This window comes from Lysobacter sp. S4-A87, assembly GCF_022637455.1.
Taxonomy (GTDB): Bacteria; Pseudomonadota; Gammaproteobacteria; order Xanthomonadales; family Xanthomonadaceae; genus Lysobacter_J.
Map to the genome: position 1 here is coordinate 1199200 of NZ_CP093341.1, position 112541 is coordinate 1311740.

Here is a 112541-nt window from a genome sequence, read left to right on the forward strand (position 1 = left end):
CGACCAGCTTCGGCGGCATCTCGACGTGCGAGTAACCGGCAATCAGCTGCTCGCCGACTTCACGGCGCAGGCGGGTCATCAGCGCGCCCTTGAGCTCGCGCTCCAGGTTGCTGCGGATGTCGGCGCGGAACTGCTCGGCGTCGCCGCTGCGCACGCCGAAGCTCTTGATGAAGGCAAAGTCGACGTCCGGCAGCACCGGCTCGGACACCTTGGTGGCCTTCAGGTGGACCTGGACGGTACGGCCGGCGAACTGCGGCACGCGCCATTCCGGCGGGAACTCGACCTCGGCGACCTTCTCGTCGCCGGCCTTCAGGCCGACCAGGGCCGACTCGATCGCCGGCAGCATGGCGGCCGAACCGATGATGGTGGCACCGCGCTCGACGCCCTCGGCGGGCAGGCGCTCGTCGCCGGCTTGCGACCAGGTCTCCAGCTCGACTGCGTCGCCAGCGACAGCTTCACGCTCGACGGCGTTCCAGCTGCGGCGCTGCAGGCGCAGGTTCTCGATCATCGCGTCGATGTCGGCGTCGCTGACTTCGGCGGTGTGGCGGATGACGTTGAGGGCAGCGACGTCGATGTCACCGAAATCCGGCACCACTTCGAACGTGGCCACGTAGGCCAGCTCGGCGTCCGAAGCCGGGACAATCTGCGGGTTGCCGGCGATCTGCAGCGACTGCTCGCGGATCGCATTGCTGAAGCCCTCGCGCAGCAGGCCGTCGAGGACCTCGGCGCGGACCTGGGCGCCGAAGCGCTGCTCGATCACCTTGGCGGGGATTTTGCCGGGGCGGAAACCCTTGATCTTGGCGCCGCGCGAGATCTCGCGCAGGCGGCCGCCGACGACGGCTTCCAGGCGATCCGCCGGGAGGCTGAAGGTCATCCGACGTTCGAGGTTGCCGAGCGATTCGACCGAAACTTGCATATCCACTCCTGCCACCGCGGCGACCTGCCACGGCACGATGTTGATGATCCTGTCCGACCGCGGCCGCAGCGAAAACGAGCCCGCCGGCCAGCGGAACGGAATAGTTTCGCCGATTACGGGCCGCGCCGCCAGCGTGGGCACGGATTCAGGGAGAGAGTTGTTGGGCCCCAGCCCGAAGGGCCGACGCCCGGACCTCAGGAGCCCGGCCCGTTGGGGCAACCACTCGCGAGCGCTCGCTCCAGTGCGATGGCCGCCTGGAGCAACACCCGGGGGCGTTGGGGCGACCACTCGCGACGGCTCGCTCAATTCTGTCGGCCGCCCATGGTTCGGGCGGCGTGGTGCGAAAGGCGGGACTCGAACCCGCACGCCTTGCGGCACTGGAACCTAAATCCAGGGCGTCTACCAATTCCGCCACTTTCGCCTTGCCTTGCGCGGCCGAAACCGTCGCGGCGGCATTCTAGGCCGGAACTCTGGCATTGGGGTGCCGGAAAAGAAAAAAGCACCTGGGGTTGCCAGGTGCTTTCCGGGATTGGTGGGCCGTCAAGGATTCGAACCTTGGACCTATTGATTAAGAGTCAACTGCTCTACCAACTGAGCTAACGGCCCGGAACAACTAGGTGCGAAATCATAACAACAAAAATCGATCCCGCCAACATCATGCAACAACAAAATGGGGTGGCTGAGGGGACTCGAACCCCCGACATCTGGAATCACAATCCAGTACTCTAACCAACTGAGCTACAGCCACCATAAAGCTTGTTTTCGCGGGTCCGGCATACATGCCTGACCCATTTGACTGGCGCGCCCGGCGGGACTCGAACCCACAACCACCGGCTTAGAAGGCCGGTGCTCTATCCGGTTGAGCTACGGGCGCCAGCGTCGCATCTTAACTGACACTCGGAACTGACACTCGCGGGAGCATTCCAGCTCCGGTCGGATCATTTCTGATCCTGGTTCAAGCACCTGGCGGATGGTCGGGGCAGAGGGATTCGAACCCACGACATCCAGCTCCCAAAGCTGGCGCTCTACCAGGCTGAGCTATACCCCGAGTCCCGGACTCTCGTTGCGCGCCAACGCCGCGAAAGGCCGGCTAGTTTGGGCGGATGCCGCGTCCATGTCAACGAGATCGGGCGCTTTTTCCTTCAGGCGCCCGCATCCGAACGCACCGGCAGGCCCTTGCGCACGGGCCACAACATCGCGATCACGGTGATCGCGCCGAGCAGCCAGCTGTAGTGAACGCTGCCCGCCAGCGCCAAGGGCGATACCGCGCCCAGCGAAGCGGCCAGCAGGATCTGCGCGCCGTAGGGCAACACGCCCTGCGTGACGCAGGCAAAGATGTCCAGGACGCTGGCCGCGCGCGCCGGCGGCACACCATGCTGCTGGGCGATATCGCGCGCCAGACCGCCGCTGATCAGGATCGCGACGGTGTTGTTGGCAGTGAACACATCGGTCGTCGCCGACAGCGCGGCGATGCTGATTTCGCCGGCGCGGCGACTGCGATGACCGCGGGCGAAGCGCCCGATCACCTGCGCCAGCCAGCTCAGTCCACCGGTGGCCTTCATCAACGCACCCAGCCCGCCGACCAGCAGCGACAGCAGGGTGATTTCGATCATGCTCTCGAAGCCTTCCCAGATATGGGTGGCGTAGGACGCGACACTGAATTCGTCGGCGAAGATCGCGCCGAATGCACCGGCGATCACCAGCCCCAGGCTCAGCACGATGATCACGTCGACGCCGGCCAGCGCCAGCCCGAGCACGACCAGATACGGCAGGATCAGCCACGGCGACACCGGATCGAGCGGCTGCACGGGCGCCGTCTCGGCGACCAGGCCCAGCACGATCACGGTGAGCACGGCGGCCGGCAGCGCCAGTTTCAGGTTCTCGCGGAACTTGTCGCGCATGCTGCAGCCCTGGGTGCGGCTGGCGACGATGGCGGTGTCGGAAATCACCGAAAGGTTGTCGCCGAAGGTGGCGCCACCGATGACGGCGCCCAGCACCAGCGCGCGATCGAGTCCGGAAGCGTCGGACACACCCAGCGCGATCGGCGCGACCGCCGCGATGGTGCCCATCGACGTGCCCAGCGACAGCGAGATGAAACCGGCAACGACGAACAGGCCTGGCAGCAACAACGCGGGGTGCACGTGGCCGATGCCGAGGGCAACGATCGCATCGACCGCCCCGATCGCCTTGGACACTTCGACGAAGCCACCGGCGAGCAGGAAGATCAGGCACATCAGCACCACGTTGTGGTCGCCCATGCCCGACAGCAGCGTCTCCAATGGCTTGAGCCCGCGACGCCAAGCAATGAACGCCGCCAGCGCCAGCGCCGGCAGGATCGCCACGGGCGCACGCAGTTGATAGAAGCCCATCGCCTCACCGTGCATCGTGTAGTACAGGCCCGCACCGAAGAACAGCGCCAGGAACAGCAGCAGCGGCGCCAGCGCCCACGCGCTCGGGCGGACCGATTCGTTCATCTTTCTATCCGGATGGATTTGTAGTCCCGTGGATTTTGCAGCGCAGCAAGGGCGCTGTCGAGTGCATGGGCGGAACAGTGGCTGCGCACGAGCCGGCCCAAACGAAAACGGGGCGCCAAAGCGCCCCGTCGTTCGCCCGCAGGATCGTGCGATCAGATCCGGCTGGCAATCGCCTTCGCGAAGGACATCGTATTGCCGCTGCCGCCCAGGTCCGGCGTCAGCGAATCCTTGGCCTCCAGCGTGGCGATGATCGCCGCACGCAGGCGGCCCGCCTTCTCCGTCTGGCCGAGATGGTCGAGCATCTGCGCCGCGCCCAGCAGCAACGCGCACGGGTTGGCCTTGCCCTGCCCCGCGATGTCCGGAGCCGTGCCGTGCACCGCCTCGAAGATCGCCGCATCAGTGCCGATGTTGGCACCCGGCGCCAGACCGAGACCACCGACCAGGCCCGCGCACAGATCGGAAATGATGTCGCCGAACAGGTTGGTGGTGACGATGATGTCGAACTGCTCCGGACGCATCACCAGCTGCATGCAGGTGTTGTCGACGATCATCTCGTTGCACTCGATGTCCGGGTATTCCGCCGCCACCGCACGCGCAGTCTTGAGGAACAGGCCCGACGTCGACTTGAGGATGTTGGCCTTGTGCACGACCGTGACCTTCTTGCGACCGGTCTTGCGGGCCAGCTCGAAGGCATAGCGCACGATGCGCTCGGAACCGCGGCGCGTGACCTTCTGCGTGAGCATCGCGACCTCGCCGTCTTCCGACAGCGTCTGGCCCTCGCCGATGTAGGCGCCTTCGGTGTTCTCGCGCACCGTGATCAGATCGACGCCGTCCGGGAACCGCGACTTCGTGTTCGGGAACGACTTGGCCGGACGCACGTTCGCGTACAGGTCGAAACGCTTGCGCAGCTCGACGTTGATCGAGCTGAAGCCCTCGCCGACCGGCGTGGTCAGCGGGCTCTTGAGCGCGATGCGGTTCTTGCGGATCGAATCCATCGTCGACTGCGGCAGCAGCTCGCCGTGCTTCTCGAGCGCGACCAGGCCGGCATCGGCGAATTCGTACTGCAGTCCGACATCCATCGTGTCGAGCACGTGCAGGGTGGCGTCCATGATTTCCGGGCCGATACCGTCGCCACGGATGACCGTGATGGTCTGCGTCATAGGGGATTTCTTCCAGGCTGATGGGCGCCCTGCGGAGGGTACGGCGCCGGATGGTTAGCCCCGGAATTATGCCGGAAGCGGCGTCCTCCTGCAGGAACGGGCGCCTCGGACTTTCGTCTGAAGGCCGCCTGGCGACCGTTCAGGCCGTCCCCGGATGCCGCCCGGGCAAGCATGGCGGTCGAAACCGCCACGGCAGGCACAACGCGACCGCGGCTCAGCCGTGGTCGTGACCCTCGGGCGCGGCGGCCTCGCCCTGCTCCAGCCGGTCGAGGAAGTCGACCGCGCGGCGCAGGTGCGGGATCACGATCGAACCGCCGACCACCAGCCCGACCGAGAACGCCTCGAACATCTCGTCGCGGTTGACCCCGGCCTCCTTGCACTGGGCGACGTGGTAACTGATGCAGTCGTCGCAGCGCAGCACCATCGAGGCCACCAGGCCCAGCAGCTCCTTGGTCTTCAGATCGAGCGCGCCGGGCTGGTAGGTCTGGGTGTCGAGCGCGAAGAAACGGCGCACGACCTGGTTGGGTTCGGCCAGGATGCGCTCGTTCATGCGCTTGCGGAACGCGGTGAACTCGGCGACGCGGTCGCCTTCGGTCTTGTCGGTCGATTCGCTCATGCACCACCCGCCAGCAGGGGTTCCAGACCACCGGCCCGATGCAGGGCGATCATGTCGTCGTAGCCGCCGACATGGGTGTCACCGATGAAGATCTGCGGCACGCTGGTGCGCCGGGCACGGCTGAGCATCAGCTCGCGCTGCGCCGGGTCCAGATCGATCCGGACCTCGGTCCAGGTCTGGTTCTTGCTCTTCAGGAAATTCTTCGCCGCGACGCAATACGGGCAGATCGCGGTGGTATAGATGGTGATCTCGGGCGCGACGGAACTACCGGTTCCAGGCGCTGCGGATGCGGTGCTGCTCAAAACGATCTCTCCTGAGTGAACTCGCCAATGCGGTTGTGGTCGAATATGGGCCTGCCCCGGGTTCATTTCCAGCCCATGCACGGAACACAGCCGTTGCGTCGGTGACCGGCTCGGCCCAGCGCCGGCCAGAAGCCGGCCCGGAGCGACGGAACCACCGTTAAGGATTAACAGCCGATTCATCCGGACGACCGCCCAGCCCCGCATCCTGCGGACGCCGCCTCGCCCCGAATCATCGAGGGACCACCCGCTTGCGTCGCATCGCCCTGCTCACCGCCGCCCTCACCCTTGCCGTCGCCAGCGTCTGCGCGCCGGCGCAGGAGGCCAACCTGCCCGACATCGGTTCGTCGGCCGGGGAACTGCTGACCCCACGGCAGCAGGAGGAGTACGGCGCGATGATGCTGGCGCAGCTGCGCCACTACGACTACCTGCTGGAAGACCCGCTGATCGACAGCTGGCTCGACACCCTGGGCACGCGCCTGGCGGCGAACAGCGACCGCCCGCGCCAGCCCTTCACCTTCTTCATGCTGCGCGAGCGCCAGATCAACGCCTTCGCCACCCTCGGCGGCTACATCGGCGTCAACTCCGGCCTGGTGCTGGCAGCCGAGCGCGAGGACGAGGTCGCCGGGGTGATGTCGCACGAAATCGCCCACGTCACCCAGCAGCACGTGCTGCGCGGCGCCGAACGCGCCCAGCGCGACCAGTTGCCGATCCTGCTGGCCATGCTCGGCGCGATCGTCGCGGCCCAGGCCGCCGGCGGCAATTCCGACGACGACGCCGCGCAGGCCGCCATGGCCGGTGCCATGGGCATGATGCAGCAGCGCCAGATCGACTACACCCGATCCAACGAGTCCGAGGCCGACCGGCTCGGCATCCAGACCCTCGCCCGCAGCCATTACGACCCCGAAGCGATGGCGGATTTCTTCGCCACGCTGCAGGCGCGCTCGCGCAGCAACGGTGCCAATTACTGGGGTGAATCGCCGGACTGGCTGATGACCCACCCGGTGACGATCACCCGCATCACCGAAGCCAAGGAGCGCGCGGCGCGGCTCAAGCGCGAGCAGGGCGGCACGTCCCAGGTCTGCGTGCGCGACCCGGACGGCCCGGAGCAATGCCGCAGCGAGAGCACGGCGCAGCCGCAGTACTCGCTCGACAACAGCAGCAACCCGTTGCTGCCGCCCAACCTGGACGTCGGCGGCCAGCTCACCGCCTCGGCACAGAGCGGTGGCACCGGTCGCTTCGAATACGCCCGCGAGCGCCTGCGCGTGCTCAGCGCCGACTCCCCTGGCGATGCCCTGCGTGAGTACGAGCGCCTGGCCGGCGGCAAGAAGTTCACCGACGCGCAGCGCTATGGCCAGGCCCTGGCCCAGTTGCGCGGCAACCACGCCAGCGCCGCCGCGACCACCCTGGGCGAGCTGCTGCAGGCGCATCCGGGCGACATGTGGCTGACCCTGGCCATGGGCCAGGCGGAGGCGCGGACGGGCAAGGCGGCCTCGGCCGACGCCCGCTTCGAAGCGCTGCTGCGGCAGACGCCCAACAACCGTGCCGTGGTGCTGACCTACGCCGAGGTGCTGTCCGAGCGCAGTACCACCGAGGCTGGCAAACGCGCCCAGGCAGTGCTGCGTCCGCTGATGGGCAGTTCCGGCAACGATGCGATCTTCCAGAGCGTCTTTGCCCGTGCCTGTGAGATCGCCGGGGATCCGATCCGCGCCGGCGAGGCCTATGCCGAGGCCGCGTACCTGAATGGCCGGCCCGAACAGGCCCTGGTCCAGCTCAATACCCTCAAACGCCGCAGCGACCTGGACTACTACGCCCGCGCCCGCATCGAGTCGCGCATCGCCGCCATCACACCGACCGTGCTCGAGCTCAAGCGCCAGGGCATCCGCGACGAGGACCTGCGGCGGCAGTAGCGGCTGGCGGCAGCTTCTGCGGTGATTGAGGACGGGCCGCCTTCGCGGCTGAAGCCGCTTCTGCCGGGCCGGCAGCCTGTCCCGATGACCATGTCATGCCATCGTCACAAAACGGTAGTGTACTGACGCGGCTTCCCAGCCCCCTTCGTACGGGCCCCTTCAGTCTTTCCCCCGGTGACCGCGTGCAGAAGCGCATCCTGATTGTCGAAGACGAACCCGCCATCCGCGACATGGTGTCCTTCGCCCTGCGCAAGGGCGAATACGAACCCGTCCACGCCGGCGACGCACGCGAGGCCCAGGCGGCCATCGCCGACCGCGTCCCGGACCTGATCCTGCTGGACTGGATGCTGCCCGGCACCAGCGGCCTGGAACTGGCCCGGCGCTGGCGCAAGGAACAGCTCACCCGCGAGATCCCGATCATCATGCTGACCGCGCGCGGCGAGGAAAACGATCGCGTCGGCGGCCTCGAAGCCGGCGTCGACGACTACGTGGTCAAGCCATTCTCGGCGCGCGAGCTGCTCGCCCGCATCCGCGCCGTGCTGCGGCGCTCGCGCGAGGACGACGAGGACGGCAGCGTCGGCATCGGCCCGTTGCGCATCGACGGTGCCGCACATCGTGTGTTCGCCGCCGCCGACGGCAGCGACCAGCCGGTGCAGATCGGCCCCACCGAATACCGCCTGCTGCACTTCTTCATGACCCACCCCGAGCGCGTCTACACCCGCACCCAGCTGCTGGACCATGTCTGGGGCGGCAGCGTCTACGTGGAGGAGCGCACCGTGGACGTGCACATCCGGCGCCTGCGCAAGACGCTGGAACCGCACCGGCTCGACGGCATGGTGCAGACCGTGCGCGGCGCCGGTTACCGATTCTCCGCCTCGTTGGCGGCATGAAGCAGCTGCGGCCGGCGCCTGTTGCAAGCGCCGGTTGCCCGCGCTGGCTACCGGGCCATCGCCGGGGGCCCCATCCGCGACGCAGTGACCATTCGCAGGGCCCAATGCTGGCGGCCAGGCAGGCCGCTCGCTACGCTCGGGAAGTCGTACTCACCCTCATGGATAGTTGATCGACGGCCATGCCGCCCCGCGCCCGCTCCGCCTGGTTCCGCACCCTCGGCCAACTCGCCCTGATCCTGGCCACCGCCGCCGTGGTCGGCCTGGCGATCGGGCAGCCCTGGCCCGTCATCACCCTGGCTGCCCTTGGCGTGGTTGCCTGGCACTACTGGCGCCTGCGCAGCGTGCTGGTGAGGCTGACGGCGAGGCAACGGCTGACGCCGCCGCTGGGCGAAGGCATCTGGAACGAACTCGACCGCCTGCTCCATCGCAGCCAGTCGGAAATGCGCGGACGCAAGAAGCGCCTGATCGAGATGCTGCGTGCGTACCGTGCCGCCGCAGCGGCACTGCCCGACGCGATCGTCGTGGTCGAGCGCAACAGCCAGCGCATCCAGTGGTTCAACGAGGCCGCCATCGGCCTGCTGCAACTGAAGTACCCGCGCGACATCGGCGGCCCGGTCGCGCAGCGCCTGCAGCCGCTGCAGCTGTCGCACTGGCTGGCGTCCGGGCGCAACGCCGAGACGCTGGAAGTCACCTCGCCGTGGAATCCGGCGGCGACGCTGAGCCTGCGCCTGATCCCCTACTCCGACGACCTGTGGCTGCTGGTTGCGCGCGATGTCAGCCGCCTGCTGCAGCTGGAGCAGATGCGCCGCGATTTCGTCGCCAACGTCTCGCACGAACTGCGCACCCCGTTGACCGTGGTGCACGGCTACCTCGACATGCTCGACCCCGCCGAACACCCGGACTGGGCGCCGATGCTGGCCGAGATGCAGCGCCAGTCGCAGCGCATGACCCAGCTGGTCGAGGACCTGCTGATGCTGTCGCGGCTGGAATCGCAGGACAGCCTGCCGGCCGAGGAAACCGTGGCGATGTCGCCGATGCTGACGACGCTGCGGCGCGAGGCGGTCGCGCTGAGCCAGGGCCGCCACGAAATCCTGGTGGAGGACGCCGCCGCGGTCGACCTGTGGGGTTCCAACAAGGAGCTGCACAGCGCATTCTCCAACCTGGTCGGCAACGCGATCCGCTACACCCCGGCCGGCGGCACGATCCGGATACGCTTCCGCCCCGAAGGCACCCGCCCCGACAGCAAGGGCGCGGTGCTGGAAGTGGTCGACAGCGGCTACGGCATCCCGGCGGCGCACCTGCCACGCATCACCGAGCGCTTCTACCGCGTCTCCACCAGCCGCTCGCGCGAAAGCGGCGGCACCGGGCTGGGGCTGTCGATCGTCAAGCACGTGCTGAACCTGCACCAGGCACGGCTGGAGATCAGCAGCGAAGTCGGACGTGGTAGTACGTTCTCCTGTCATTTCGGCGCCGAACGCGTGCGCCCGCGCGAGGACCTCGCGCTGTCCTTCGAGGCATTGCCATGAACGCCGCAGTAGTGACATCCGCAGTAGAGACGCCGCTCGAATCCGATCCGCTCCGCGACCCCGGGCTGTACTTCAATCGCGAGCTGTCGCAGCTGGACTTCAACTTCCGCGTGCTGGCCCAGGCGCAGGACACGACGGTGCCGCTGCTGGAGCGCCTGAAGTACCTGTGCATCTCGTGCACCAACCTCGACGAGTTCTTCGAGATCCGCGCCGGCACCCTGCGCCACGCCCAGGACCTGGGCATCTCCACCGGCGCCGACGGCCTGTCGCCGGCGACGGTGCTGGCGCGCATCCACGACCGCGCCGCACAACTGGTGCAGGCGCAGTACGAAGTCTGGAACCAGGTGCTTCGTCCGGCCCTGTGGGACGGCGGCGTGCGCGTTCTCGGCCGCGATGCGTGGGACGAGAACCAGGCGCGCTGGCTGCGCGACTACTTCCGCGACGAGATCATGCCGGTGCTGTCGCCGCTGGGCCTGGACCCGGCGCACCCGTTCCCGAAGATCCTCAACAAGTCGCTCAACATCGTCGTCGTGCTCAAGGGCAAGGACGCGTTCGGCCGCGAAGGCCACCTGGCAATCGTGCGTGCGCCGCGCTCGCTGCCGCGCATCATCCAGATTCCCGAGGAGGTCGGCGGCGGCAAGCACGATTTCGTGTTCCTGTCGGCGGTGCTGTCGGCGTTCGTCGACGAGATGTTCCCGGGCATGCAGGTCAAGGGTGCCTACCAGTTCCGCGTGACCCGCAACTCCGAACTGATCGTCGACGAGGACGAAGTCGAGAACCTGGCGCTGGCCCTGCGCGACGAACTGGTCGGCCGCGGCTACCTGCGCGCGGTACGGCTGGAGATCGCCGAGCAGTGCCCGGACGAGATCGTGCGCACGCTGCTGGAGAACTTCGACCTGACCGAGAACGCGGTCTACCGCATCAACGGCCCGGTCAACCTCAATCGCGTGATCCAGGTCTACGACCTGGTGCAGCGACCGGAACTGAAGTTCCCGCCGTTCCAGCCGCGCCAGCTTTCCGGCGTCGAGGCGATGTTCGACAAGGTGGCCGAGGGCGACGTGCTGCTGCACCACCCCTTCGACGCCTTCACGCCGGTGCTCGAACTGCTCCGCCAGGCATCGGAAGACCCGAACGTGCTGGCGATCAAGCAGACGCTGTACCGCACCGGCAAGGACTCGATGATCGTCGACAGCCTGGTCCAGGCGGCGCGCAACGGCAAGGACGTGACGGTCGTGGTCGAGCTGCGCGCGCGCTTCGACGAAGAGGCCAACCTCGGCCTGGCCGATCGCCTGCAGGACGCCGGCGTGCAGGTCGTGTACGGGGTGGTGGGCTACAAGACCCACGCCAAGATGATGCTGATCGTGCGCCGCGAGGGCCGCAAGCTGCGCCGCTACACGCACATGGGCACCGGCAATTACCACAGCGGCACGGCGCGCGGTTACACCGACTTCGGCCTGATCACCGCCGATCCCGACATCGGCGCCGACGTCCACATGATCTTCCAGCAGCTGTCCGGGCTGGCGCCGACCATCAAGCTCAAGCGCCTGCTGCAGTCGCCCTTCACCCTGCACGCCGGCGTGCTCAAGCGGATCGACCGCGAGACCCGTCATGCCAAGGCCGGCAAGCCGGCGCGGATCATCGCCAAGATGAACGCCCTCAACGAACCACAGGTGGTGCGTGCGCTGTACCTGGCCTCGCAGTCCGGCGTGCAGATCGACCTGATCGTGCGCGGCGCGTGCACGGTCCGTCCGGGCATGCCCGGCATCTCCGAGAACATCCGGGTGCGCTCGATCGTCGGCCGCTTCCTCGAGCACCACCGCGTGTACTGGTTCGCCAACGACGGCGCGCCGGACCTGTTCTGCTCCAGTGCCGACTGGCTGGAGCGCAACCTGCTGCGGCGGATCGAGACCGGGTTCCCGGTGCTGTCTCCCGAGCTGGCCAAACGGGTCTACGACGAGGCGCTCGAGAACTACCTGAACGACAACGTCAACGCCTGGGAGCTGCAGACCGAAGGCGACTATGTTCGCGTAACGCCGGCCGAAGGCGCGCCCGCACATTCGGCCCAGAGCTGGCTGTTGTCGAAGATCTGCGCCTGAGCGAAGCCCTTCCGGGCCGGGACTATCGAGCAAGGATGGACGCGACAGCACCTTAACGGGGATCATGTGCCGATGAGCGACGCCTTCCCCACCAGCAAACTGCCGCTCGCCGACGGCGATCTGCTGGCCGCCGTCGACATGGGCTCCAACAGTTTCCACATGGTGGTCGCACGTTACGTGCTCGGCCAGCTGCGCATCGTCGACCGCCTGCGCGAGACCGTGCGCATGGCCGAAGGCCTGGACCGTCGTGGCGGCCTGTCACCCGAGGTGCGCCAGCGCGCACTGGACTGCCTGGCCCGCTTCGGGCAGCGCATCCGCGATATTCCGCCGCAACGGGTGCGCGCCATCGCCACCAATACGGTCCGGCGCCTGGCGGTGCCGCAGGCCTTCCTGATGCCGGCCGAGGCCGCGCTCGGGCATGCGATCGAAGTGGTCGCCGGCCGCGAGGAGGCGCGCCTGATCTACCTGGGCGTCGCCCACGCGCAGCCTTCCAAGCCCGGCGAGCTGCGCCTGGTGATCGACATCGGCGGCGGTTCGACCGAATGCATCATCGGTTCCGGCTTCGAGGCCATCGAACGTGAAAGCCTGCAGGTGGGTTGCATCGCCACGACCCGCCGCTTCTTCGAGAACGGCAAGCTGACCAAGAAGAAATGGCGCGAGGCATTGACCGAGGTCACCGCCGAGTTCCAGCAGTTCGCCGGAACCTACCGCGCGCTGGGCTGGGACGAGGCACTGGGGGCGTCGGGTACCAACAAGGCCATCGGCGACATCTGCGCGGCGATGAAGCTGACCAAGGGCGCGGTGACCGCCGAAGCGCTGCCGGTGCTGCGCGATCGCCTGCTGCAGGCCGACCGCATCGACGCGATCGAACTTCCCGGCCTGTCGTCCGAGCGCCGCCCGGTGATCGCCGGCGGCGTACTGATCCTCGAGGCCGCCTTCGATGCGCTCGGCCTCAAGCGCATGGCGGTCAGCAAGGCGGCCATGCGCGAGGGCGTGCTCTACGACATGCTCGGCCGCGGCGGCGTGGACGACCCGCGCGATGCGGCCGTCGCCGCGCTCATGCAGCGCTACGGCATCGACGATGGCCAGGCCCGCCGCGTCGAAGCCACCGCGCTGCGGATGTTCGACCAGATCGCCCAGGCATGGCAGCTCGATGCCGATGACCGCCTGATGCTGCAACGCGCCTCGCGGCTGCACGAACTGGGCCTGGCGATCGCCCACAGCCAGTACCACGTGCACGGTGCCTACGTCGTCGAGAACTCCGATATCGCCGGCTTCTCGCGCCAGCAGCAGCAATTCCTGGCGGCGCTGGTCCGCACCCATCGCCGCGGCATTCCCAAGTCGGCCTTCGACGCCCTGCCCGACCGCCTGCTCACGGCGGCGCGTCGCCTCGCCGCACTGCTTCGCTTGGCCGTGCTGTTGCATCGCGCCCATGAGGCCGACCCGATCCCGCAGCTCGACGCTCGCGCGGACGGCAACACGCTGACCCTCGGCATGGCCCGTCGCTGGATCGACATGCGCCCGCTGGTGCGCGCCGACCTCGAGGGCGAACCGCACGACATGGCCGGCCTGGGTGTCGTGCTGAAGCTGGAAGCGATCTAGTCCCACACGGCCCACCCGGCCCGCTGCCTGCGCAGCGGCGCCGAGGGCGCGTAATTGCGTTACTTGTGCAGTGCTTCGCGCAACTTTGCCGCGCGCACCAGCACCGGTGGCGGCGCGCGCTCTTCGGGAATCAAGAAGATGCCGAGGCGACGCAGGAACAGGCCGGCGGTACGCGTCGATGTCAGCGCCACGATCGGGATCGACAGGAACAGCCCGAGGATGACCGGCGCCATCCAGGCCGCCAGCGACGGCGAGATCATGTACGCCATCCAGCCGGCCATCACGCCCAGCACTGTCACACCGGCGTAATTGCGCACCAGGCCCGACAGCGGCAGCGTGCCGTCGTCGCGGCGCTGTGCGTCCCAGCCCGAATCCTTGCCCGCCAGCACTTCGGCAACGCCGCGCGACTGCACGTACATCGTCACCGGCGCCATCAGTGCCGCCAGCAGGGTCTCCAGGACCATGCTCAACAACGCCCGGATCGCGCCGCCGCAACCGCGACGCGTGTCGCGATCGAAGAACAGCGTCAGGTAGCCCATGACCTTGGGCGCCAGCAGCACCGCCATGGTCAGGAAGAACACCCAGACGAAACGCTCCGGATCCTGCTCGCGCCAGTAGGCGGTCGGCGAGAAACCGGGCAGCTTCAGGCTGTCCCAGGCCAGCCCGGCATGCTGCAGCGGAATGGCCAGGCCTATCAGCATCAGCATCGCCCACATCGGCGAGGTGAAGTAATGGCCGATGCCCATCATCAGATGCCAGCGACTGATCCAGTGCAGGCCCTTCGCGGGCAACACCGCGCTGTGCTGCAGGTTGCCCTGGCACCAGCGACGGTCGCGGACCAGCATGTCGGTCAACGACGGCGGGCCTTCCTCGTAACTGCCACCGAGCCCCGGCACCATGTGCAGGGCCCAGCCACCGCGCCTGAGCAGCGCGGCTTCGACGAAGTCGTGGCTCAGCACGGTGCCCCGGAACGGCTTGATGCCGCGCAGTTCGGGCAGGCCGCCCTGGTCGGCGAACGCACGGGTGCGAATGATCGCGTTGTGGCCCCAGTAGTTGCTCTCGGCGCCGTGCCACCAGGCGATGCCATGGGCGATGACCGGCCCGTACACGCGTCCGGCGAACTGCTGCATGCGCGCGAACAGGGTGTTGCCGTTGACGATCATCGGCAGCGTCTGGATCAGCGCGACGTCGGGATGGGCCTCCATCGCACCGGCGAGGCGGACGATGGTGTCGCCGGTCATCAGGCTGTCGGCGTCGAGGATCAGCATCTGCGGGTAGGCGCCACCGAAGCGACGCACCCATTCGGCGACGTTGCCGGCCTTGCGTTCGCGGTTGTCGGGCCGGTGGCGATAGAACAGGTGCGCGTGGCCACCGGTACGCTCGCGCAGCGCGGCGAAGGCGCGTTCCTCGGCACCGCGGAGTTCGGCATTGGTGGTGTCGCTGAGGACGAAGAAATCGAACTTCGCCAGCTGCCCGGTCGCCTGCAGCGATTCATGGATCGCCTCCAGCCCCGCCAGCAGTCGTTCGGGTTCCTCGTTGTAGGTCGGCATCAGCAATGCCGTGCGCGAGGCCAGTTGCGGCAGCTCGCCCTCGCGGCCGAGCCCCAGCCGCCCGCCGCGACGCGTCACGATCAGGATGAAGCCGGCCAGCGCGCTGACAAACGCTTGCGCGATCCACGCGAACAACGCCACGAACAACAACAGCAGCAGTCCTTCCAGCACATCCGTGCCGCTGCCGCGCAGTACCCACCAGATCTGGTAGGCGGCGACAAGCGTCAGCAGCGCGGCGCCGCCAATGACCAGCGTGCGGCGCCAGGCCATCGCGCTTGGCGTTGTCGGCAGTTTCTGATTCGCCAGGCGGCCTGCGCGCAGCGTCTGCACCGGCATCGGCAGCGGTGCTTCGACCGGCAGCCACGGCGACGGCGGGGCAGCGCCCGTTGCGGCACCGGCATCGGGTGTGAATGTCACGCCGCTCACGCAGTCCACCGGTACAGCCAGGTCTCGCTGAGCGGACCGGAGGCGTCACCCAGCACGGCACGCAGTTCGACGCTGCGTTCGTTGCCCGGCTGCAGCTCGAAGGCCAGGCGCCATCCGCCTGCTCCCGGATTGGGGTGTGCGGTGATGTTGGCGACCTTGCCCTTGCTCGCCGAGACGTCGGCACGCACGCGTGCCGCATCGTCCAGCCCCTGCAGACGGCCGCCGGCGAAGTCGATCACCACCAGGCGCACGCCACGCTTGGCATCGGAGCCGGCACTGGCGCTGCCGGCGGCGCCGATGCGCGTGCGCGTGACCGTCGCCAGCTGCGGCAGCCAGGCATGCTGGTCGCACCAGTGCATGCGGTAGTCGAAGCGGTGCTCCTTGCCAGCGGCCAACGGCTGCTTCGGGCGCCAGAACGAAACGATGTTGTCGTGGAACTCGTCCGCGGTCGGCAGCTCGAACAGGTGCACGGCACCTGCGCCCCACTCGCCCTGCGGCTCGATCCACAGGCTCGGGCGCTTCTCGTAATTCGCTTCGCTGTCGGCGTAGTCGGCGAATGCGCGCTTGCGCTGCATCAGGCCGAAGCCGCGCGGGTTGACGTCCTCGAAGGCGCTCTCCTGCAGCACCGACGGATTCTGCAACGGGCGCCAGATCTGCTCGCCGCCGCCGTTGACCAGGGCCAGTCCATCGGAGTCGTGCACGGCCGGACGGTAGTCGTCGATGCCGACGCGGTCGTTGGAATCGAACTGGAACATGCTGGTCAGCGGCGCGATGCCGACCTGATCCAGCGCCACGCGCGGATACAGGCGGACCGACACCTCGAACACCGTCTCGATGCCGGGACGGATCACGAAGCGGTAGGCACCGGCGACGCTGGGGCTGTCCATGAGGGCATGCACGATGACGTGATCGGCACCGGCCACCGGTCGTTCCAGCCAGAAGCTGCGGAACACCGGAAACTCCTCGCCCGCCGGCGCACCGGTCTTGAGTGCCAGGCCGCGCGCCGACAATCCATAGGCCTGGCCCTTGGCCACGGCACGGAAGTAGCTCGCACCAAGGAAGGCGCAAACCTCGTCGAAGTATTCCGGACGGTTGATCGGGGAATGCAGGCGGAAGCCGGCGTAGCCAAGGTCGTTCTCCTTCGGCGCCGTGGTGCCGTCGAAGGTGAACTGGGCCGGGCGGTAGACCACCGGCGTGGCCACGCCGCCGGCAACGTCGAAGATGTCGACGCGGTCGCGGAAGAAGAATCCGCGGTGGAAGAACTGCGCCTGGAAGGGCACGTTCGCTCCGCGCCACAGCGCTTGCGCCGGGTTGAAGCGGATGCTGCGGTACTGGTCGTAGCCGATCTTCTCCAGAGATGCCGGCAGCTGCTTGCTCTGGGCGACGAAAGGCTTGGCCGCCAGTGCACGCGCCAAGGAGGCTACGGTGTCGGAATCAAATGGCGCCGACGCCCCGGGTGCGGCAATCGCGCGCGAGCCCGCGCTGGAGAGCAGCGACAACAGGGGCCAGGACAATCCGGCCAGCAGCACTTCGCGTCGGTGCACACGCTCTCCTCGGTTTCGGTCACAGTTAACCATTCATTTTAGGTGTTCGTTTGTTAACGCCACCGCGACGCAGGGCGCAACGCGGGGCATTTCCAGCACCCGAGGCATCGGGTAACCGTTTTCACGACCCTCCGTCATCGTTGCGTCACCGCCCTGCCATCCCGGTTTCACCGCACGAGGCGACCTTTGTGCAAACCGGGAGCCACGCATGCGTTATGCGATCGTCAGCGAGACCTACCCGCCGGAGATCAACGGCGTCGCCCTGACCGTGCAGGGGCTGGAGCAGGGCCTGCGCACGCGCGGCCACGACGTCCAGCTGGTGCGTCCGCGGCAGGGAGACGGCGATAGCGCCAGCCTCCACGAGTTGCTGGTACCCGGCGCGCCGCTGCCACGCTACCCCGGCCTGCGCATCGGCTTTCCGGCCACCCGCCGTCTGCGCGAGGCGTGGCAGGCGATCCGGCCCGAGGCGATCTATGTCGCGACCGAAGGGCCGCTGGGCTGGTCGGCGCTGCGCGCGGCCGCGCGCCTGGGCATCCCGGCGGCCACCGGCTTCCATACCCGGTTCGACGAGTACATGCGCGACTACGGCGTCGCCTTCCTCGCCCCGACCGCACTGCGCTGGATGCGGCGCTTCCACAACAGCGCCGATGCAACCCTGGTGCCGACGCGCGAGCTGGTCGACTTTCTGCAGGGCCAGCGCTTCGAGAACGTGGTGCGGTTGCCGCGCGCGGTCGACACCGTCCAGTTCGATCCGCAGCGGCGCGACTTCGCTCTGCGCGCGCAATGGGGACTGGGCGACGACGGCTTCGCCGCGATCTACGTCGGGCGCATCGCCGCGGAGAAGAACCTCGACCTGGCTGTCCGCGCGTTCCGCTCCCTGCAGATCGCGCGCCCCGACGCGCGCTTCATCTGGGTCGGGGACGGCCCGGCGCGGGCAAAACTCGAAGAGGACAACCCCGACTTCATCTTCTGCGGCGTGCAACGCGGCGACGAACTGGCCCGGCATTTCGCCAGCGGCGACCTGTTCGTCTTCCCCAGCCTCAGCGAGACATTCGGCAACGTCACCCTGGAAGCTCTGGCCAGCGGCGTACCGACAGTCGCCTTCGACTACGGCGCGGCGCATGAATACTTGCGCGACGGCGTCCATGGGGCTGCGATCGGCGCCGGCGACGAGGCTGCCTTCATCGCCGCCTGCACGCGCATCGCCGGCGACGATCTCAGCCGCAGTGCCATGCGCATGGCGACCCGCCAGGCCGTGGCAAGCCTGCGCCCTGAACAGGTGGCCACCGATTTCGATGCGCTGCTGCAGGACATGGTGCAGTCACGCCGCAATGCCGGCGTCGCGTCGCTGCCCTCCACACCACCGGAACGGGAGGCGTCATGAACCGCCAATCTCTGCAGCGCATGCTGCATCGTCCAAAGCTGCACAAGCGCCTGATCGACGGTGACAGCGGCTGGTGCCTGCGCGCGAACCGCTGGGGCGAAGGCGGACGCTCGCGCTCGTATTTCGCACTCGTCAGCCGACTTGGCGACGGTGTGTTCTGGTATGCGCTGATGGCCACACTGATCGTGATCGATGGCCTCGACGGTCTGGCCGCATCGGCGCACCTGGCCGCGACCGGCGTGATCGCACTGGCACTGTACAAACGGCTCAAGCGCTGGACTCGACGACCACGCCCGTTTGCCTCGGACCAGCGCATCCATGCGTGGGTGGCGCCACTTGACGAGTTCAGCTTCCCCTCCGGGCACACGCTGCACGCGGTGGCCTTCAGCCTGGTGGCGATGGCGCACTACCCGCTGCTGGCCTGGCTGCTGGTGCCGTTCACCGCAAGCGTGGCCGCCTCGCGCGTCGTGCTGGGACTGCACTACCCCAGTGATGTGCTGGCGGCGACGGCGATCGGCACGGCGCTGGCGGGGTTGTCGTTGTGGCTGGTGCCTGGGGTGACGTTGTTTGGTTGAGGGTCACCCTCTCCCGGGTGCGCTTCGCTTACCCGGGCTACCTGGCGCGGTCCGTAGCCCGGGTAAGCGAAGCGCACCCGGGTCACCCCGCGACCGTTACGCCGCTTCGGCGCGGACAACCTTGGCGCGGGCGACGCTCGGGAAGTACTGGCTGGCCCAGTCGCGGTCGTTGGCCACCTGTGCCTGCGCGCGGCTGGCCTCCAATGCGGCGAAGTCGAGCGTGGCAACGGCCCAGTGCTGGTCGCCCCGGGTCTGCACGATCATGCCGTCGTGCGGCAGGCCAACATCCATCGGTGCGATCAGCGCCGCCTCGCCGGTGTTGGTGTCCAGTGCGGGACTCCATGGCGCCTCGCCGGCCGTCACCGCCTGGGCAACGAAGCAGCGGTTCTCCAGCGCGCGCGCCAGGCAACCCACGCGCACGCGGGTCGCCCCGGCCTCGGTGTCCGTGCAGCTGGGTACGACCAGCAGGCGTGCACCGGCCTCGCACTGGGCACGTACCGGCAGCGGGAACTCGCTGTCGTAGCAGACGGCGACCGCACTTCTCACCGGCCCGGTCTCGAAGACCTTCAGCTCGTCACCGGATTCGATGACGCCGGCGGACTTCTCGAACCCGGTCAGCCGCAGCTTGTCCTGCCAGACGTGGCTGCCGTCCGGCGCGAACGTGTAGCTTCGGTTGCGATAGCGACCACGACCCAGGTCGAGCAGGAACGTACCGGCCACCACGTGCATGTGCCGTTCCCGCGCCAGGCGCGAGAACAGTTCCAGCCACGGGCGGTGCCAGGCCTGCAGCGCCGCCAGCGACGCATGCAGGTCGGCACGCGTTGCCGCATCGAACATCGCGCCCAGTTCCAGCGCCAGATACTCCGGCAGTACTGCCATCTGCGCACCCTGCTGGCGCGCCTCGTCCAGCCAGCGCGCCTGCTTGCCGGCGAAGGCGGCAAAGTCATCCGGTGCACCGACGGCGTACTTGGCCACGGCCACCTTGAGCACGCCGTCGCTCATCGCGTCCGCTCCAGCGGTCGCAGCCAGAACGTCAGCGCGTGGTCGACGACGACGCCGCCGACCTCGCGCCAGGTCAGGTGCGCCTTCAGTTCCGGGCGCTGGCGGTAGCCGCGCTTGTTCCAGAACTCCTCGTTGCCACGGTGGAACGCCGGGCGACGTGGGTGCCCCGGCTCGCGGTCGACCGCGCAGAACGCGGTCCATGCGTAGTCGCCGTAGCTGCGCGCGTGGGCCTCGCGCGCATCGAAGAAGCGATGGCCGATGCCGCGCCCCCGGTACTGCGGCAGCAGGACCGATTCGCCGCAATAGAACACCTCCTGCGGCTCGATCGAGACACCGTCGAACGCGTCCAGGAAGGTGCTGGACTCGGCCGCCAGCGGCATCCCGGTCGAGGCGCCGACCACCTGGTCGCCGTCGAACGCCAGCGCGACGATGCTGCGCGGCGAATTCAGGTAGCTCTGCAGGTACTCGGCTTCGTAACCGGCATCGCCGTCGTAGAGGTAAGGCCAGTCGCGGAACACCGCGATGCGCAGGCGGGCCAGGTCGTCGAGCCAGGGCGAGATGGCGGCACCGCTGTAGCTGCGCACGTCGAGAGCGGACGGCGTTTCCGGAGCTTTGGCATCCATGACGTACATCTTGGGATTCCCTGTCGGCGGTTGGAGGTGGATGGGCTGAAGCATGGTCAGGCCGGTTCGCGGAGACCGCCTTCGCTGGCTGAGTCACGCAACGACGGTCGCGATCCGGCCAATTGATACCAGTCGACCCGGCGGGTGACCACCATGATCGCAGCCAGGACCAGGAACAGCAGCCCGGCGCCGAGCACCAGGGCGTTGTCCTCCGACACCAGCAGGCCGTACAGCGCAGCATAGAGCGTGGCCAGCATGGCGGCGAAGCCCAGGCCGCGGCCAACGCTGCGCAGGACCGCGACCAGGTAGAAACCGATCAGGCCGATGCAGGCGACGCTGGCGATCAGGTAGGCGATGGCGAAGGCGATGTGCTCGCTCAGGCTGACCAGCAGCAGGAAGAAGATCGCCAGCGCCAGGCCGACCAGGCCGTACTGGATCGGGTGGATCGGCAACTGCTTGATCAGCTCGAAGATGAAGAAGCCGACGAAGGTCAGCAGCACGAACAGCAGGCCGTACTTGGTGGCGCGATCGGCCTGGGTATAGATGTCGACGGGGTCGATCAGCGACACCCCGACCGCGTCGATGCCGTCCATGCCGGCGATGCCGCCGCTGAGGTCGGGCAGCACCTGCCCCTGCAGGTACTCGCGCTGCGCGTTGGTCGCGACCGAGGCGATCTGCCAATCGGCCCTGAAGCCGGAGGCATCGAGCTCATGCCGGGGCGAGCTGCCGCCGAAGCTGGGATGCATCCAGCTGGACTGCAGGGCGAACTGGTTGCTCTTGCCCAGCGGCACCAGCGCCAGCGATTCGGTACCGCCCAGCACCAGGTACAGCTCGGTATCGAGTTTCAGCACCTGCCCGGCCTGCGGCTCGGCCAGGCGCACGTGCAGGCCCGAACCGCTGCGGCTGCCCAGGCCTTCCTCCACCACCTCGCTGCGGCCGTTGATGCGCAACTGCGGCGACGCGCGCAGGCCGCGCACGTCGGCGATGCCATAGCTCAGCCAGGGCTTGCCGATCTTGCGCGGGACGGACTCCGGCGCCGGGATCAGCGCCTCGAAGCGCGCCCTCGCCTTGCCGTGCCACTCGTACACACGCACTTCGTGCAGGCCGCGCTTGCGCGTGCTGGGACGCATCGGACCGCGCACGTCGAGCGTGGCCGGAAAGAAGGTCCAGTGGTGGGTCACTTCGCGCTGCACCTTGTGCACGACGTTGTACTTGTCGGTTTCTTCGACCTCGACGGTCTCGGTATAGGGCACCACCAGCACCGGCCCGGCGAAGGACTGGGCACCGGCATAGCTGCGGGCAATATCGGAAACCGCCTGGGCGCGGTAGTTCTGGCGGTCCTGGATGACGCCGCGGATCATCAGCAGCGGAACCAGGATCGCAATGGTCATCGCGACGACCATGACGATCTTGAAGGCAAGGCGCATGTGCAACTCCTGTCGGGTAATGGCGACAGGATCGGGTGCGAACGCGGGGCGACGATGGCGCCACGGTGAAGTGAGGGTGAAGTCGCCCTTGGGATGAGGTCAGCCGGCCAGCCGGTCAGCCCGGCAGCGACAGGCGCGCGAGCGCGCCGCCGCCTTCGCGATTGTCCAGGGTGGCCTCGCCACCGTGCAGGGTCGCCACTTCGGCGACGAAGCACAGGCCAAGGCCACTACTTCGGCTGCCATTGCCGGGACGCGGCAGCGAGTAGAAACGCTCGAACACGCGATCGCGCGCGTAGTCCGGGATGCCGGCGCCGCGGTCGCTCACCTCCAGGACCTGGCGCTCATCCTCGCGCTGCAGGCGCAGTTCGATGCGACTTGCCGCCGGGGCGAAATCGATCGCGTTCTCGATCAGGTTGATCAGCGCCTGGCGCAGCAGGAACGGATCGCCCTGGACGGCGGGCAGGCCATCCTGCAGGTCGACGTCGAGCGCAATCCCGGCCCGCATCAGGCGTGTCGTGCATTGTGCGATGGCGTCTTCGGCCAGGGCCGCCAGCGCCACCGGCTCGGGCTGTTCCAGCCGCTGGCGATGCTCGACCGCGGCCAGCGCGAGCATCTTGTCGATCATCTGCGCCAGCCGTTCGCTCTGGCTGCGGATGCTGGCAGCGAAGCGGATCCGGTCGGCCTCGTCGAGCGGGCCTTCGAGCAGCTCGGCACTGCCACGGATGGCCGCCAGCGGACTCTTCATCTCGTGCGTCATGGTGTGCACGTACTGCTCGACGTACTGCTTGCCTTCGAGGCGGACGCGCATGGTTTCCAGCGCCTGGCCGAGTTCGCCGAACTCGCCCGCGGCGCGCGGCACGGCGACGCGTTCGCCGGCGGTCACGCCATTGGCATAGCGACGCAATTCGCCCAATTGCCGCGACAGCCACCAGGCCGCGACCAGGCCGACGAGCAAAGAGACCCCCAGCAGCACCGCGCCCCAGCGCAGCACCACGTTCTGGCTGCGCTCGATGAAGGGCGCGATGGCGCTGTTGGGCTTGGCCACCGTCAGCACGCCGATCACCTTGCCCTGGCCATCGCGGATGGGCGCGGCGACGTGCATCACGGTCGAGTCCGGGTCGGAGTACTGGCTGCGGCTGGAACGCGCGCCGTACTTCCCCTGCAGGGTCAGGTAGACGTCGTTCCAGCGCGAGTAGTCCGCACCGACATCGCGGCCACTGCTGTCGAACACGACCCTTCCCCGGGCATCGGTGACGTAGATGCGGTACTGCGAGGAGCGCTTGCCGAACCCCCATATCCTGGCGCCGTAGTCGCGCCGCGCCATCGCCCTGACCCGCCGGGCGAAGTCACCATCGTCGATGCGCCCGGCGATGAAGTCGTCGGTGGCCAGTTCGGCGAGCACGTTGGCGGTGTCGACCAGGGTGTCCTCCATCGCCTGGCGCACGCCCGGCTTGACCTCGGCGACGAACACCTGGGCCAGCAGCAGCCCCGCCAGCGCGACGATCAGGAAGTAGCCCAGGAAGATGCGCAGGCCGATCTTCATTCGCGCGCCGCCTTGCCGTCGCCCATGTCCAGCGAATAACCCAGGCCGCGGTGGGTGCGGATCGGGTCGAGTTCGGGCGCGACCTCGCGCAGCTTCGCCCGCAGGGTCTTGATGTGGGTATCAACCGTGCGGTCACCGCTGTCGAGGGCATTGCCCCATACGCGGTCCATCAGCTGCGCGCGCGACAGCACCGCGCCCGGACGCTGCAACAGCGCCGCCAGCAGTCCGTACTCGTAGCGGGTGAGGTCGAGGAACTGGTGGCGGTAGGTGATGCGCTTGCCTTCGGCGTCATGGACGAACCCACCGGCCGCGGCCGGCGCCTCGTGGTGCGCGCGCCGCAGCACCACCCGCACGCGCGCAACCAGTTCGCGTGGCGAGAACGGCTTGGTCACGTAATCATCGCCGCCGATTTCCAGGCCGAGGATGCGTTCGGCTTCGGCGTTGTGCGCGGTCAGGAAGATCACCGGCAGGTCGCGTCCGCGCCGCAACTCACGGCACAACGCGAAGCCGCCGATGTCGGGGAGGCCGACGTCCAGCACGGCCAGGTCGAACGACTGGCCGCGCGCCAGGGCCAGCGCATCGCGGCCGGTCAGGCAATGCGACGTCTCGAACCCGTCCGCACGCAACGCGTGCACGACGATGTCGGCGATGGCGGGTTCGTCTTCTACCAGCAGGATGTGCATGGGCGGCGGCAGTCGGAATCGGAACCCGGAGGGCGTCAATCAAGCGTAGCAGCCCCCTCGCCGAGCCCGGAACGGCGCGTGCGTGTAGATTGTGCGGGTCCCCGCTCCCCCGCCCCCCATGAATTACCGTCACGCGTTCCACGCCGGCAACCATGCCGACGTGCTCAAGCACATCGCGCTGCTGGCGATCTGCGATGCCCTGGTCGCCAAGCCGGCGCCGGTGTTCGCACTCGATACCCACGCCGGCCGTGGTCTGTACGCGCTCGACAGCAATTCGGCGCAGCGCACCGGCGAGGCCGAGGGCGGCATCGGCCGGCTGATTGCCGAGGCGCCCAGGCATCCTGCGGTGGCCCGCTACCTGGCCGCGATCCGCGCCTGTCGCCACGAACATGGCCAGGCCAGCTATCCGGGCTCGCCCTGGCTGCTCGCCCACGCCCTGCGCGAGCAGGACCGCATCGCCGCCTGCGAACTGCAGCCGGAGGAAGCCGGCCAGCTCAAGGCCGTGTTCGAGCGCGACCCGCGCGTGGCCGTGCATGCGCGCGACGGCTATGCGGCGATGAAAGCCCTGCTGCCGGCCCGTATCGGCGAAACCCGTTACAACCGCGGCCTGGTACTGATCGACCCGCCGTACGAAGCGCAGCTGGAAGAGTTCGACACCGCCATCGCGGCACTGCGCGAAGGCATCAGCCGCTGGCCGCAGGGCACGTTCGCCCTGTGGTACCCGATCAAGCTGCGTCGCGCACTGCAGCCGTTCTACCGGCGTGCGGCGGCGATCCCGGCCAAGTCGTCGTTCGTGGCCGAACTGCAGGTCCGGGCCGACGACTCTCCGCTGCGCATGAACGGCAGCGGCCTGCTGGTACTCAACCCGCCCTGGCAGCTGGACCAGTCGCTGGCCGGCGTACTTCCGCTGCTGGCCAGGGTGCTCGGCGAAGGGCCGGGCGCGGCCAGCCGGGTGGAGTGGCTGGTGCGCGCGGCTTAGGCCTGGGTCCCGGCGTTCGCCGGGACGATGGTGACGACCTCAGTCCGCCTTGCGATCCGGCTCGAAGAAGCTCCATCGCACTTCCGGGAAACTCTGCTTGAGCGCCCGCTCGACCGTATTGATCTGATCCATCAGAGTCCCGACGCTGTGCTCCTCGCGCATCTGCGCCTGCACCGAAACCAGCACCTCGTTGCCCAGCTGCAGCGTGATCAGGCTGATCACGCGCGTGATCTCCGGGCGCGCATCGAGGAACTCGCGCATCTGCTTCTGACGCGCAGGGTCCACACTTTGCCCGATCAGCATCGCCTTGACCTCGATCGCGACGAACACCGCGACCACGATCAGCAACGCACCGATGGTGATCGTGCCGATCGCATCCCACAGCGGATTGCCCGTGACCGCGGCCAGCAGCACCGCCACCAGCGCGAACACCAGGCCGAACAGCGCCGCCAGGTCCTCGCCGAAGATCACCACCAGTTCGGCCTGGCGGCTCTCGCGGAACCACTGCCACAGGTTGCGGTCGCCGCGCGCCTTGTTGACCTCGACCAGGCAGGCCCGCATCGACACCGCCTCGGCAATGATGCCGAACGTCAGCACGCCCGCAGCCCAGTACCAATGCTTGATCGGTTCGGGATGCTGCAGTTTGTGGATGCCCTCGTACAGCGAGAACATGCCGCCGACGGTGAACAGCATCACCGCCACCAGGAACGACCAGAAGTAGATCGCCTTGCCATAGCCGAGCGGGTATTCCGGCGATGGCGGCTTGCGGGCCTGGCGCATGCCCAGCAACAGCAGCAACTGGTTGCCGCAGTCGGCCAGCGAATGCACCGTCTCTGCCAGCATCGCGCTTGAGCCGGTGAAGAACGCGGCCACGCCCTTGGCGACCGCGATCGCGAAATTGGCGCCCAGCGCAAACAGGATCGCGCGGGTCGAATCACCACCACCTGCCATGTTTCTTCCTTGGTTTTTTGGGTCGCTGATGTTGTCGCTGTCCAGCGCGCGCCTGGTCGCGGCTGCGCGCGGAACCTGAACCGCGCGAGTCTAGCATCGGCGCATGGCCGACCCGCGCTGCCGCGACGCGATCAGGATGCGATCAGTCGGCCAGTTCGCGCTGCGTGCGCTTGGGCAGTTTTTCGCGGACCAGCTCGTAGCTGCGACGCACCAGGGCGCGCAGCTCGTCGGCGGGAACCCGCTTGGGCTGCTCGATGTACACCCAGTGCGCCCGGGCCAGGTACGGGGCCGGGATGAACCCGGGTCGCTCGGTCAGCTCCAGGAACCGTTCGTCCTCGACCTTGAAGCTCATGCTCCCCGCCTTCGGTCCGCGCAGGCAGATCACGCAGAACATCTTGCCGGCCACCGAGAAGACCAGGTCGTCCTCCCACTTCACCGACTCCTCCACCCCCGGCCAGGGCTCCAGCCAGCCGCGCAACGTGTTCTCGTTCATCTGCCTGTCCCCTGTCCTGTCATGTCCGGCCCTGGGCCGCCCGATGAACGGCACGCGCCCGGGGCCGTCCTGTGAAGATTGTGAATACGCCTCTGCGACGAAGTGTGCCAATATCCGCCCATGGCCGCGCGCGAACGCCTCCCGCCTTGGCACGAAAGAATGCGCCTTCCCAACGGGCGCGAAGTGCTCATACGCCCGATTCGGCCGGAAGACGCCGAACCGATCCGCGCGAGCTTCTCCCTGCTTGAGCCCGAAGAGGTCCGACAGCGCTTCCTGTATGCGCTCAAGGAGCTCACCGCGGACATGGCCGAGCGGATGGCGCGGATCAACCCCAAGACTGAATTCGCACTGGTCGCGGCCGAGCCGCTGCCTCCGGGCGAAGCCCTGGTCGGCGCGGTGGCCCGCATTGCCATCGACGAGAACGGCAAGGATGCCGAGTTCGCCATCCTGGTCAGCCATTACGTGGCGGGCATGGGCCTGGGCCGGTACCTGATGACGCGTCTGGTGAAATGGGCCCGCGGCAAGAAGCTCGAGCGCGTGTACGGGGATGTGTTCGAGCACAACCAGGCGATGCTTTCGCTGGCCGAGTCACTGGGCTTCCAGCGCGAGTTCCAGCAGGACGCGCCGGGCCTGATCCGGGTCGCACTGGACCTGAAGGCACGCAAGGCCTGACCTGTCCGCAAGGACGGCGTTGCCGCGTTCAATTCTTTGCTCGGGGGGCCTGCGGCAGGGTGCTGCCGCGCGTCCATGGAAGGACCCCACCCCTTCCGGACCCCGCCATGACCGTAAACGAAGAACGCCTCAACCAGTTCCTTGGCCACGCCGTAGGCGACCTCGGCGCGGCGATGAGCGCCACGCTGATGCTGATCGGCGACCAGCTCGGCCTGTATCGCGCCCTGGCGAAACGACCCATGAACTCCGTGCAGCTGGCATCGGAAACCGACACCAACGAGCGCTATGTGCGCGAGTGGCTCGGCAACCAGGCCGCGGGTGGCTATGTCGAGTACGACGCGGCCGCCGACACGTATTCGCTCAGTCCCGAGCAGGCCCTGTGCCTGGCCGACCCGGGTGGACCGGTCGACCTGCCCGGCGCCTATTCGCTGGTCGAGGCGACGTTCCATGCGCTGGAGCGCACCAAGGACAACTTCCGGACCGGCAAGGGCATGGAATGGGGTGAGCACCACCCGTGTCTGTTCCACGGCACCGAGCGCTTCTTCCGCGCCGGTTACAACGCAAACCTGATCACCAGCTGGTTGCCGGCGCTCGACGGCGTGATCGAGAAACTCAAGGCCGGCGGCAAGGCCGCGGATGTCGGTTGCGGGCACGGCGCGAGCACGACGCTGATGGCGCAGGCGTTTCCAAAATCGAGCTTCATCGGCTACGACTACCACGCTGGCTCGATCGAGGTGGCCAGTGAACGCGCCCGCCAGGCGCGCGTCGACAACGCCTATTTCGAGGTCGCCGACGCCACCGGATACCGCGGCGACCACTTCGATCTGATCGCGTTCTTCGACTGCCTGCACGACATGGCCGACCCGGTCGGTGCAGCCCGGCATGCCCTGCACGCACTCAAGCCAGACGGCACCTGCCTGCTGGTCGAGCCGTTCGCTGGCGACAGCGTCGAGGAGAATCTCAATCCGGTCGGTCGCGTCTACTACGGCGCGTCATCGCAGATCTGCGTGCCGGTATCGCTGGCACGCAACGGACCGGCGCTCGGGGCGCAGGCCGGGGAAGCGCGATTGCGCGCGGTGCTGGAGGAAGCCGGATTCAAGCGCTTCCGCCGCGCCACGCAGACTCCGTTCAACCTGGTGCTCGAAGCGCGCCCGTAGCAGATCGCGCCCCGGCTGCAGCAGGAGCCAGCGGACTGGCTCCTGCGCAAGGCGTGCAAGCAGCCTTGATCAGACGATGGTCAGGGTGACGTCGATGTTGCCGCGGGTCGCGTTCGAGTACGGGCAGACCTGGTGGGCCTTCTCGACCAGCGCTTCAGCCTGCTCGCGCGGCAGGCCCGGCAGCGAGATCTTCAGCTCGGCCTGGATGCCGAAGGCCTGGCCAACCGGGCCGATGCCGACGCTGCCTTCGATGCTGGCGTCGGCCGGCAGTGCGATCTTCTCGCGCGCGGCGACAACCTTCAGCGCGCCGATGAAGCAGGCCGAGTAGCCGGCTGCGAACAGCTGCTCCGGATTGGTGCCCTCGCCGCCGCCGCCGCCGAGTTCACGCGGCGTGGTGAGCTTGATGTCGAGCACGTTGTCGGAGGAGACGGCGCGACCGTCGCGGCCGCCGGTGGCGGTGGCATGGGCGGTGTAGAGGACTTTGTCGAGCGACATGGGATGACTCCTTTGGGGCTTGCGGGGGGATGTGCCGTTTCCGGCGGTGTTGTAACTAGTGCGCCAGTTGATCGTGCGCTATGTATATGTCAGGCGCGTGGACGGTCATGCGTTCTTCGCCAGGCTCCCGCGCAGGGACTCGAGCTGCTGCTTGAGCGACACCATTTCCTCGAGCGAGCACTCCGCCGCGCAGACCAGCTCGGCCGGAACCGTTCGCGCCCGGGCCTTGAGGGCGCGCCCTTCCTGCGTCAGCGCGATGATCACCTGGCGCTCGTCGTCGAGCGCGCGGGTGCGGGTGATCAGACCGGCCGCCTGCATCCGCTTGAGCAGCGGCGTCAGCGTGGCCGAGTCCAGGAACAGGCGCTCGCCGATCTCGCTGACCGTGATCTGGTCGCGCTCCCATAGCACGAGCATCGCCAGGTACTGCGGGTACGTCAGGCCGAGCGGGCCGAGCAGCTTGCGGTAGACCTTGTTGAGCGCGAGCCCGGTCGAGTACAGGGCGAAGCAGAGCTGCTCGTCGAGCGTCTGCGGCGCCTTGGCCCGGGTTGCCTTGCTGGTGGCTGCGGTCTTCATGCTGCGCACTTTATATAGTACGCTATCTAATTGCAAGCGATTATTTTCGTGACTGGTGGAACGCTGCGGTCCAGCCCCGGGCGTCCCGAGCGCAGCGGGCGTCCGGGCCCTGCCCGCCCCACTCACGTAAAATGCAGCCTCTTTGCGCTGGCGGCGATGGCTGCCGGCGCTGCATTCGTTTTCTCGATCGAGATCCCCCCGATGCCGAAGACCGATTTCCCCACTCCGCCCTTGCCGAAGGCCGGACAGCAGCGCGCCTGGTGGCGCGCGCCGGCATCGCCTTCCGCACTGGCCTTCCACATCGCCTCGGCGGCCCGCGCGCACACGGGACCGGTGCTCGCAGTCGCACGCGACAACCACACCGCGCACCAGCTGGAGTCCGACCTGCAGACGCTGCTGGCCGGACAGGCCGAAGTGCCGGTGCTGGCATTCCCGGACTGGGAAACCCTGCCCTACGACATCTTCAGCCCGCACCCGGACATCGTCAGCCAGCGCCTGTCGGCACTGCACCGACTGCCCACGCTCAAGCGCGGCATCGTGATCGTGCCGGTGCAGACCCTGCTGCAGCGGCTGGCACCGCTCAAGCACATCGTCGGCGGCAGCTTCGACGTGAAGCTGGGCCAGCGCCTGGACCTGGACGCGGAGAAGCGCCGGCTCGAATCGGCCGGCTACCGTCACGTACCGCAGGTGCTGGACCCGGGCGATTTCGCCGTGCGCGGCGGCCTGCTCGATGTCTATCCGATGGGCGCCGAGCAACCGTTCCGCGTCGAGCTGCTCGACGACGAGATCGACACCATCCGCGCGTTCGATCCGGAATCGCAACGCTCGCTCGACAAGATCGATTCGGTGCACTTGTTGCCGGGCCGCGAAGTCCCGCTCGATGACGCCTCGCTCAAGCGCGCGCTCGACGCCCTGCGCGACCGTTTCGACCTCGATACCCGCCGCAGCGCGCTGTACCAGGACCTCAAGGCCGGGCTGACGCCACCGGGAATCGAGTACTACCTGCCGTTGTTCTTCGACAAGACCGCGACGCTGTTCGACTACCTCGCCGCCGATACCTTGCCGGTGATCGGCGACGGCGCACTGGAGGCGGCCGAACAGTTCTGGAGCAACACCGGCGAACGCTACGAGCAGCGACGCCACGATCTCGAGCGGCCGCTGCTGCCGCCGGATGCGTTGTACCTGGCGCCGAATGCGCTGCGTGAGCGCCTCAATGAAGGCAACCGCGTCGAAGTCTGCGGCGAAGGCCATCCGCAGCGCGACCGCGCCGAAGCGCTCGGCGACCAGCCGGCACCGGCGCTGCCGATCGCAGCGCGCGACCACGCCCCAGCCGATGCATTGAAGTCTTTCCTTGGCAGCTATCCGGGACGCGTGCTGATCGCTGCCGATTCGGCCGGGCGTCGAGAAGCGCTGCTGGAGCTGCTGCAGGCAGCGGACCTGAGGCCCGAGGTCGTGTCAGGCTGGCCGGCATTCGCGCCGCCGCAGGGGCAGAGTCGGTTCGCGATCGCCGTCGCGCCGTTTGACGACGGCTTTGCCATCAGCGAGCCCGCGCTCGCGGTGCTGACCGAGCGCCAGCTCTTCCCCGAGCGCGCCAGCCAGCCGCGCCGGCGCCGCCGTGTCGGCCGCGAGCCCGAGGCGATCATCCGCGACCTGGGCGAGCTCAGCGAAGGCGCGCCGATCGTCCACGAGGATCATGGCGTCGGCCGTTACCGTGGCCTGATCACGCTGGAAGCCGGCGGCCTGCCGGGCGAGTACCTGGAGATCGAATACGCCAAGGGTGACCGCCTGTACGTGCCGGTCGCGCAACTGCACCTGATCAACCGCTACTCCGGCGCCTCCGACGAAACCGCGCCGCTGCACTCGCTCGGTGGCGAGCAGTGGACCAAGGCCAAGCGCAAGGCGGCAGAGAAGGTCCGCGATGTCGCCGCCGAGCTGCTGGAGATCCAGGCCAAGCGCCAGGCCCGCGCCGGCCTGGCGATCGACATCGACCGCAGCATGTACGAGCCATTCGCAGCTGCATTTCCATTCGAGGAAACACCCGACCAGCACGCTGCGATCGAAGCGGTCATCCGCGACCTGGGCTCCAGCCAGCCGATGGACCGGGTGATCTGCGGCGACGTCGGCTTCGGCAAGACCGAGGTCGCGGTGCGCGCGGCCTTCGTCGCCGCTGCCGCCGGCAAGCAGGTCGCCGTGCTGGTGCCGACCACGCTGCTGGCCGAGCAGCACTACCGCACCATGCGCGACCGCTTCGCCGACTGGCCGCTCAAGGTCGAGGTGCTGTCACGCTTCAAGACCGCCAAGGAGATCAAGGCCGAGCTGGAGAAGGTGGCCGAGGGCAAGATCGACGTCGTCGTCGGCACCCATCGCCTGCTGCAGCCGGACGTGCGCTTCAAGGACCTGGGCGCGGTGATCGTCGACGAGGAACAGCGCTTCGGCGTGCGCCAGAAGGAGGCGCTGAAGGCGCTGCGCGCCAACGTCCACCTGCTGACCATGACCGCCACCCCCATCCCGCGCACGCTCAACATGGCCATGGCAGGCCTGCGCGACCTGTCGATCATCGCCACCCCGCCCGCGCACCGCCTGGCGGTGCAGACCTTCGTGGTGCCGTGGGATGACGCGCAGCTGCGCGAAGCGTTCCAGCGCGAGCTCTCGCGCGGCGGCCAGGTGTACTTCCTGCACAACGACGTCGAAAGCATCGGCCGCATGCAGCGTCAGCTGGAGGAACTGGTGCCGGAGGCGCGTATCGGCGTCGCCCACGGCCAGATGCCCGAGCGCGAACTGGAACGGGTGATGCTCGACTTCCACAAGCAGCGCTTCAACGTGCTGCTGTCGACGACGATCATCGAATCGGGCATCGACATCCCCAACGCCAACACCATCATCATGAACCGCGCCGACAAGTTCGGCCTGGCACAGCTGCACCAGCTGCGTGGCCGCGTAGGCCGCAGCCACCACCGTGCCTATGCCTACCTGGTGGTCCCGGACAAGAAGTCGATCACCGCCGATGCACGCAAGCGCCTGGATGCGATCGCGGCCATGGACGAGCTCGGTGCCGGCTTCACCCTGGCCACGCACGACCTCGAGATCCGCGGCGCCGGCGAGCTGCTCGGCGAGGAACAGAGCGGACAGATGGCCGAGGTCGGCTTCAGCCTGTACACCGAGCTGCTCGAACGCGCGGTGCGCTCGATCAAGCGCGGCGAGCTGCCCGATGTCGATGGCAGCCATGCCCGCGGCGCCGACGTCGAGCTGCACGTGCCGGCGCTGATCCCGGATGACTACCTGCCGGACGTGCATACGCGCCTGACGCTGTACAAGCGCATCAGCGGCGCCCGCGACGGCGACGAACTGCGCGAGCTGCAGGTGGAGATGATCGACCGCTTCGGCCTGTTGCCCGACGCGGCCAAGCACCTGTTCGCCATTGCCGAACTCAAGCAGCGCGCGACCGCGCTGGGCATCCGCAAGCTTGATCTGGGCGAGAAGGGCGGGCGCGTGCAGTTCGTGGAGAAACCCAACGTCGACCCGATGGCGATCATCCGCCTGATCCAGGGCCAGCCCAAGCTCTATCGCATGGAAGGGCCGGACAAGCTGCGCATGACGCTGGACCTGCCGGATGCACAGTCGCGGCTGCTTGCGGCGCGCGGCATGGTCACGGCATTGCAGCCGGCCTGACTGGCGTGACTGGCGTCGCGGGCATGGCGGCAGCCGGCGGGTTATCGTGCGCGCAATCCACTGCGCGGAACGCACGATGAAGTTCGCCCTGCCCGTCCTGCTCGCCCTGGCCCTGCTCGCCGGTTGCGCGTCCACGCCACCGCCGGCAACCACTTTCATCCTGGTGCGCCACGCCGAGAAGGTGCCGGACGGATCCAAGGACCCGGAACTGACCCCCGCCGGCCTGGCCCGCGCCGATGCGCTGGCGGTGCGGTTGGCCGACGTGCCGCTCGACGCCGTCTATTCGACGGACTTCCGCCGGACCCGGCAGACGGCCGCGCCGACCGCCCGCGGGCACGGGCTGCAGGTCATCAGCTACGACGCCAAGGAGCCGGCGGCCGATTTCTCGTCGCGACTGAAGCGCGAGCACTCCGGCCAGACGGTGCTGGTGGTCGGCCACAGCAACACCGTTCCCGGCATTGCCGCCGCCTTGTGCAGTTGCACCGTTGCCGAGATGAGCGAAGCGGAGTACGACCGGCTGACGACCGTACGTGTCGGCGCGGATGGCAAGGCGACGCTCGAGGAAGGCCGGCAGTAGGACAACGTCCCTGGATCCCCGCCTTCGCGGGGATGACATGCTCGCGGAGATGGCGGCGCTACAGCTGCGATTCGACCGGCAGCCAGCCGATCACGCGCGCGATTGCGCGCCTGCCCACGCCCACCGCGGGCTCATGGGTCCACTCCCGCGGAGGTTCGGCCGAGCCGTCGCGCCAGCGCAGCTCGCCGTCGTCCAGCCACAGCTTGTAACTGCTGCGCGCACCGGTCTTGAGCCGATAGTTCTCCTGCAGGTCGCCGCTGAGCTGGCGGTCGCTGAAGAGGATCCCCATCTCGGTATTGAGATTGATCGAACGCGGATCGAGGTTGAACGAGCCGACGAAGCCGACGGTGTCGTCGACCACGAACGCCTTGGTGTGCAGGCTGGCGTCACTGGAACCAAAGCCGCTGCCACCGCCCGAGCCACTGCCCCGCCCGCCCTGGCCACCAGTGGCCATCAATTCGAACAGGTCGACGCCACCTTCGAGCAGCGGCAGCCGATAGGGCGCATAGCCGCCATGCACGGCCGCGACATCGGTGGCCGCCAGCGAGTTGGTCAGCACGCCGACGTGGACGCCGCGCTTGCGCATCGCCACCAGCGCGGCCACGCCTTCGTCGCCGGGGACGAAGTACGGCGAGATGATGAACAGCTGACGGCGGGCGGCAATGGCCGCCGGTACCAGCACGTCCGCCAGCCAGCCCTTGCGCGCAGCACCTTCGGCCTTCTCTGGCGGGTCGGAATAGACGTGGGCGTCGCGCGTCCAGCGTGGCAGCTTCTCGCCTCGCAGCAGCGCGGCGATCGATGGCGACTCGCGCAGCTTGGCCAGGTAGGGATGGGCATTGCGCGACTTGTACTCGAGGTCGACGATCCGCCGCAGTCGCTGCAGCGAAACTTCGTCGCTGTCGACCAGCGCGGCCAGCGGAATCGCCGAAGCGCTGTTCCAGAATGCGTCGAAGATGTCCGCGGTCTCCTTCACCGGCGGTCCGACCACCGCCAGGTCGGCATCCATGAAGTTCGATTCCGACGACGCGCCGAAGTACTCGTCGCCGATGTTGCGGCCTCCGACCACGGCGATCCGGCCGTCGACGATCCAGGCCTTGTTGTGCATGCGCCGATTGAGGCTGAAGCCACGCAACAGCATTTCCACGCCACGCATGAAACTCGATGCGCGCCCGCGCGAGGGATTGAACATGCGCACTTCGACATTCTCGTGCTGGTCCAGCGCGGCCAGTACCGAGTCCTTCTTGTGCGCGTTGAGGTCGTCCAGCAACAGGCGCACCCGGACGCCACGGTCGGCGGCGCGCAGGATTTCATGGACGATGAGGTTGCCGGTCAGGTCGGGCTTCCAGATGTAGTACTGCAGGTCCAGGCTGCGACCGGCCACGCGTGCGCCGAGTGCGCGCGCCGCGAACGCGTCGAGGTTGTCGGTGATCAGCGACAGCCCGGCTTCGCCGGGACGCGCCTGCGTCATTGGCGCGATCGCGCGGTCGATCGGCGTCTCGATCCGGTCGGCGGCCATGGCCTGCGACGGCGCGCCGCGGGCATGCTCGGCGAAACGGCCATAGGAGAAGACCGACAGCGCCGAGGCCACGACCAGCACGATGGCAGCGATCCCGAACCAGCGCAGCTTCCTGGTCATGGCATTCCTGGCGGAGGACTGGGATCGATTCTAGTCACCACGCCTGCACGACCACTTCACATCGCCGCTTACAATCGCGGCCATGAGCCCGCGAACGACACTGATTTCCCTCACCGCCGCGCTGCTGCTTGCCTGCACCGGCTGCAGCGGCCCGGTCCGCGCCGGCATGCCGGTAACGGCGAGCCAGCCTTTTACCCTGCAACCGGGCGAACAGGCATCGCTGCCGGGACAGGCATCCCTGCGGTACGTCGGCGTGGCCAACGATTCGCGTTGTCCGGCCTCCGTGCAATGCGTGTGGGCGGGCGATGCGGAAGTGAGGCTGGTGTTCGAACAATCGGGCAAGCCGGTCGATGTCGTCCTGCACAGCGCGGACCCGACGCCACAGTCCGTGGGGCAATGGACGCTGACACTGGTCGGCCTGGCGCCCGGCGCCGCACCGGCCGCCACGCTGCGCCTGGACGAAGCACCGCGCTGACCCGGTTGCCTCACAACGGACTGCCTCACAACGAGCTGTTTCACGAAACGCAACGCAGCGCTCGTTGATTGCATGCCAAGCTGCCACCTGCACCGACAACGACGAGGAACCGACATGACCACGATCGTTTCACCGCGCGTACACGACCTCGGCGGATTCCAGGTCCGGCGTGCGGTGCCCAGCATCCAGGCACGCTCGGTCGGCCCGTTCGTGTTCGTCGACCACATGGGTCCGGCGGTGTTCGAGCCGGGGCGTGGCATCGACGTCCGCCCGCATCCGCACATCGGCCTGGCAACGGTGACCTTCCTGTGGTCGGGATCGATCACGCACCGCGACACCCTCGGCAGCGAACAGGACATCAACCCCGGCGACGTCAACTGGATGACCGCCGGGCGCGGCATCGCCCACTCCGAGCGCACGCCTTCGACCTTGCGTGAGCACGAGCATCCGCTGCACGGCATGCAGACCTGGGTCGCGCTGCCCGCGCTCGGACGAGGAGGCCGCCCCCGGTTTCTTCCACCACCCGGCGGCCACGCTGCCGCAACAGCGCCGCAACGGCAGCTGGCTGCGTGTCGTCGCCGGCCGCGGTTATGGCGAGGAGTCGCCGGTGAAGGTCTGCAGCGGAACCCTGTACGTCGCCATCGACCTGGACGCCGATGCCGAGCTGGCGCTCGACGACGGCCATGCCGAGCGGGCGCTGTATGTCCTGGAGGGCGACGCCCAGCTCGACGGCGCCGACATCCCGGCAATGCACCTGGTGGTGCTCGACCCCGGCACCCGGCCCAAGCTGCGCGCACGCACCCCGGTCAAGGCCATGCTGCTGGGCGGCGAGCCGCTCGACGGTCCGCGCCACCTGTGGTGGAACTTCGTCTCCAGCTCGAAGGAGCGGATCGAGCAGGCCAAGCAGGACTGGTCTGAGGGCCGCTTTGGCAAGGTCCCCGGCGACGACGAGTTCATCCCCCTGCCCGAGCGCTGAGCCCTGTCCGGGCCACCCAGCCCCGACGCCCGCCCCTGACCACCCCCGACCGGCCAATCCATAAGCCCGGTCACTCGCCTATTAAGCATCGTTATTTGTCAAGTGCTGCTTTCTGGACTATGTTCGGTCCAGATCGGGCGACTTGATCACGTTTTGATCAACCCGGTCTGGCGTTTCGGGGTTTGGGGCTGTTAGGCAATTGACCACAGGGGGTTAGTCGTGAAAACGACGGCATGGCGTATGTCGGCCCTGCCCGTGCTCGCCGGGCTCATGTTCGCGGCGAACGCACAGGCGCAGGATCAGGGGACGTGTCCACAACTGCCCGCAAGCTCGGGGCTGGTCTGGGAATACAAGGGCAGTGGCGGAGCCGACTTCTGTCGGGCGCTGCGCGAAGATGGCTCTGAGGCTTTCGGCCTGTACATCGCGTCGAAATCACCGTTCTCGCCCAAGCGCGGCAACCGCGCCGAAGCGGGCATGATCGATGGTCAGAGCATGTACTGGTACAAGGGCGAAGTAGCGATCAAGCCCGATGTGCAGGTGCGTGAAACGCTGATCGAACTGCCCGACGGACGTACGGCGCACATCTGGCTGCAGGCCAGCGATGCGCAGCTCGGCAACTCGATCATGCTCGCGCAGTCGATCCGTTTCCCGGCGACGCGACTGAGCAGCAAGTAAGTCCTGGTGACGCCGCGGCCTGGCCGCGGCTCGCGGGCGCAGCTGCGCCTGCAGATCCTTATGGCCCCTCTCCGCGCAGGCGGGAAGGCCGTGCCTTTGCCCGCTGGCCGGGCTGCGGCACCTCGCAGGCCGATGCCCGGCCCGTCTCTGACGAGAACGCGCCTACACGGCGCCCGCACTTCCCCTTCCCCTAAGATAGGCCCGCCCCGCCTTGCGGCAGGGCAAGAAGACTGCATCAGCACCGCCCGGGCGGATGGTTGGCAGCAAGGCCCGGGCTTCCGTCACTTCGCAAGGAAGGAACTGGAGGCAGCATGATCAAGCGTCTTGGGGCAGAGTTCATCGGCACGTTCTGGCTGGTACTGGGCGGTTGCGGCAGCGCGGTGCTGGCGGCCAACTTTGGTGGCGATGGCAATCCGCTGGGTATCGGTTTTCTCGGCGTGGCGCTCGCGTTCGGCCTGACGGTGCTGACCGGCGCCTACGCGCTCGGGCACATCTCCGGCGGTCACTTCAACCCGGCGGTGAGCTTCGGCCTGTGGGCCGGCGGCCGCTTCCCGGCACGGGACCTGCTTCCCTACATCATTGCCCAGGTGCTCGGCGGCCTGTTTGCCGGCTTCATCCTCTGGCAGATCGCCAGCGGCACGGCCACCTTCGCTGTCGACCCCAACTCGGCCGGCGCGTTTGCCAGCAACGGTTACGGATCGCATTCGCCAGGTGGCTATTCGATCGCTGCGGCGTTCCTGTGCGAAGTCGTGATGACCGCGATGTTCCTGGTGGTGATCCTGGGTGCGACCCATCCGCGCGCACCGGCCGGCTTCGGGCCGCTGGCCATTGGCCTGGCGCTGACGCTGATCCATCTGATCAGCATCCCGGTCACCAACACGTCGGTGAACCCGGCGCGATCGACGGGCGTGGCCGTGTTCGCCGGCGCTACCGCCATCTCGCAGTTGTGGCTGTTCTGGGTGGCACCGATCGCAGGCGGCCTGCTCGGCGGCGTGATCTATCGCTGGCTGGGCGACGACAAGTAGCTCCCGGCGCGACCAAACAAAAAGGCCACGCCAGAGGGCGTGGCCTTTTTCATCGCGTAGCCCGGGTAAGCAACGCGCACCCGGGGCGAACGCACGACCTCAGAACCGCCCTTCCTGGAAGTCCACGAACGCCTGCATGATCTGCTCCTTCGTGTTCATCACGAACGGGCCGTAGCGGGCCACCGGCTCACGCAGCGGTCGACCGGCGACCAGGATCACGCGCACACCCTTGCTGCCGGCCCGGAGCTTGAACACGCGGCCGCCGCCAAGCACGGCCAGCTGCTGCGTCGACAACGCCCGCGCGTCATCGCCATCGCCCACCGTGCCCTCGCCTTCGAAGGCATAGGCGAACGCGTTGTGACCGTCGGGCAGCTGGTACTCCCACACGGCCCCTGCGGCCAGCTCGATGTCCAGATAGACCGGATCGGTCGCCGGCTGCTGGATCGGTCCGGCGACGTCACCGATGCGACCGGCGATCAGCTTCACCGTGACGCCCGGCGCCGGCTGCAGCTGCGGGATGCGGTCGGGTGCGAATTCCTGGTACTGCGGCTGCGCCATCTTCTCGCTCGCCGGCAGGTTCACCCACAGCTGGAAGCCGCGCATGCGGCCTTCGTGCTGCTCGGGCATCTCCGAATGGACCAGGCCGCGGCCGGCGGTCATCCACTGCACGCTGCCGGGCACCAGCACGCCCTCGTTGCCGTGGTTGTCCTTGTGGCGCATGCGCCCGTCCAGCATGTAGGTCACGGTCTCGAAGCCGCGGTGCGGGTGGTCGGGAAAGCCGGCGAGGTAATCCTCGGGCTTGTCGGTGCCGAATTCGTCGAGCATCAGGAACGGATCGAGCATGTCCAGCTGCGGCGTGCCGATGACGCGGGTCAGGCGTACGCCGGCGCCGTCGGAAGCCGGCATGCCGCGGATGACGCGGCCGATGCGGGCGAAGTCCTGGCTGATGTCGGGATGGCTCATGGCGTACTCCGGATGACTGGTTGACTGCCGCTCAATGTCGGGGGCGCGCGGCAGCGCCGCCAGCGTCGCCGATGGAACGATCCATTACGGCGCCGAGGGTCGCCGGCCGGGGCGCTCAGCCGCGCCGGGCGAGCACATAGACCGTCGCCGGCGGCACGTTCAGCAGGACGAACTCGCCACGCTCGACTTCCAGACCCAGCTCCTCGACCACGTCCGCGGCGAACGGCGACTGCGGGCCGTAAGTGAACTGGAGGAAGCGTCCGCCGTCACGCAGGCAGTCGAAGGCAGCCTGCAGGATCTCGCGCTGGGTACCGCGCGGCATGCCCAGGAAACCCAGGCCTGACACGATCGCGTCGGCCGGCCCGTCGTTGAGATAGCCATCGGCGCCGACGAGCTGCAGCAGGTCGCGGGCGTCGCCGAGCACGATGCGAACCTGCGGGAATCGCGCGCGCAGGTGCGCGTGCAGTTCCTCGTTGAGTTCCAGCACCAGCAGTTCGCGACCGAGGATGCCGCGCGCCAGCAATGCGCGGGTGATCGCCCCGGTGCCGCCGCCCAGCTCGATCACGCGACGCGCGCCATCGGGCAAGGCGGTGACCATTGCCGCGGCCAGGTCGCGACCGGACGGTGTCACCGCCGCGGTGCGCGCGGGATTGCGCAGCCACTGCCGGAAGAACGTCCACGAACCTTTCGGGAGCGTCAGCCGGCGCATGGGTTCACCTCAGGCCAGGCGCTGCAGGCGCCAGCAGCGATGGATACGGGCATCGCGCTCGAAATCGGGCGGGATGGTCTGCGCGCTGATGTCGACGCATTCGGCGAACTGCGCGATCGCCGCCTGGTCCAGGCGGAAGCGGCGGAAGTTGTTGGAGAAGTACAGCACGCCACCGTCGGCCAGGCGCTCCACCGCCGCGCGCAGCATGCGCACGTGCTCGGCTTGCACGTCGAAGTCGTCGGCGCGCTTGGAGTTGGAGAACGTCGGCGGGTCGCAGAAGATCAGGTCGTACTGCTGCGTGTCGGCTTCCAGCCAGGTCAGCGCGTCGGCCTGCACCAGGCGGTGGCGGGTGCCGCCGAGATTGTTCTCGCGCAGGTTGTCGGCGCACCACTCCAGGTAGGTCGCCGACAGGTCGACCGTGGTGGTGCTGCGGGCACGGCCTGCTGCAGCGTGGACAGTGGCGGCGCCGGTGTAACCGAACAGGTTGAGGAAGCGCGTGTCTTCCGCCTCGGATGCAATGCGCAGGCGCATCGGCCGGTGGTCGAGGAACAGGCCGGTATCGAGGTAGTCGAACAGGTTCACGCGCAGGCGTGCATCGCCCTCGCGCACCGTCAACAGCTCGCCACGCGAATCGAACTGGCCGTACTTGCTGCCGCCCTTGCCGCGGGCGCGGGTCTTCAGCGCGACGTTCTCGCGCGGCACCGCAAACACCTCGCGCGCCGCCGCCAGCAATTCGTTGAGGCGCTTGCGCTGCACCGCTTCGGGGATGTCGGCCGGCGCGGCGTATTCCTGCACGTGCAGGAAGGTGCGCGGCGTCGCCTCGTCGGTGACGTAGACGTCGATCGCGGCGGAGTACTCGGGCAGGTCGGCATCGTAGGCGCGATAGCAGCTGATGTGCTCGCGCTCGCGCCACGACTTGAGCTTGCGGATGTTCTTGCGCAGGCGGTTGGCAACCATCTGTGCGCCTTCCGACAACGAAGGCGCCGGCTCGTCGGCCGCCCGCTCGCGCTGCGGCGGCGCGATCGGATCACAGACGATCAGCGTGCACTCGATCGCACCGTTGAACAGCTGATACTTCTTGCCGGCGCGCAGGCCGGTGGCGCGTGCCAGGTCGGCGTCGCCGCAGAGCAGGCTGGCACGCCAGGTCGGAACGGCGCGCTTGAGGCCGTCGCCGAGCGCGCGATAAAGGGCGGCGTCGGCGGCAAGGCGGGCGTCGTAGGGAGGGTTGCAGACGGCCAGGCCTGACGTTCCGGCCCCGCTCCCCTCACTGGTCCCCTCACTGGTCCCGTCACTGGCCCCGTCTTCGTCACCGTCATCCCCGCGCAGGCGGGAATGACGGGAAAGGGCCGGGGTCTCGAGCGAGCGAATGTCGCCCACGCGCCAGTCGATCACGCCGGCCAGGCCCGCCAGAACGGCGTTGTCCTGCGCGGCACGGATCGCATGCGGATCCAGATCGCTGCCGAAGAACACCGGGCGCAGGGCATTCATGCCGGCCGCCTCGCGCGCACGCGCAACGTCCACTAGCTGTTGCCACGACGCCGCGTCGAAGCCGAGCCAGCGCGTCGGTACGCCGTTGCCATGCCGCTGCAGGCCGGGGGCGACATCGGCCGCCATCAGCGCGCCTTCGATCAACAGCGTGCCGCTGCCGCACATCGGGTCGAGCAGCGCACCGCCGTCGGCGTACACCTTCGGCCATTGCCCGCGCATCAGCACTGCAGCAGCGAGGTTTTCCTTCAGCGGTGCCTCGCCCTGCTTGCTGCGCCAGCCGCGGCGGTGCATCGGGCCGCCGCCAAGATCGATCGACACGATCGCGCGGCCCTTGCGCACCACCAGGTTCAGGCGCAGGTCGGGCGCTTCGACGTCGACGTCCGGGCGCGAACCGGTGCGCGCGCGCATCACGTCGACCACCGCGTCCTTGACCCGCTGCGCGGCGTAACGCGCATGCGTGATCGCATCGCCGGACACGTGCGCGTCGACCGCGACCGTATCGCCCTGAGCCAGGTGCTGCGGCCAGTCGATGGCAGCGGCGCCGGCGTAGAGGGCGTGCTCGTCGGGGCAATCGAACTCGGCGATCGGCCACAGCACGCGACTGGCCAGGCGCGACCACAACACCGCACGCTGCGCATCGAGCGCGCTGCCTTCGACGTTGGCACCGGCCATGGCCGCGGTGGCGCGTGTGCAGCCCAGTGCGACCAGTTCGTCGGCGAGCAGGTATTCCAGGCCCTTGCCGCAGCTTGCGAAGAATTTCATGGCTTACAGCACCGACAGCAGGGAGGCGAAGGCATCGGCGCTGGCCTCGACGTGGTCCGACAGGCGATGGCCGTCGTTGACCAGCAGCAGGCGCGAACCGCGGGGATGCGCCCAGGCGACGACTTCGCTCGCCGGGATCAGTTCATCGTGCCAGCCGTGGATGATCGAGGTCGGCACGGCGGCGGCTTCCAGGCGGGGCGCCGGGCCCATCTTGATCGGCGGCGCCATCAGGAACAGGCCGGCGGTCGGCACCTGCAGCGACACCAGCCCGGAGATGTAGGCACCCAGGCTCGAACCGGCCAGCACCACCGGGCCGCGCGATGCGGCAGCGCGCGCCAGCTCGAGCAGGCGCTGCAGCCGGCTGGGCACGTCGCCGAGCTCGCTGATGTCGCGGCGCGCATCCAGGTCGGTGAAGTCGGGGCGCTCGTGGCTCCAGCCCAGGCGCTCGGCGACGTCGGCCAGCGCGGTCACCTTGGTGGCGTCGGGCCCGCTCTCGAAACCGTGGGAAAGGATGCAATGTCCGCGCGTGCTGCTCATGGATGCTCTGGTCGACTCGTGCTGCTCAATCGTGCTGGTCAATAGGAAGTGCGACGACGGCGTCGCCGAGGTGGATCGTGCCGCCGTCGAGAATGCGCGCGCACAGCCCGCCATGGCCGCGCATCGCGTTGTAGCCGCCCGGTCCGAGCGCGGCTTCCATGCGTGAGCACGGATCGCAGTCGTCGGTGCCTTCAAGCACCACCTCGCCGATGCGGAAACGGCGGCCCTTGAGCGCGACCAGTGGCAGCCCGGAGACGACGAGGTTGCGGCGCAGCGTCGCAGGCGCCACGGCTTCATGCCCGGACAGTGCTGCGATCACGGGCAGGTGCTCGGCCTGGATCAGGGTAATGCCGCGCTTGCCGCTGCCGCCGCTGTAGCGGTCGCCGACCAGGCCTGCGCCGGTCTGGGCGAGCACCTGCGTCACCTGCTCCATGGCGACTTCGCGCTGCGGGCGCAGGCCGATCCATTCGACCCGGCCCTGGCGCGGCAGCATGGCCATCAATTTGCCGAGCTCGGAGTCGGCGGGAGGGAACTTCATGGCGGGGATCCGTGCAGTCTGGGCAATCTGCGCTGTTCGAACCGGCGCCTGGGCGCGCAATCCGGGAGGGCTCGACGTCCACATCGCAGCGTGTCTGTCGGCGTGGATGTCGTCGGGGCCGGCGGCCAGCAAGGCCGGGCGGGGGCGAATGGTAGCATCCGGCCCCATGTCGCCCGACCTCACGACCCCGCCGATCGCCTTCGACCCCCTGCCCTACCAGGACCGCCTGGAGGCACGCACGCTCGACCGGATCGACCTGGCGGTGATCCACTGCACCGAACTGCCTGACCTGGCGATGGCGCGCCGGTTCGGCGAGGAAGTGCTCTACGAAGGCTCGCAGACCGGCAACAGCGGTCATTTCTATATCGATCGCGATGGCAGCCTGCACCAGTACGTCCCTCTCGATCGGGTCGCCCACCACGTACGCGGCTACAACCCGCGCGCCATCGGCATCGAGCTGGTCAACCGCGGCCGCTACCCGGACTGGCTGGCAGCCCACCACCAGGCCATGGGCGAGCGCTACACGCCCGAGCAGATCCAGTCGCTGGTGGCGCTGCTGCGGCACCTGAAGAACACGGTGCCGTCGCTGCGTCATATCGCCGGCCACGAGGACCTGGACACCACGACCGTGGCCGCAAGCGACGACCCCTCGGTGCAGGTGCAGCGCAAGCTCGACCCGGGGCCGCAGTTTCCGTGGGCACAGGTGATGGCGGCGGTGGATCTGGTGCGCTTGCCCTAGAGCGGGACTGCGATCCCGTCACCGTATACTTCCGGTCCTGTGATTCCCAGAGCCGCGCCCGCATGACCTCACCCGCTTCCGAGCAAGTCGTTCCCGAGCTGGTCGAGCTGCTGTCGCTGGAGCGCCTGGAGGACAACCTGTTCCGCGGCCAGAGCCGCGACATCGGCACCAAGTACGTCTTTGGTGGCCAGGTGGTCGGCCAGGCCCTGTCGGCAGCGCAGGCGACGATGGTCGAGCCGCGCGGCGCGCACTCGCTGCACGCCTACTTCCTGCGCGCCGGCGACATCGCCGCGCCGATCGTCTACCAGATCGACCGCACCCGCGATGGCGGCAGCTTCTCGGTGCGCCGGATCACCGCGATCCAGCACGGCGAGGTGATCTTCTTCATGGCCGCTTCGTTCCAGCAGGACGAACAGTCCGTGGAGCACCAGCTGACGATGCCCGAAGTGCCCAAGCCCGAGGACATCGAACCGACCCCGCCGGTGCCCGAGCATGTGATGGCGACGCTGCCGACCAAGGTCCAGCGCTGGCTGTCGCGACAGGGACCGTTCGAGTTCCGCCACGTCTACCCGCGCGACGAGCTCAACCCGCCCAAGCGTCCGCCCTACCAGCAGGTCTGGTTCCGCCTGAGCGAGCGCGTCGGCGACGCCCCAGAACTGCACCGCGCCCTGCTCGCCTACGCCTCCGATTTCCATCTGCTCGGCACCGCGACCTTCCCGCACGGCATCAGCTACTACCAGCCGAACGTGCAGATGGCCTCGCTCGACCATGCGATGTGGTTCCACCGTCCGTTCCGCGCCGACGAATGGCTGCTGTACTCGATCGACAGCCCGAGCGTGCAGAGCAGCCGTGGCCTTGCCCGCGGGCAGATCTTCGACCGCGACGGCCGCCTGGTCGCCAGCACCGCGCAGGAAGGCCTGATCCGCGTCGTTCGCGATGCGGCTGCGGCCGCGCAAGTGCCGGCGAAGGAATGAGCGCGCGATGAGACAGGTTTTCAGCAGCCAGCGCCTGGAAAACGTCGAGCAGGTCGCGCAGATGATGCGCGATGCCGACATCGAGGTCCGCATCACCAACGGTCGCTCCTACAAGGGTGGCCGCCGCGGCACGTTCAGCTACAGCGAACCCGGCGGCCCGAAGCCGGCGGTCTGGGTGGTGCGCTCGGAGGACCAGGTGCGCGCCCGCGAGATCCTGCGCGAGGCAGGCCTGCTCGAGTCCACGCGCGAGAGCTTCCGCGGCCCCAGCTTCCGCTTCGAGCCCGAAGCCCAGGGCAAGTCGCCCCAGCAGTCGCGCATGTTGCGGATCAAGCTGGTGCTGATGGCGGGCATCGTCATCATCGGCGGCCTGGTGATCCGGCACGCGGTCAACCTCGACATCGCCAACGAGGCACTCAAGGAGCATCCGCTCGACGGCTCCACCGCGGCCATCCCGCAGCCGCTGGCGGCGGCGGTGCTGGCGCAGGAACTGCCCAAGGCGCGCCTGGACGTGCTGTGCCTGGCCGTCGACGGCAAGGACGCACCGGAAACGCTGGTCAACGCGATGCAGCAACCCGGCCACCGCGTCGTACTCCGGTCGGCATGCGTGCGCAATCCCGACGACGAGGTCGGCAGCCAGCTTCGCGCCACCGGCGCGCCGGCACTGATCGTCGATGTCCGCGCCTTCCGTCCGCAGAAGCGCGATGCCGCCAACGACAACGCCATCACCGGCGTGATCGAGTACAGCGCCTACCACCACCGCATGTCGGCCTCGTACAAGACACTGGAAGTGACGCAGGTCGACGGTGGCGGCTGGAAGGTCGTGCGCACCATCAAGCACGTGTCGATGTAGCGGGCGCGGCTACACGAAAAAAAAAACCCGTGCCGCGGAGACTCGGCACGGGTAGTTGGGATTCACATACAGCCAAGCGCGTTGTTGTGCATTCCTCGACCGCGCCCGGCCGGGAAAGTTCAATGGCGCGGTGAGTGCCTGAGATCGTCGCGGGTCAGGTAGCCGTCGCGGTCCTCGTCGATGAACGCGAAGCCCTTGCTGAGCTGCGGCATCTTCTCGCTGACCTCCAGCTTGCTCAGCTTGCCGTCGTGATTGAGGTCGGCGGCGGCGAAGCGCTCCTCGGCACGCTTGGCCTCTTCGGCCTCGCGCTGCGGACGCATCTTCTCGTGGTAGCTGCGCAGCTCGCTGCGGACGACGTAACCGTCGCGGTTGTGGTCGATCTGGTCGAAGTCCCGGGTCAGCCACGGCATCGATGCCGCCTCGGTCTTGCTGATACGGCCGTCACCGTCGGCATCGGCATCGATCAGCCCGCCCATGCCGCCGTGGCCATGGCCCTTGCCGCCGCGGTGGGGACGCTCGGAGCGGTCCAGCTTGCCGTCCTTGTTGCTGTCGAGCTGGTCGAACTTCGCTGCCAGGCGCGGGTTGGCAGCGGCCTCGTTGCGGTCGATGGCACCGTCGTTGTTGACGTCGAGTTTCGGACGCGTGGCGCGGCCGGCGTCGCTCGCCGGGGCCGGCTGGGTCGCGGCCAGTGCGGTGCCGGCAGTCACTATCGCGGCGATGGCCACGGCCAGCAGTGCGGACAGGGAATTGCGCTGTTTCATGGATAAAGCTCCTGCGGGTGGCGTCGGTTGGCGCCGATGACCAGATCAACGCCCGGGCACGGTTGCGGTTGACAGCAGGCGGGCCGCGTTCAGTCGCGCGACAGCGTTTTCCTCACGCGCCACGGCGCTATGCTGGCGCCATGGGCACCGAACCGCAGGACAGCGACGATCTCCGCCTGTTCCACACCGGCGAGCACGCCTGTGGCTACTGGCCCGAGCGCGTCGCCCGCGACCTCGTGCTCGACCCGCGCGACCCGCGCCTGCGGCAGTGGTACCCGCATGCGCTGGGCTGGGGTTTCCGCCGCTCCGGCGACATCGTCTACCGCCCGCATTGCGCCGGTTGCCGCGCCTGCGTGGCGGTGCGCATCCCGGTCGACCGCTTCGTCCCCGACCGCAGCCAGCGCCGCTGCCTGGCGCGCAACGCCGGCGTCGAGATGCGGGTGCTGCCGACCCAGCGCACCGCCGAGCAACTGGCGCTGTATCGCCGCTACCTGGCCGCCCGCCACGCCGGCGGCGGCATGGACGGGCATGGCGCCACCGAGTTCGACCAGTTCCTGATCGGCAGCTGGAGCGAAGGCCGCTTCCTGGAGTTGCGCGAGGCATCCACGCACGGCCCCGGCAAGCTGCTGGCGGTCGCGGTCACCGACGTCACCGAAGCGGCGCTGTCGGCGGTCTACACCTTCTACGACCCGGACGCGGCCGGACGCGGCCTGGGCACGCTGGCGATACTGCACCAGCTGGAATGGGCGCGGCGCGAGCGCCGTCGCCACCTCTACCTTGGCTACTGGATCCAGGGCCATCCGAAGATGGACTACAAGCGGCGCTTCCGCCCGCTGGAGGCCTTCGACGGCCGCGACTGGCACGACCTGCCGCTTGCCTGATCCTGTCATTGCCCCGGCGCACGGGCATGACATCATCGCGCGATGACCAGACTCCCTCTTCTCGTTTGCGCCTGCCTGTCACTGCTTGCCGCGTGCATGCAGGTGAACATCAAGGGCGACCCCGAAACATGGGCCCGATCGATGGAAAGCGACACGACCCTGCGCGTGGCGACCTACAACACCTCGCTCTATGACGACCAGGACGGCGGACTGGTCCGGCGCCTGCAGGCGAACGATCCCGGCGCGCGCAAGATTGCCGCCGTGCTCCAGCGCGTTCGGCCGGACCTGGTGCTGCTCAACGAGTTCGACTACGACGCACAGGGCGCCGCGGCCGATCTGTTCCAGCGCGACTACCTCGAAGTCGCCCAGCCCGGCGGCGGCGAACCGCTGAAGTACCCGTACCGCTACCTCGCCCCGGTCAACACCGGCGTGCCCAGCGGGCTCGACCTGGATGGCAACGGCGAGGCCGGCGGCAGTGGCCGCAACCGTGGCAATGACGCCTGGGGTTACGGCCTGCACCCCGGCCAGTACGGCATGCTGGTGTTGTCGCGTCATCCGATCGACGCCGACCAGGTACGCACGTTCCAGTTGCTCAAGTGGAGCGCGATGCCGGCAGCATCGCAGCCACGCGACCCTGGCAACGGCAAACCCTGGTACCCCGCCTCGATCTGGTCGCAGCTGAGGCTGTCATCGAAGTCGCACTGGGATGTCCCGGTGCGCACACCTGCGGGCGTCCTGCATTTCCTGGTGTCGCACCCGACGCCGCCGGTGTTCGACGGCCCCGAGGACCGCAACGGCGTGCGCAACGCCGACGAGATCCGTCTGTGGCGCGAGTATCTCTCGTCACCGACTGCTGCCTGGCTGTGCGATGACCAGGGCCGCTGCGGCGGCCTGCCGGCCGACGCACGCTTCGTCATCGCCGGCGACCTCAACAACGACCCGGCCGATGGCGACGGGCACCACGATGCGATCGTGGAACTGCTCGAACACCCGCGCGTGGCGCGTTACGCGACGCCGCGCAGCGAGGGTGCAATTGAAGTGGGCCAGCGCTACGCAAAAACCGGCATCGCCCGCCGCGGCTCACCGGCCCACGCCACGGGCGATTTCGGACCCAAGGCCGGAACGATGCGCCTGGATTACGTGCTGCCGTCGGTGGGATTCAGCATCGAAGGCAGCGGCGTATTCTGGCCGGCGGCGACGCAACCCGAGGCCGCCATTGCCGATGGCAGCGACCACCACCTGGTGTGGGTGGATATGGGGATGGCGCCGCGCTGAGCGTGACGGCAAAGTCGCTGGATCCACGCCTGTCGGGGGTTACGGTGGGATTACGGTGAAGCTGTTGACTACACCTTCGGCGGCAGCTTCGCCATCACCGGCGTAACCGGATCCACCACCGGCATCGGAATCTCCACCGGCGCATGTACCGTCTGCGCAGATGCCAGCGCCGTCGGCGGCACCGCCACGACATCGGCCGCCGGCACCACCACCCGCGGACCAAAACCGAACACCCCATCGCTGCGCGCCGACACGATCATCCGCACCATGTTGGCGGGCACCATCAACTCCACCGCGATCGCATGGCCCTCCGACGTGCGGCCCTCGATCGTCATCTCGATCAGCGCACCACCGGTGTCGATCGAATTGCAAAGCACATGCGGCCCGCTGGGACCGTCGTGCAAGTACGGACGGATGGCCTCTCCGAGCGCTTCCAGCGCCTGCGGATAGAGGAACACGGCGTAACCCTGGGTCTCGTCGAGCATGGTCGGGTTCCTCGGAAGGGGGCGTCAGCGCAGGTCGATCTGCAGTGCGGCGGCGGCACGCCGTGCGCGTTCGCGTGCCGTGTCGATGTCGTCCGCCAACGCCAGCGTCACCGCAACACGACGGTGGCCTTCGACGCGCGGCTTGCCGAACAGGCGCAATTGGGTGTCGGACTGCGCCAGCGCCGCATCGACGCCGTCGAACACCGGCACACCGTGGCCTTGCGCCAGCACCGCGCACGAAGCCGACGGCCCGTACTCGCGGATCGACGGCACCGGCAATCCAAGGATTGCCCGCGCATGCAGGGCAAACTCGCTCAGGTCCTGCGAAGCCAGCGTGACCAGGCCAGTATCGTGCGGTCGCGGTGAGACTTCGCTGAACCAGACATCATCACCCTTCACGAACAATTCCACCCCGAACACGCCCCAACCGCCCAGGTCATCGGTGATGGTGCGGGCGATGCCCTGCGCGCGTGCCAGCGCCTTGGTCGACATCGGCTGCGGCTGCCAGCTCTCGCGGTAGTCGCCATCGCGCTGCAGGTGGCCGATCGGCGCGCAGAAGGTGGTGCCGCCGACGTGGCGCACCGTCAGCAGCGTGATTTCGTAGTCGAAGTCGACGAAGCCTTCGACGATCACGCGGCCGGCACCGGCGCGACCGCCGGTCTGCGCGTAGTCCCAGGCCTTGTCGATGCTGTCGGCGTCGCGGACCAGGCTCTGGCCCTTGCCCGACGACGACATCACCGGCTTGACCACGCACGGCAGGCCGATCGCGGCGACGGCGGCACGGTAGTCCTCGAGCGTGTCGACGAACTTGTACGGCGAGGTCGGCAAGGCCAGGGTCTCGGCTGCGAGTCGGCGGATGCCCTCGCGATCCATGGTCAGGCGCGCGGCGCGCGCGGTCGGGATCACCCGCGTCTGCGTGCCGCGTTCGCCGAACTCGCGTTCAAGGTCGACCAGGGTCTGGGTATGGATCGCCTCGATCTCCGGCACGATCAGGTGCGGACGCTCCAGCGCGACCAGCGCGCGGATCGCAGCACCGTCGAGCATGTCCAGGACGTGGCTGCGGTGCGCCACCTGCATCGCCGGCGCGTCGGCATAACGGTCGGCGGCAATGACCTCGACACCGAAACGCTGCAGTTCGATCGCCACCTCCTTGCCGAGCTCGCCGGAACCGAGCAGGAGCACGCGGTATGCATGCGGGGACAGGGGCGTGCCAAGGGTGATCATGTGGGGTCCGGGCGAAGGGCTGGCGGCCAGTTTATGGGGACTGGGTGAAAAGGTCTGCACGCATCTGCCCGGGCGGTCCCTTGCGGCCCATTGCGGCCCATTGCGGACACGAGGACCGGCCCGTGGCAGGCAACGGCCGTGCACGCCGCGATAACAACGGCAACCCACTGGCGGTTCGCAGTTTGTCGTCGCCGCCTTTGTCGGGCTGCAAAACGCATGCCATCCTGTGCCGATGTCCGGCCCCGCCCCCGCCTCCTCAGCCGCGCAACGAATCGTCCTCGCCCTCACCTGCGCGTTGGTACTCGCCTGCGCGGTGGCCCTGGCGGGCTGCGCCGATGAAAGTCCGGATCCCGTCGACGAGGGTCGCGGCACGCATCTCGCCGGCGTGATGCTCGACCCGCAACTGGACGAGATCAGCGGCATGGCCGCGTCGCGTCGCCATCGCGACGTGCTGTGGATGCTCGACGACGGCGGCAATCCCGAGCGGCTGTTCGCGGTCAGCACCAGCGGCACGCGCCTGGCGACGCTGCGCGTGGAAGGCGTGACCAAGACCGACTGGGAGGACATGGCGTCCTTCCAGCTCGACGGCCGCAACTACCTGCTGCTTGCCGACACCGGCGACAACGGTGGACTGCGCCGAAGCCTGCAGTTGCACATCGTCGAGGAGCCGGCGCGAATCGAGAACGCGCGCTTGCGACCGGCGTGGTCGATCGCGTTCCGATGGCCCGACGGCGCACGCGATTGCGAAGCCGTCGCGGTGGATGCGGAAAGCCGCCAGGTGTTGCTGATATCGAAGCGTCGACAACCGCCGGAGCTGTTCTCGTTGCCGCTGCATCCACGCGGCACCGCGCTGCAGACCGCGCACAAGCTCGGCACGTTGGCCGGCGTTCCGCAGGCCGACGCCAACACGCTGCGGCGCAATCCACAGCGCGCACGCCTGGACAGCCAGGTGACCGCCGCAGACCTGTCGCCTGACGGGCGCACGCTGGCCGTGATGACCTATCGCTGGCTGCTGCTTTACCCGCGCGAGGCACGCGAGGACTGGGGCCAGGCCGTCGCGCGCGCGCCCAGGTTCGAGCCGCTGCCATGGCTGCCCCAGGCCGAGGCGCTGGCGTGGAGCCGCGACGGTCGCCACCTTTACGCCACCGGCGAGTTCATTCCGGCGCCGCTGTACCGCATCACTCCGGGCTGACTGGATGAGCGGGCGCGCGACATTGGACTACGTCATCCCGTTGCTGGTGGCCGCAAGCAACCTGCCGGCCTTCGACCGCATTGACCCCTTCGACCCCATCGACCCCATCCACCTATTGATGAGGAACCCGCCATGAGCCAACGCTGGACCTACGAAATCGTGGAAATCGTGCCGAGGATGCTCGGCCCTGCCGTCAGCGAGCGGCTGCAGGAAGAACTCAACCGCCTCGGCGAGGACGGCTGGGAGCTGGTCTCGGTGATGGCCGTCACCCCGTTCGACCATCTGCGCGCGGTGCTGAAGAAGCCTGCCTGAATTGCCGCCGGAGACGCTCCGCGGGCCGGCATCGGCGTGGGCGTCGCGTGCGGCGTGGCATCGACCGGCCCGGCCCGCTAACCTGCACGCCATGCGCGGCCAGCCCCGAATCCTGATCAACACGCCCGAGATCGAACTCTGGCCGGGCGGGCTGTTGCGTGCCCGCAGCAATTTCGACGCGCGTGCGCTGGCCCGCGCCCGCCATGTCCTGCGCCGCAAGCGCGATGGCCAATACCTCGCCCTCGACCTGCCCGAAGGCCTGCTGGCGCTGGTCCCGCACCTGCGCCGCGAGCCCGGGCTGGATGCCGCGCTCGATGCCATCGACGCACCGCCCACGCATCTGCGCGCCGGCATCGAGCACGTCCGCGAACTGCCGCTGGACCGCCTCGAGGAGCGTTTGCAGTCGCTCGGCCTGGATGGCGACTACGGCGAGCGCACCGGCCTGGAACTGGTGGCCGAACCCGACTGGCTCGCGCTCGCCGGTTTCGATCGCTACCGCCGTCCGCTGTGGCTGCACGTGGAGGCCGCGCGCGCCTGGTCGCACCTGCGCGAAGCGGCGCTGCGCGAAGGCGTGGTGCTCGAAGCCATCTCCGGTTACCGCAGCCACGATTACCAGCTGGGCATCTTCGAGCGAAAGCTCGGCCGCGGCCTGAGCGTCGAGGAAATCCTCACCGTCAATGCCGCGCCCGGCTACAGCGAGCACCATTCCGGCCTGGCGCTGGACATCGGCGCGCCGGACGAGCCTCCGGCCGAAGAGTCGTTCGAAGCCACGCCCGCGTTTGCCTGGTTGCGCGACAACGCCGAGGGCTATGGGTTCGTGATGAGCTACCCGCGCGACAACCCGCACGGCATCGTCTACGAGCCGTGGCACTGGCGCTACCGGGCCGGGTAGTTCCGGCGCCGCCTACTCCTTGTCGAGGCGTATCCGCGTGCCCTTGACCGTCTGCTGCACGACAGTCAGCTCGAAGTTGGCGTCACCCAGGTGCTTCTTGACCAGCACGTCCTCACCGTCGTCGACCTCGACCCGGTAGGCGTCGCCCAGTTTCGCCCGCATCGCGTCGCGGATCAGGCCGGCGACATGGTTCTCGCCGGCGTTCTTTGGCACCGGCACGCTGACATCGACGGGCTGGCCGTTGACCGGGGCGATGCGGAACACGACGACGCCATCAGTGTCGGCGTCGCTGCTGACCTGGATGCGCCACTTGTTGGACGGGCTGGCCAATGCGATCGCGGATGCGAACAACAGCACCCAGGATGCAACCATCGTCCACTTCTTCGGGGCGCTACGGTCCTGCATTCGCATGGCACACCTCCCTCGTCGGCATGGAGAACAGGCAGCGCGCGTCGCCCCGGGGCCGACTGCGTGCTGCGCCGCGGCCATCCAAGCTCCCCGGACGCCGCTGACGGCCCATCTTCCCGCAGGGCGCGTCAAGACGATCTTGATGTCTGCCGCCTGCTCAGTCCTGGGAGCGTCGGGTGGATGTCTTTGCCGGGCTGTCCAGATCAGCGATCTTCCACAGGTACAGGCTGGCGTAGGTCCGGTACGGCCCCCAGCGCTCGCCCACTGCGGCCAGTTCCTTCGGCGTCGGCATGACGTCCAGGCCATCCACCGACTGGGCGCCCTTGCGCACGCCCAGGTCGTCGACCGGCAGGACGTCGGGCCGGCCCAGTCGGAACATCAGCATCATCTCGACGGTCCAGCGGCCGATGCCGCGGACCGGCACCAGCGCGGCGATGATCGCGTCGTTGTCCATCAGGCTCATGCGGCGCAGGTCGGGTATCTCGCCGCGCGCCTCGCGTGCAGCCAGATCGCGCAGCGCCAGCGACTTGTTGCCGGACACGCCGCAGGCACGCAACGCCGCATCGTCGATGCGGTCGAGGGTGTCGCAGTGGAAGCGCGTGCTCGCGATCGCCGCTTCGACGCGGCCGACGATCGTCGCCGCCGCCTTGCCGCTGAGCTGCTGGTAAAGGATCGCGCGCGCCAGGGCATCGACGGGATCGAAGGATTTGCGCCAGCGCGGATCCGGCGCCAGCGGGCCGATCCTGCGCATCCACCTGGCCAGCTTGCGATCGCGCTTGAGCAGGTGCGCGTGGGCCGCCTCGGTGTCGAATCCGCGCGAATAGCGTGGCATGTCAGCGCCGGAGTGCGTCAGCCGCGTACAGCAGCCACGCCAGGATCATCAGGCTGCCGCCGAACGGCGCCAACGCCGTGGCGGTGCCGAACAGAACCGCCGCAGCCAGGCTGCCCGAGAACAGCAGCGTGCCGAGCAGCAATGCCGAAACCGCCACCAGCGTGAGTTTCCGCCGCAGGTGCGGCGCCAGTGCAACCAGCGCGATGCCATGGCCGAACGCGAATAGCGCCGCCGAGTACAGCCGATGCTGCGCGCCCGCGTCGACGGCGTGCGCCGCGTAGGCCGACAAGGCGACGGACAGGGCCGCCAGGACGGCGCCGGTGGCGGTCAGAAGACGGGTGGCCAGCGCGGAGGGATTGGCATTCATGCGGAAGTCGACAGATGGACGCCCCGTCACGATATCAGCCAGTCGCTGCCTCGCCAGAGCAACGTCACGGGGTCCCTGCCTTCACCGGGATGACGAAGCGTCTATCGACGAAGACCATGCAATGACTCGCCGAAGCGTCGTCCGCTGGGCCGGGGATTGCTCCGCAGCGGGACATGGATGTCCCGCGCCCCGCATTCGGACAGGATGTCCGACTAAGGGGCGGAGCAATCCCCGGCCCAGCGGATGACGCCCATCCGAAGGCACGCCCCCCAAAACAAAACGCGCCGCGGAAATCCGCGGCGCGTTCTGGTTTACAGCCGTTGCGTCTAGAGCGCGTCTTACTTGACGGCCCAGAACACGTCGTACTCGCCGTCTTCGGTGAAGCCGGCAGCGACGCCGCCCTTCCACGACTCGTACGGGCGCTCGACGGTCTCGTAACCGTGGGTCAGCGCCCAGCCACGCAGGGCGTCGCGCACCTTCGCCAGGTTGGCCATGTGGCCCTTGAACGACGGCACCACGGCGACCTTCGCCGGCTCGTTGTAGACGGCCACGACCGGACCTTCGACCTTCACGTCCAGCTTGGCCGTCTCATCGGTCGAGCCGACCTTGCGGACCGGCTGGGCGACGTCGAAGGAGTAGATATCGGAACCGAACTCGTTGGTGACGATGCGGACCGGACCGGCCGGCTCAAGACCGTTGGCGGCCATGACCTTCTTGATCCACTCCATGTTGCTGTTGATCTGGCCCATCACCTTGTCGTTGGTGCGCTCGACGGCGGCGGTCACGACCAGCAGGTTCTCGGCCGGACGCTCCACCAGCTTCGGCGCCTTGGCCGGATCGTCCTTGCTCAGCTCGGCGTAGTCGTAGTTCGGCACGGCGGCGAGCATGTTGCTCAGGCGGCCCAGGCCCATCTTCATGTCTTCGCCGACGTTGCTGCTGACATACAGGCCAGCGTAGCGACCGATCAGGTTCCAGCCGTAGTCCACGTCGTAGGTCTGCGAGATCTCGACGTTACGACCACCGCGGCCGGTCGGCTTGAGCGTGAACACGGTGCGCTTGTTCTTGCCCGGCTCGATGTCGTTCAGGGCATAGGCGATGCGCTTGCCCGGGACGCTCTCGGTGATTTCCCAGCTGCCCTGGCGCAGACCCTTCTCCTTGGAGTCGTAGTCCATGCGGGCGCCGACGCCCGATTCCGGGCCGGAGAACTTCAGCTGCATCTTCGGATCGCGCAGGACCAGCGGGTTCCAGTCCTTGAAGCGGCGCAGGCTGTTAAGGGTGTCGAAAACAATCGTAACTTTGCGGTTGGTTTCAACCGAGTGCTGCAAATGACGGCTTGACGGCAGCGCGATGCCTACGATGAGGAACAGCGCGGCGACAATCGCCAAGGAAATCAAAATCTCGATCAGACGGGTCATTCAGGTTTCTCCGAGGGCCGGCACCCGGTCGGACCGGGACACAGACCCGCAATCGTATCAAGGAAGCTGCGGGCGGTGTAGGACGGCGGCAACACAAAAGCGTGCCGGACAGGGCCATTGGCCCCCGCAGGCGGCCGGCCAGCGCCCAGCCGTAGCCCGGGTAAGCGCAGCGCACCCGGGGTGCCCGCATCGCCCCCCGGGCCCCCGGATCCAATCCAGGCACCCGGGTCACCCCATCAACCTCAGACCAGCTGCAACTCGAAGGCCTTCAGCACGGCGCGGGTGCGGTCACGCACGCCCAGCTTGGACAGGATGTTGGAGACGTGGTTCTTGATCGTGCCCTCGGCCACGCCCAGCGAATTGGCAATCTCCTTGTTGGAGAAACCACCCGCCATCAGGCGCAGGATCTCGGTCTCGCGCTCGGTCAGCGGATCGGGGCGATCGAGGCTGACAAAGTCGTTGCGCATGTGCTCCAGCCCGGACAACAGGCGCTGGGTCACCGCCGGCTGCATCAGCGAGCCGCCGTCGGCCACCGCCTGGATCGCGCTGACCAGTTGCTCCAGCGAGACGTCCTTGAGCAGGTAGCCCTTGGCACCGGCCTTCAGGCCAGCCAGCACCAGCTGGTCGTCGTCGAAGGTCGTCAGGATGATCGTCGGCGGCAGGCTGTTGGTGCGTGCCAGTGCCTGCAGCGCCTCCAGTCCCGACATCACCGGCATGCGCATGTCCATCAGGACCACGTCGGGATTGATCTGCGGAATCAGCTCCACCGCATGACGGCCGTCGCCGGCCTCTCCCACCACTTCGATCCCCTCGGCCAGCGACAACAGGGAACGAACCCCCTGCCGCACCAGTGTCTGGTCGTCGACTATCAACACACGGATCATGCGATGACTCCTTCGCAAGCAGCGGCCGCAGCCGCCGAGGCCGGCAACGTCAGGTGCAGGCAGAAGCCTGCTTCCGGCCGGGTTTCGATTCTAAGGTCGCCGCCGTGCTGCTGCAGCCGTTCGCGCATTCCGCGAAGGCCGTTACCGGCGACGAAAGTGTCCGCACCATGGCCATCGTCGCGCGCGCTCATCACGATGCAATCGCTACGGCGGCCGGCGTTGATCCACAGATTGCGGGCGCCGGCATGGCGCACCGCGTTGGTGATGATTTCCTGCGTGCAGCGCAGCATGACATGGGCGCGCTCCGGATCGTCCAGGGTCAGCGGCGTCTCGATATCCATGTGGATCTCGAGCGCGGGCACGTTCTCGGCCAGCGGCAGCAACGCCGCGCCCAGGTCGATCGCCCCGCCTTCGCGCAACTGGCTTACGGCTTCGCGCACGTCGGTCAACAGCAGGCGCGCCAGGGTGTGGGCCTGCTGCACGTGTTCCTTGACCCGCCCCTCTGACAGATGGCCGGCCACCTCCAGGTTCAGGCTCAGCGCGGTCAGGTGGTGGCCGAGCAGGTCGTGCAGCTCGCGCGAGATGCGGGTGCGCTCGTTGACGCGCACGCTCTCGCCCAGCAGGGCGCGGGTGGCACGCAGCTCGGCGTTGAGGCGGCGCTGCTCTTCGCGCGCCTCGGCCTGCTGGCGGGCGACCAGGGCGGTGACGAAGACCAGGCTGGAGAAGCCCATGTAGGCCAGCGACTGCAGCACCGCCAGGATCGGCGGGAAATCCAGGGCGCCGACAAACACCGGGATGATCGCGACGTTGCCGCAGATCAGCCAGACCAGGCCGAAGCGGACCGGCATCAGCCACGGCAGCAAACCGGCCACGACCATCAGCAGGATGCTGCCCAGGCCGGTGCCGGAGAAGTAGCCAACGCCAATGGCGCAGGCGGTCAGGACCAGCAGCAGGCCGTGGTCGACCACGCCCGGGCGGCGCTGGCCGAGCTGGCGGGTGATCCACCAGTAGACCGCGCCGAAGGTGAGGTAGACCGAGAGCCAGCGCAGCACCTGAAGGGTCGGCGGGCCTTCGGCGTCCGGCGCCAGCAGGGTCGGGTCGAGCCAGACGTTGAGCAGCCAGAGGCCTACCGCGCCCCAGGTGAACAGGCCCGCGTAGCGCAGCAGTCGAGTGTGATTCAGGCGGGCGAGCATGTCGGCATGCTAACTGCATCAAGGGCCTGGGGAGCCGTCCGAAAGTCATGCTGGAGCAAACGGGGCGAAATTGATGTCCACCCGGGCAGGCATTCCGACCGGCGGGGATGGCCGGCCACCCCCGCGTCTACCCCCGCGCCTCCCGTTCGCCCTGCATTTCGTGCCGCCGGTCGCCCATGCGTGACGGCCATGCGATAATCGCCCGGCCGGACGTGCCATGCGTCCGGTTTACGAAATACTGGAGCCCGGAATGTCGATCGTCGTCCGCGACGTGCGTGAGCACGAGCTGGATTCCGTCCTTGCACTGAACAATGCCGCGGGCCCCGCGATCCTGCCGCTGGATGCGGCCCGACTGCGTCATTTCTTCGAAACCGCAGAATATTTCCGTGTCGCCGAGCGCGACGGTGCCTTGGCTGGATTCCTGATCGGAACGGGCAGCCACAGCGAGCACGACAGCAGCAATTTCCGCTGGTTCCGCGAGCGCTACCCCGATTTCTTCTATATCGACCGGATCGTCGTGGCCAGCCGCCGTCGCGGCGGCGGCGTCGGTCGCGCCTTCTATGCCGATGCACAGAGCTATGCCGAGATGCGCTACCCGCAGATGGCCTGCGAAGTGTTCCTGGAAGGCAGCAACGACCCCGCCCTGCTGTTCCATGGCAGCTTTGGATTCCACGAGGTCGGACAACACATGATGACCGAGGCGGATGTACGCGCCGCGATGCTGATGAAACCGCTGTGCAGCCATGCCTGGGTGCGCGATACCTACGGCGATGCCCTGCCCCAGGTGCCGTGGATCATCCAGCCACGGGGACCGCGCAACCACGGCGGCCCCAAGGCAGCCGACGCCCTGATGCAGCGGCCCACGGGAACCGGCCTGTGAGCGCGGCGATGGACTTTGAACCGGCCGGCGAACTCAAGATCGGCCAGGTCGGAATCGCCAATCTCCGCATCCGCACCCTCGACGTCGACCGCCTCGTCAGCGAGATGCGCGACCGCGTCCAGCGCGCGCCCAAGCTGTTCGCCCGCGCCGCCGTGGTGCTCGACTTCGGCGGCCTGACCCGGACCCCGGACCAGGCCACCGCCACCGCCCTGATCAAGGGCCTGCGCGACGCCGGCGTGCTGCCGGTCGCCGTCGCCTACGGCACCAGCGAGATCGAACAACTGTCGCAGGCACTGGGGCTGCCCTTGCTGGCGAAATTCCGTGCGTCGTACGAACGCGACGAAGCCGCCGCCGCGCCCGCTCCCGCACCGCAGGCGGCACCGCCGTCGCGCCGCGAGCCGGAACCGGCCGCCGCTGCCAAGGCCAATACCGCCGCCGCATCGGCATCGCCGGGCATGATCCAGTCCAAGCCGGTGCGTTCGGGCCAGCAGATCTATGCCGAAAACCGCGACCTGACCGTTCTCACAACGGTCGGCGCGGGTGCCGAAGTGATCGCCGACGGCTCGGTGCATATTTACGGACCATTGCGTGGTCGCGCGCTCGCAGGCGCGCAGGGCAACGAGCAGGCGCGGATATTCTGTCGCGAGTTCCATGCCGAGCTGGTTGCCATCGCAGGGCACTACAAGGTATTGGAAGAGATTCCCAAGGACCTGCGCGGCAAGGCGGTGCAGGTCTGGCTTGAAGACCAACAACTAAAAATCGCGGCACTTGACTGATGCCGCATCACTGGAGGATTTGAACTTGGCCGAAATCATCGTAGTCACCTCGGGCAAGGGCGGCGTTGGCAAAACCACGACCAGCGCCAGCCTTGCCTGCGGCCTCGCCCGTCGAGGCCACAAGGTTGGCGTCATCGACTTCGACGTCGGCCTGCGTAACCTCGACCTGATCATGGGTTGCGAACGTCGCGTGGTTTACGACTTCGTCAACGTCGTCAACGGCGAGGCGACGCTGAGGCAGGCACTGATCAAGGACAAGCGTTTCGACAACATGTTCGTGCTGGCTGCCTCGCAGACGCGCGACAAGGACGCGCTGACCAAGGAAGGCGTGCAGAAGGTGCTCGACGACATGATCGCCGACGGCTTCGACTACATCGTCTGCGACTCCCCGGCCGGCATCGAGAAGGGCGCCTACCTGGCGATGTACTTCGCCGACCAGGCCCTCGTCGTGGTCAACCCGGAAGTGTCCTCGGTGCGCGACTCCGACCGCATCCTGGGCCTGCTGTCGTCCAAGACCCGCCGCGCCGAGAACGGCGAGCGCGTCAAGGAACACCTGCTGCTGACCCGTTACAGCCCCAAGCGCGTGGAAACCGGCGAGATGCTCAGCGTCGGCGACGTCGAGGAGATCCTCGGCCTGAAGACGGTCGGCGTGATCCCGGAATCGCCGGACGTGCTCAACGCCTCCAATAAAGGCGAACCGGTGATCCTGGAGACCGAGTCCGACGCCGCACAGGCCTACGACGATGCCGTCGCGCGCCTGCTGGGCGACACCCGCCCGATGCGCTTCACCACTGCGGAGAAGAAGGGCTTCTTCAGCAAGATCTTCGGAGGTTGAGGATGGGCCTTTTCGATTTCCTGCTGGCCAAGAAGCAGACCGCATCCATCGCCAAGGATCGCCTTCGCATCATCGTCGCGCACGAGCGCGCCGGTCGCGGCGGCACCAGCCCGGATTACCTGCCGATGCTGCAGCGCGAGCTGCTCGAGGTGATCCGCAAGTACATCAACGTCGACGCGGACGCGGTCAAGGTCGACCTGATCGGCGACGGCGACAACAAGGTCCTGGACATCTCCGTGGCACTGCCGGAAAACCCGGCGCAGGCCTGACCCGCAACAACCCGTAGCCCGGGTAAGCGAAGCGCACCCGGGGACCGGCAGGCTCCGCCCCGGGTGCGCTTCGCTTACCCGGGCTACATCGGGCGCATTCGCAATGCTCACTCTTGCCGACATCGACGCTACCGCCGTCGCTGCCCTGCTCGCCCGCTATGGCCTGCAGCTTGAGCGCGTGGCCGATGGCCAGCCCATTCCGGGCAGTTACTGGGGCGAGTGCGAGGCCGGCCTGATCGGCCACAACGTCTATGCACGGGGCGACACGCCGGTGCATTCGCTGCTGCACGAAGCCGCGCACCTGATCGTTTTGCCGCCCGAGCGCCGCGCCCAGGTCCACACCGACGCCACCGACTCGATCGAGGAGGAGGACGCCGTCTGCGTGCTGCAGGCGCTGCTCGGCGACGCCCTGCCCGGCGTCGGCCGCGAGCGCGTCCTGGCCGACATGGATGGCTGGGGCTACACCTTCCGCCTGGGCTCGGCCCGCGCCTATTTCGAGCACGACGCCGACAACGCCTGGCAATGGCTGCACGAGCGCGGCCTGGCCGACGCCGCCAGCCGCACCCTGCCCGCCTGATTCCTCTTTGACCGCCGTTGCCGCGCAGGCGGGAACCCGTGGACGTTGCGCTCCCGGCCCGGTGCGGCCCTGCGGCCCGCTCGCCCCAACGTCCGCAACTTGCACCAGCGCGGACGGGCCACTAGCCTTCGGGGGCCTCGTCGCAGCAGCGCGGGCCTTACCCGGAGAGAAAGATGATGAAACCTGTACGCGCCCTGCTCGCGCTCGGCATTACCGCCGCCGTGATCGGACTGGCCGGTTGCAAGAAGGAACCGACCCCGGCCACGACGACCACGGGCGGAACCGCCGCCACCGCGCCCGCAGGCGAAACCGCCGACCAGTTCATCGCCCGCGTCAACGACGAATACCGCAAGCTGTTCCCGGAGATGACGGCCGCCCAGTGGCTGTCGTCGACCTACATCAATGACGACAGCCAGCTGCTGGCCGCCAAGGCCAACGAGCGCTACCTCGCCCAGCTCAACAGCTGGATCGAGCAGTCGGCGCGCTTCGAAGGCCAGCAGATGTCGCCTGACACCGCGCGCGCCATCCAGCTGCTCAAGCTCGGCACGGCGATGCCGCCGCCGAAGGATCCGGCCAAGCTCGAAGAGCTGACAAAGATCGCTTCGAAGCTCGAAGGCATGTACGGCGCCGGCACCTACTGCACCGGCGACGGCGACGCCAAGAAGTGCCGCCAGCTGGGCGAACTCGAAGACGTGCTGCGCAGCAGCCGCGACTACGACGCCCAGCTCGATGCCTGGCAGGGCTGGCACACCATCGCCCAGCCGATGCGCAAGGACTACACGCGCTTCGTCGAGCTGGTCAACGACGGCGCCCATGACCTGGGCTTCGCCGACACCGGCGAGATGTGGCGTTCGGGCTACGACATGAGCCCGGCCGAAATGTCGGCCGAAACCGATCGTCTCTGGGGCCAGGTCAAGCCGCTGTACGAGCAGCTGCACTGCTACACCCGCACCCGCCTGGAAGCCAGGTACGGCGACGACAAGGGCCACGTCGCCGGCAACATGCTGCCGGCGCACCTGATGGGCAACATGTGGCAGCAGGACTGGGGCAACCTCTGGGACATCCTCGCCCCGTACCAGAACGCCGGCAGCCTCGACATCACCGGCGCACTGGAATCGCAGTACCAGGCCGCGTATGACGCGCAGCTGGTCAAGCACGCGGGCCAGCGCACGCCGGCCGACCTGGCCCAGATCGAGCAGGACGCAAAGCTCGCTTCGGCCAAGCTGATGACCGAACGCGCGCAGGACTTCTACACCTCGCTTGGCATGCAGAAGCTGCCGGCCAGTTACTGGGACAAGACGCAGTTCATCAAGCCGCGCGACCGCGACGTGGTCTGCCACGCCAGCGCGTGGGACATGAACATGGCCGGCGACGTGCGCACCAAGATGTGCATCAAGCCGAACGAGGAAGACTTCACCACCATCTACCACGAGCTCGGCCACATCTATTACGACCTGGCCTACAACAAGCAGCCGCCGCTGTTCCAGCAGGGCGCGCACGACGGTTTCCATGAAGCCATCGGCGACACCATCGTGCTGTCGATGACGCCCAAGTACCTGCAGTCGATCGGCCTGGTCGGCGACCAGCAGCAGAGCAACGAGGCGTTGATCAACTCGCAGATGCGCATGGCCCTAGCCAAGGTCTCCTTCCTGCCGTTCGGCCTGATGATCGACCGCTGGCGCTGGGGTGTGTTCGACGGTTCGATCAAGCCGGGCGAGTACAACAAGGCGTGGTGGGACCTGAAGGCCAAGTACCAGGGCGTGGCGCCGGCCACGGCGCGCGGCGAGGACTACTTCGACGCCGGTGCCAAGTACCACGTGCCGGGCAACACCCCGTACACGCGCTACTTCCTCTCGCACGTGCTGCAATTCCAGTTCTACAAGGCGCTGTGCGATTCGGCCGGCTACAAGGGCCCGCTGTACGAGTGCAGCTTCTATGGCAACAAGGAAGCCGGCGCGCGCTACCAGGCGATGCTGAGCAAGGGCGCCAGCCAGCCGTGGCAGAAGACCATGAAGGAACTGACCGGCGGCGAGAAGATGGACGCCTCGGCAGTGCTGGAGTACTTCGCCCCGCTGCAGAGCTGGCTCAAGCAGCAGAACGAAGGCAAGACCTGCGGCTGGCAGGCCAGCGGCACGGCCGCGGCTGCACCGGCGGCGAAGCCGGAGCCTGCGAAGAAGGGCTGAGTTTCCTTCGAGCAGTGAAAAAGGGTCGGCGCTTGCCGGCCCTTTTTTGTCGGGGCTCCCCTGGCTTGTCGTACCGGACGTAATGAGAAGCCTGCTTGCGCCTGCGTGCCAAGGCTTCCGCCTGCGTTACGGCGTCGTCCGCCGGGCCCGAGCTCCTTCGCGACAATCACACCTGCGCCCTGTTACGTTCACCGCCAACCCCTGATCGCAGGAAACGAACATGCCCCTCGTACGCGTAGATCTGATGGAAGGCAAGGACGATGCCTGGTTGCAAGGCATCGGTGATGTGATCCACGAAGCCATCGAGGGCATCCTCAAGGCACCCAAGGACGACCGCTTCCAGATCTTCACGCATCATCCGCGCGGCGCGCTTTCGATCGACCGCACGTATCTTGGCATCGAGCGCAGCGACGACTGCATCATCATCCAGGTCACGCTCAACCAGGGTCGCAGCCTGGAACAGAAGCAGGATTTCTATCGCGCGGTCGCCGACGGTCTGCACACGCGACTTGGCATGCGCACACAGGACGTCTTCATCAGCCTTGTCGAGGTCGCCAAGGAGAACTGGTCGTTTGGCGACGGCATCGCCCAGTACGCCTAGCCGCATTCCACGTGCCGATGGCACGAAACCTTCACATCGTAGGGACAACAATGCCAGGGCCTGCCGCCACCACCGTGGCGGTTGCTGCAATCCGCCTCCTGATTCGCGAGGTCCTGCATTGCCATGCCCCAGGTTCCCGCACCACCGCAACTTCCCGCCGACATCGCCTCCGAGATCGATGGCAAGCCGGACGTCGCCAGCTCCTCAACGCGGCTGTCGATCTATCGCACTCGCCTGTCGGTGTATCGCACGCAGGTATCGAACCTGCGCTCGCACCTGGCCAATGAACGCACCCATCTGAGCTACCTGCGCACGACCGTGTCGCTGGTCGGCTTCGGCATCACCCTCAATCGCTTCAGCATGTACCTGGTGCAGCAGAAGGAACTCGCCGAGCATCACTCCCGGCACTTCCTTCGCGATGCCGGCAACGCCGGCCTGGGCATGGTCGTGCTCGGATTGCTGCTGCTGATGTGGTCGATCTACCGGTACTGGGCCGTTGGCAGGGACATCGAGCGCGGCGAGTACGTCTCCCACCAGCGGGGAACAATCGCTGCCAGCATCGGCCTGCTCCTGCTCGGCGGCCTGACCGCCATGTGGCTTTTCGTGCGATGAGGTGACGCCATGCTCCAGCAGGTGACCCCGGATAACGTCTACATCCTGACGACGGGCAACGTGATGCTGCTGTTCTTCATCATGCTGGGGCCAGTGAAGATCCTGGCGCCGTTCCATCGTGCGACCTCGACGATGAAGCCAAAGGCGGTCCGGAGGATGGCGATCAAGGTCGCCCTGATCAGCGCGGGCACGCTGCTGGTCGCCGGGCTGATTGGCAGCGCCATGATGCAGAAGTGGCGCATCACCATTCCGGTGATGGAGCTGACCGGCGGAATCGTCTTCCTGCTGGTCGCTCTGAAGCAGGTGCTGGAGCAGTACGGCGACCCCGCACCGCCGGCGGGCTCCGAGCCGCGACTGATGCACCTGGTCTTTCCGATCGTCGTCACGCCTTACGGCATCGCCGCGCTGATCGCGTTGATGGCGCTCAGCAGCGACGCCTCGCGTTCGACGACGCTGCTCGGCGGGGTGATGGCGATCATGGCGGTGAACCTGCTGGCGATGATGTTCGTACGCCAGGTCATGCGTGGCGTCGGACCGCTGCTGCTGCAGATTTTCGGGGCGGTGCTGGCCGTGCAGCAGGTGGCACTGGCACTGCAACTGGTCGTGGTGGCGTTGAAGGGAATGGGGGTTGGGTAGTCGTTCGACCACGGGGGTGGGGAATTCGGGGACGTGGCATGCAATCCGAATCGCGGCTCGGCCGCTCGAAGTCCAAGGAGCTTCAAACATGGGAACTGCAAAGAAGAGCGACAAGCCGAACATCCTTGTCATTTTTGGTGACGACATCGGCATGTGGAACGTCGGTGTCTATTCGCACGGCATGATGGGCACCACGCCGAGCATCGACAGCATCGGCCGCGACGGCATCGTCTTCACCGATCACTACGGCCAGCCCAGCTGCACCGCCGGGCGCGCTGCATTCATCATGGGCCAGCTGCCGATCCGCACCGGCATGACCACCATCGGCATCCCCGGCTCCACCCGCGGTATCCAGGCCGAGGACCCGACCCTGGCCGAAGTGCTCAAGTCGGTCGGCTACGCCACTGCCCAGTTCGGCAAGAACCACCTTGGCGACCGCAATGAATTCCTGCCGACCATGCACGGCTTCGATGAGTGGTTCGGCAACCTGTACCACCTCAACGCCGAGGAAGAGCCTGAAGAGCTCGACTATCCCGGCCAGAAGAATCCCGAATACAAGAAGAAGTTCGGACCGCGCGGCGTCCTCCACACCTGGGTCAGCGACAAGGACGATGCCACGGAGGACCCGAAGTTCGGCCGCGTCGGCAAGCAGAAGATCGAGGACACCGGGCCGCTGACCCGCAAGCGCATGGAAACTTTCGACGGCGAAGTGGTCGAGAAGACCCTGGACTGGCTCGATCGCGTCGGCAAGGGCGACAAGCCGTTCTTCTGCTGGTTCAACACCACCGCCATCCACATCCATTCGCACTGCACGAAGAAGTACATACAGAAGGCGGTGGACGAAGGCCGGGCCGAGGAAGACCTGGTCCGCGCCAAGATGATCGAGCACGACGAGCAGGTCGGCCAGCTGCTGGCCAAGCTCAAGGAGCTCGGTGTCGAAGACAACACCATCGTCATCTACTCCACCGACAACGGCAACGAACTGATGCTGTGGCCCGATGGCGGCTATGCGCCGTTCCGCGGCGAAAAGGGCACGACCTGGGAAGGCGGCGTGCGCGTCCCGTGCCTGATGCGCTGGCCAGCCAAGGTCAAGCCGCACACGATCTCCAACGGCATCCAGAACCACGAGGATCTGTTCGCCACGCTGGCGGCCGCGGCAGGACTGCCCGACCTCAAGGACAAGCTGATCGCCGGTTACACGATGAACGGCACCAGGTACAAGGTGCACCTGGACGGCTACAACAACCTCGACCACTGGACCGGCAAGTCGGCCAAGTCGGCGCGGCGCGAGATCTTCTACTACGACGAGACCGACCTGATGGCGGTCCGCGTCGATGGCTGGAAGATGCACATCGGCGTCAAGCGCGAAGGCAGCTGGTGGGATGCCAAGTACTACCCGAGCGTGCCCTACGTGTTCAACCTGCTGATGGATCCGATGGAGAAGATGGATCCGCAGTCGCACGAGTGGGGCTACATCGGCCGCAAGTTCTTCGCTTCCAAGCTGTGGGCCCCGACGGCGGCCGGCCCGTTCATCGCCGCGCACCTGAAGACCCTGATGGACTTCCCGCCTTCACAGGGTGCGGACACGCTGAGCATGAAGAAGGCGCTGGAAGAAGCGCAGCGCAAGATGGAGCAGCCGCACGCCAGCAGCAACTGAGGCGCGATGACGACGCAATGACGCTGCGCCCTGTCGCTGTCGACGGGGCGCAGTTTCGTTCAACAGCCGAACTGCGACCGGGCCGCACACGGGCGGCGGAATGCGCTATATATTTCGCTATATAGCGACCCACTGCCGTCCGGAGCAGCACCATGCCCGCCCAGCCCCTGCCTGCCCTGCCCCCGCTTCCCCTACGCCGGTTCGCCCGCCGCCTTGCCCTGGTCGCGCTGCTGGCCCTGGCCGGCCCGGCCGCCGCCGAGGAACCGGTTCGGGTCTTCGCCGCGGCCAGCCTGACCAACGCCCTCAACGACATCGGCGCGGCCTGGGAAAAGGCCGGCCACCCCAAGCCGAGCCTGGCCTATGCCGCTTCCTCGGCGCTGGCCAAGCAGATCGAAGCCGGCGCGCCGGCCGACGTCTTCGCCTCGGCCGACCTGACCTGGATGGATTACCTCGACCAGCGCGGCCGGATCGCCGCCGGCACGCGCATCAACCTGCTCGGCAACGACCTGGTGCTGATCGCGCCCAAGGGCCAGAACGTCCCGGTCGAGATGAAGCGCGGCTTCGACTTCGCCGGCGCCTTCAAGGGCAAGCTGTGCACCGGCGAGCCGGGCGTGGTGCCGGTCGGCATCTATGCCAGGCAGAGCCTGGAGGCACTGGGCTGGTGGACGCCACTGAAGGGCCGCATCGTCGGCACCGACGACGTGCGCACGGCGCTGGCATTCGTGGAGCGCGGCGAGTGCCCGCTCGGCATCGTCTACGCCACCGACGCGAAGATCAGCAGCAGGGTCGACGTGCTCAAGGCCTTCCCGGCCGACACCCACAAGCCGATCGTGTACCCGTTCGCGGTGGTCAAGGGCGCGCGCCCGGAAGCGCAGGCGTTCGTGCGTTTCGTGCAGACCTCCGCCGCCGCGGCGGATATCTTTGCCCGCTACGGGTTCACCCGCCTCAAACCCTGATTGCACATGTGGCTGTCGCCAGAAGAGTGGGATGCATTGCGCCTGTCGGCGAAGGTGGCGCTGTGGTCGACCGCGGCCTGCCTGCCGTTCGGCATCGCCCTGGGCTGGCTGCTCGAGCGCCGGCGATTCCCCGGCAAGTTCTGGATCGACATGCTGGTGCAGCTGCCGATGGTGTTGCCGCCGGTCGTGCCGGGGTACCTGCTGTTGCTGTTGCTGGGCACCAACGGCCCGCTGGGCGGCTGGCTGCAGGCGACCTTCGGGATAGTGATTGCGTTCACCTGGAAGGGCGCGGTGATCGCCTCGGCGGTGATGGCGTTCCCGTTGATGGTGCAGCCGATCCGGCTGGCGTTCCGCCTGATCGATCCGCGCCTGGAGAATGCAGCGATCACCCTGGGCGCGCGGCCGTGGAGCGTGTTCTTCAGCGTGACGCTGCCGCTGTCGGTGCCGGGGATCATTGCCGGCAGCTTCCTGTGTTTCTCGCGCAGCCTGGGCGAGTTCGGCGCGACGATGGCGTTCGTCGGCAACATCCCCGGTGAGACGCGTACCCTGCCGCTGGCGATCTACAGCCTGACCCACGTGCCCGACGGGGAAGCAGCGGCGATGCGGCTGTCGTTGCTGTCGATCGCATTGGCGGTGGCGGCGCTGCTGCTCAGCCGCTGGGTCAGCCACCGCGCGGAACGCAAGCTCGGGTTCCAGGACCACAGGCACCAGCATGCTGAGCTTTGACCTCGACTTCGCCCGTGGCGATTTCACGATGTCGGCCCGTGCCGAAGTCGGCGCCGGAGTGACCGGCGTGTTCGGTCCGTCCGGTTCCGGAAAGAGCACGCTGCTGGCCTTGATCGCCGGATTGCTGCGTCCCGGTCGCGGCATCATCCGCGCCGACGGCGACGTGCTGGTCGATACCGCCAGCGATCGCTTCGTCCCGCCGTGGGAGCGGCATTTCGGCCTGGTGTTCCAGGACGGCCAGCTGTTCCCGCACCTGACCGTGCGCCGCAACCTGCTGTACGGCCACGACCGCATCGCGCCGCAGATGCGCCGGCACGACCTGCATTCGGTGGCCGAACTGCTGGAGATCGTGCCGCTGCTCGACCGTCGCCCTGCCCTGCTGTCCGGTGGCGAACGCCAGCGCGTCGCCCTCGGTCGTGCGCTGCTCTACTCGCCGCGCCTGCTGCTGCTCGACGAACCGCTGTCGTCGCTGGACGATCGCCTGAAGCAGCAGATCCTGCCGTTCCTGCGACGCATCAAGGTAGAGACGCGCGTGCCGATGCTGTATGTCACACACTCGCGCAACGAGATCGACTACCTCGCCGACGCAGTAATCACGATGGATCGCGGGCGACTTGGCGTGGCGACCTAGGCCCCGACAGCGAGGATCACGCTGGAGGCCTTGAAGATCGCCGCGGCCTCGACGCCTTCGGCCAGCTGCAGCACCTGCGCCGAGGTGTTGGTGATGATCGCCGCAACCGAATTGCCCCCGCCAAGGTCGATCACCACTTCCGCATTGACCGCCCCCGGCTGCACGCGAGCTACCTTGCCCTGCAGGCGGTTGCGCGCCGACAGTTTGACCCCGGCATCGGCGCCGGTAGCGACGATCACGCTCGACGCCTTGACCAGCGCCACCGCGCTGTCGCCCACCGCCAGCGCCATGTGCTGAAGGCTCTCGTGGGTGATGATCGCGACAATGCGCGCGCCACCCGACAGCTCGAGTTCGACTTCATCGTTGACCGCGCCAGTGGCGATGCGGACAACCTTGCCGGCGAAGTGATTGCGCGCGCTGGTGAGCATGGCCAGTCTCCCGATGGTTTCCAGTTCCGCCGCTGCGCCGGACATGCGTGCGTTGATGCGCTCGATGAAACGCTGGTTCTCTTCCTCGACTGCGCGGTAGGCGTCCACAAGCCGACGACCGTGATCGGTCAGGCGCGTACCGCCGCCGCCCTTGCCACCGACCGCCCGTTCCACCAGCGGTTGCTCGGACAGATTGTTCATGGCATCGATCGCGTCCCATGCGGCCTTGTAGCTCAGGCCAACCTCCCTGGCCGCGGCAGTGATCGACTCGGCGTCACCGAGCGCGGTGAGCAATGCCATCCAGCGCCGGCCACCGAACGGGCCGCGCCTGGCTTCCACGGTCAGTGCGCTGTTGATGCGGAACGACGGGTCGGTCATGGGGCGAGTCTGGCCAGCTACACCACCAGCCGCAACCCCAGCCGCGACAGCGCCGCCTTCAGGCGCAACGCGCGCCCTGCCGCACCCTGCTGGCCCTGCGATACATGGATACCGACCAGCATTGCATCCTCGCTCATCCATGCAGCGCCTGAGTCGCCTGCGGCAAAGGCGGCATACCCTGGCGGCATGCCCGCTTCGGGCAACACCTGGAACACGTCGGCATCGACCTGGCCGATGCGCGCACGCGTCACCCCGGTCGCGAATCCGGACTTCATCACCACCATTCCGCTCACGGGTTCGGCAACGCCCTGCCAGGCCCCGAGTTCCAGGATGGCCGGCGTCGTGGCGATGGTGCGCGCGATGCGGAACGCGACCACGTCCAGGCCGGCGACCACCTTCATGTCCGTCAACGGTTCCGACACCAGCGCCCCAACCACGCGCAGATCCGGCTGGAACATGTCCATGCGCCGTGCGTTCGTGCGCGTGACCACGTGCCCGGCGGTAATGCCCCAGCGATCCTGGCCGTTGCTGGTGGCCAGGCATCCCAGCGTGCCGAACGTCCCCAGCTCCGCCGAGGAGATCGCCACGCTGGCACGCAGTGGCCGATAGCGCAGGCGGTAGTTGGCAACGCCAATCATGGCCGGATCGAGGATGCAGTCACGGCGAGTCGATATGCCCGGCGCGCGCTTCCAGGCGCTGCGACTGCGCCGGCTCCAGCTCGGGCATGAAGTCGAACCCGGAACGCTCTTCGACCCAGCGCACCGGCTTGATGAAGTCCGCGTGCGAATACGGCGATGGCGGCTTGGCGTTGGCGATCACGAACGCCACTGCCTCCACGTCGCCGTTGTCCTGCTCGCTGACCACGATCTTGAACAGGTGCGTCGGCACCGCCACGCCGGCGCCGATGGTGAAGTATTCGACCCAGCCGTCGGCGGTCGAAGCCTGCTCCTCCTCCGGGTCGTAGAGCAGCGCGCCGGTGATCACCCAGGTGACCACGCTGTCTGCGGCCATCGTGCGCACGCGTTTCTCGACCTGGCTCCAGACCCCGGAGTTGAACCCGCCCAGCTGCGGCGACATGTTCGACAGATAGAAGGTCTCGTCGAGCAGGCGCTTGCTCCAGGCGTGGTCCTCCGCCGGCGCATGGTGGCCGCGGGCAAAACCCGACCCCTTGTAATCGGCCAGCTCGGCGTGCGGCCCGGACAGTTCCGGATCGGCGCGGAAGTTGTCCTTGCGCGGATAGCGGCTGTTGAGGTGCTCCGGCACCAGCCGCTCGCACACCCACAGCGGAATGCGGTACTGGCCACTGTGTTCGAGCGCGTAGCCGTCGCGGACCACGAACTCGGTGAGGCCGTGGTCCCAGCCCGGTACATGTTGCGGCATGCCGAACGGGCACAGGTCGGCGACCTTGTCGATCTCCTGCGCCGTCAGCTCGGTGCCCTGCAGTGCCTGGAAGGCGGTGTGCTGCGCGCGCTCCATCCGCTTGACCGGCGCGTGCGTGGCGCACGACGCCAGCAAGACGCACGTTGCTACCACCACGGTCAGGCGCGGGTTCATGGTCCGGACAACGCAGCCTTCGCGGCCCGACGGCCAGGCCTATGGCGGCGGCCCGCCGCTTCCCCTATGTTGTCGTCACACCCAACGACGACGGCCGCGCCACATGTCCGATTCATCCGTGCATCCGGATCACCTCAAGCGCAGCCTGTCCAACCGGCATCTCCAGCTCATCGCCATAGGCGGGGCCATCGGCACCGGCCTGTTCATGGGTTCGGGCAAGACCATCAACCTCGCCGGCCCATCCATCCTGCTGGTCTACCTGATCATCGGCATCATGCTGTTCTTCGTGATGCGTGCGATGGGCGAGCTGCTGCTGTCGAACCTGGAATACAAGTCGTTCATCGACTTCTCCACCGACCTGCTCGGGCCCTGGGCCGGATTCTTCTGCGGCTGGACGTACTGGTTCTGCTGGATCATCACCGCGATCGCGGACGTCATCGCCATCGCCGCCTACGCCCAGTTCTGGTTCCCCGGACTGGCGCCGTGGATACCGGCGGTGATGTGCGTGGTGCTGCTGCTGTGCCTGAACCTGGTCACGGTGAAGCTGTTCGGCGAAATGGAATTCTGGTTCGCCCTGATCAAGATCGTGGCGATCTGCGCGCTGATCGTCACCGGCCTGGGCATGGTTGCCTGGGGCTTCCAGTCGCCGTCGGGGCATGTGGCCTCGCTGTCGAACCTGTGGAGCGACGGCGGCCTGTTCCCGACCGGCATCGCCGGGTTCTTCGCCGGTTTCCAGATCGCCGTGTTCGCCTTCGTCGGCATCGAAGTGGTCGGCACCACCGCCGCCGAGACCGCCAACCCGGAGCGCAACCTGCCCAAGGCGATCAACTCCATCCCGGTCCGCATCATGCTGTTCTACGTGCTGGCGCTGGTGGCGATCATGGCGGTGACGCCGTGGCGCGAAGTGGTGCCGGGCAAGAGCCCGTTCGTGGAACTGTTCGTGCTTGCCGGCATCCCCGCCGCGGCCAGCCTGATCAACTTCGTTGTGCTGACCTCGGCCACGTCCTCGGCCAACAGCGGCATCTTCTCGACCAGCCGCATGCTCTACGGCCTGGCCCAGGAAGACCACGCGCCCAGGTCCTTCGCGCTGCTGTCGCGCGCGGCGGTGCCCTCGCGCGGCCTGCTGTTCTCGTGCCTGTGCCTGCTCGCCGGCGCGATGCTGGTCTACGTGATCCCGAACCTGGTGACGGCCTTCACCCTGATCACCACGCTGGCCGCGGTGCTCTTCATGTTCGTCTGGTCGCTGATCCTGTTCGCCTACATCGCCTACCGCCGCAAGCGCCCGCACCTGCACGAGGCTTCGAAGTTCAAGATGCCCGGCGGCGTGGCCATGTGCTACGCCTGCCTGGTGTTCTTCGCATTCGTCCTGGTGCTGCTGACCCTGCAGGCCGATACCCGCCAGGCACTGCTGGCCAGCCCGGTCTGGTTCGTCCTGCTGGGCATCGGTTACTTCTGGCGCCAGCGCCGTGGCGTGGCCCTTGAGGCCGGTTCGGCCTGACCGAGGTGTGGACGGGCGCGGTCGGAACTGGGGGGCGGCCCACGTCGCCCTCCCTGTTCAGGGACCGTGACCTGGCTGGCAACGGTGCCAAACCTGCCGACCGGCCTTCCATCGTGACCTTCGACACCCCCCTACGGAGCTGAACCAGTCTAATGTCCGCCGATGCCCCGCCCAGGGGTGTCGTTTCATTTCCCATGCCTGACCGGCCGGAGCCATCAGTGAGCCTCAACAAACCGCAAGTCCTCGTACTTTCCCTTGCCGTCGTCACCGCCCTGGCCGCATGCGCCAAGAAGGACGAAGCCGCAGCGCCGGCTGCCGACGCCGCCAAGCCGGCCGAATCGACCGCCCTCAAGCTCGACGAGAGCAAGCTGCCCGGCGTGAACCGCTTCACCGTCGCCGACCTCGACACCAGCAAGGACGCGTGCACGGACTTCAACGGCTACGTCAACGGCAAGTGGCTTGCCGCCAACGCGATCCCGGGTGACCGCACCTCGTGGGGCGCGTTCGAGATGCTCAACGAGCGCTCGATCGCCGTGCAGCGCCAGCTCGCCGAGCAGGCTGCTGCCGACACCAAGGCCACCGGCGTCGAGAAGATCGTCGGCGACTTCTGGGCGACCGGCATGGACGCAGCCAAGATCAACGAGCAGGGCATTGCTCCGCTGAAGGGCCACCTCGACGCGATCGCCGCGCTCGACAGCCAGGAAAAGATCGCCGAGTTCCTGCGCACCAGCGCCGCGAAGGGTGAGAACGTCCTGTTCGGCTTCGGCGCCGAAGCCGACTTCAAGGATTCCAAGAACAACATCGCTTATGCCTCGCAGGGCGGCCTGGGCCTGCCGGACAAGGCGTACTACTTCGACGCCGACAAGAAGGACAAGCTGGCCGCCTACGAGCAGCACGTCGCCAAGGTGCTGGAGCTGAGCGGCGTTGCCGCCGCCGACGCCGCCAAGCAGGCCAAGGACGTGGTCGCCTTCGAGACGCGCCTGGCCAAGGCCTCGATCGACAAGAAGACGCTGCAGCGCGACGTCTCGCTGTACTACAACCCCGTCAGCCCGGCCGACGCCGACAAGCTGGCGCCGAACTTCCCGTGGACGAAGTTCTTCGAGTCGCAGGGCGTGACCGTGCCGGCGATGTTCTCGCTGGCGATGCCGGACTTCCACAAGGAAGTCAGCAAGATGCTGGCCGACGTGCCGGCCGCGCAGTGGCAGACCTACCTGCGCTTCCACACCATCGACAGCGCTTCGCCGTACCTGTCGGACGCGTTCGTCCAGGAGAACTTCGCGTTCTACAACCAGACCATGCGCGGCCAGAAGGAACTCAAGGAGCGCGGCAAGCGCGTGCTGGCGACGATCGAGGACCAGGCCGGCGAAGCGCTGGGCCAGATGTACGTCAAGGTCGCCTTCCCGGAAGAGTCGAAGGCGCGGATGCAGACGCTGGTCAAGAACCTGTCGGAGTCGCTGAAGGGCCGCATCGAGCACCTGGCCTGGATGGGCGACGACACCAAGAAGAAGGCGATGGAGAAGTGGGCCGCCTTCACTCCGAAGATCGGCTACCCGGACAAGTGGCGTGAGTGGAACGGCCTGACCACCGGCCGCGACAGCTACATCGGCAACGTGCTGGCCGCCCAGGAGTTCAACTACAAGTGGAACCTCGGCAAGATCGGCAAGCCGGTCGATCGCACCGAGTGGGGCATGCCGCCGCAGATGGTGAATGCCTACTACAACCCGCTGCAGAACGAGATCGTGTTCCCGGCGGCGATCCTGCAGCCGCCGTTCTTCGATCCCAATGCTGACGACGCCACCAACTACGGCGGCATCGGCGCGGTGATCGGCCACGAGATGACCCACGGCTACGACGACCAGGGCAGCCGTTTCGGCCCGGCCGGCAACTTCGAGGTGTGGTGGACCGATGCTGACGCCAAGAGCTTCTCGGGTCGTACCGACAAGCTGGTGCAGCAGTTCAACGGTTACGAGGCAGCTCCGGGCATGAAGGTGAAGGGCGACCTGACCCTTGGCGAGAACATCGCCGACCTGGGCGGCCTGGCCACGGCCTACGATGCGATGAAGAAGGCCACTGACGGCACGCCGGATCCGAAGACCGACGGCCTGACCCGTGACCAGCGTTTCTTCCTCAACTGGGGCACCGTGTGGCGTCGCAACTTCACGCCGGACGAGCTGAAGCTGCGAGTGAACACGGACGAGCATGCACCGGCGACCTTCCGTGCGATCGGCGCTCCGTCGAACCTGCCGGCATTCGCGGCTGCGTTCTCGTGCAAGCCGGGCCAGCCGATGGTTCGCGAAGGCGACAAGCAGGTCGTGATCTGGTGATGCGGTAACGCTTTACTCCTGGCCCTCGTCGGCAAGGCAGAAGGCCCGGGAACTCCCGGGCCTTCTTTTTTTTGGATGCCATCTGGTCAATGTCACCGTCATCCCGGCGAAAGCCGGGATCCATGTTGATCCAGCCCTTGGATGCTGCGGTCGTCAGTCGACTTCGGAGTGGCGTTGGCCGCAGGGGCGGGGAGTGCTCCGTCCCGCAGACGACATCCTGTCTTTATGCGGGACGCGGGACATCCATGTCCCGCTGCTCCGCACTCCCCGCCCCTGCGGCCAACGCTTCGGCGATTCACTGCATGGTCTTCGGCAGGCAACGGCGCCAGTTTCCAGGAGATCCAGGGGCGTTGCCTCGGCTTCGGCTGTGGCTTCGGCTGTGGCTTCGACTGTGGCTTCGACTGTGGCTTCGACTGTGGCCTCGGCTGTGGCTTCGCCTTGCGCCTTCGCGGTGAACGTCACAGCCGGCACCCACACCAGACCCGGAGGGCGCCGCACAGGACGTGCGGCGTTTTTCTCAGCGACATGGATGTCGCTTAGAAAAATCCCCGTACCCGTTCCGGTCGTGGGACTGGGTTGTCGAGGAGGCCGTTTCTTTTGGTTACTTTTCTTTGGGCCAGCAAAGAAAAGTGACCCGCCGCTTCAGTGGCGGAAGCTGTTGCTCCTAAGGGCAAAGGCAAAGTCAAAATGGATCCCGGCGCTCGCCGGGATGACGGTGAGGCCTCCTACTTCGCCGGAATCTTTTCCGCGATGCGCCCCAGCATGTACCCATGAAACGGGTTGTAACTGAGGCGGCTCAGACTCTCCTGCGAAACCACCAGCACATTGCGCTCACCACGCACCGCCAACGCCCCCAACTGCACGATCGCCCGCCCCGACGGCACATCACCGTAGAGCGCATCGTCGCGCGCGAACGGCAGACCGATATGCGACAACGAATACACCTCGGTCGGATAGCGCACCCCTGCAGGCTGCTGCTTGACCACCCCGGAACCGACGTCCCGCGTGCGCGCCACCACCGCCGCATCCTCGGACGAAGCCGCCCCCACCACGGTCAGCGTGTAACGACGTTCCGGATCCTGCAGCACATCGCCGACCCAGTCGGTCGCCGTCGTACGCAGCACCGGCGCGATCACGCGATTGCGGTTGACGTCGAACAACACCAGCTCGTTGCCATTGGAAGCAAGACGATCGAACAACCGCGTCATCACCGCCTGCGCGCCGACGGTGTCGTCGACCACCGACTGGAACGCCAGGATCGGTGGCACCTGGTCCAGGCGCCGTTGCGCGGCGACCTCCTCCATCACCGCGCGCAATTCGTCGGTCACCAGGTAGGACTCGCGCGCAGCACGCACCGGGAAGGAGTTGTACTTGAACGCATTGAACTCGGGCAGCACGTCCAGCCAGGCCGACTTGGCGTAGCGGCTGAACAACGCCGGCCAGCCGGCGATACCGGCGAAGCGGGCAAATCGATTCACTTCGATCATCGGCGACATCAGCACGATGCGGTCGACGTCGCGCTTGTCGCCACGCTCGATCCGCGCCATGACGTAATGCATCGCCAGTGCCGCGCCGTTGGAGTAACCCACCAGGTGGACCGGCAGGCGCCCCGCGGAACGGCGCCGGGCTTCGGCCATGGTCATCTCCACGGTCGCGTGCCATTCCTTGCGACCTTCCTTCGTCAGGCCGGCCGGCACGGTGCCGTGTCCCGGCATGCGCGGCGCGATGGCAACGAAGCCATGTAGCCGGTACAACTCGGCCACGCTGCGCATGCTGTAGGGAGAATCGGTCAAGCCATGCACCAGCACGACGACGCCTTTCGCCGCACCCGTGGGTTCCAGCACGTAGGAGCGGTTCCAGTCGTGGCCGAACGCTTCCGGTGAAGTCAGGCTGGCGGGGTAATAGCGATTGAGCAGGGTGCGGTCGCCCGGCTTCATGGCGCTGTCGAGCTTGCGGCGCAATTGCTCGTACATGCGCTGCTCGGCCGCTACATAGCTTTGCCAGTCGCCGCCGGCAATCTCGCGGGCGCTGGGTTCGTCGGGAACGATCGTGTGCCAGGGTTGCAGCGGCGGGCCCTGCGTCGACTGGCAGGCGCGCACGGCGACGACCACGAGCACCAGCAGCGCCACGAGCACCACGCCCTTGCGCAGCACCTTGCCGGCGAGGGTAGCCAGTCGCGACACGACGGACGATTCCGGCGGCCGATCCAGGTCGTCATCATCGGGGCTGGTGACCATGCGCGTTTCCCTGCGGGGACAGTTGCGACGGATGTTCGCACGATCCGCGACCACCACCAGTGACCGCATGGCTCCGTCCAAGGCCCGCACCAGGCAGCGTTCGAGGTGCCCAGATGGGCATCACATGGCCGCTGCTAGACTCCGGGCCACCCCGTCTCCCCCGGTACGGATTCCGCCATGAACCTACGCCCGCTTGCCTGCGCCTTGGCCCTGAGCCTGATCGCCGGAATCGCCTCGCCGCCCGCCGATGCCCAGAAGAAGCGCGCCGCCAAGCCCAAGGCCGCCGCAACGGCAAGCGCGTGCAGCGACTTCTATGCCAGCGCCAACGCCGACTGGCTCAAGAGCAACACGCCGTTGCCCAACGTCGGCTCGGTGTCGGCACTGGAGCAGCTGGGCGCGCGTTCGCGCCAGCAGCAGCTGGACCTGCTCGATGCCGCATCCAGGTCGCCACAGGGCAACGTGCAGCGATTGCTCGGCGACTTCTGGGCCAGCGGCCTGGACGAGGCCGCGGTCGAACGCGACGGCGCCCAGCCGATCGCGCCGCTGATCGGCCGCATCGATGCGATCAAGAGCGCCAAGGACATTCCGCCGGCGATCGCGGCACTGCACCAGGTCGGAATCCCGGTGCTGTTCAACTTCGGCGCCGACATCGACCTCAACGACTTCAACCGCCACATCGGCTACTTCGCCCAGGGCGGGCTCGGCCTGCCCGACCCGGCCTACTACACCCGCACCGATGCCGACACGCGCGCGTTGATGGGGCGTTACAGCAATTACGTGCAGAAGATCCTGGCCCTTACCGGCACGCCGCAGGCGCAACTGGCTGCCGATGCGCAGGCGGTGATCGACCTGGAAACGCGCATCGCCTCGGCGTCCAGGCCATTGCTGGACCTGCGAGACCCGCGCACCAACTACGGCCCGGTTGCGACCAACACCCTGGGCAAGAAGTACAAGCGCCTGCAGCTGGACCAGTTCCTCAAGGTCCAGGGCGTCAGCGACGACACCGTGTCGATGGCGAACCCGGCCTTGTTCGCGCAGCTCGACGGCCTGGTCGGCAGCCTCAAGCCGGCGCAGTGGAAGGCGTACCTGCGCTGGCGCATCGGCGATGCCATGGCACCGTACCTGGCCAAACCGTTCCGCGATGCCAGCTTCGAGTTCCGTGGCCAGGTGCTGCAGGGCCTGGCCGCGCCACCGTCGCGGCCGCAGGCGGTGCTCGATGCGATCACGCTCGCCGCCGGACCGATGGTCGGCCACGAGTACGCCGCGCGCTACCTGCCCGCCGCCACCGACAAGCGCGCCGAGGAGATTGCCGCGAAAGTGCGCGATGCCCTCGCCCAGGCGCTCGATCGCGACACCCGTTTCAGTGCTGCAGCGAAGGCTGAAGCCAAGGCCAAGCTCACCGCCCTCAAGATCGAAGTCGGCACGCCCAACCGCGACCTCGACTACACCGTGCAACCGATGGGCCGCGGCAGCTTCGGCAGCAACATGCTGATTGCATCGACCTGGCGCCACCGCGAAGAAATGAAGCGCATCGGCCGCGGCAATGCCGACCGCCGCTGGGACGTGTTGCCGCAGGAACCCTCGCTGGCCTACGACATCACCCAGAACCGCCTGATCGTGACTGCGGCGATGCTGCAACCGCCGGTGTTCGACACCGGCAAGTCGGCGGCGTGGCTGTACGGATCGTATGGCGCGCTGGTCGGACACGAACTCAGCCACGGCTTCGACAACCGCGGCCGCTTCGTCGACGCCAAGCAGGAATTGCGCGACTGGTGGACACCGGCGGAAGCCTCCGCCTGGGATGCGCTGAGCAAGCGCGTGGCCACGCAGTACGGCGCCTTCGACTATCCGGGCTTGAGTGGCACGCGCGTCAACGGCGCGCAGACCGCCGCCGAGGACATCGCCGACATCGCGGGCGTGGAACTGGCGTGGGCAGCCTGGAACGCATCCGAACCGGGCGCAGCGAAGCCGGCCAGCCAGGACTTCTACAAGGGCTGGGCCGCGCTATGGCCGCAGCAGATGACCCCGGAGGCCGCGAAACAGCGCGCAGCCACCAGCGTGCACGCACCGGGCCGCTGGCGTGCGAACGGACCGCTGTTGAACCAGGCCAGCTTTGGTGAAGCGTTCACGTGCAAGGCCGGAAGCGGGATGCAACTGGCGGCGGATCAGCAGATCAGGTTGTTCCCCTAGGGCGTCCCGGGTCCCCGCATTCGCGGGGACGACGGACGGCTACCGCACCACCCGCATCCGCGGCGGCCCCTTCTTCTTGCCGAACGGCGGCTGCCCCCGCCAATAGCGGATCAACAGCCAGCCGAACAACATCCCGCCCAGATGCGCGAAATGCGCCACACCCGGCATCGCATTGGTCACACCGAGCAACAACTCGATCGCACCGTAGACCAGCACCAGCGTCCGCGCCTTCATCGGAATCGGCGGAATCAACAACATCACCCGCTGGTTCGGGAACAACAGACCGTAAGCCAGCAACAGACCGAAGATGCCACCGGACGCACCCACCGTCGGATAAGTCTCCCCACCCTGCGACATGGTCCACATGCCCACGCCGATCTGGCACAGCGCCGCACCGACCACGCACACCAGGTAGTACGTCAGGTAACGCCGATCGCCCCACACGTGCTCCAGCGGCGCGCCGAACATCGCCAGCGCCAGCATGTTGAACAACAGATGGGCGAAGTTGCCATGCATGAAACCGTACGTGAGCAACTGCCACGGCATGAAACCGACACCGTCCAGCTCGCCACCACCGGGGGGCCACAGCATGAACTGCGCGAGGGCGAAGTCGCCAAGCGCCCATTGCAACAGGAACACCAGCCCGTTGGCGATCAGCAGGGCCTTGGTGACGGGGGGAAGGTTGGAAAACATTGCGACTCCTGGGGGTGCGCTACATGGTAGCCGCTGACCGGCGCCATCGGGCCGGCGGAAAAATTCGCAGTGCCTGCGACCTCAACCCGGGCGCTTGGCGCGTGCAGGCGCCTTGCCGGGCATGGCCGAGGGTGTTGCGGAGCCTGTCCGCGCGCGCCGTGGCTTCACCGTCGCCGGGGCCGTCATGGGCGCGCCCCACATCTGCTCGTCGAGGGTGGCGGCGGCGCGCTGGCCGCGCACGCGCCCGGCCTCGACCCGCACGCCTTCGGCGCGCAGGCGCTGGCCCTGCTCACGGAAGCCCCTGGATCCTTCGGGGAAGGCGATGCGGCCGTCCGAGCGCAGCACGCGGTGCCACGGCAGGTCGGGATCCTCGTTCTGCCCGAGGATCCGCGCCACCAGGCGCGCCCTGCCCGGCAAGCCGGCGCGACGCGCGACTTCGCCATAGCCGGCGACCTCGCCGGCCGGGATCGCACGGATCGCCGCCAGGATGCGCGTGGCAGCGTCGTCCTTTGCGGCAGCTGTGGGCTTGCTCATCGCGGTAGCATACCGATCATCCCCCGGAAGGAGCCGCCACGTGCGCAACTTCGAATCCATCCGTCGCCATCTCAAGGCGGCCGATTTCAACACCACCGAACATGGCGTCGACCTGATCTGCATCGAACTGTCGCTCGAGCAGGGAACCCGTCACCAGGCGATCTTCCTGTCCGAACTGGACGACGACGACGGCCGGCCCTACCTGCGGGTCAGCACCGCGGTTTCGCCGATCACCGGCCTGGATGCCAAGCGCGCGCTGATCTTCAACTGGCAAAGCCGCGTCGGCTATCTCGCCATCGGCGACCTGGACGGCGTGCCGCACCTGCAGCTGTGCGAGAACCGTCCGTACGAAGGCCTCGATGCCGCCGAGATCGACCGACTGGTGCTGGAGATCGGCGGACTGGGCGACCGCATGGAGCGGTCGCTGTCGGCGGGCGGGGACTTGTTCTGATCCGAGGGAGCTCTCCCCTCATCCGCCCTTCGGGCACCTTCTCCCGCGCACGGGAGAAGGGACATACGAGGCTTACGCCCAGCCCATCGCCCGGAACAACTCGAAGAACAGGTAGGCGATGCCACCCGCGGCCGGGATCGTCAGGATCCACGCCCAGATCATCTTCTCCACCACGGTCCACTTGATCGCGTTGAAGCGCTTGGCCGTGCCCACGCCCATGATCGCCGACGAGATGTTGTGCGTGGTCGACACCGGGATGCCCAGCGACGACGCCGCCAGGATCACCGCTGCGGCGCTGGTCTCGGCGGCAAAGCCGTTGATCGGGTGCAGCTTCACCAGCTTGTGACCCAGCGTCTTGATGATGCGCCAGCCACCGGCCGCCGTGCCCGCCGCCATCACGATGGCGCAGCTCAGCTTGATCCAGGTGTCGATGTCGTTGTTTTCCAGCGCCTCGCGCGAGGGGTGCAGGAACGCCAGCCACGACGGCAGGTTGTCGAGCGTGCCCGCCGACTGCGCGCCGACCAGGGCCAGGGCGATGATGCCCATGGTCTTCTGCGCGTCATTCATGCCGTGGGCGAAGCCCATGCCGGCGGCGCTGACCAGCTGCGCCTTGCCGAAGAAGGCATTGACCCAGCGCGGCCGCGCCATGCGGGCGAGGAAACCACCGCTGCTGGCCATCGCCGAGATGATCGCGAACAGCAGGCCCATCACCAGGAAGCCCGAGGCGAAGCCGAGCAGCGGCGAGCTGAACATCGGCACGACCACTTTCCACAGCACGCCGGCGCTCTTGTACCAGGGGTCGGCCGGCTGCGACCAGATGATCGAATGGAAGTTGTTGCTGGCCGCTGCCACCGCGGCGCCGCACAGGCCGCCGATCAGTGCGTGCGACGACGAGGACGGCAAGCCCTTCCACCAGGTGATCAGGTTCCACACGATCGCGCCCAGCAGCGCGCACAGGATCAGCTGCGAGGAGACCTGGACCACGCCGCTGTCGAGCAGGCCCGAAGCGATCGTCTTGGCGACCGCGGTGCCCCACAGCGCGCCGAGCAGGTTGGTGATCGCCGCCATCGCCACCGCCTGCATCGGCGACAGCACCTTGGTGGCGACCACGGTCGCGATCGAGTTGGCGGTGTCGTGGAAGCCGTTGATGTACTCGAACGCGAGCGCAACGATCACCACCACCAGGACCAGGGTCAGCATCGGCCCGGCCCTCAGGAATTCTTGAGGACGATTTCGTAGGCCACCGTGCCTGCCTCGCGGCAGCGGTCGATGGCCTTCTCGAGGATCTCGAAGAACTCCTTGAGCAGGAACATCTGCAGGCTGTCCAGGCGCCCCGAATAGATGTCGCGGTACAGCTCGAGCATCAGCCGGTCGGCCTCGTTCTCGATCGAGCGCAGCTGGTCGTTGAGCGCCTTCATCGGCTCCAGCTTGAGGTGGCGCAGCTGGTGGACCATCTGCACGACCACGCCGGACGCCTGCATGAGCATGGCGCCGCGCGGTGCGAAGTCGATGTGCTCAAGGTGGCGGGTGGCCAGCGAGTAGCGGTCGGCGAACTTCTCGACCTGCTTGGGAATCTTGTACAGCGCCGACCCCAAGGCTTCGATGTCCTCGCGCTCGATCGGGGTGATGAAGCTGTTGACCAGTTCATGGCTGATCTTGTCGGAGGCATCGCGCTCGCGCTGGCGGGCCAGCTTGAAGGCGTCCAGGGCCGGCTGGCGGTCGGCCGACTTGAGCATGGCGTGCAACGCCACGGTGCTGTCATGAGCGGCGACTGCGGCCTCCTCCAGCAGGGTATAGAACTGATTGCCTTGGCCGAAGATCGTTTGCAGGGAGAACATGCTGAGGGGGCCTCGTGGTGCCGGACTGGCGGCTCGGTGGGGGTTCTGCGGGCGGAATTATGACGGTTCGGGGACAGCAACGCTCGCCCGAAGGGTTGAATTCGGCGGCCCTGCTACCATCCCAGCGCTTGCGCCCCCCTTTTACCTGCCCCCGGCCCCATGGACGACGACCCAAAACAGCCCTCCGCACACGCCTGCCCCCCTCTCCCCCATCACGGCATGTGCACTCCGGCCTGCCATCCTGAGGCAGGGATCGCATGCTGGAACTGCTGACCGTCATCGCCCTGATCATCCTCAACGCCTTCTTCGCACTGTCGGAGATGGCGCTGATGACCTCGCGCAAATTGCGCCTGAAACAGATGGCCGAGGACCCGGCCCATCCCAGCCGCGGCGCGCGAATGGCCCTGGCCCTGGCCGAGCACCCGGACAACCTGCTGTCGACCGTGCAGGTGGGCATCACCACGATCGCCATCCTCACCGGCACCTTCGGTGGCGAGGCCATTGGCCTTGCGATCGCCGGCTGGCTCAGCGACCTGTGGCCGGAAGCGGCGCGTTACGCCCGCGCCATAGGCCTTAGCACCGCTGTCACGCTGATCACCTCCGCCTCGGTGATCTTCGGCGAGCTGATCCCCAAGCGCCTGGCCCTGACCAATCCCGAGCGCATCGCCAGCGCGGTGGCGTTGCCGCTGTACGGCCTGTCGCGCGCGGCCCGGCCGGTGGTGGCCACGCTGGGTGCGATCAACCGCCTGGTGCTGCGCATGCTCGGCATCAAGGACGACGCCCGCAGCGCCATCAGCGAAGAAGAAATCCGCCTGCTGGTCAGTGAGAGCCACGAGCAGGGCGTGATCGATGCCGACGAGCGCAAGATGATGAACCGCGTGCTCAGCCTCGGCGATCGAACTGCCGAGAGCCTGATGACGCCGCGCACGCGCATCGCCTGGCTCGACGCCTCCGCGGAGTTCGCCGAGAACCTGGCGGCGATGCGCGAGACGCCGTTCTCGCGTTACCCGGTCTACCGCGGCAACGACAGCGAGGTGCTGGGCATCCTCGAGGTGAAGGCGCTCCTCGACCGCCTCGACGAGAAGGCGCCGGACCTGTTCAAGCAGCTGCGCGAACCGCTGTTCGTCTCCGAATCCACGCATGCGATGAAGCTGCTGGAGATCTTCCGCGAAGAGCAGCAGTCGCTGGCGCTGGTGGTCGACGAGTACGGCGACATCAGCGGCATGGTCACCGTCGCCGACCTGATGGACGCGGTGGTCGGGCGGATCCACTCGAACATGGGCCACTCCGGCGAAACCGAGGACGACAGTTCGCCGGTGGTGGAACGCGCCGACGGCTCGTACCTGCTCGACGGCTCGCTGCCGATCGAGGACCTGCGCGAGCTGATCGGCGGCGGCCGCCTGCCGGACGAGGACGAGCACGATTTCCACACCGCCGCCGGAATGGTGATCGCCCACTTCGGTCGCATCCCCTATGTCGGCGAGCACTTCGACTGGAGCCACTGGCGCGTCGAAGTGGTCGACCTCGACGGCCCGCGCATCGACAAGCTGCTGCTGCAACGCATCGAACAGGAACCCACACCGGATGACACAGCGGGCTAGGCAACAGCGGCCCCACGAAGCCGGTACGCGCGCACTGCTCGACGGCTTCGCGGAAGGCGACCCGAACGAGCAATTGCGCATGAGCGACGTGCTGCACGGCCTCGGCGACCGCTCGTTCGGCATGCTGCTGTTCGTCTCGACCATTCCGGCCTTCATCCCGATCCCGGGACTGGGCGGCGCGATCAGCGGCCCGCTGGTGATCCTGATCGGCCTGCAGCAACTGTTCGGCATGCGCGAGCCGTGGCTGCCGGCGTTCCTGGCCAAGCGCGGCCCGCACCGCAGCGCCATGGCGCGCTTCCGCGACCTGCTCGCGCCGTGGCTGACGCGGCTGGAAAAGCTGGTCCGCCCGCGGGCCACGCTGATGCTCGATCACCGTCTCGCAGACTTCTTCACCGGCCTGCTGCTGGTGCTGCTGGGGCTGCTGCTGTCGCTGCCCATCCCGTTCACCAACTTCCTGTTCGGCGGATTGCTGGTGGTGTTCGCGCTGGCGCTGCTCGAGCGCGACGGGTATCTGATGGGGTTCGCGTGGGTCGCCGGCGTGATCGCGATCGCGGTGTTTGGAATCCTGTCCGGGAGCCTGGCGGCCGCGGCGGCGCGCTGGATCGACATGGTGGTTTGAGGATTGATCCGGCGTACGCCGGGACCGCAAATCAGCAGGCGACAGCCAGGAATTCTTCCGCCGTCACCGGATGCCCCAGCCAGTAGCCCTGGGCGAAATCGCAGCCGCGCTCACGCAGGATCGCGTACTGCCCTTCCTTCTCCACGCCCTCGGCCACCACCAGGATCCCCAGCGAGTGCGCCATGGCGATGATGGCCGTGGTCAGGGCCAGGTCGTCGGGATCGCGCAGCACGTCGGCGACGAAGCTGCGATCGATCTTGACGCCGTCCACCGGCACGCGGCGCAGGTGGCTCAACCCCGAGAAGCCGGTGCCGAAGTCGTCCAGCCATACCTTCACGCCCATGCCGCGCAACTGCGACAGCAGGCTGCTGGCATGACGCTCGTCGCCGATCACCGCCGTCTCGGTCAGTTCCAGGTGCAGCAGGTCGGCCGCCAGTCCGGTTTCGCGCAGCGAGGCGGCCACCACATCCGGCAGGTCGCCGTTGCGCAGCTGTCGCGGTGACACGTTGACCGCCAGGAACAGCGGCTCCTCGCCGGCGCGTGACTCCTGCCAGCGCACGGCGTCCGCGCAGGCCTGGTGCAGCACCTGCGGGCCCAGCACTTCGATCAGGCCGCTCTGCTCGGCCACGTCGATGAACACCGACGGCGCGACCACGCCCAGTTCCGGATGCTTCCAGCGCAGCAGCGCTTCGGCGCCGATCATCGCGCCGTCGACCAGGCGGAACACCGGCTGGTACGCCAGGCTCAGTTCGCCGCGGTCCCAGGCGCCGCGCAGTTCGTGCTCCAGGTGCACGCGGCGCTCGACCGCCTGGTCCATCGCGCGGCTGTAGAAGCGGAAGCAGTTCTTGCCGGCGACCTTGGCCTGGTACATCGCGATGTCGCCGTTCTTCATCAGCGAGGTCGCGCCGGAGGCGTCTTCCGGGAACAGGGTGATGCCAATCGAGGTGCCCAGGAACACCTGGCGATCCTGCACCAGGATGGGTTCGCCCAGTTCGGTCACCAACGTCTCGGCCAGGTGCGTTGCGATCTTGCGTACGTCGGCGTGCGGGTCAGCGCCGGCCTGCACGAGGATGACGAACTCGTCGCCGCCGAAGCGCGCCAGCATCGCGTCGTCGCCACCGATGCGCTGCACGGTGTGCTCGATCCGGCGCGCGCACTGCAGCAGTACGTCGTCGCCGGCATCGTGGCCGAGGGTGTCGTTGACACGCTTGAAATCGTCGATGTCGGCGAACAGCAACGCCAGCTGGCAGCCGGCGCCGTGCAACTGCAGCAGGCGCTGGTCAAGCGACTCGCGGAACGCCAGGCGATTGGCCAGGCCGGTCAGCGCGTCGGTGTAGGCCATGCGCCGGATCTCGCGATCGTGCCGGGCCAGGCTGCGGCTCATCCGGTCGAAGGCCAGCATCAGGTCGCCGACTTCGTCGTTGCGGTTGTCGATGGGCGTGGCGGTATCGAAGCGGCCGGCCTCGATCGCACGCGCCGACTCGGCCAGCTCGCGGATCGGGCGCACCAGCAGGCGCTGGATCAGCCACAGCGAGAGTGCGCCGAAGGCGAGCATGCCCGCGCCGAGCAGGCCGATCCAGATCACGTAGCGCTGGCTGAGCGTGTCGAGCCGACCGCGCAGCTGGCCCACGGCCTGGTCCTGGAAACGCCGCATCGCCACCAGGTCGTAGCCGATGCGGACGCCGCCGATGCGCTGCTCGCCGATCATGATCGGCGCCGACACGTCCATCACCTTCTCGTCGCATTGCGACATCAGCGCCTTGGAGGCGATGACCTTGTTGGCCATCGCATCGTCCATGCGCTTGCCGTAGTTGACGATGGCCTCGCTGCCGTCGTGCAGGACCTGCCCGGCGTCGTCATAGACGATCACGTAGCGCACGTCGGGATTGCGCAGCGTGGAGCGGCTGAGCACGCCGATCGCGTCGAGGTCGGAGTAGTACACCGGATTGGTGAGCGTGGCAGCCAACTGCGCGACCGCACCCTCGCCCTGCCGGCGCAGCGACTCGCCCATCATCGTGCGCATGGTCTGGCGGCTGACGCCCTCGACCTCCATGCGCATGCGCTCCTGCCGGTTGAACAGCAGTGCGACCAGCGCCAGCACCACCAGCAGCGCGATGCCCATCAGCAGCATGAACTTGGCCTGCAGGCCGAAGCGGAGATTCATTCGACCTCCGCCCGCACCCGCGTGACACCGTCGGCAATGTGGTCCAGTGCACGCTTGGAATCGGGATCGATCGGCATGAACCGGGTGGTGCGGAAGAAGCGCAGCAGTGCGTCGCCGGCCTCCGGGTCGCCGGCGGCGTCCATCAGCACTTCGCGCAGCCGCGCTTCGACTCGCGGGTCGAGGTCGCCACGCACCATCTCGATCGCGCGCGGGTACTCCTCGGTCTCGCCGATCACCACCAGGTCGCTGCGGAAGGCCGGCGGCATGCGCCGCGGGTTGGCCCAGTCGAGGTTGCTCATCACTCCGACGTCGGCCAGGCCCTTGTGCACCCAGGTCGAGATGTTGAGCTCGGACCAGGCGAACATGTAGCCCACCGAACCGGTTTCAATGCGGTCATCGGGCGACAGCAGGATCTCCAGCGGCAGTCCGCGATCGAGCAGTTCGATGGCGGGGACGAAATAGGCGCTGGTCGAGGATGGCCGCTGGAAGGCAACGCTGTGTCCGCGCAGGTCGCCGATCGAGCGCAGCCCGCTGTCGCGTCGGGCGAAGAACAGGCTGTGGTAATGGCTGGTGCCGTCGCGCTCGGTCAGCAGCAGCGGCTTGGCCGCGGCGCGCTGGCGCAACAGCATCGCCGTGCCCGTGGTCTCGGTGACCCAGTCGACCCGCCCGCGGCGCAGGTAGCTGGCCATCTGCTGGGAGTCCTTGGCCATCAGGATCCGGCCCTCGCGGATGCCGACGTCGGCCATGCGCGGGACCACGTAGTCGAGCAGCGGCTTGAGCTGCTCGTAATGGGTCTTGGGGTCGTCGCTGATGCGCCCAAGCACCAGCACGCCGGAGTCATTGCCGGCCTTCGTCGGAAACGACATGGCCGCCGATGCCAGCGCGAGTACGGACAACAGGGCGATACGACTCAGGCTAGCGATCAAGTACGGACGACCCGTCTAAGTGCCGCGGCCAGCCTAATACGAAACACCGGCGGGCCGATACTGCAAACCGACGGCCGAACCGCAGTTCAGACCTATGGTTCAGGCCGGTGGTTCAGGCCTCTTGCCCACTTCCGGGGGCGTCAGTCGCCTTTCCGGGCCAGGGAGGCCATGCGCTGGGCATCGGCCAGGATCCCGCGCAGGATCCGCACCTCGCGCGAGTCCAGCCCGGCCCGCAGATACAGCCGGCGCAGCTTGCGCATGGCCGACTCCGGGGCACGCCCCTTGTGGAAGTCGATCGCATCGAGCGTGTCGCCGAGCTGGGCGAAGAAGCCTTCCATCTCCGAATGCGATGCCGGCGGCTCGCGCCGCTCCGGGCCACCCTCGCCGCCCTCGGCGTCGGGCCCGGTGGCCTGGCCTGCGACGGCGAGCACGGCCAGCCGCAATTCGTAGCTGAGCACCTGCACGGCGGCGGCCAGGTTCAGCGAGCTGTAGTCCGGGTTGGCCGGGATATGGACCGAGGCGTGGCACAGCTGCAGTTCGTCGTTGCTCAGGCCGGTGCGCTCGCGGCCGAAGACCAGCGCTACTTCGGCACCGGCCGCCGCTTCGCCGACCGCGCGGGCGGCGGCGTCGCGCGGCAGCAGTTCTTCCAGCGCAACCCGGCGGCTGCGTGCGGTGCAGCCCAGTACCAGCCGGCAATCGGCCACCGCTTCGGCCAGGGTCGCGCAGGTGGCGGCGCCGGCCAGGACATCGTCGGCGCCGGCGGCCAGGGCGTAGGACTCGACGCTGGGGGCCTTCTCCGGAGCGACCAGGACCAGCCGCGACAACCCCATCGTCTTCATCGCCCGCGCCGCCGAGCCGATGTTGCCGGGGTGCTGGGTGCCGACGAGCACGATGCGCAGGCGGTCGGCCGGGCCGGGTACCTGGTTGGAGGGTGTGGAGGCGGGATCGGACACGGGGTTGGGCACGGTATCGACTTAGGAAGTCACGGCCTGCAATGGTAAACTCCGCGCCCCGGCCCCGAGCCGGTCCGCTCTTTGCCGCCGCCAGTCCGTCCCCCACCTCCCCCTACGAGGCCGCTTGCCATGCAGAAACCCGCCGTCACCCTCATGGTCAAGGCCGCCCGCGCCGCCGGCAACGTGCTGCTGCGGCACATGAACAAGCTCGATGCGCTGAACGTGGTCGAGAAGGACCGGATGGACTATGCCAGTGAAGTCGACAGCCTGGCCGAGAAAGAGATCATCAAGGAATTCCGCCGTGCGACCCCCGACTACGCCATCCTCGGCGAGGAAAGCGGTCCGCTCGGCAACAGCCGTTTCACGTGGGTGATCGACCCGCTCGACGGCACCAGCAACTACCTGCACGGCATCCCGCATTTCTGCGTGTCGATCGCCCTGGTCGAGAACGGCGAGCCGGTCCACGGTGTGATCTTCGATCCGCTGCGCAACGAGCTGTTCACCACCAGCCGGGGCAGCGGCGCGACGCTCAACGATCGCAAGATCCGCGTTGCCGACCGCAAGGATCTCAATGGCGCGATGCTGATCACCGGCTTCCCGCCGCGCGAGCGTGCGCGTACGAGCGCGCATCTCAAGTGCATCGATACGCTGTTGACCGAGGCCGAGGACATCCGTCGCACGGGTTCGGCGGCGCTCGATCTGGCGTATGTTGCGTGCGGTCGCGCGGATGCTTACTTCGAGGCCGGTGTGAAGCCGTGGGACATCGCTGCCGGTGCGCTGCTGGTGCGTGAGGCAGGCGGCAAGGTGGTCGACTTCCGTGGCCGCAGCACGGGGCCGATGGACACGCGCGGGCAGATGCCGCGCCAGCTGGTCGCCGGCAACCTGAAGATCTGCGATGCGCTGCAGAGCAAGATCGTCAATACGGGGTATGCGGCTGCGTTCGACTGAGGCGCCCTGCCCCTGACCTCAAGGAAAGCCGCGCATTGCGCGGCTTTTTTTGTTGCGCCTGTGGTTGTTGCGCGTGTTGCGCGTGTTGCGCTTGCGGGTTTGCGGGTTTGCGGGCTTGCGTCTGCGGCGCGGCGGTGTCCGCCGGGTCGGGGATTGCTCCGCCCCTCCGGAGGCGGCGAGCCGTGACAGCCAAGGTCAAGATGGATCCCGGCGTTCGCCGGGATGACGGGACAAAAGAAAAGGCCGCGCAAAGCGCGGCCTTTTCCGTCGAACCAACAGCAGCCCTTACGGACGGCGAGCCAGTGCCGCCTCGTCCTTGGCCTTCGGCATCAGGTCCTGCTTGGTGACCTTCAGGAAGCCGATCGTCAGCAACGGGCAAGCCACGAAGATCGACGACAGCGTGCCGATGATGATGCCGATCATCTGCGACTCGGCCATGCCCTGCAGCGAACCGCCGCCGTAGAGGTACAGCGCGAACACCGTCAGGAACGCAACGAACGACGTGATCACCGTACGCGACAGCGTCTGGTTGATCGACTTGTTGAGGATCTCCTGCGGCGTAGCACGCATCGAACGGAAGTTCTCGCGGACGCGGTCGAACACCACGATCGTGTCGTTGATCGAGAAGCCCATCACCGACAGCACGCCCGCCAGCACGGTCAGGTCGAACTCGTGGCCGCTCAGCGCGAACCAGCCGGTCACCACCACCACGTCGTGCAGCGTGGTCAGCACGGCCGCGATCGCGAACTTCTTCTCGAAGCGGAACGAGATGTAGATCAGGAAGCCCACGACCACGAAGATCAGCGCCCACAGGCCGTTGATCGCCAGGTCCTTGCCGACCTGCGGACCGACCACCTCGCTGCGCAGCACCTTGCCGGGGTTGCCCTCGAATGCCAGCGCATTCTGCACGTCGCTGGCAGTGGTGTTGCCCTTGTCCTCGGCGCCGGCCGCAGCCTGCTTGGGCTGCAGGCGGATCAGCAGGTCGTTGCCGCTGCCGAAGGACTGCACCTGGGCACCACCGTAGCCGGCACGGTCCAGGCGCTCGCGGACGTCATCGACGTCGACGGGCTTCTCGAAACGCATCTCGGTGACGGCGCCGCCGGTGAAGTCCAGGGCGAAGTTGAAGCCCTTGACCACCATGCCGCCGACCGCGACCAGCAGCATCGCCAGGGCGATGCCCAGCGACAGCCAGCGCAGGCGGATGAAGTTGATGTTGCTGTCGTAGGGGAAGACGTTGAACGGTTTCATCTGCTTATCTTCCCGTCAGATCCAGATCGACTTGATCTTGCGGCGACCGCCGTAGATCAGGGTTGCAATGGCACGCGACACGCCCACCGCGGTGTACATCGAGGTCGCGATACCGACGATCAGCGAAACGGCGAATCCCTTGACCGGACCGGTGCCGAACGCGAACAGGGCGACACCGGCGAGGATCGCGGTCAGGTTGGCGTCGGCGATCGTGCCCGAGGCGCGCTCGTAACCTTCGGCGATGGCGGTCTGCGGTGGCAGCCCCAACCTGAGTTCCTCGCGTATGCGCTCGTTGATCAGCACGTTGGCGTCGACCGACATGCCCACCGTCAGCGCGATACCGGCCAGGCCAGGCAGCGTCAGGGTGGCGTTGAACAGCGACATCACCGCGATCAGCATCAGCATGTTCAGCAGCAGCGCCAGGCAGGTGATGATGCCGAACACGCGGTAATAGAACAGGAAGAAGACCAGGGCGAAGGAGAACGAGTACACCACCGCGGTCAGGCCGCGCTCGATGTTCTCGCGGCCCAGGCTCGGGCCGACGATGCGCTCTTCGATGAAGTCCATCGGTGCGGCCAGCGAACCCGAACGCAGCAGCAGGGCCAGGTCGGCGGCTTCCTTGGAGCTGTCCAGGCCGGTGGTCTGGAACTCCTTGCCGAACACGCCGTTGATGTTGGCCACCGAGATCACTTCCTCGTTGACCTTGGTCGTGCGCACTTCCTTGCCGTCGACCACGCGCACCTCGGGAATGCGCTCGATGTAGACCACCGCCATCGGCTTGCCGACGTGATCGGTGGTGTAGTCGAACATGCGCTGGCCGCCGACGCCGTTCAGGCGCACCGACACCGCCGGCGTACCGGTCTGCGAATCCATCATCGAGGTCGCGCCAACCAGCTGGTCGCCCGAGGCGATCACGCGCTTGTTGAGCAGCACCGGCATCGGCTTGCCGTCCGGGCCGAGCTCGCGGCGGTAATAAACGCGCGCTTCCGGCGGCACGTTGCCGGTGGCGACGGCGTCGTAGGCGTTGCCCTCGACCACGCCGCGATACTCCAGCGTGGCGGTGGCGCCGAGGATGCGCTTGGCCTGCGCGGTGTCCTGCACGCCCGGCAGCTGCACGACGATGCGGTCGCTGCCTTGGCGCTGGATGATCGGCTCCGACACGCCAAGCGCGTTGATGCGGTTGCGCAGGGTGCCGACGTTCTGTTCGATCGCCTCCACCGCCATGCGCTGCATCTCGGCTTCCGAGACCTGCACCGACAAGGTGTTGCCCTGCACGTCGAGCAGCAGGTTGGGCTGGCTCTTGGCGATCTCCACGCGTGCCTTCTCGGCATCGGCGGCATTGGCCAGGGTGGCGATGATGGTGTTGCCGCCGCGGCGTTCGACCGAGTCGTAACGCACGCGACCGTCGCGCAGGCTCACCCGCACGTCTTCGGCGGTGGCGTCCATGCGCTTGTCGAGGGCGGCCTTCTGGTCGACCTGCATCAGGAAGTGCACGCCGCCCTGGAGGTCCAGGCCCAGCAGCATCGGCTTGGCGCCGATCTTCTCGAGCCAGTTCGGCACGGTCGAAGCGAGGTTCAGGGCAACCACGTAGTTGCTGCCGAGCTTGTCGCGCAGGACATCGTTGGCCTTGATCTGCTGGTCGGCGTTGTTCAGGCGCACCAGCAGGTTGCCGTTGTCGAGTTCGACAGACTTGGGCGTGACACCGGCTTGCTTCAGCGTGGTGCTGACCTGGGCGCTGAGCGCCGGATCGACCTTGGCGCCGCGGCTGGCCGTGACCTGCACGGAGGGATCCTGCGGATAGATGTTCGGCAACGCATACAGCGCGCTGAGCAGCAGAACGATCAGGATGACGAAGTATTTCCAGCGCGGGTAAGTCAGCATCTAGGGCCCCTGCGGCGGCCACCCCGGCCGCCGTATGTCAAATTCTTCTGGAGACGGCTTACGCCGACTTCAAGGTGCCCTTCGGCAGCACGTTGGCGATGGCGCCCTTCTGCACGCGGATGCGCACGTTGTCGGCGATTTCCACGGTGATGAAGTTCTCGCCGATGTCGGTCACGGTGCCGGCGATGCCGCCGTTGGTGAGGACTTCGTCGCCCTTGGCCAGCTTCTCGAGCATGCCGCGATGCTCCTTCTGGCGCTTCATCTGCGGACGGATCATCAGGAAGTACATGACGCCGATCAGCAGGATCGGGAACAGCAGCGACATGCCGAAGCCGCTGCCGCCGGCCGGAGCGGCCGCCTGGGCGTAGGCGGGGGATACCACGAGATCAAGCAGGTTCATGACGATTGTCCTGGATCGAAAAATAGCGGGGGATTATGCCACGGGCGCCGCCTGTCCCTTCTCCCGCTGGCGGGAGAAGGTGGCCGGAGGCCGGATGAGGGCGCTTTTTTGGCCGCCCGGACGCCCTGCCCTCACCCCACCCCCTCTCCCGCAAGCGGGACAGGGGCTCAACCCGCGAGGGGTTCTTGGGCCCGTGCGGCGTAGAAAGACTCCCGGAAGGCCGAAAAGGTTCCCTGGGCGATCGCATCGCGCATCTGCGCCATCAGGCGCTGGTAGTAGCGCAGGTTGTGCAGGGTGCCCAGCATCGGCGCCAGCATCTCGTTGCAGCGGTCCAGGTGGCGCAGGTAGCTGCGGCTGAAGCCGTTGCGGCAGGCGTAGCAGTCGCAGCCCTCCTCGATCGGGCGCAGGTCGCGCTCGTACTTGGCGTTGCGCACGCGGACCGTGCCGAAACTGGTGAAGTAGTGGCCGTTGCGGGCGTTGCGGGTCGGCATGACGCAATCGAACATGTCGATGCCGCGGGCGACGCCCTCGACCAGGTCCTCCGGCCGCCCCACCCCCATCAGGTAGCGCGGGCGGTCGGCCGGCAGCTGCGGACAGGTGTGCTCGAGCATGTGGTTGCGCTCGGCCTCCGGTTCGCCGACGGCGAGCCCGCCGATGGCATAACCATCGAAGCCGATCGCCTTGAGCCCTTCGGCCGACCGGTCGCGCAGCGCTGGATGGACGCCGCCCTGGACGATGCCGAACAGCGCCGCGTCATTGCCCTCGTGCGCCTTCTTCGAGCGTTCGGCCCAGCGCAGGCTCAGCTCCATCGACTTGCGTGCCACCTCCTCGGTGGCCGGGTACGGGGTGCACTCGTCGAAGATCATGACCACGTCCGAATCGAGCACCTTCTGGATGTGCATGCTCTCCTCCGGACCGAGGAAGACCTTGCTGCCGTCGGTCGGGGCGGCGAAGGTCACGCCCTGCTCGGTGATCTTGCGCTTGTGTGCCAGCGAGAACACCTGGAAGCCACCCGAGTCGGTCAGGATCGGGCCGCTCCAGCGACCGAAGCCGTGCAGGCCGCCGTGGTCGCCGATCACGTCCAGGCCCGGACGCAGGTACAGATGGAAGGTGTTGCCGAGGATCATCTCGGCGCCTAGCTCGCGGATCTGCTCGGGCATCACGCCCTTGACCGAACCGTACGTGCCGACCGGCATGAACGCCGGCGTCTCCACCGTGCCGCGCGGGAAGGTCATGCGGCCGCGGCGGGCGGCGCCGTCGGTGGTGATGAGGTCGAACGACATCCGGCTCATGCCGCCGGCTCCGGGTACAGCAACATCGCATCCCCGTACGAGAAGAAGCGGTAGCGCGAGGTGATCGCGTGGTCGTAGGCGGCGAATACGCGCGCCTTGCCGGCGAAGGCGGATACCAGCATCAGCAGGGTGCTCTCGGGCAGGTGGAAATTGGTGATCAGCGCGTCGACCGACCGGATCCGGTAACCCGGCAGGATGAACAACCGGGTTTCGCCGGCATACGGCTGCAGTTCGCGCTCGCCGTCGTCGTTGCTGCGCATGGCGCTTTCCAGCGCGCGCACCACCGTCGTGCCGACCGCGATCACGCGGCCGCCGGCAGCGCGCGTGCGCTGGATCTGCTCGATCAGCGCGGCGCCGACGTTGAGCCATTCGCTGTGCATCACGTGCTGGCCAAGGTCGTCGACACGCACCGGCTGGAAGGTGCCGGCGCCGACATGCAGGGTGACATGGCCGAACTGCACGCCACGCTCGCTCAATTGCTGAAGCAACGCCTCGTCGAAGTGCAGGCCGGCAGTCGGCGCGGCGACTGCGCCGACCTCGCGCGCGAACACGGTCTGGTAGCGGGTGTCGTCGTCGCTGCCCGCCTCACGCTGGATGTACGGCGGCAGCGGCAGGCGGCCGGCATGCAGCAACCACTGCTCCAGCGACTCGGGCACGTCGAAGCGCAGGCGGTAGAACTCGCCGTCGCGGCCGAGCACTTCGGCTTCGCCGCCGGCATCGAGCACGATCTTCGCGCCGGGTTTGGGCGACTTGCTCACGCCCAGCTGCGCGCGGACTTCATGGCCACCGAGCAGGCGTTCGATCAGGATCTCGACCCGACCGCCGCTGGTCTTCTGGCCGTACAGACGCGCCGGAATGACGCGGGTGTCGTTGAACACCAGCAGGTCGCCCGGGGCGAGCAGGTCCGGCAAGTCGCGGAAGACGCGGTCCTGGAACTCGAACTGCTGCGAGTCGCGGTCACCGGCGGCCGCCGGCGGCACCACCAGCAGGCGGCTGGCCGAGCGCTCGGGCAACGGCGCCTGCGCGATCAGCTCGGGCGGCAGGTCGTAATGGAAATCGGATTTCTTCAAGGCAGGGGGCATGCAGGCGGCGGGGCGGACCGCAGGACCGGCCATTGTAAGACCCTGGGCGAAGATGACGCCCGCTCCGGCCCTACCGCTCGAACTTGGCCGACAGGATGATCGCCGAGGTGGTCCGCTCCACCCCGTCGATGGCGCCGATGCGGTCGGTCAGCTCGTCCATCGCCTCCACCGTCGGCACCACGCCCAGGGCGATCAGGTCGAACGGGCCGCTGACCGAGTGCAGCGCGCGCACCTCCGGCATCGCGTGCAGGGCCGCCACGACAGCGGCCATCTGCTTGGGCAGGACGGTGACCATGATGTGGGCGCGCAGGTGCCCGCGCTCGGCCTCGTCGTGGACTCGGACGGTGTACCCGTCGATCACGCCCTGCCGTTCCAGCCGCTCGATCCGGCTGTGGACCGTGGTCCTCGACAGCTTCAGGCGGCGGGCGATGTCCGCCGTCGAGGCCCGCGCGTTCTCGCGCAGGACCGAGAGCAGCTGCTGGTCGGCGTCGGTTATCTTCATCTTGCCCAGATTGTTCGTCGTATCGACGAGATTGTCCAGTAATTCGTACAAATCCGCACTGTCTACCGACGAATTATTCCAGATAATAGGAGATTGCGTATCGACCCAGGAGAAAGACCATGGCCGTCATCGACCGACTCGCCCCTTTGCGCGCCCACAAGGGCCTTCGCCGCACCGAGGGCCTGGACGACGCCACGATCACCCGCTTCGCCGCCAGCCATGCCGAACTGATCGAAGCGATCGAAGCGGCGGACCAGGAATACCAGCGGCTGAAGGGCGACTTCGCCGAGCTGCTCGACCTGGACGAGGAAGCGCAGATCCAGGCCGTGCTGGCCGGCTACATCAATTTCTACCCGGACGACGCGGTCAATCCGTACGTCGCCCTCGCCGCGCGCGGCCCGTGGGTGGTGACGCTCAAAGGCGCCGTGCTGCACGACTCCGGTGGCTACGGCATGCTCGGCTTCGGACATGCGCCCAAGTCGGTGATCGCGGCAATGGCGAAGCCGCAGGCGATGGCCAACATCATGACCCCGTCGCTGTCGCAGCTGCGCTTCGATCGCGCCCTGCGCGCGGCCATCGGCGCCGGCCGCGGCGGCTGCCCGTACGAGAAGTTCCTCTGCCTAAACTCCGGTTCCGAGTCGGTATCGCTGGCCTCGCGCATCGCTGACGTCAACACCAAGCTGATGACCGACCCGGGCGGTCGCCACGCCGGTCGCAGCATCAAGCGACTGGTGGTCAAGGGCAGCTTCCACGGCCGCACCGAACGTCCGGCGCTGTATTCGGACTCCTCGCGCAAGACCTACATGCAGCACCTGGCCAGTTTCCGCGGCGAGGACACCCTGATCACGGTCGAACCCTACGACGTCGATGCGCTGAAGAAGGTCTTCGCCGACGCCGACGCCAATGGCTGGTTCATCGAGGCGATGTTCCTCGAGCCGGTGATGGGCGAAGGCGACCCGGGCCGCGGCGTGCCGCCGGCGTTCTACGCGGCAGCGCGCGAACTGACCCGCAGCCACGGTTCGCTGCTGCTGGTCGATTCGATCCAGGCCGGCCTGCGCGCGCACGGCGTGCTGTCGATCGTCGACTACCCCGGCTTCGACCAGATCGACCCGCCGGACATGGAGACCTATTCCAAGGCGCTCAACGCCGGCCAGTACCCGTTGTCGGTGCTCGCCGTCGGCAAGCGTGCGGCCGAGCTCTACAAGAAGGGCCTGTACGGCAATACGATGACCAGCAACCCGCGCGCGCTCGATGTCGCCTGCGCCGTGCTGGAGCAGGTGACCCCGGCCCTGCAGGAGAACATCCGCGCCCGTGGCGTGGAGGCACTGGAGAAGCTCGAGAAGCTCAAGGCCGACCTCGGCGGACTGATCACCAAGGTCCAGGGCACCGGCCTGCTGTTCTCGTGCGAGCTGGCACCGCAGTTCAAGTGCTACGGCGCGGGTTCGACCGAAGAGTGGCTGCGCGAGCGCGGCATCGGTGTCATCCACGGCGGCGTCAATTCTCTGCGCTTCACCCCGACCTTCACCATCACCAGCGAGGAGATCGACCTGCTCGTGGCCATGGTGGCGAAGGCACTGAAGGAAGGGCCGCGGGCCGAGCAGGCCGTGGCGGCATAACACCTCTTCGCGGCGCCCCTACCCTGGCGCCGCAATCCGTCCCTCTCCGCTTGCGGGAGAGGGACGACCGCTGAGCCGACGCGGTCAGCGAGACGGCGCGGTGCAATCCCGCAGCGACAGCGCCCTGGCAATATCCCGCCAGTCAAACGCCGCCACCGCCTGGTCATCATCGACCGCGTAGAACACGCCCTGCGGAAAACGCGTGCTCGCGCTCTGGTCCAGCCACACGCCATCGGTGTTGGCGGTCTTGCCGCCGGCAAACGCGCCGACATGTTCCAGCGTCGCGCGATCGAACACATGGAACAGGCTGCGATCCTTGTACTGGTCGGTGGCGATCCAGTAACCACTGCCATCGGCGCAGCGCGCCAGCGCCATGCCCTCGGCCTGCGCCTTGAACAGGTCGGCACCGATATCGCGGCCACGGTACTGGCCGTCCAGCCCGTACTCGCGCAGGCGCGTGCCGGTGGCGACATCCTCTTCCGCCAGAAGCAGACGATCGTTGGCGGTGTCGCCGAAAACCGATTCGGCAATCCGGATCGCGCCGGCCTGGCCGGTATCGCCGAACACCCCCATCAGCCGAGCCTGCCAGCCTCCCGGAATGCGGCGCAGCTGGTAACGCTTGAAGCGCGCGCCCAGTTCCGCCAGCGGCGGCGGCAGGTCCTCGTTCTGCGACGACATGTAGTTGTCGCTCACGATCACCTCGTAGCTGTCCTTCTGCGCACGCACCCACAATCCGTACGGCTGCTTGAGGTCGTCGCCGCCGAACACCAGCAGCGGCTTGAGGTCCGGCAACTGGAACATCTGCACGCGGCGGTTGTCACGCTCGACCACCAGTGCGTAGTTGTCGATCACGGCGATGCCGTTAGGCCGCTGCATCTGCCCGAGCGCGGAGCCGGGACCGCCGACGCTGCGGACGGGCTTGCCACTGTCGCCGTCGTAGACCACCAGCTTGTCGGTGGCCTTGCCGGTTGCGATGAGCCAGCGCTTGCCATCGGGCGAACGCCAGCTTGCGGGCGAGTCGATGTTGTCCGCAGGCGTAGCGGCCGTGATGAAGGCTTCGCTCACCACCTTGTGCGGCACACCGGCCTGGCTCAGCAATGGATCGACTTCAGCCGTCTTCTCGTCGGGCTCGGGCTCGTGGCCATTGTGCGGACCCGATGTCGAGCAAGCGGTGAGCATGGCGATGAGCGCCAGCATGGCAAGGCGTGATGTCACGGTTCCCCCGGAAGATTGAAAGCAAACCTTGGCTTTTTACGCGGCCATTGTGACGCTTTGGTTGCATCCGGCCGCAATCGGGTTCGACAAATTTCCGACACAATTCCGCCATCCCCGCCGCGTACAAATCGCGGTTTGTTTGCCGCCGTCTTGCATGGGGATGCAGATCCGATGAAACCAAACCTCCTGTCCCGCGCCCTGTCGCGGGCACTGTTCTGCGCGCTGCTCGCGCCTGTCAGCCTGACCGCCATGGCCGCCGATGATGGCGGCGAACCGGCACCGGACCCGAAGCAGCTCGACGCCGTGGTCGTGCAGGCGCAGATCGCCTACCGCAATCGCACCGACTCGACCGCACCGGTGCTGTCGTACGACCTGGAGTACTTCCAGCGCTTCGAACCCCTCACCGTCGGCGACATGCTCAAGCGTGTGCCGAGCGTCGCCTTCGTCTCCGACGTCCTCGAATACGACGGCGCACAGCTGCGCGGCCTCGATCCGGGCTATACGCAGATCCTGATCAACGGCAAGAAGGTGCCGGGCGCCGGCAACGACCGTTCCTTCTTCGTCGACCGCATCCCGGCCGAACTGGTCGAGCGCATCGAGATCGTGCGCAGTGCCAGCGCCAACCGCTCCGGCGATGCCGTGGCCGGTGCGCTCAACATCGTCCTGCGCGATGCCTACGAATTCGACGGCAGCTATGTCCGCGGCGGCGTCATGCATTTCGACGACGGCAAGTACAAGAACACCTACGGCGCGGTCAGCAGTGGCGAAGTGGGCGGTGGCCGCCTGCTCGGCGGTTTCAATGTGCAGGGGCGCTACAACCCGAAGGTCAAGCGCAGCGACCGCTTCGAGGAACCCGGCGGCGACTTTGTCGATCGCGAGGACCAGGTCGACACGCGCGACGGTACCGACTACTCGGCCAACGTCTCCTACACCCGCGACATCGGCAGCGGCCGCCTGTCGCTCGGAGGCTTCTACGTCCGCACCGACCGCGACGAGACCGAACACTCGCTGGAGTACAACGACCCGACCAGCACCAGCCGCGACAACCTGCTTTCTGTCAACGACCAGTTCGAGAACATCAAGCAGGACAACTGGTCGTTCGGCGCCAACTACGAGTTCGACATGCTCGGTGGCAGCACCGAGCTCGACCTGGACTACGCCCGCTTCGATGACAACACGGTGTCGACGGAAGAGGAAACCGGTTACGACGACGAGGACACGCCGCCTGCGTTCGACGGCCGCGAGGGCACGCGCACGCTCAGCGACATCCGCGACGACGAGCTCGGTTTCAAGGCCGCGCACAAGCGTGCGATCGGCAGCGCCCGGGTCGAGTTCGGCGTCGACTACCTCGACAAGCAGCGCGACACCGGTCTGCAGATCGCCGAAGTCGAGTCCGATGACGAAGGCGCTGCGCTGCCGCCGTACGAGGACTTCGACGCCGTGGCCAGCCGGATCGACGAGACCCGTATCGATCCGTACCTGATGTTCTCCGGCGCCGCCGGCGCGATCGCCTGGGAAGCCGGCCTGCGCTATGAGACCACCGACATCGACGTCCGCGCCGACGACAGTGTCGCGTCCAACGACTACTCGACGCTGCTGCCTTCGGCACACCTGAAGTGGGACGTGACGGCCGAGGACCGCATCAGCCTGTCGCTGGCGCGCACCGTGCGCCGTCCCAACTTCGACCAGATCCTGCCGTTGACGCTGGAGGAAGAGTTCGGAGACAACGACTTCACCGGCAACCCGCTGCTCGAGCCCGAGCGTGCCTGGGGCCTGGACCTGGGCTATGAGCGTCGCCTGGGCCAGCGCGGCGTGTTCGGCGTGAACCTGTTCTACCGCGACATCCAGGACCTGATCGAGACGGTCAACACCGGCGACCCGAGCTCGACGGCGCTGGACGACTACGAGGACGAGGTCGAGGAATTCCTCGACGAGAATCCCGGCGCCGGCGAGAGCACCCCGGGCTACCCGCAGTTCGACCCGGACAGCTTCGTATACACCGCGCGCAACGTTGGCGACGGCTACGTCTATGGCATCGAGTTCGACCTGTCGACGCCGCTGACCGAGTTCGACCTGCCCGACACCGGCGTGTTCGTGAACTACTCGTGGCTGGACAGCTCGGTCGACGACGAGTTCGGCGAGCGCCGCTTCAACAACCAGGCCAAGTACGTCTACAACGTCGGCTTCATCCAGAACATCACCGAATGGGGTCTCTCGTTTGGCGCCAGCTATCGCCACCAGGGACAGGCCTATTCGCGGATCGTCAGCGAGGAAGTCACCACGACCTACGACGGCGACCTGGAAGTGTTCGTCGAGAAGCGCTTCGGCGACCGCATGTCGGTGCGCCTGACCGGCTCGAACCTGCTCGACGCCTCCAAGGATGAAGCGTTCAACAAGTTCGACAACGCCGTCGACCAGATCAATCGCGACTTCGACGAGTACGAGCTGGAGCGCGAGACGTCCGGACCGGTTTATCAGCTGATCGCGCGTTATTCGTTCTGATCGGTGCCGCTTCCCGGGTGCGCTGCGCTTACCCGGGCTACATCACTGATCGGCTTGCCCGGGCTACACCACGTAGCCCGGGTAAGGCCAAAGGCCGCACCCGGGGCAGGCGCCCCACTACATCCGCGCCAATACCAGGTGCGAATGCATCGGCACCACCACGCACCCGTCGCACATCTGCTCCCTGATCGCCCCGGCCAGCCGCGATTGCGCGGCCTCGGTCAGCTCCGCACGCGCCCTGGCATCCAGGTGCTGGGTCGCAGGAACCGCAGCCGCAATCACATCCACTTCCATCGCGACGAAGCTGTCCGGATCGGGAAACACCGCCGGCATCGCCAGCGCCTGGATCGAGATGTCGCGAAAGCCCGCCGCCACCAGCAATGCTTCCAGCTCCGCGGCATCGCCCAGTTCGAACGGCGCAGCCAGCGCCGGGATACCGATCAGCTCCACCAGCACGTCGTTGAAACGCGACCAGAACGGATGGTGATCGAGCCCGCGCCACACTCCCATCGCCAGGCGACCGTCCTCGCGCAGCACCCGTCGGGCCTCGCCCAGCGCCGCGGCGCGATCGTCCACGAACTGCAGGCCTTGCTGGCACAGCGCCAGATCGAACTCGCCCTCGTGGAACGGCAGCACTTCCAGCCGGCCCTGCTTCCATTCGATGTCGAGTCCTTCCAGCGCGCCTTGCACCTGCGCCACACCCAGCATGTCCGGGTTGAGGTCCACGCCGACCATGCGCCCGTCCGGGGCGACCAGCGGTGCGGCCAGGCGCGCGACGATGCCGGTGCCACAGGCCAGGTCGAGCGCGTGTTCGCCGGGCACCGGGCGCGCCAGTTCGAGCAGCGGACCGACCCAGGGCCGGAACAGCACCGGGACCATCTCGCGTTCATAGGTGACGGCGGGATTGCTCATGGGGTTCCTTCGGCGGTCCGTGCCGGACACCGCGATCTTCGTCCGTGCATGCGAACGGGAACGTGTAGGCCGCTGGGCACCGGCCGGGACATGCCTGGCGACCCGGGCTGCGCTAGGCTTGCGCGATGAAGACCATCGAAGTCCGCCACCCGCTGGTGCAGCACAAGCTCGGCCTGATGCGCGTGGCCGGGATCAGCACCAAGGAATTCCGCGAGCTCGCCTCCGAAGTCGCGACCCTGCTCACCTATGAGGCCACCGCCGACCTGGAGACCGAGGAAGTCACGGTCGAAGGTTGGGCCGGGCCGGTGAAGACGCGCCGCATCAAGGGCGCCAAAGTCACGCTGGTGCCGATCCTGCGCGCCGGCCTGGGCATGCTGCCCGGCGTGCTGGAACTGATTCCCGCGGCCAAGGTTGGCGTGGTCGGGCTGCAGCGCGACGAGAGGACGCTCGAACCGGTTGGCTACTACGAGAAGCTCACCGGTCGCATGGACGAGCGCACCGCGATCATCCTCGACCCGATGCTGGCCACGGGCGGCACGCTGGTCGCCACCGTCGACATGCTCAAGGCTGCCGGGTGCAAGCGCATCAAGGGGCTGTTCCTGGTGGCCGCGCCGGAGGGATTGCGCGTGCTCGAAAGCCGGCACCCGGACGTGGAGGTCTTTACCGCCTCGATCGACGAGCGCCTCAACGACGTGGGTTATATCCTGCCGGGCCTCGGCGACGCCGGGGACAAGATTTTCGGTACGCGGCACAACGGTTGAGGTCGGCCGTGTGGTCCAGCGCCATCCCGGGTGCCGCTTGCGCACAAGCGCCGCGCCCACCGGGTAGCCCGGGTAAGCGAAGCGCACCCGGGGTCGCCCCGCACACCGTCAACCGCGCCGGCGCCGCATCCGCCGCCACACAAGCGCTGCGCCCAGCAACATCGCCGTCGCACCCAGCAGCCACGGCAGCAATCGCTCATCCGTGCCCGGCGGCAATTCCACGACCGTCGAAGCGCGCTCGGCACTCAATGCCTGCGCCGCCGCTTCCGGCGACAACACCCAGCGGTCCCCGCGCAGTTCCACCTTGCCTTCCAGCGGCGGCAGGCTCAGTTCGCGCCAGATGATGCGGATGTCTCCGATCTGCGGGTCGAGCGGATTCTCGGCACTGCCCAGGCCGTCGCCTTCGGGCTGGAACGACGCCGCCAGGTTCGCCGGCAAGCGCGAGAAGTTGGGCCGGAACACGCGCCACTGACCCAGCGTCTGCAGCACCGCCAGGTCGATTGGTTTGCCTTCCAGCGTCGCGTCTTCGGACCACCAGCGGCGATTGTCCAGCGGCAGCTTCTTCGGATTGGCGTGCCCGGCCGCGAAGTGCGACGAATCGATGGCCGCCGAGTTCCACACCCGCGCATAGCCGTCACGGTTGGCGCGCCACTGGTACATCTCGACCTTCCGGTCGAGGCCGAAGCTGCGCGTGCCGACACCGAAATCGCGGTCCTGCAGCGGCTTGCCCGGTTTCGGCGGATCCAGCGAATCGTCGACCACCGCCGGTTGTGCCCATGCCGCGCCCATGGCGAGCGCGCAGGCCAGCGACAGCCAGGCTGTCGCGCCGCGCGGTGTCATGCGACGAGCGCCCTCGCCTGCAGTTCGGCCACCTCGTGGGTCGTGCCGAACTTGCCCTTCTCGTCCTGGGTGACCTGCGCCAGCGCGCACTGCGGATCGTGGGTGAAGAACAGATGCACGTTGCGACGCAGCTTGTCGGCGAGGAAGGCTTTCTTCTCGTCGATCAGCAACTCGGCGTTGCGGTCGTAACCCATCGTGATCGGCACGTGCACCCACGGCCGTCCCGGAATCAGGTCGGCGCAGAACACCACGCCGCCGTGCGCCTCGCCATCCACCTGGTCCGGGCCGACGATCTCGGCCAGCATCAGTCCCGGCGTATGGCCATCGCTGTAGTGGAAACGCACCGCTTGTCCAAGCGTGCGCGAGTACTGGCCATCGACCAGTTCCAGGCGACCGGTGGCTTCGAGCAGGCCCGGCAGTTCCGGAATGAAGCTGGCGCGATCGCGCGGATGCGGATGCAGCGCGCGCTCGTAATGCTCGCGACCGACGACATAGGTGGCGTTGGGGAACAGCAGCTTCGGCGCTTCGCCTTCCTTCCATGGCGCGAGCAGTCCGCCGGCATGGTCGAAATGCAGGTGCGACAGCACCACCACGTCGACGTCATCCGGGGCGAAGCCGGCGGCGGCCAACGACTGCACCAGCACATGCTGGTCCTCGACAACGCCATAGCGTTCGCGAAGCTTGGGTTCGAAGAACGCACCGATGCCGGTCTCGAACAGCACCGTCTTGCCGGCAAGCGGGCTGGCGAGCAGGGCGCGGCAGGCCAGCTCGATGCGATTGTGTTCGTCAGGCGGAGACCATTTGGCCCACATCGCACGCGGCGCGTTGCCGAACATCGCGCCGCCGTCGAGCTTCTGGCTGTTGCCGAGGATTGACCAGAGTTTCATGGACCTAGGGTAACTCCCCGCGCGTTAGGTTCGCGATATCGGAATCTGGCGATGTGCGGCGCTACGCCGGGACCAACGGCGAGCGGCTGCGGACGGGGCCACAGCCGCGAGAATGGCCGGGCTCAGCGAGCCTCTACGGCACCCTTGCCCACTGGGTTACGCGGATCGGTACCCGCCTCCAGCACATTGCTGCGCTTGTCCCAGGACACCGTCTGCAGGTTGCCCCAGGTGTTCTCGCCGGCATTGACCTTGTGCCCCATTGCCTCCAGCGCCGACACGGTCTGCGCATCCAGCGTGCCCTTCTCGGCGGAGATCACATCCGGCATCCACTGGTGGTGGATACGCGGCAGCGCGGCGACCTGCTGCGCGCCCAGACCGGCGTCGTAGCCGAGGATGCCCAGCAGCACTTCGGTGATGATGCGGCTGCCACCGGGCGCGCCGATCACTGCCAGCTTGTCCTTGGACTCGATGAAGCTCGGCGTCATCGAGCTGAGCATGCGCTTGCCCGCTGCCGGTGCATTGGCGGCGAAGCCCATCACGCCGAACGCATTCGGCGTGCCCGGACGCAGGGCGAAGTCGTCCATCTCGTTGTTGAGCAGCACGCCGGTGCCCGGCGCGACCATGCCCGAGCCGTACAGCAGGTTCACCGTCTGCGTCGTCGAGACACGGTTGCCGTCGGCGTCGATGATCGAGAAGTGCGTGGTTTCGTCGTCCTCCAGCGGCGCCGGCTGGCCCGGCAGCAGGTCGCTGGGCGTGGCCTTCTCCGGATGGATCGTCGCGCGCAGGCCGGCGGCATAGTCGGCGCTGGTCAAACGTGCCAGCGGCATGGTCACGAAGTCCGGATCGCCCAGGTAGATCGTGCGGTCACGGAAGGCACGGCGCATCGATTCGGTGATCAGGTGCGTTCTGTGCGCCTGGTCGAGCCTGGACAAATCCCATCCAGACAGCATCTGCAGCATTTCGGCCAGCGCCACGCCGCCCGACGACGGCGGCGGCGCGGTCGTGACAGCCCAACCGCGGTACTGGAAGCGCAGCGGCTCGCGTTCCTTGACGCGATAGGCGGCCAGTTCGTCTGCGCGCCACTGCCCGCCTTCTTCCTTCACCGCAGCCAGCAGCTTGCCGGCGACGTCGCCGCGATAGAAGCCATCGAAACCCTTGTCGGCCAGCAGCTCCAGCGTGCGCGCCAGATCGGGCTGCTTGAGGATCTCGCCAACCTGGGGCGCGCTGCCATCGGCGAGGAACACTTCGCGCGTACCGCGGTAGCGCTCCATCACCTCGCGGCGGCTGCCATAGCCGCGCTCCAGGCGCGGATACACCTGGAAGCCTTCGCGCGCGATGCGGATGGCCGGCGCCAGCGAGGTCTTCAGCGGCAACCGGCCGTACTTGCCCGAGACATGCACCAGCGCCGCCGGCAAACCGGGAATGCCGGCCGACCACGGACCATTGGTGGCGCGATCACGATTGAGTTCGCCCTTCTCGTCGAGATAGGCGGCAGGCGTCGCCGCGGCAACCGCGGTCTCGCGCGCATCGACGAAGACATCCTTGCCGCTCTTCGCGTCGTGCAGGAGGAAGAAGCCGCCACCGCCGATGCCCGAGCTGATCGGCTCGACCACGGCCAGCGTGGCCGATACCGCAACGGCTGCGTCGAAGGCATTGCCGCCCTTGCGGATCATTTCCAGGCCGGCGTCGGTGGCCAGCGCGTGGGCGCTGGCGATGGCCACGCCAGGCGGATGGCCAGCGGGCCCGGCGGCTTTCTTGGCTGCGTGAAGCGGCAGCGTTGCGGTGAACAGGAGACCGGCGGACAACACACTGGCACTCACCAGCACACGCAACGCTTGACGCATCATTTCAGCTCCTGCTGCAGGCGCGCGAGCTTGGCCAGCAGCTGTTCGTTTGATTCGGGAAATTCCGCGTCGGGATCGATGCACTCGACGGGACAGACGACCACGCATTGGGGTTCGTCGAAATGTCCGACGCATTCGGTGCAGCGCGCCGGATCGATCACATAGATGCTCTCGCCCTGCGAAATGGCCTGGTTGGGACAGGCCGGTTCACAGACATCGCAATTGATGCAGAGCTCGTTGATCTTGAGGGACATGGGGGACTCAGGGCGACGGCAGGGGGGACTGGTCCGGCCCAGATGATGATTCGTCATTCCCGCGAAGGCGGGAATCCAAGGACGTTTGTTCCTGATATGCGTGCGGCAACGTCAATTGCAACGTCCCTGGATCCCCGCCTTCGGGGATGACGTTCCGGCAAAGGCGTGGCCGCAATGCGGCCACGCGCCGGAACGTCACTTGGCTTCGATGAACTCGTACTTCGCGCCCGACGGCTCGACCGCGCCCTTGACGCGCTCGCTGTCGGCGCTGGCGCCGATGAACATCACGCGGACGCCCTTCATCGCGCCCGGCTGGGCCTGGACGAACGAAGCCATCGCAAGGTCGGCCGACTTGGCCGAGTTCTGCGAACCGAAGGCCAGCAGCGTGCCCTCGACGCCACCGCGGGCGACGTCACCCTGCGCCTTCTCGAGCTGGCGGGCGTACTCGCCTTCGAAATCGGCGCCGGCCGGGTCAGGCAGCGTGTACAGGTACACGTTGGTGGCGCTGTCGATGTTGCGCTTGACCACTTCGGTCAGGTAGGTGTCCCACGCGGCGCTGTCGTTGGTGGTCGGCGCGGCCAGCGGCGCCTCGGCGACGGCAGCGGTCTTGTCTTCGCCCTTGTTGCAGGCAACCAGCAGCGGCATCGACAGGCAGGCGAGCAGCAGCAGGCGGGTGGTGGTCTTCATACGGGGTCCCCTTTGGTGGTTTCAGGTTTGAATGGTGGAACTGGTGGAGGATCTGTTTTGAGTGTGGTGCGTGTCGCAGCGCGGCTGCTGATGATCAACGGTGGTTGCGTTGCCATTGCGCCTGCAACGCGGCGGCTACCGCCGGCGGCACGAAACCCGAGACGTCACCGCCCAGGCGGGAGATCTCGCGCACCAGCGAAGAGGAAATGAAGCCGTACTGTTCGGCAGGCGTCAGGAACAGCGTCTCGACTTCCGGAATCAGGTGGCGGTTCATGCTGGCCAGCTGGAACTCGTACTCGAAGTCCGACACGGCGCGCAGACCGCGCAGCAACACGCCGCCACCGACGTGGTCGACGAAATGTGCCAGCAGACTGTCGAAGCCGCGGACCTCGACGTTGTCGTGGTGGGCCACTGCCTTGCGCGCCAGCTGGACGCGCAGGTCCAGCGGCAGCGCCGGCCCCTTCCCGGGGCTCTCGGCTACGCCGATGATCAGCCGCTCGAACAGCGGAGCTGCGCGGTCGACCAGGTCGATGTGGCCGTTGGTGATCGGGTCGAAGGTGCCGGGGTAGACGGCGATTCGGTTTCGGGCCACGGTCATTCGGGTCGTCGACAGGTGGCCGAAGTGTAGCAGTGGCGCCAATTCGGGGCGCCAGCCCGGCAGCGACACAGCATTCCGTCGCCCTTACGCCTGCGACGAGGACCGCCGGTAGAGGGCATAACGCACCTCCCGGGTCCGGCCTTCGCGGAGCAGGCGCCAGTCCGGCGGCAGTTGCGGCGCTGCGTCATGCGGCGCCTCCACGTACAGCCAGGCGTCGGGTTTGAGCTTGGCAGCGACCAGCGGCAGCACCGCGTCCCACAGGCCGGCGGCAAACGGCGGATCGATGAAAGCGAGGTCGAAACCGGCCTCGGGCTGGCCCGCCAGCCAGGTCAGCGCGTCGGCCTGGACCACCGTCGCCGCCTCCCCGCCGGGCAGGCGCGCGGCCAGCGTACGCAGGGCGTCGGCCAGCCCCGGATCGCGCTCGACCAGGACAGCACCGGCGGCGCCGCGCGACAGTGCCTCCAGCCCCAGCGCGCCACTGCCGGCGAACACGTCGAGCACCCGGGTGCCGGGCAGCATCGGCATCAACCAGTTGAACAGGGTCTCGCGGACCCGGTCCGAGGTCGGCCGCAGGCCGGCCACGGCCGGCACGCTCAGGCGCGTGCCGCGCCAGCGTCCGCCGATCAGGCGCACCTTGCCCGCGGCCGCATTGGCCGGCGTGGATACAGCAGTGGGATGGCGCCGGGTCGGTTTGTTCATCGGGGTCGGGAGGGGGCCGGTGCTAGCATGTGTGCATTCTCGCGCATTCGCCGACGTTGCCCTCGATGCTCAGTTTTTTCCGCCGCAAGAAACCCCAGACTCCAGCCGAAGCGGCCTACAGCACCGAAGAACTGGCTGCCGCATTCCCGGCGCCGCACGAACACGAGGCGCCGGTCGCCGACGCAACCGAGCCGGCAGCCGTCGAGTCGCCGCTGCCTCCGGTCGCGCCCGAAGCGCGCGAACCCGAGCCGGTGCCGGCTGAGATCATCGCCGCCGCGCTCGATGTGGAGCCGGTCGTGGTCCCGCTCCCGGCACCGCCCCCGGCACCTGCCCCCGCGCCGGTCACCGCGCCCACCCTGCCGCCGGAAGCTGCCCTCGCCACGCATCCGGTCGTCGTCGCCGCCGCACCGGGCAAGTCCGGCTGGCGCGAGCGCCTGCGCGGCAGCAACTTCGCGCGCAGCTTCAGCGGCCTGTTCTCGCGCAATCCCAAGCTCGACGACGACCTGCTCGACGAGATCGAGACCGCCCTGATCACCGCCGATGTCGGCGTCGGCGCCACCACGCAGCTGATCGAGTCGCTGCGCAAGCGTATGAAGGGCCGCGAGTTCGCCGATGCCCAGGCGCTGCTGACCGCACTGCGCGCCGACCTGCTGGCGATGCTGCGTCCGGTCGCCCAGCCGCTGGTCATCGACACCGATGCCAAGCCTTTCGTGCTGCTGACCGTCGGCGTCAACGGCGTCGGCAAGACCACCACGATCGGCAAGCTGGCCAAGCGCTTCAAGGACGAGAACCGCCCGCTGATGCTCGCCGCCGGCGACACCTTCCGCGCCGCCGCCGTCGCCCAGTTGCAGGCCTGGGGCGATCGCAACGGCGTGCCGGTCGTCGCCCAGGGCCAGAACGCCGACGCCGCCTCGGTCGCCTTTGATGCACTGCAGGCCGCCCAGGCGCGCGGCACGCAAGTGCTGATCGCCGACACGGCCGGCCGCCTGCACACCCAGCAGGGCCTGATGGCCGAACTGGGCAAGATCAAGCGGGTGATCCAGAAGCTGGACGCCAATGCGCCGCATGAGGTCTTGATGGTGATCGACGGCACCACCGGACAGAATGCCCTGTCGCAACTGCGCCAGTTCCACGCCGCGGTCGGCGTGACCGGCCTGGTCGTGACCAAGCTCGACGGCACGGCCAAGGGTGGCGTGGTGTTCGCGCTGGCGCGCGAGTTCGGCATTCCGATCCGCTACGCCGGCATTGGCGAACGTCCGGAGGACCTGCGGGTGTTCGATGCCGAGGCCTTCGTCGACGCCCTGCTGCCCGAGTCGCTCGGCGCCTGACGCCGTCAAAGCCACGCATGGCCGCGCCGGAACCCGCCATCCCGCGTCGCCCCTTGCGTCGACGCAACGCCCTGCTTATCGCGCTGGTCGTGGCGTTGCTGTTGCTGGTGCTCGCGCTGCGCTGGGTGGGCCAACCCAGCCGCGTTGCCGGATTGATCCTCAGCGAGGCCGGCAAGTCCCTCGGCCTGGAGATCACCGCCGCAGGCGCCAGCGAGTACCGCCTGCGCGGCACGCCGATGCTGCTGCTTCGCGATGTCGTCGCACGCCAGCCGGGCGCAGCCACGCCACTGCTGCGTGCCGAGCGCATCCAGCTTGAACTGCCCTGGGCCACCATCCGCGCGGCCGGCAACGACCTCACCGTGCGGCGCATCGAACTGGACGCGCCGCAACTGGACATCGCTGCGCTGCAGCGCTGGCAGGCAACCCGGCCGCCATCGAAGCCCCGCATCCCCACCCTGACCGAAGGACTGCGCCTCGTGCGCGGCCGCGTCATCGGCGACGGCTGGTCGATCGACGCGCTCGACATCGACCTGCCCGCCTTGTACCCGCAGCGCTCGCTGTCTGCGCAGGTGCGCGGGCGCTTTGTCAGCGACACCCTCGCCGGACCCTTCGACCTGGAAGCGGCACTGACCCGCCCCGCCGCCAACGCCGGGCTTGGCCTGAGCGGCAGCGTCGGTGTCGAGTCCCCGCCCTGGTCGCTGCCGATGCGGCTGACGTTGTCCGGCCTGGTGCACGACGGCGTCGATGGCATGGGTGTCGACATCATCCGCCTTGGCGCCGTTGCGCGTTACCGCAACGGCGAGACCGAGCTGCCGTTCGTATTCGGCCTGGCCGGCCCGTTGCGCATGCACTCGGGCGAAGTTGGCATGTCGCCGCTCGGCTTCGCACTGCGCGGACGCGACGCCATTCCGAGCCTGCATGCGCATGGCGGATTCTCGTTTGGCGATCTGCTCACCTTGCGCCTGGACGGGCTGATCGCCGACTGGCCAAAGGCCTGGCCGGCTCTGCCGGAACCGATGGAGTCCTCGGTGTCGGCGC

The 112541-nt window shown here is 67.5% G+C and carries 103 protein-coding genes, 5 tRNA genes and 3 pseudogenes (2 of these 111 only partly in view); 49 read left to right on the top strand and 62 right to left on the bottom strand.

The annotated features are described in order from the left end of the window. The 10 genes from tig to grxC form a co-directional block, all read right to left on the bottom strand. A protein-coding gene (gene tig, locus MNR01_RS05365; RefSeq protein WP_241919907.1) for a trigger factor crosses the window boundary here: on the bottom strand, window positions 1-916 show its 5' portion. 380 nt of this gene lie to the left of the window's left edge; 916 of the gene's 1296 nt are visible here — the first part of the coding sequence; its start codon is at window positions 914-916; its stop codon lies beyond the left edge, outside the window. A gap of 336 nt (window positions 917-1252) precedes the next feature. Next, window positions 1253-1337 (bottom strand) — tRNA-Leu (locus tag MNR01_RS05370). A gap of 109 nt (window positions 1338-1446) precedes the next feature. Next, window positions 1447-1522 (bottom strand) — tRNA-Lys (locus MNR01_RS05375). A 65-nt stretch (window positions 1523-1587) separates the two neighbouring features. Then, a tRNA-His gene (locus MNR01_RS05380) sits at window positions 1588-1664 on the bottom strand. Window positions 1665-1713: 49 nt separating this feature from the next. Then, window positions 1714-1790: transfer RNA gene (locus MNR01_RS05385), tRNA-Arg, on the bottom strand. A gap of 97 nt (window positions 1791-1887) precedes the next feature. Beyond that, window positions 1888-1964, bottom strand: a tRNA-Pro gene (locus MNR01_RS05390). Window positions 1965-2058: 94 nt separating this feature from the next. After that, complete coding sequence (locus MNR01_RS05395) at window positions 2059-3390, bottom strand: Na+/H+ antiporter NhaC family protein (protein ID WP_241919908.1); 1332 nt, start codon at window positions 3388-3390, stop codon at window positions 2059-2061. A 152-nt stretch (window positions 3391-3542) separates the two neighbouring features. Next, on the bottom strand, window positions 3543-4550 hold the full coding sequence (locus tag MNR01_RS05400) for an isocitrate dehydrogenase (RefSeq protein ID WP_241919909.1): 1008 nt from the start codon (window positions 4548-4550) through the stop codon (window positions 3543-3545). Window positions 4551-4764: 214 nt separating this feature from the next. Further along, entirely contained in the window at window positions 4765-5166 is a 402-nt protein-coding gene (locus MNR01_RS05405) for a carboxymuconolactone decarboxylase family protein (protein ID WP_241919910.1), read from the bottom strand. Continuing rightward, entirely contained in the window at window positions 5163-5468 is a 306-nt protein-coding gene (gene grxC / locus MNR01_RS05410) for a glutaredoxin 3 (protein WP_241919911.1), read from the bottom strand. Before grxC ends, MNR01_RS05405 begins: the two co-directional genes overlap by 4 nt. A 248-nt stretch (window positions 5469-5716) precedes the next feature. Between grxC and MNR01_RS05415 the strand changes: the two genes are divergently transcribed. From MNR01_RS05415 to ppx, 5 genes are all read left to right on the top strand, one after another. Then, complete coding sequence (locus MNR01_RS05415) at window positions 5717-7375, top strand: M48 family metalloprotease (RefSeq protein ID WP_241919912.1); 1659 nt, start codon at window positions 5717-5719, stop codon at window positions 7373-7375. A gap of 182 nt (window positions 7376-7557) precedes the next feature. Further along, on the top strand, window positions 7558-8265 hold the full coding sequence (gene phoB / locus MNR01_RS05420) for a phosphate regulon transcriptional regulator PhoB (protein WP_158734057.1): 708 nt from the start codon (window positions 7558-7560) through the stop codon (window positions 8263-8265). Window positions 8266-8444: 179 nt separating this feature from the next. Next, window positions 8445-9791 carry a phosphate regulon sensor histidine kinase PhoR gene (phoR, locus tag MNR01_RS05425; protein WP_241919913.1) on the top strand — a complete coding sequence of 449 codons (1347 nt, stop codon included), beginning with the start codon at window positions 8445-8447 and terminating at the stop codon, window positions 9789-9791. Further along, complete coding sequence (ppk1, locus tag MNR01_RS05430; RefSeq protein ID WP_241919914.1) at window positions 9788-11887, top strand: polyphosphate kinase 1; 2100 nt, start codon at window positions 9788-9790, stop codon at window positions 11885-11887. Before phoR ends, ppk1 begins: the two co-directional genes overlap by 4 nt. A 72-nt stretch (window positions 11888-11959) precedes the next feature. Further along, window positions 11960-13489 (top strand): exopolyphosphatase, encoded by a 1530-nt coding sequence (gene ppx, locus MNR01_RS05435; RefSeq protein WP_241919915.1) that lies wholly within the window; start codon window positions 11960-11962, stop codon window positions 13487-13489. A 59-nt stretch (window positions 13490-13548) separates the two neighbouring features. Here ppx and mdoH read toward each other — a convergent pair whose 3' ends face one another. Then, entirely contained in the window at window positions 13549-15456 is a 1908-nt protein-coding gene (gene mdoH / locus MNR01_RS05440) for a glucans biosynthesis glucosyltransferase MdoH (RefSeq protein ID WP_241920546.1), read from the bottom strand. Window positions 15457-15461: 5 nt separating this feature from the next. After that, complete coding sequence (locus tag MNR01_RS05445) at window positions 15462-17009, bottom strand: glucan biosynthesis protein G (protein WP_241919916.1); 1548 nt, start codon at window positions 17007-17009, stop codon at window positions 15462-15464. A gap of 208 nt (window positions 17010-17217) precedes the next feature. Here MNR01_RS05445 and MNR01_RS05450 point away from each other — a divergent pair, with 208 nt between their 5' ends. Both MNR01_RS05450 and MNR01_RS05455 read left to right on the top strand, forming a co-directional pair. Continuing rightward, window positions 17218-18393 carry a glycosyltransferase family 1 protein gene (locus MNR01_RS05450; protein WP_241919917.1) on the top strand — a complete coding sequence of 392 codons (1176 nt, stop codon included), beginning with the start codon at window positions 17218-17220 and terminating at the stop codon, window positions 18391-18393. Continuing rightward, complete coding sequence (locus MNR01_RS05455; RefSeq protein ID WP_241919918.1) at window positions 18390-18968, top strand: phosphatase PAP2 family protein; 579 nt, start codon at window positions 18390-18392, stop codon at window positions 18966-18968. The genes MNR01_RS05450 and MNR01_RS05455 overlap by 4 nt, the downstream gene beginning before the upstream one ends. Window positions 18969-19064: 96 nt before the next feature. Here the strand turns inward: MNR01_RS05455 and MNR01_RS05460 are convergent, their stop codons facing one another. From MNR01_RS05460 to creB, 5 genes are all read right to left on the bottom strand, one after another. Beyond that, window positions 19065-19970: a carbon-nitrogen hydrolase family protein gene (locus tag MNR01_RS05460; RefSeq protein ID WP_241919919.1), complete on the bottom strand. Its 906-nt coding sequence runs from the start codon at window positions 19968-19970 to the stop codon at window positions 19065-19067. After that, window positions 19967-20593 (bottom strand): GNAT family N-acetyltransferase, encoded by a 627-nt coding sequence (locus MNR01_RS05465; protein WP_241919920.1) that lies wholly within the window; start codon window positions 20591-20593, stop codon window positions 19967-19969. The genes MNR01_RS05460 and MNR01_RS05465 overlap by 4 nt, the downstream gene beginning before the upstream one ends. 56 nt (window positions 20594-20649) lie before the next feature. Further along, the gene (gene creD / locus MNR01_RS05470; RefSeq protein ID WP_241919921.1) at window positions 20650-22020 is read right to left on the bottom strand and encodes a cell envelope integrity protein CreD; all 1371 of its coding nucleotides are present in this window, start codon (window positions 22018-22020) and stop codon (window positions 20650-20652) included. Between the two features lie 115 nt (window positions 22021-22135). Then, complete coding sequence (gene creC, locus MNR01_RS05475; protein ID WP_241919922.1) at window positions 22136-23563, bottom strand: two-component system sensor histidine kinase CreC; 1428 nt, start codon at window positions 23561-23563, stop codon at window positions 22136-22138. Beyond that, on the bottom strand, window positions 23560-24246 hold the full coding sequence (gene creB, locus MNR01_RS05480) for a two-component system response regulator CreB (protein ID WP_241919923.1): 687 nt from the start codon (window positions 24244-24246) through the stop codon (window positions 23560-23562). The genes creC and creB overlap by 4 nt, the downstream gene beginning before the upstream one ends. 118 nt (window positions 24247-24364) lie before the next feature. Between creB and rlmJ the strand changes: the two genes are divergently transcribed. Next, window positions 24365-25225, top strand: coding sequence for a 23S rRNA (adenine(2030)-N(6))-methyltransferase RlmJ (gene rlmJ / locus MNR01_RS05485; protein WP_241919924.1), 861 nt, complete (start codon window positions 24365-24367; stop codon window positions 25223-25225). Between the two features lie 39 nt (window positions 25226-25264). Here the strand turns inward: rlmJ and MNR01_RS05490 are convergent, their stop codons facing one another. Continuing rightward, on the bottom strand, window positions 25265-26176 hold the full coding sequence (locus tag MNR01_RS05490) for a cation diffusion facilitator family transporter (protein WP_241919925.1): 912 nt from the start codon (window positions 26174-26176) through the stop codon (window positions 25265-25267). A 142-nt stretch (window positions 26177-26318) separates the two neighbouring features. Further along, on the bottom strand, window positions 26319-26669 hold the full coding sequence (locus MNR01_RS05495) for an MmcQ/YjbR family DNA-binding protein (protein ID WP_241919926.1): 351 nt from the start codon (window positions 26667-26669) through the stop codon (window positions 26319-26321). 120 nt (window positions 26670-26789) lie between these two features. Here MNR01_RS05495 and MNR01_RS05500 point away from each other — a divergent pair, with 120 nt between their 5' ends. After that, window positions 26790-27341 (top strand): GNAT family N-acetyltransferase, encoded by a 552-nt coding sequence (locus tag MNR01_RS05500; protein WP_241919927.1) that lies wholly within the window; start codon window positions 26790-26792, stop codon window positions 27339-27341. Window positions 27342-27448: 107 nt separating this feature from the next. Continuing rightward, window positions 27449-28498 (top strand): class I SAM-dependent methyltransferase, encoded by a 1050-nt coding sequence (locus MNR01_RS05505; RefSeq protein ID WP_241919928.1) that lies wholly within the window; start codon window positions 27449-27451, stop codon window positions 28496-28498. A gap of 69 nt (window positions 28499-28567) precedes the next feature. Here the strand turns inward: MNR01_RS05505 and MNR01_RS05510 are convergent, their stop codons facing one another. Together MNR01_RS05510 and MNR01_RS05515 are read right to left on the bottom strand one after the other, a co-directional pair. Then, window positions 28568-28993 carry an organic hydroperoxide resistance protein gene (locus MNR01_RS05510; RefSeq protein ID WP_241919929.1) on the bottom strand — a complete coding sequence of 142 codons (426 nt, stop codon included), beginning with the start codon at window positions 28991-28993 and terminating at the stop codon, window positions 28568-28570. 105 nt (window positions 28994-29098) lie between these two features. Next, window positions 29099-29566 carry a MarR family transcriptional regulator gene (locus tag MNR01_RS05515; RefSeq protein WP_241919930.1) on the bottom strand — a complete coding sequence of 156 codons (468 nt, stop codon included), beginning with the start codon at window positions 29564-29566 and terminating at the stop codon, window positions 29099-29101. Window positions 29567-29767: 201 nt separating this feature from the next. On the opposite strand from MNR01_RS05515, the gene mfd reads away from it, so the two are divergent. Then, entirely contained in the window at window positions 29768-33235 is a 3468-nt protein-coding gene (mfd, locus tag MNR01_RS05520; RefSeq protein WP_241919931.1) for a transcription-repair coupling factor, read from the top strand. Between the two features lie 76 nt (window positions 33236-33311). Then, window positions 33312-33812 (top strand): phosphoglycerate mutase family protein, encoded by a 501-nt coding sequence (locus MNR01_RS05525; protein ID WP_241919932.1) that lies wholly within the window; start codon window positions 33312-33314, stop codon window positions 33810-33812. Window positions 33813-33870: 58 nt separating this feature from the next. On the opposite strand, the gene MNR01_RS05530 is transcribed toward MNR01_RS05525, so the two are convergent. Beyond that, window positions 33871-35448, bottom strand: a complete 1578-nt coding sequence (locus MNR01_RS05530) for a phospholipase D family protein (RefSeq protein ID WP_241919933.1) — start codon at window positions 35446-35448, stop codon at window positions 33871-33873. A gap of 82 nt (window positions 35449-35530) precedes the next feature. On the opposite strand from MNR01_RS05530, the gene MNR01_RS05535 reads away from it, so the two are divergent. The 4 genes and pseudogenes from MNR01_RS05535 (at window position 35531) to aqpZ (ending at window position 38599) form a co-directional block, all read left to right on the top strand. Beyond that, window positions 35531-35923 (top strand): hypothetical protein, encoded by a 393-nt coding sequence (locus MNR01_RS05535; RefSeq protein WP_241919934.1) that lies wholly within the window; start codon window positions 35531-35533, stop codon window positions 35921-35923. Window positions 35924-36037: 114 nt separating this feature from the next. Further along, a pseudogene (locus MNR01_RS05540) lies at window positions 36038-36899 on the top strand (pirin family protein). A gap of 240 nt (window positions 36900-37139) precedes the next feature. Next, window positions 37140-37574: a hypothetical protein gene (locus MNR01_RS05545; protein WP_241919935.1), complete on the top strand. Its 435-nt coding sequence runs from the start codon at window positions 37140-37142 to the stop codon at window positions 37572-37574. A 311-nt stretch (window positions 37575-37885) separates the two neighbouring features. Beyond that, window positions 37886-38599: an aquaporin Z gene (aqpZ, locus tag MNR01_RS05550; RefSeq protein WP_241919936.1), complete on the top strand. Its 714-nt coding sequence runs from the start codon at window positions 37886-37888 to the stop codon at window positions 38597-38599. 99 nt (window positions 38600-38698) lie between these two features. Here the strand turns inward: aqpZ and MNR01_RS05555 are convergent, their stop codons facing one another. From MNR01_RS05555 to MNR01_RS05575, 5 genes are all read right to left on the bottom strand, one after another. After that, window positions 38699-39562, bottom strand: coding sequence for a pirin family protein (locus MNR01_RS05555; protein ID WP_241919937.1), 864 nt, complete (start codon window positions 39560-39562; stop codon window positions 38699-38701). A 115-nt stretch (window positions 39563-39677) separates the two neighbouring features. Next, the gene (locus tag MNR01_RS05560) at window positions 39678-40271 is read right to left on the bottom strand and encodes a methyltransferase domain-containing protein (protein ID WP_241919938.1); all 594 of its coding nucleotides are present in this window, start codon (window positions 40269-40271) and stop codon (window positions 39678-39680) included. Between the two features lie 9 nt (window positions 40272-40280). Next, a complete protein-coding gene (gene rlmKL, locus MNR01_RS05565; RefSeq protein ID WP_241919939.1) occupies window positions 40281-42521 on the bottom strand; it encodes a bifunctional 23S rRNA (guanine(2069)-N(7))-methyltransferase RlmK/23S rRNA (guanine(2445)-N(2))-methyltransferase RlmL in 2241 nt (746 codons plus the stop codon). Window positions 42522-42524: 3 nt separating this feature from the next. Continuing rightward, window positions 42525-43058 carry a hypothetical protein gene (locus MNR01_RS05570; protein ID WP_241919940.1) on the bottom strand — a complete coding sequence of 178 codons (534 nt, stop codon included), beginning with the start codon at window positions 43056-43058 and terminating at the stop codon, window positions 42525-42527. A gap of 25 nt (window positions 43059-43083) precedes the next feature. Continuing rightward, window positions 43084-43596, bottom strand: a complete 513-nt coding sequence (locus MNR01_RS05575) for an MOSC domain-containing protein (RefSeq protein WP_241919941.1) — start codon at window positions 43594-43596, stop codon at window positions 43084-43086. 166 nt (window positions 43597-43762) lie between these two features. On the opposite strand from MNR01_RS05575, the gene MNR01_RS05580 reads away from it, so the two are divergent. The 3 genes from MNR01_RS05580 to MNR01_RS05590 all read left to right on the top strand — a co-directional run bounded on the left by MNR01_RS05580 (window position 43763) and on the right by MNR01_RS05590 (window position 46159). After that, the gene (locus MNR01_RS05580; RefSeq protein WP_241919942.1) at window positions 43763-44335 is read left to right on the top strand and encodes an N-acetylmuramoyl-L-alanine amidase; all 573 of its coding nucleotides are present in this window, start codon (window positions 43763-43765) and stop codon (window positions 44333-44335) included. Between the two features lie 62 nt (window positions 44336-44397). After that, window positions 44398-45309 carry an acyl-CoA thioesterase II gene (tesB, locus tag MNR01_RS05585; protein ID WP_241919943.1) on the top strand — a complete coding sequence of 304 codons (912 nt, stop codon included), beginning with the start codon at window positions 44398-44400 and terminating at the stop codon, window positions 45307-45309. Window positions 45310-45316: 7 nt separating this feature from the next. Then, window positions 45317-46159, top strand: coding sequence for a hypothetical protein (locus MNR01_RS05590; RefSeq protein WP_241919944.1), 843 nt, complete (start codon window positions 45317-45319; stop codon window positions 46157-46159). Between the two features lie 119 nt (window positions 46160-46278). Here MNR01_RS05590 and MNR01_RS05595 read toward each other — a convergent pair whose 3' ends face one another. Further along, a complete protein-coding gene (locus MNR01_RS05595; protein WP_241919945.1) occupies window positions 46279-46920 on the bottom strand; it encodes a calcium-binding protein in 642 nt (213 codons plus the stop codon). Window positions 46921-47060: 140 nt separating this feature from the next. Here MNR01_RS05595 and MNR01_RS05600 point away from each other — a divergent pair, with 140 nt between their 5' ends. Continuing rightward, window positions 47061-47801: an arginyltransferase gene (locus MNR01_RS05600; protein ID WP_241919946.1), complete on the top strand. Its 741-nt coding sequence runs from the start codon at window positions 47061-47063 to the stop codon at window positions 47799-47801. A 42-nt stretch (window positions 47802-47843) separates the two neighbouring features. Continuing rightward, window positions 47844-49076 (top strand): endonuclease/exonuclease/phosphatase family protein, encoded by a 1233-nt coding sequence (locus tag MNR01_RS05605; protein WP_241919947.1) that lies wholly within the window; start codon window positions 47844-47846, stop codon window positions 49074-49076. 68 nt (window positions 49077-49144) lie between these two features. On the opposite strand, the gene MNR01_RS05610 is transcribed toward MNR01_RS05605, so the two are convergent. Then, a complete protein-coding gene (locus MNR01_RS05610; RefSeq protein ID WP_241919948.1) occupies window positions 49145-49561 on the bottom strand; it encodes a hypothetical protein in 417 nt (138 codons plus the stop codon). Between the two features lie 24 nt (window positions 49562-49585). Continuing rightward, the gene (purT, locus tag MNR01_RS05615; RefSeq protein ID WP_241919949.1) at window positions 49586-50785 is read right to left on the bottom strand and encodes a formate-dependent phosphoribosylglycinamide formyltransferase; all 1200 of its coding nucleotides are present in this window, start codon (window positions 50783-50785) and stop codon (window positions 49586-49588) included. A gap of 232 nt (window positions 50786-51017) precedes the next feature. Between purT and MNR01_RS05620 the strand changes: the two genes are divergently transcribed. The 3 genes from MNR01_RS05620 to MNR01_RS05630 all read left to right on the top strand — a co-directional run bounded on the left by MNR01_RS05620 (window position 51018) and on the right by MNR01_RS05630 (window position 53181). After that, the gene (locus tag MNR01_RS05620) at window positions 51018-51977 is read left to right on the top strand and encodes a hypothetical protein (RefSeq protein WP_241919950.1); all 960 of its coding nucleotides are present in this window, start codon (window positions 51018-51020) and stop codon (window positions 51975-51977) included. Window positions 51978-52109: 132 nt separating this feature from the next. Beyond that, entirely contained in the window at window positions 52110-52289 is a 180-nt protein-coding gene (locus MNR01_RS05625; protein WP_241919951.1) for a DUF4177 domain-containing protein, read from the top strand. Between the two features lie 91 nt (window positions 52290-52380). After that, window positions 52381-53181, top strand: coding sequence for a M15 family metallopeptidase (locus MNR01_RS05630; protein WP_241919952.1), 801 nt, complete (start codon window positions 52381-52383; stop codon window positions 53179-53181). A 12-nt stretch (window positions 53182-53193) separates the two neighbouring features. Here MNR01_RS05630 and MNR01_RS05635 read toward each other — a convergent pair whose 3' ends face one another. The 6 genes from MNR01_RS05635 to MNR01_RS05660 all read right to left on the bottom strand — a co-directional run bounded on the left by MNR01_RS05635 (window position 53194) and on the right by MNR01_RS05660 (window position 58280). Then, complete coding sequence (locus MNR01_RS05635) at window positions 53194-53553, bottom strand: hypothetical protein (protein ID WP_241919953.1); 360 nt, start codon at window positions 53551-53553, stop codon at window positions 53194-53196. A gap of 193 nt (window positions 53554-53746) precedes the next feature. Continuing rightward, window positions 53747-54421, bottom strand: coding sequence for a DNA-3-methyladenine glycosylase (locus MNR01_RS05640; RefSeq protein ID WP_241919954.1), 675 nt, complete (start codon window positions 54419-54421; stop codon window positions 53747-53749). Window position 54422: 1 nt separating this feature from the next. Next, complete coding sequence (locus MNR01_RS05645) at window positions 54423-54788, bottom strand: DUF423 domain-containing protein (RefSeq protein ID WP_241919955.1); 366 nt, start codon at window positions 54786-54788, stop codon at window positions 54423-54425. 338 nt (window positions 54789-55126) lie between these two features. Continuing rightward, window positions 55127-56203, bottom strand: coding sequence for an SRPBCC family protein (locus tag MNR01_RS05650; RefSeq protein WP_241919956.1), 1077 nt, complete (start codon window positions 56201-56203; stop codon window positions 55127-55129). A 242-nt stretch (window positions 56204-56445) separates the two neighbouring features. Beyond that, window positions 56446-57087, bottom strand: a complete 642-nt coding sequence (locus tag MNR01_RS05655) for a response regulator transcription factor (RefSeq protein WP_241919957.1) — start codon at window positions 57085-57087, stop codon at window positions 56446-56448. Further along, on the bottom strand, window positions 57084-58280 hold the full coding sequence (locus tag MNR01_RS05660) for a histidine kinase (protein WP_241919958.1): 1197 nt from the start codon (window positions 58278-58280) through the stop codon (window positions 57084-57086). The genes MNR01_RS05655 and MNR01_RS05660 overlap by 4 nt, the downstream gene beginning before the upstream one ends. A 250-nt stretch (window positions 58281-58530) precedes the next feature. On the opposite strand from MNR01_RS05660, the gene MNR01_RS05665 reads away from it, so the two are divergent. The 13 genes from MNR01_RS05665 (at window position 58531) to MNR01_RS05725 (ending at window position 69619) form a co-directional block, all read left to right on the top strand. Beyond that, the gene (locus tag MNR01_RS05665) at window positions 58531-59160 is read left to right on the top strand and encodes a GNAT family N-acetyltransferase (protein ID WP_241919959.1); all 630 of its coding nucleotides are present in this window, start codon (window positions 58531-58533) and stop codon (window positions 59158-59160) included. An 8-nt stretch (window positions 59161-59168) separates the two neighbouring features. Continuing rightward, the gene (gene minC, locus MNR01_RS05670; protein ID WP_241919960.1) at window positions 59169-59936 is read left to right on the top strand and encodes a septum site-determining protein MinC; all 768 of its coding nucleotides are present in this window, start codon (window positions 59169-59171) and stop codon (window positions 59934-59936) included. A gap of 25 nt (window positions 59937-59961) precedes the next feature. Next, the gene (gene minD / locus MNR01_RS05675) at window positions 59962-60771 is read left to right on the top strand and encodes a septum site-determining protein MinD (protein ID WP_200604503.1); all 810 of its coding nucleotides are present in this window, start codon (window positions 59962-59964) and stop codon (window positions 60769-60771) included. A gap of 2 nt (window positions 60772-60773) precedes the next feature. After that, a complete protein-coding gene (gene minE / locus MNR01_RS05680) occupies window positions 60774-61040 on the top strand; it encodes a cell division topological specificity factor MinE (RefSeq protein WP_158734134.1) in 267 nt (88 codons plus the stop codon). A gap of 103 nt (window positions 61041-61143) precedes the next feature. Next, window positions 61144-61617, top strand: coding sequence for a hypothetical protein (locus MNR01_RS05685; RefSeq protein WP_241919961.1), 474 nt, complete (start codon window positions 61144-61146; stop codon window positions 61615-61617). 176 nt (window positions 61618-61793) lie between these two features. Then, window positions 61794-63800, top strand: coding sequence for a M2 family metallopeptidase (locus MNR01_RS05690; RefSeq protein ID WP_241919962.1), 2007 nt, complete (start codon window positions 61794-61796; stop codon window positions 63798-63800). Between the two features lie 220 nt (window positions 63801-64020). Continuing rightward, the gene (locus tag MNR01_RS05695) at window positions 64021-64401 is read left to right on the top strand and encodes a tautomerase family protein (RefSeq protein WP_241919963.1); all 381 of its coding nucleotides are present in this window, start codon (window positions 64021-64023) and stop codon (window positions 64399-64401) included. A 123-nt stretch (window positions 64402-64524) separates the two neighbouring features. Next, window positions 64525-65013: a DUF202 domain-containing protein gene (locus MNR01_RS05700; RefSeq protein ID WP_241919964.1), complete on the top strand. Its 489-nt coding sequence runs from the start codon at window positions 64525-64527 to the stop codon at window positions 65011-65013. A 9-nt stretch (window positions 65014-65022) separates the two neighbouring features. Beyond that, window positions 65023-65649 (top strand): MarC family protein, encoded by a 627-nt coding sequence (locus MNR01_RS05705; RefSeq protein WP_241919965.1) that lies wholly within the window; start codon window positions 65023-65025, stop codon window positions 65647-65649. A gap of 88 nt (window positions 65650-65737) precedes the next feature. Continuing rightward, complete coding sequence (locus MNR01_RS05710; RefSeq protein WP_241919966.1) at window positions 65738-67306, top strand: arylsulfatase; 1569 nt, start codon at window positions 65738-65740, stop codon at window positions 67304-67306. A gap of 152 nt (window positions 67307-67458) precedes the next feature. Then, window positions 67459-68262 (top strand): molybdate ABC transporter substrate-binding protein, encoded by an 804-nt coding sequence (modA, locus tag MNR01_RS05715; protein ID WP_241919967.1) that lies wholly within the window; start codon window positions 67459-67461, stop codon window positions 68260-68262. Between the two features lie 6 nt (window positions 68263-68268). Continuing rightward, window positions 68269-68988 (top strand): molybdate ABC transporter permease subunit, encoded by a 720-nt coding sequence (modB, locus tag MNR01_RS05720; protein ID WP_241919968.1) that lies wholly within the window; start codon window positions 68269-68271, stop codon window positions 68986-68988. Continuing rightward, the gene (locus MNR01_RS05725) at window positions 68975-69619 is read left to right on the top strand and encodes an ATP-binding cassette domain-containing protein (RefSeq protein WP_241919969.1); all 645 of its coding nucleotides are present in this window, start codon (window positions 68975-68977) and stop codon (window positions 69617-69619) included. Before modB ends, MNR01_RS05725 begins: the two co-directional genes overlap by 14 nt. Here MNR01_RS05725 and MNR01_RS05730 read toward each other — a convergent pair. From MNR01_RS05730 to MNR01_RS05740, 3 genes are read right to left on the bottom strand one after another with little or no spacing between them, the layout of a single operon-like run. After that, the gene (locus MNR01_RS05730; protein WP_241919970.1) at window positions 69616-70425 is read right to left on the bottom strand and encodes a TOBE domain-containing protein; all 810 of its coding nucleotides are present in this window, start codon (window positions 70423-70425) and stop codon (window positions 69616-69618) included. The two genes, MNR01_RS05725 and MNR01_RS05730, sit on opposite strands and share 4 nt — an antisense overlap. A 17-nt stretch (window positions 70426-70442) precedes the next feature. Then, window positions 70443-71063: a S1 family peptidase gene (locus MNR01_RS05735; RefSeq protein ID WP_241919971.1), complete on the bottom strand. Its 621-nt coding sequence runs from the start codon at window positions 71061-71063 to the stop codon at window positions 70443-70445. A gap of 19 nt (window positions 71064-71082) precedes the next feature. Continuing rightward, window positions 71083-71979, bottom strand: coding sequence for a DNA/RNA non-specific endonuclease (locus MNR01_RS05740; RefSeq protein ID WP_241919972.1), 897 nt, complete (start codon window positions 71977-71979; stop codon window positions 71083-71085). A gap of 103 nt (window positions 71980-72082) precedes the next feature. Between MNR01_RS05740 and cycA the strand changes: the two genes are divergently transcribed. After that, on the top strand, window positions 72083-73477 hold the full coding sequence (gene cycA, locus MNR01_RS05745) for a D-serine/D-alanine/glycine transporter (protein WP_241919973.1): 1395 nt from the start codon (window positions 72083-72085) through the stop codon (window positions 73475-73477). Between the two features lie 194 nt (window positions 73478-73671). Continuing rightward, window positions 73672-75801, top strand: a complete 2130-nt coding sequence (locus MNR01_RS05750; protein ID WP_241919974.1) for a M13-type metalloendopeptidase — start codon at window positions 73672-73674, stop codon at window positions 75799-75801. A gap of 725 nt (window positions 75802-76526) precedes the next feature. Here the strand turns inward: MNR01_RS05750 and MNR01_RS05755 are convergent. Beyond that, a complete protein-coding gene (locus tag MNR01_RS05755) occupies window positions 76527-78038 on the bottom strand; it encodes an alpha/beta fold hydrolase (protein WP_241919975.1) in 1512 nt (503 codons plus the stop codon). A gap of 177 nt (window positions 78039-78215) precedes the next feature. Here MNR01_RS05755 and MNR01_RS05760 point away from each other — a divergent pair, with 177 nt between their 5' ends. After that, on the top strand, window positions 78216-80228 hold the full coding sequence (locus tag MNR01_RS05760) for a M13 family metallopeptidase (protein ID WP_241919976.1): 2013 nt from the start codon (window positions 78216-78218) through the stop codon (window positions 80226-80228). 39 nt (window positions 80229-80267) lie between these two features. Here the strand turns inward: MNR01_RS05760 and MNR01_RS05765 are convergent, their stop codons facing one another. Both MNR01_RS05765 and MNR01_RS05770 read right to left on the bottom strand, forming a co-directional pair. Next, window positions 80268-80921: a rhomboid family intramembrane serine protease gene (locus MNR01_RS05765; RefSeq protein WP_241919977.1), complete on the bottom strand. Its 654-nt coding sequence runs from the start codon at window positions 80919-80921 to the stop codon at window positions 80268-80270. Window positions 80922-81113: 192 nt separating this feature from the next. Beyond that, window positions 81114-81455, bottom strand: a pseudogene (locus MNR01_RS05770) (MGMT family protein); the annotation flags it as partial. A gap of 40 nt (window positions 81456-81495) precedes the next feature. Between MNR01_RS05770 and MNR01_RS05775 the strand changes: the two are divergent. After that, window positions 81496-81906, top strand: a complete 411-nt coding sequence (locus MNR01_RS05775; RefSeq protein WP_241919978.1) for a hypothetical protein — start codon at window positions 81496-81498, stop codon at window positions 81904-81906. Window positions 81907-81978: 72 nt separating this feature from the next. On the opposite strand, the gene MNR01_RS05780 is transcribed toward MNR01_RS05775, so the two are convergent. Next, window positions 81979-83106 carry an inorganic phosphate transporter gene (locus MNR01_RS05780; protein ID WP_241919979.1) on the bottom strand — a complete coding sequence of 376 codons (1128 nt, stop codon included), beginning with the start codon at window positions 83104-83106 and terminating at the stop codon, window positions 81979-81981. A gap of 11 nt (window positions 83107-83117) precedes the next feature. After that, window positions 83118-83744, bottom strand: coding sequence for a DUF47 family protein (locus MNR01_RS05785; protein ID WP_241919980.1), 627 nt, complete (start codon window positions 83742-83744; stop codon window positions 83118-83120). A gap of 257 nt (window positions 83745-84001) precedes the next feature. Here MNR01_RS05785 and MNR01_RS05790 point away from each other — a divergent pair, with 257 nt between their 5' ends. Together MNR01_RS05790 and MNR01_RS05795 are read left to right on the top strand one after the other, a co-directional pair. Continuing rightward, on the top strand, window positions 84002-85345 hold the full coding sequence (locus tag MNR01_RS05790; RefSeq protein ID WP_241919981.1) for a hemolysin family protein: 1344 nt from the start codon (window positions 84002-84004) through the stop codon (window positions 85343-85345). Further along, complete coding sequence (locus MNR01_RS05795) at window positions 85329-85964, top strand: exopolysaccharide biosynthesis protein (RefSeq protein ID WP_241919982.1); 636 nt, start codon at window positions 85329-85331, stop codon at window positions 85962-85964. Before MNR01_RS05790 ends, MNR01_RS05795 begins: the two co-directional genes overlap by 17 nt. Window positions 85965-85995: 31 nt before the next feature. On the opposite strand, the gene MNR01_RS05800 is transcribed toward MNR01_RS05795, so the two are convergent. The 3 genes from MNR01_RS05800 to MNR01_RS05810 form a co-directional block, all read right to left on the bottom strand. Next, the gene (locus MNR01_RS05800) at window positions 85996-88128 is read right to left on the bottom strand and encodes a GGDEF domain-containing phosphodiesterase (RefSeq protein ID WP_241919983.1); all 2133 of its coding nucleotides are present in this window, start codon (window positions 88126-88128) and stop codon (window positions 85996-85998) included. After that, window positions 88125-88994, bottom strand: a complete 870-nt coding sequence (locus tag MNR01_RS05805; protein WP_241919984.1) for a phosphate/phosphite/phosphonate ABC transporter substrate-binding protein — start codon at window positions 88992-88994, stop codon at window positions 88125-88127. The genes MNR01_RS05800 and MNR01_RS05805 overlap by 4 nt, the downstream gene beginning before the upstream one ends. A 200-nt stretch (window positions 88995-89194) precedes the next feature. Continuing rightward, window positions 89195-90007, bottom strand: coding sequence for an RNA methyltransferase (locus MNR01_RS05810; RefSeq protein WP_241919985.1), 813 nt, complete (start codon window positions 90005-90007; stop codon window positions 89195-89197). A 129-nt stretch (window positions 90008-90136) separates the two neighbouring features. On the opposite strand from MNR01_RS05810, the gene MNR01_RS05815 reads away from it, so the two are divergent. Next, a complete protein-coding gene (locus MNR01_RS05815; protein ID WP_241919986.1) occupies window positions 90137-90955 on the top strand; it encodes an inositol monophosphatase family protein in 819 nt (272 codons plus the stop codon). A 285-nt stretch (window positions 90956-91240) separates the two neighbouring features. Here the strand turns inward: MNR01_RS05815 and secF are convergent, their stop codons facing one another. The 6 genes from secF to MNR01_RS05845 all read right to left on the bottom strand — a co-directional run bounded on the left by secF (window position 91241) and on the right by MNR01_RS05845 (window position 97360). After that, a complete protein-coding gene (gene secF / locus MNR01_RS05820; protein WP_241919987.1) occupies window positions 91241-92203 on the bottom strand; it encodes a protein translocase subunit SecF in 963 nt (320 codons plus the stop codon). 15 nt (window positions 92204-92218) lie between these two features. Then, window positions 92219-94084, bottom strand: a complete 1866-nt coding sequence (gene secD / locus MNR01_RS05825; protein ID WP_241919988.1) for a protein translocase subunit SecD — start codon at window positions 94082-94084, stop codon at window positions 92219-92221. A gap of 58 nt (window positions 94085-94142) precedes the next feature. Continuing rightward, on the bottom strand, window positions 94143-94484 hold the full coding sequence (yajC, locus tag MNR01_RS05830; protein WP_158733234.1) for a preprotein translocase subunit YajC: 342 nt from the start codon (window positions 94482-94484) through the stop codon (window positions 94143-94145). 167 nt (window positions 94485-94651) lie between these two features. Continuing rightward, the gene (gene tgt, locus MNR01_RS05835; protein ID WP_241919989.1) at window positions 94652-95776 is read right to left on the bottom strand and encodes a tRNA guanosine(34) transglycosylase Tgt; all 1125 of its coding nucleotides are present in this window, start codon (window positions 95774-95776) and stop codon (window positions 94652-94654) included. Beyond that, window positions 95773-96846, bottom strand: coding sequence for a tRNA preQ1(34) S-adenosylmethionine ribosyltransferase-isomerase QueA (queA, locus tag MNR01_RS05840; protein ID WP_241919990.1), 1074 nt, complete (start codon window positions 96844-96846; stop codon window positions 95773-95775). Before queA ends, tgt begins: the two co-directional genes overlap by 4 nt. 82 nt (window positions 96847-96928) lie before the next feature. Beyond that, complete coding sequence (locus MNR01_RS05845; RefSeq protein WP_241919991.1) at window positions 96929-97360, bottom strand: Lrp/AsnC family transcriptional regulator; 432 nt, start codon at window positions 97358-97360, stop codon at window positions 96929-96931. A 119-nt stretch (window positions 97361-97479) separates the two neighbouring features. Here MNR01_RS05845 and MNR01_RS05850 point away from each other — a divergent pair, with 119 nt between their 5' ends. After that, window positions 97480-98976, top strand: coding sequence for an aminotransferase class III-fold pyridoxal phosphate-dependent enzyme (locus MNR01_RS05850; protein WP_241919992.1), 1497 nt, complete (start codon window positions 97480-97482; stop codon window positions 98974-98976). A gap of 84 nt (window positions 98977-99060) precedes the next feature. On the opposite strand, the gene MNR01_RS05855 is transcribed toward MNR01_RS05850, so the two are convergent. Next, window positions 99061-100191 (bottom strand): phytase, encoded by a 1131-nt coding sequence (locus MNR01_RS05855; protein WP_345779033.1) that lies wholly within the window; start codon window positions 100189-100191, stop codon window positions 99061-99063. Window positions 100192-100362: 171 nt separating this feature from the next. Between MNR01_RS05855 and MNR01_RS05860 the strand changes: the two genes are divergently transcribed. Further along, window positions 100363-102693: a TonB-dependent receptor gene (locus MNR01_RS05860; protein ID WP_241919993.1), complete on the top strand. Its 2331-nt coding sequence runs from the start codon at window positions 100363-100365 to the stop codon at window positions 102691-102693. Window positions 102694-102810: 117 nt separating this feature from the next. Here MNR01_RS05860 and MNR01_RS05865 read toward each other — a convergent pair whose 3' ends face one another. Then, window positions 102811-103605, bottom strand: a complete 795-nt coding sequence (locus MNR01_RS05865; RefSeq protein WP_241919994.1) for a methyltransferase domain-containing protein — start codon at window positions 103603-103605, stop codon at window positions 102811-102813. Between the two features lie 125 nt (window positions 103606-103730). On the opposite strand from MNR01_RS05865, the gene upp reads away from it, so the two are divergent. Then, window positions 103731-104366, top strand: coding sequence for a uracil phosphoribosyltransferase (upp, locus tag MNR01_RS05870; protein WP_241919995.1), 636 nt, complete (start codon window positions 103731-103733; stop codon window positions 104364-104366). A gap of 108 nt (window positions 104367-104474) precedes the next feature. On the opposite strand, the gene MNR01_RS05875 is transcribed toward upp, so the two are convergent. The 7 genes and pseudogenes from MNR01_RS05875 to rsmD form a co-directional block, all read right to left on the bottom strand. Then, window positions 104475-105206, bottom strand: coding sequence for a TMEM43 family protein (locus MNR01_RS05875; RefSeq protein ID WP_241919996.1), 732 nt, complete (start codon window positions 105204-105206; stop codon window positions 104475-104477). Beyond that, entirely contained in the window at window positions 105203-106093 is an 891-nt protein-coding gene (locus MNR01_RS05880; protein WP_241919997.1) for an MBL fold metallo-hydrolase, read from the bottom strand. Before MNR01_RS05880 ends, MNR01_RS05875 begins: the two co-directional genes overlap by 4 nt. Window positions 106094-106215: 122 nt before the next feature. Further along, a pseudogene (gene ggt / locus MNR01_RS05885) lies at window positions 106216-107826 on the bottom strand (gamma-glutamyltransferase); the annotation flags it as partial. 110 nt (window positions 107827-107936) lie between these two features. Next, window positions 107937-108191 carry a YfhL family 4Fe-4S dicluster ferredoxin gene (locus MNR01_RS05890; protein ID WP_241919998.1) on the bottom strand — a complete coding sequence of 85 codons (255 nt, stop codon included), beginning with the start codon at window positions 108189-108191 and terminating at the stop codon, window positions 107937-107939. 195 nt (window positions 108192-108386) lie between these two features. Next, on the bottom strand, window positions 108387-108878 hold the full coding sequence (locus MNR01_RS05895; protein WP_241919999.1) for a hypothetical protein: 492 nt from the start codon (window positions 108876-108878) through the stop codon (window positions 108387-108389). A 94-nt stretch (window positions 108879-108972) separates the two neighbouring features. Beyond that, window positions 108973-109476: a pantetheine-phosphate adenylyltransferase gene (gene coaD, locus MNR01_RS05900; RefSeq protein ID WP_241920000.1), complete on the bottom strand. Its 504-nt coding sequence runs from the start codon at window positions 109474-109476 to the stop codon at window positions 108973-108975. Between the two features lie 84 nt (window positions 109477-109560). Further along, entirely contained in the window at window positions 109561-110175 is a 615-nt protein-coding gene (rsmD, locus tag MNR01_RS05905; protein WP_241920001.1) for a 16S rRNA (guanine(966)-N(2))-methyltransferase RsmD, read from the bottom strand. 65 nt (window positions 110176-110240) lie between these two features. Between rsmD and ftsY the strand changes: the two genes are divergently transcribed. Beyond that, on the top strand, window positions 110241-111503 hold the full coding sequence (gene ftsY / locus MNR01_RS05910) for a signal recognition particle-docking protein FtsY (RefSeq protein ID WP_241920002.1): 1263 nt from the start codon (window positions 110241-110243) through the stop codon (window positions 111501-111503). Window positions 111504-111556: 53 nt separating this feature from the next. Beyond that, window positions 111557-112541, top strand: partial view of a hypothetical protein gene (locus MNR01_RS05915; RefSeq protein WP_241920003.1) — the 5' portion only. The gene runs 260 nt beyond the window's last position; only the first 985 of its 1245 coding nucleotides appear in the window; its start codon is at window positions 111557-111559; its stop codon lies beyond the right edge, outside the window.

Excerpts from the sequence above, each read along its gene's own strand:
- MNR01_RS05395 (WP_241919908.1), bottom strand. The coding sequence starts at position 3,390 with ATGAACGAATCGGTCCGCCCGAGCGCGTGGGCGCTGGCGCCGCTGCTG.
- MNR01_RS05400 (WP_241919909.1), bottom strand. The coding sequence starts at position 4,550 with ATGACGCAGACCATCACGGTCATCCGTGGCGACGGTATCGGCCCGGAA.
- MNR01_RS05405 (WP_241919910.1), bottom strand. The coding sequence starts at position 5,166 with ATGAGCGAATCGACCGACAAGACCGAAGGCGACCGCGTCGCCGAGTTC.
- phoR (WP_241919913.1), top strand. The coding sequence starts at position 8,445 with ATGCCGCCCCGCGCCCGCTCCGCCTGGTTCCGCACCCTCGGCCAACTC.
- ppk1 (WP_241919914.1), top strand. The coding sequence starts at position 9,788 with ATGAACGCCGCAGTAGTGACATCCGCAGTAGAGACGCCGCTCGAATCC.
- ppx (WP_241919915.1), top strand. The coding sequence starts at position 11,960 with ATGAGCGACGCCTTCCCCACCAGCAAACTGCCGCTCGCCGACGGCGAT.
- MNR01_RS05450 (WP_241919917.1), top strand. The coding sequence starts at position 17,218 with ATGCGTTATGCGATCGTCAGCGAGACCTACCCGCCGGAGATCAACGGC.
- MNR01_RS05455 (WP_241919918.1), top strand. The coding sequence starts at position 18,390 with ATGAACCGCCAATCTCTGCAGCGCATGCTGCATCGTCCAAAGCTGCAC.
- MNR01_RS05460 (WP_241919919.1), bottom strand. The coding sequence starts at position 19,970 with ATGAGCGACGGCGTGCTCAAGGTGGCCGTGGCCAAGTACGCCGTCGGT.
- MNR01_RS05465 (WP_241919920.1), bottom strand. The coding sequence starts at position 20,593 with ATGGATGCCAAAGCTCCGGAAACGCCGTCCGCTCTCGACGTGCGCAGC.
- creD (WP_241919921.1), bottom strand. The coding sequence starts at position 22,020 with ATGCGCCTTGCCTTCAAGATCGTCATGGTCGTCGCGATGACCATTGCG.
- creC (WP_241919922.1), bottom strand. The coding sequence starts at position 23,563 with ATGAAGATCGGCCTGCGCATCTTCCTGGGCTACTTCCTGATCGTCGCG.
- creB (WP_241919923.1), bottom strand. The coding sequence starts at position 24,246 with ATGCACATCCTGCTGGTAGAAGACGAACCCGCCATCGCCGACATCGTC.
- rlmJ (WP_241919924.1), top strand. The coding sequence starts at position 24,365 with ATGAATTACCGTCACGCGTTCCACGCCGGCAACCATGCCGACGTGCTC.
- MNR01_RS05490 (WP_241919925.1), bottom strand. The coding sequence starts at position 26,176 with ATGGCAGGTGGTGGTGATTCGACCCGCGCGATCCTGTTTGCGCTGGGC.
- MNR01_RS05495 (WP_241919926.1), bottom strand. The coding sequence starts at position 26,669 with ATGAACGAGAACACGTTGCGCGGCTGGCTGGAGCCCTGGCCGGGGGTG.
- MNR01_RS05500 (WP_241919927.1), top strand. The coding sequence starts at position 26,790 with ATGGCCGCGCGCGAACGCCTCCCGCCTTGGCACGAAAGAATGCGCCTT.
- MNR01_RS05505 (WP_241919928.1), top strand. The coding sequence starts at position 27,449 with ATGACCGTAAACGAAGAACGCCTCAACCAGTTCCTTGGCCACGCCGTA.
- MNR01_RS05510 (WP_241919929.1), bottom strand. The coding sequence starts at position 28,993 with ATGTCGCTCGACAAAGTCCTCTACACCGCCCATGCCACCGCCACCGGC.
- MNR01_RS05515 (WP_241919930.1), bottom strand. The coding sequence starts at position 29,566 with ATGAAGACCGCAGCCACCAGCAAGGCAACCCGGGCCAAGGCGCCGCAG.
- mfd (WP_241919931.1), top strand. The coding sequence starts at position 29,768 with ATGCCGAAGACCGATTTCCCCACTCCGCCCTTGCCGAAGGCCGGACAG.
- MNR01_RS05525 (WP_241919932.1), top strand. The coding sequence starts at position 33,312 with ATGAAGTTCGCCCTGCCCGTCCTGCTCGCCCTGGCCCTGCTCGCCGGT.
- MNR01_RS05530 (WP_241919933.1), bottom strand. The coding sequence starts at position 35,448 with ATGACCAGGAAGCTGCGCTGGTTCGGGATCGCTGCCATCGTGCTGGTC.
- MNR01_RS05535 (WP_241919934.1), top strand. The coding sequence starts at position 35,531 with ATGAGCCCGCGAACGACACTGATTTCCCTCACCGCCGCGCTGCTGCTT.
- MNR01_RS05545 (WP_241919935.1), top strand. The coding sequence starts at position 37,140 with ATGTCGGCCCTGCCCGTGCTCGCCGGGCTCATGTTCGCGGCGAACGCA.
- aqpZ (WP_241919936.1), top strand. The coding sequence starts at position 37,886 with ATGATCAAGCGTCTTGGGGCAGAGTTCATCGGCACGTTCTGGCTGGTA.
- MNR01_RS05555 (WP_241919937.1), bottom strand. The coding sequence starts at position 39,562 with ATGAGCCATCCCGACATCAGCCAGGACTTCGCCCGCATCGGCCGCGTC.
- MNR01_RS05560 (WP_241919938.1), bottom strand. The coding sequence starts at position 40,271 with ATGCGCCGGCTGACGCTCCCGAAAGGTTCGTGGACGTTCTTCCGGCAG.
- rlmKL (WP_241919939.1), bottom strand. The coding sequence starts at position 42,521 with ATGAAATTCTTCGCAAGCTGCGGCAAGGGCCTGGAATACCTGCTCGCC.
- MNR01_RS05570 (WP_241919940.1), bottom strand. The coding sequence starts at position 43,058 with ATGAGCAGCACGCGCGGACATTGCATCCTTTCCCACGGTTTCGAGAGC.
- MNR01_RS05575 (WP_241919941.1), bottom strand. The coding sequence starts at position 43,596 with ATGAAGTTCCCTCCCGCCGACTCCGAGCTCGGCAAATTGATGGCCATG.
- MNR01_RS05580 (WP_241919942.1), top strand. The coding sequence starts at position 43,763 with ATGTCGCCCGACCTCACGACCCCGCCGATCGCCTTCGACCCCCTGCCC.
- tesB (WP_241919943.1), top strand. The coding sequence starts at position 44,398 with ATGACCTCACCCGCTTCCGAGCAAGTCGTTCCCGAGCTGGTCGAGCTG.
- MNR01_RS05590 (WP_241919944.1), top strand. The coding sequence starts at position 45,317 with ATGAGACAGGTTTTCAGCAGCCAGCGCCTGGAAAACGTCGAGCAGGTC.
- MNR01_RS05595 (WP_241919945.1), bottom strand. The coding sequence starts at position 46,920 with ATGAAACAGCGCAATTCCCTGTCCGCACTGCTGGCCGTGGCCATCGCC.
- MNR01_RS05600 (WP_241919946.1), top strand. The coding sequence starts at position 47,061 with ATGGGCACCGAACCGCAGGACAGCGACGATCTCCGCCTGTTCCACACC.
- MNR01_RS05605 (WP_241919947.1), top strand. The coding sequence starts at position 47,844 with ATGACCAGACTCCCTCTTCTCGTTTGCGCCTGCCTGTCACTGCTTGCC.
- MNR01_RS05610 (WP_241919948.1), bottom strand. The coding sequence starts at position 49,561 with ATGCTCGACGAGACCCAGGGTTACGCCGTGTTCCTCTATCCGCAGGCG.
- purT (WP_241919949.1), bottom strand. The coding sequence starts at position 50,785 with ATGATCACCCTTGGCACGCCCCTGTCCCCGCATGCATACCGCGTGCTC.
- MNR01_RS05620 (WP_241919950.1), top strand. The coding sequence starts at position 51,018 with ATGTCCGGCCCCGCCCCCGCCTCCTCAGCCGCGCAACGAATCGTCCTC.
- MNR01_RS05625 (WP_241919951.1), top strand. The coding sequence starts at position 52,110 with ATGAGCCAACGCTGGACCTACGAAATCGTGGAAATCGTGCCGAGGATG.
- MNR01_RS05630 (WP_241919952.1), top strand. The coding sequence starts at position 52,381 with ATGCGCGGCCAGCCCCGAATCCTGATCAACACGCCCGAGATCGAACTC.
- MNR01_RS05635 (WP_241919953.1), bottom strand. The coding sequence starts at position 53,553 with ATGGTTGCATCCTGGGTGCTGTTGTTCGCATCCGCGATCGCATTGGCC.
- MNR01_RS05640 (WP_241919954.1), bottom strand. The coding sequence starts at position 54,421 with ATGCCACGCTATTCGCGCGGATTCGACACCGAGGCGGCCCACGCGCAC.
- MNR01_RS05645 (WP_241919955.1), bottom strand. The coding sequence starts at position 54,788 with ATGAATGCCAATCCCTCCGCGCTGGCCACCCGTCTTCTGACCGCCACC.
- MNR01_RS05650 (WP_241919956.1), bottom strand. The coding sequence starts at position 56,203 with ATGACCCGTCTGATCGAGATTTTGATTTCCTTGGCGATTGTCGCCGCG.
- MNR01_RS05655 (WP_241919957.1), bottom strand. The coding sequence starts at position 57,087 with ATGATCCGTGTGTTGATAGTCGACGACCAGACACTGGTGCGGCAGGGG.
- MNR01_RS05660 (WP_241919958.1), bottom strand. The coding sequence starts at position 58,280 with ATGCTCGCCCGCCTGAATCACACTCGACTGCTGCGCTACGCGGGCCTG.
- MNR01_RS05665 (WP_241919959.1), top strand. The coding sequence starts at position 58,531 with ATGTCGATCGTCGTCCGCGACGTGCGTGAGCACGAGCTGGATTCCGTC.
- minC (WP_241919960.1), top strand. The coding sequence starts at position 59,169 with ATGGACTTTGAACCGGCCGGCGAACTCAAGATCGGCCAGGTCGGAATC.
- minE (WP_158734134.1), top strand. The coding sequence starts at position 60,774 with ATGGGCCTTTTCGATTTCCTGCTGGCCAAGAAGCAGACCGCATCCATC.
- MNR01_RS05685 (WP_241919961.1), top strand. The coding sequence starts at position 61,144 with ATGCTCACTCTTGCCGACATCGACGCTACCGCCGTCGCTGCCCTGCTC.
- MNR01_RS05690 (WP_241919962.1), top strand. The coding sequence starts at position 61,794 with ATGAAACCTGTACGCGCCCTGCTCGCGCTCGGCATTACCGCCGCCGTG.
- MNR01_RS05695 (WP_241919963.1), top strand. The coding sequence starts at position 64,021 with ATGCCCCTCGTACGCGTAGATCTGATGGAAGGCAAGGACGATGCCTGG.
- MNR01_RS05700 (WP_241919964.1), top strand. The coding sequence starts at position 64,525 with ATGCCCCAGGTTCCCGCACCACCGCAACTTCCCGCCGACATCGCCTCC.
- MNR01_RS05705 (WP_241919965.1), top strand. The coding sequence starts at position 65,023 with ATGCTCCAGCAGGTGACCCCGGATAACGTCTACATCCTGACGACGGGC.
- MNR01_RS05710 (WP_241919966.1), top strand. The coding sequence starts at position 65,738 with ATGGGAACTGCAAAGAAGAGCGACAAGCCGAACATCCTTGTCATTTTT.
- modA (WP_241919967.1), top strand. The coding sequence starts at position 67,459 with ATGCCCGCCCAGCCCCTGCCTGCCCTGCCCCCGCTTCCCCTACGCCGG.
- modB (WP_241919968.1), top strand. The coding sequence starts at position 68,269 with ATGTGGCTGTCGCCAGAAGAGTGGGATGCATTGCGCCTGTCGGCGAAG.
- MNR01_RS05725 (WP_241919969.1), top strand. The coding sequence starts at position 68,975 with ATGCTGAGCTTTGACCTCGACTTCGCCCGTGGCGATTTCACGATGTCG.
- MNR01_RS05730 (WP_241919970.1), bottom strand. The coding sequence starts at position 70,425 with ATGACCGACCCGTCGTTCCGCATCAACAGCGCACTGACCGTGGAAGCC.
- MNR01_RS05735 (WP_241919971.1), bottom strand. The coding sequence starts at position 71,063 with ATGATTGGCGTTGCCAACTACCGCCTGCGCTATCGGCCACTGCGTGCC.
- MNR01_RS05740 (WP_241919972.1), bottom strand. The coding sequence starts at position 71,979 with ATGAACCCGCGCCTGACCGTGGTGGTAGCAACGTGCGTCTTGCTGGCG.
- cycA (WP_241919973.1), top strand. The coding sequence starts at position 72,083 with ATGTCCGATTCATCCGTGCATCCGGATCACCTCAAGCGCAGCCTGTCC.
- MNR01_RS05750 (WP_241919974.1), top strand. The coding sequence starts at position 73,672 with ATGCCTGACCGGCCGGAGCCATCAGTGAGCCTCAACAAACCGCAAGTC.
- MNR01_RS05755 (WP_241919975.1), bottom strand. The coding sequence starts at position 78,038 with ATGGTCACCAGCCCCGATGATGACGACCTGGATCGGCCGCCGGAATCG.
- MNR01_RS05760 (WP_241919976.1), top strand. The coding sequence starts at position 78,216 with ATGAACCTACGCCCGCTTGCCTGCGCCTTGGCCCTGAGCCTGATCGCC.
- MNR01_RS05765 (WP_241919977.1), bottom strand. The coding sequence starts at position 80,921 with ATGTTTTCCAACCTTCCCCCCGTCACCAAGGCCCTGCTGATCGCCAAC.
- MNR01_RS05780 (WP_241919979.1), bottom strand. The coding sequence starts at position 83,106 with ATGCTGACCCTGGTCCTGGTGGTGGTGATCGTTGCGCTCGCGTTCGAG.
- MNR01_RS05785 (WP_241919980.1), bottom strand. The coding sequence starts at position 83,744 with ATGTTCTCCCTGCAAACGATCTTCGGCCAAGGCAATCAGTTCTATACC.
- MNR01_RS05790 (WP_241919981.1), top strand. The coding sequence starts at position 84,002 with ATGCTGGAACTGCTGACCGTCATCGCCCTGATCATCCTCAACGCCTTC.
- MNR01_RS05795 (WP_241919982.1), top strand. The coding sequence starts at position 85,329 with ATGACACAGCGGGCTAGGCAACAGCGGCCCCACGAAGCCGGTACGCGC.
- MNR01_RS05800 (WP_241919983.1), bottom strand. The coding sequence starts at position 88,128 with ATGAATCTCCGCTTCGGCCTGCAGGCCAAGTTCATGCTGCTGATGGGC.
- MNR01_RS05805 (WP_241919984.1), bottom strand. The coding sequence starts at position 88,994 with ATGTCGTTTCCGACGAAGGCCGGCAATGACTCCGGCGTGCTGGTGCTT.
- MNR01_RS05815 (WP_241919986.1), top strand. The coding sequence starts at position 90,137 with ATGCAGAAACCCGCCGTCACCCTCATGGTCAAGGCCGCCCGCGCCGCC.
- secF (WP_241919987.1), bottom strand. The coding sequence starts at position 92,203 with ATGAAACCGTTCAACGTCTTCCCCTACGACAGCAACATCAACTTCATC.
- secD (WP_241919988.1), bottom strand. The coding sequence starts at position 94,084 with ATGCTGACTTACCCGCGCTGGAAATACTTCGTCATCCTGATCGTTCTG.
- yajC (WP_158733234.1), bottom strand. The coding sequence starts at position 94,484 with ATGAACCTGCTTGATCTCGTGGTATCCCCCGCCTACGCCCAGGCGGCC.
- tgt (WP_241919989.1), bottom strand. The coding sequence starts at position 95,776 with ATGAGCCGGATGTCGTTCGACCTCATCACCACCGACGGCGCCGCCCGC.
- MNR01_RS05845 (WP_241919991.1), bottom strand. The coding sequence starts at position 97,360 with ATGAAGATAACCGACGCCGACCAGCAGCTGCTCTCGGTCCTGCGCGAG.
- MNR01_RS05850 (WP_241919992.1), top strand. The coding sequence starts at position 97,480 with ATGGCCGTCATCGACCGACTCGCCCCTTTGCGCGCCCACAAGGGCCTT.
- MNR01_RS05860 (WP_241919993.1), top strand. The coding sequence starts at position 100,363 with ATGAAACCAAACCTCCTGTCCCGCGCCCTGTCGCGGGCACTGTTCTGC.
- MNR01_RS05865 (WP_241919994.1), bottom strand. The coding sequence starts at position 103,605 with ATGAGCAATCCCGCCGTCACCTATGAACGCGAGATGGTCCCGGTGCTG.
- upp (WP_241919995.1), top strand. The coding sequence starts at position 103,731 with ATGAAGACCATCGAAGTCCGCCACCCGCTGGTGCAGCACAAGCTCGGC.
- MNR01_RS05875 (WP_241919996.1), bottom strand. The coding sequence starts at position 105,206 with ATGACACCGCGCGGCGCGACAGCCTGGCTGTCGCTGGCCTGCGCGCTC.
- MNR01_RS05880 (WP_241919997.1), bottom strand. The coding sequence starts at position 106,093 with ATGAAACTCTGGTCAATCCTCGGCAACAGCCAGAAGCTCGACGGCGGC.
- MNR01_RS05890 (WP_241919998.1), bottom strand. The coding sequence starts at position 108,191 with ATGTCCCTCAAGATCAACGAGCTCTGCATCAATTGCGATGTCTGTGAA.
- MNR01_RS05895 (WP_241919999.1), bottom strand. The coding sequence starts at position 108,878 with ATGAAGACCACCACCCGCCTGCTGCTGCTCGCCTGCCTGTCGATGCCG.
- coaD (WP_241920000.1), bottom strand. The coding sequence starts at position 109,476 with ATGACCGTGGCCCGAAACCGAATCGCCGTCTACCCCGGCACCTTCGAC.
- rsmD (WP_241920001.1), bottom strand. The coding sequence starts at position 110,175 with ATGAACAAACCGACCCGGCGCCATCCCACTGCTGTATCCACGCCGGCC.
- ftsY (WP_241920002.1), top strand. The coding sequence starts at position 110,241 with ATGCTCAGTTTTTTCCGCCGCAAGAAACCCCAGACTCCAGCCGAAGCG.